The organism is Streptomyces cyaneofuscatus, from assembly GCF_042718795.1.
Classification (GTDB): domain Bacteria; phylum Actinomycetota; class Actinomycetes; order Streptomycetales; family Streptomycetaceae; genus Streptomyces; species Streptomyces cyaneofuscatus_A.
In genome coordinates, this window is the sequence record NZ_JBHXOX010000018.1 from 54,883 (window position 1) to 170,225 (window position 115,343).

The 115,343-nt window shown below is 71.7% G+C and carries 94 protein-coding genes and 2 tRNA genes (2 of these 96 only partly in view); 64 read left to right on the forward strand and 32 right to left on the reverse strand.

Annotated features, from left to right (window positions below; genetic code table 11):
- From ACFWRT_RS21385 to ACFWRT_RS21410, 6 genes are all read left to right on the forward strand, one after another.
- Window positions 1–892, forward strand: partial view of an LLM class F420-dependent oxidoreductase gene (locus ACFWRT_RS21385; protein ID WP_380950385.1) — the 3' portion only. 17 nt of this gene lie to the left of the window's left edge; 892 of the gene's 909 nt are visible here — the last part of the coding sequence; its start codon lies off the left edge, out of view; its stop codon occupies window positions 890–892.
- A 10-nt stretch (window positions 893–902) separates the two neighbouring features.
- A complete protein-coding gene (locus tag ACFWRT_RS21390; RefSeq protein WP_380950318.1) occupies window positions 903–1,688 on the forward strand; it encodes an SDR family NAD(P)-dependent oxidoreductase in 786 nt (261 codons plus the stop codon).
- A 111-nt stretch (window positions 1,689–1,799) separates the two neighbouring features.
- Window positions 1,800–2,924: an LLM class flavin-dependent oxidoreductase gene (locus ACFWRT_RS21395; protein ID WP_380950317.1), complete on the forward strand. Its 1,125-nt coding sequence runs from the start codon at window positions 1,800–1,802 to the stop codon at window positions 2,922–2,924.
- A gap of 223 nt (window positions 2,925–3,147) precedes the next feature.
- Window positions 3,148–4,887 carry an N-acyl-D-amino-acid deacylase family protein gene (locus ACFWRT_RS21400; RefSeq protein ID WP_380950316.1) on the forward strand — a complete coding sequence of 580 codons (1,740 nt, stop codon included), beginning with the start codon at window positions 3,148–3,150 and terminating at the stop codon, window positions 4,885–4,887.
- A complete protein-coding gene (locus ACFWRT_RS21405) occupies window positions 4,884–6,350 on the forward strand; it encodes an aldehyde dehydrogenase family protein (RefSeq protein WP_380950315.1) in 1,467 nt (488 codons plus the stop codon). Before ACFWRT_RS21400 ends, ACFWRT_RS21405 begins: the two co-directional genes overlap by 4 nt.
- Before the next feature lie 238 nt (window positions 6,351–6,588).
- Window positions 6,589–8,169, forward strand: coding sequence for an APC family permease (locus ACFWRT_RS21410; RefSeq protein WP_380950314.1), 1,581 nt, complete (start codon window positions 6,589–6,591; stop codon window positions 8,167–8,169).
- Window positions 8,170–8,191: 22 nt separating this feature from the next.
- Here the strand turns inward: ACFWRT_RS21410 and ACFWRT_RS21415 are convergent, their stop codons facing one another.
- Window positions 8,192–8,920 carry a siderophore-interacting protein gene (locus ACFWRT_RS21415; protein WP_380950384.1) on the reverse strand — a complete coding sequence of 243 codons (729 nt, stop codon included), beginning with the start codon at window positions 8,918–8,920 and terminating at the stop codon, window positions 8,192–8,194.
- Between the two features lie 125 nt (window positions 8,921–9,045).
- On the opposite strand from ACFWRT_RS21415, the gene ACFWRT_RS21420 reads away from it, so the two are divergent.
- The gene (locus ACFWRT_RS21420) at window positions 9,046–11,877 is read left to right on the forward strand and encodes a GNAT family N-acetyltransferase (RefSeq protein WP_380950313.1); all 2,832 of its coding nucleotides are present in this window, start codon (window positions 9,046–9,048) and stop codon (window positions 11,875–11,877) included.
- 104 nt (window positions 11,878–11,981) lie between these two features.
- Here ACFWRT_RS21420 and ACFWRT_RS21425 read toward each other — a convergent pair whose 3' ends face one another.
- A complete protein-coding gene (locus tag ACFWRT_RS21425; protein WP_380950383.1) occupies window positions 11,982–12,437 on the reverse strand; it encodes an SEL1-like repeat protein in 456 nt (151 codons plus the stop codon).
- A gap of 133 nt (window positions 12,438–12,570) precedes the next feature.
- On the opposite strand from ACFWRT_RS21425, the gene ACFWRT_RS21430 reads away from it, so the two are divergent.
- The 4 genes from ACFWRT_RS21430 to ACFWRT_RS21445 all read left to right on the forward strand — a co-directional run bounded on the left by ACFWRT_RS21430 (window position 12,571) and on the right by ACFWRT_RS21445 (window position 20,153).
- Entirely contained in the window at window positions 12,571–13,416 is an 846-nt protein-coding gene (locus ACFWRT_RS21430; RefSeq protein WP_380950312.1) for an LLM class F420-dependent oxidoreductase, read from the forward strand.
- Between the two features lie 188 nt (window positions 13,417–13,604).
- Window positions 13,605–15,089, forward strand: a complete 1,485-nt coding sequence (locus tag ACFWRT_RS21435; protein ID WP_380950311.1) for a peptidoglycan D,D-transpeptidase FtsI family protein — start codon at window positions 13,605–13,607, stop codon at window positions 15,087–15,089.
- A 186-nt stretch (window positions 15,090–15,275) separates the two neighbouring features.
- On the forward strand, window positions 15,276–16,409 hold the full coding sequence (locus ACFWRT_RS21440) for a PQQ-dependent sugar dehydrogenase (protein ID WP_380950310.1): 1,134 nt from the start codon (window positions 15,276–15,278) through the stop codon (window positions 16,407–16,409).
- A gap of 270 nt (window positions 16,410–16,679) precedes the next feature.
- Window positions 16,680–20,153 carry a hypothetical protein gene (locus ACFWRT_RS21445; protein ID WP_380950309.1) on the forward strand — a complete coding sequence of 1,158 codons (3,474 nt, stop codon included), beginning with the start codon at window positions 16,680–16,682 and terminating at the stop codon, window positions 20,151–20,153.
- A 69-nt stretch (window positions 20,154–20,222) separates the two neighbouring features.
- On the opposite strand, the gene ACFWRT_RS21450 is transcribed toward ACFWRT_RS21445, so the two are convergent.
- A complete protein-coding gene (locus ACFWRT_RS21450; RefSeq protein ID WP_380950382.1) occupies window positions 20,223–20,936 on the reverse strand; it encodes an HAD family hydrolase in 714 nt (237 codons plus the stop codon).
- A gap of 149 nt (window positions 20,937–21,085) precedes the next feature.
- On the opposite strand from ACFWRT_RS21450, the gene ACFWRT_RS21455 reads away from it, so the two are divergent.
- Window positions 21,086–23,674 (forward strand): bifunctional FO biosynthesis protein CofGH, encoded by a 2,589-nt coding sequence (locus tag ACFWRT_RS21455; RefSeq protein WP_380950308.1) that lies wholly within the window; start codon window positions 21,086–21,088, stop codon window positions 23,672–23,674.
- A gap of 190 nt (window positions 23,675–23,864) precedes the next feature.
- The gene (locus tag ACFWRT_RS21460; protein WP_380950307.1) at window positions 23,865–24,671 is read left to right on the forward strand and encodes an NPP1 family protein; all 807 of its coding nucleotides are present in this window, start codon (window positions 23,865–23,867) and stop codon (window positions 24,669–24,671) included.
- 16 nt (window positions 24,672–24,687) lie between these two features.
- Here the strand turns inward: ACFWRT_RS21460 and ACFWRT_RS21465 are convergent, their stop codons facing one another.
- Window positions 24,688–25,665 (reverse strand): GlxA family transcriptional regulator, encoded by a 978-nt coding sequence (locus ACFWRT_RS21465; protein ID WP_463288375.1) that lies wholly within the window; start codon window positions 25,663–25,665, stop codon window positions 24,688–24,690.
- Window positions 25,666–25,818: 153 nt separating this feature from the next.
- Here ACFWRT_RS21465 and ACFWRT_RS21470 point away from each other — a divergent pair, with 153 nt between their 5' ends.
- The 3 genes from ACFWRT_RS21470 to ACFWRT_RS21480 all read left to right on the forward strand — a co-directional run bounded on the left by ACFWRT_RS21470 (window position 25,819) and on the right by ACFWRT_RS21480 (window position 27,532).
- The gene (locus ACFWRT_RS21470) at window positions 25,819–26,739 is read left to right on the forward strand and encodes an NAD(P)-dependent oxidoreductase (RefSeq protein ID WP_380950305.1); all 921 of its coding nucleotides are present in this window, start codon (window positions 25,819–25,821) and stop codon (window positions 26,737–26,739) included.
- A gap of 86 nt (window positions 26,740–26,825) precedes the next feature.
- Window positions 26,826–27,323 carry a DUF2975 domain-containing protein gene (locus ACFWRT_RS21475; protein ID WP_380950304.1) on the forward strand — a complete coding sequence of 166 codons (498 nt, stop codon included), beginning with the start codon at window positions 26,826–26,828 and terminating at the stop codon, window positions 27,321–27,323.
- Window positions 27,323–27,532, forward strand: coding sequence for a helix-turn-helix domain-containing protein (locus tag ACFWRT_RS21480; protein WP_380950303.1), 210 nt, complete (start codon window positions 27,323–27,325; stop codon window positions 27,530–27,532). Before ACFWRT_RS21475 ends, ACFWRT_RS21480 begins: the two co-directional genes overlap by 1 nt.
- Window positions 27,533–28,166: 634 nt before the next feature.
- On the opposite strand, the gene ACFWRT_RS21485 is transcribed toward ACFWRT_RS21480, so the two are convergent.
- Together ACFWRT_RS21485 and ACFWRT_RS21490 are read right to left on the reverse strand one after the other, a co-directional pair.
- A complete protein-coding gene (locus tag ACFWRT_RS21485; RefSeq protein WP_380950302.1) occupies window positions 28,167–28,367 on the reverse strand; it encodes a DUF397 domain-containing protein in 201 nt (66 codons plus the stop codon).
- Window positions 28,364–29,014, reverse strand: coding sequence for a DUF5753 domain-containing protein (locus ACFWRT_RS21490; protein ID WP_380950301.1), 651 nt, complete (start codon window positions 29,012–29,014; stop codon window positions 28,364–28,366). The genes ACFWRT_RS21485 and ACFWRT_RS21490 overlap by 4 nt, the downstream gene beginning before the upstream one ends.
- 172 nt (window positions 29,015–29,186) lie before the next feature.
- On the opposite strand from ACFWRT_RS21490, the gene ACFWRT_RS21495 reads away from it, so the two are divergent.
- The 3 genes from ACFWRT_RS21495 (at window position 29,187) to ACFWRT_RS21505 (ending at window position 33,266) form a co-directional block, all read left to right on the forward strand.
- Window positions 29,187–29,483 carry a sulfatase gene (locus tag ACFWRT_RS21495; protein WP_380950300.1) on the forward strand — a complete coding sequence of 99 codons (297 nt, stop codon included), beginning with the start codon at window positions 29,187–29,189 and terminating at the stop codon, window positions 29,481–29,483.
- Window positions 29,484–29,496: 13 nt separating this feature from the next.
- Window positions 29,497–31,881, forward strand: coding sequence for a tetratricopeptide repeat protein (locus tag ACFWRT_RS21500; protein WP_380950299.1), 2,385 nt, complete (start codon window positions 29,497–29,499; stop codon window positions 31,879–31,881).
- Window positions 31,882–32,150: 269 nt separating this feature from the next.
- Window positions 32,151–33,266, forward strand: a complete 1,116-nt coding sequence (locus tag ACFWRT_RS21505; protein ID WP_380950298.1) for an ADP-ribosylglycohydrolase family protein — start codon at window positions 32,151–32,153, stop codon at window positions 33,264–33,266.
- A gap of 31 nt (window positions 33,267–33,297) precedes the next feature.
- On the opposite strand, the gene ACFWRT_RS21510 is transcribed toward ACFWRT_RS21505, so the two are convergent.
- A complete protein-coding gene (locus tag ACFWRT_RS21510; protein WP_380950381.1) occupies window positions 33,298–34,080 on the reverse strand; it encodes an SDR family oxidoreductase in 783 nt (260 codons plus the stop codon).
- Between the two features lie 123 nt (window positions 34,081–34,203).
- Here ACFWRT_RS21510 and ACFWRT_RS21515 point away from each other — a divergent pair, with 123 nt between their 5' ends.
- Window positions 34,204–35,052, forward strand: coding sequence for a hypothetical protein (locus tag ACFWRT_RS21515; protein WP_380950297.1), 849 nt, complete (start codon window positions 34,204–34,206; stop codon window positions 35,050–35,052).
- Between the two features lie 172 nt (window positions 35,053–35,224).
- Here ACFWRT_RS21515 and ACFWRT_RS21520 read toward each other — a convergent pair whose 3' ends face one another.
- The 3 genes from ACFWRT_RS21520 to ACFWRT_RS21530 form a co-directional block, all read right to left on the reverse strand.
- On the reverse strand, window positions 35,225–35,431 hold the full coding sequence (locus ACFWRT_RS21520) for a DUF397 domain-containing protein (protein WP_380950296.1): 207 nt from the start codon (window positions 35,429–35,431) through the stop codon (window positions 35,225–35,227).
- A 200-nt stretch (window positions 35,432–35,631) separates the two neighbouring features.
- A complete protein-coding gene (locus ACFWRT_RS21525; RefSeq protein WP_380950295.1) occupies window positions 35,632–36,489 on the reverse strand; it encodes a helix-turn-helix domain-containing protein in 858 nt (285 codons plus the stop codon).
- A 293-nt stretch (window positions 36,490–36,782) separates the two neighbouring features.
- The gene (locus tag ACFWRT_RS21530) at window positions 36,783–37,517 is read right to left on the reverse strand and encodes a GOLPH3/VPS74 family protein (RefSeq protein WP_380950294.1); all 735 of its coding nucleotides are present in this window, start codon (window positions 37,515–37,517) and stop codon (window positions 36,783–36,785) included.
- A gap of 193 nt (window positions 37,518–37,710) precedes the next feature.
- On the opposite strand from ACFWRT_RS21530, the gene ACFWRT_RS21535 reads away from it, so the two are divergent.
- The 3 genes from ACFWRT_RS21535 to ACFWRT_RS21545 all read left to right on the forward strand — a co-directional run bounded on the left by ACFWRT_RS21535 (window position 37,711) and on the right by ACFWRT_RS21545 (window position 43,487).
- Window positions 37,711–40,311, forward strand: a complete 2,601-nt coding sequence (locus ACFWRT_RS21535) for a serine hydrolase (protein WP_380950293.1) — start codon at window positions 37,711–37,713, stop codon at window positions 40,309–40,311.
- Between the two features lie 170 nt (window positions 40,312–40,481).
- A complete protein-coding gene (locus ACFWRT_RS21540; RefSeq protein WP_380950292.1) occupies window positions 40,482–42,356 on the forward strand; it encodes an MFS transporter in 1,875 nt (624 codons plus the stop codon).
- Between the two features lie 186 nt (window positions 42,357–42,542).
- Window positions 42,543–43,487 (forward strand): adhesin, encoded by a 945-nt coding sequence (locus tag ACFWRT_RS21545; RefSeq protein ID WP_380950380.1) that lies wholly within the window; start codon window positions 42,543–42,545, stop codon window positions 43,485–43,487.
- A 30-nt stretch (window positions 43,488–43,517) separates the two neighbouring features.
- On the opposite strand, the gene ACFWRT_RS21550 is transcribed toward ACFWRT_RS21545, so the two are convergent.
- Window positions 43,518–44,168 (reverse strand): hypothetical protein, encoded by a 651-nt coding sequence (locus ACFWRT_RS21550; protein WP_380950291.1) that lies wholly within the window; start codon window positions 44,166–44,168, stop codon window positions 43,518–43,520.
- A gap of 98 nt (window positions 44,169–44,266) precedes the next feature.
- On the opposite strand from ACFWRT_RS21550, the gene ACFWRT_RS21555 reads away from it, so the two are divergent.
- From ACFWRT_RS21555 to ACFWRT_RS21570, 4 genes are all read left to right on the forward strand, one after another.
- Window positions 44,267–45,292, forward strand: a complete 1,026-nt coding sequence (locus ACFWRT_RS21555; RefSeq protein WP_380950290.1) for an aminoglycoside phosphotransferase family protein — start codon at window positions 44,267–44,269, stop codon at window positions 45,290–45,292.
- A gap of 96 nt (window positions 45,293–45,388) precedes the next feature.
- Window positions 45,389–46,999: an alpha/beta hydrolase gene (locus ACFWRT_RS21560; protein WP_380950289.1), complete on the forward strand. Its 1,611-nt coding sequence runs from the start codon at window positions 45,389–45,391 to the stop codon at window positions 46,997–46,999.
- A 150-nt stretch (window positions 47,000–47,149) separates the two neighbouring features.
- The gene (locus tag ACFWRT_RS21565) at window positions 47,150–48,049 is read left to right on the forward strand and encodes a hypothetical protein (RefSeq protein WP_380950288.1); all 900 of its coding nucleotides are present in this window, start codon (window positions 47,150–47,152) and stop codon (window positions 48,047–48,049) included.
- Complete coding sequence (locus ACFWRT_RS21570) at window positions 48,046–49,869, forward strand: sacsin N-terminal ATP-binding-like domain-containing protein (protein WP_380950287.1); 1,824 nt, start codon at window positions 48,046–48,048, stop codon at window positions 49,867–49,869. Before ACFWRT_RS21565 ends, ACFWRT_RS21570 begins: the two co-directional genes overlap by 4 nt.
- Before the next feature lie 565 nt (window positions 49,870–50,434).
- Here ACFWRT_RS21570 and ACFWRT_RS21575 read toward each other — a convergent pair.
- Window positions 50,435–50,507: transfer RNA gene (locus tag ACFWRT_RS21575), tRNA-Arg, on the reverse strand.
- Window positions 50,508–50,740: 233 nt separating this feature from the next.
- Between ACFWRT_RS21575 and ACFWRT_RS21580 the strand changes: the two genes are divergently transcribed.
- Window positions 50,741–52,576: a class I adenylate-forming enzyme family protein gene (locus ACFWRT_RS21580; RefSeq protein ID WP_380950286.1), complete on the forward strand. Its 1,836-nt coding sequence runs from the start codon at window positions 50,741–50,743 to the stop codon at window positions 52,574–52,576.
- Here the strand turns inward: ACFWRT_RS21580 and ACFWRT_RS21585 are convergent.
- Window positions 52,563–53,840 carry a M6 family metalloprotease domain-containing protein gene (locus ACFWRT_RS21585; RefSeq protein ID WP_380950285.1) on the reverse strand — a complete coding sequence of 426 codons (1,278 nt, stop codon included), beginning with the start codon at window positions 53,838–53,840 and terminating at the stop codon, window positions 52,563–52,565. The two genes, ACFWRT_RS21580 and ACFWRT_RS21585, sit on opposite strands and share 14 nt — an antisense overlap.
- 303 nt (window positions 53,841–54,143) lie before the next feature.
- Here ACFWRT_RS21585 and ACFWRT_RS21590 point away from each other — a divergent pair, with 303 nt between their 5' ends.
- Both ACFWRT_RS21590 and ACFWRT_RS21595 read left to right on the forward strand, forming a co-directional pair.
- Window positions 54,144–54,806 carry a TetR/AcrR family transcriptional regulator gene (locus tag ACFWRT_RS21590; protein WP_380950284.1) on the forward strand — a complete coding sequence of 221 codons (663 nt, stop codon included), beginning with the start codon at window positions 54,144–54,146 and terminating at the stop codon, window positions 54,804–54,806.
- A gap of 222 nt (window positions 54,807–55,028) precedes the next feature.
- Window positions 55,029–56,615, forward strand: coding sequence for an MFS transporter (locus ACFWRT_RS21595; RefSeq protein WP_380950283.1), 1,587 nt, complete (start codon window positions 55,029–55,031; stop codon window positions 56,613–56,615).
- Between the two features lie 144 nt (window positions 56,616–56,759).
- Here ACFWRT_RS21595 and ACFWRT_RS21600 read toward each other — a convergent pair whose 3' ends face one another.
- Window positions 56,760–57,272 (reverse strand): MarR family winged helix-turn-helix transcriptional regulator, encoded by a 513-nt coding sequence (locus ACFWRT_RS21600; RefSeq protein ID WP_380950282.1) that lies wholly within the window; start codon window positions 57,270–57,272, stop codon window positions 56,760–56,762.
- 226 nt (window positions 57,273–57,498) lie between these two features.
- On the opposite strand from ACFWRT_RS21600, the gene ACFWRT_RS21605 reads away from it, so the two are divergent.
- Together ACFWRT_RS21605 and ACFWRT_RS21610 are read left to right on the forward strand one after the other, a co-directional pair.
- On the forward strand, window positions 57,499–58,281 hold the full coding sequence (locus ACFWRT_RS21605) for a dioxygenase family protein (RefSeq protein ID WP_030568401.1): 783 nt from the start codon (window positions 57,499–57,501) through the stop codon (window positions 58,279–58,281).
- A 730-nt stretch (window positions 58,282–59,011) separates the two neighbouring features.
- On the forward strand, window positions 59,012–60,013 hold the full coding sequence (locus ACFWRT_RS21610) for a sigma-70 family RNA polymerase sigma factor (protein WP_380950281.1): 1,002 nt from the start codon (window positions 59,012–59,014) through the stop codon (window positions 60,011–60,013).
- Between the two features lie 133 nt (window positions 60,014–60,146).
- Here ACFWRT_RS21610 and ACFWRT_RS21615 read toward each other — a convergent pair whose 3' ends face one another.
- Window positions 60,147–61,259, reverse strand: a complete 1,113-nt coding sequence (locus ACFWRT_RS21615) for a helix-turn-helix transcriptional regulator (protein WP_380950280.1) — start codon at window positions 61,257–61,259, stop codon at window positions 60,147–60,149.
- A gap of 62 nt (window positions 61,260–61,321) precedes the next feature.
- On the opposite strand from ACFWRT_RS21615, the gene ACFWRT_RS21620 reads away from it, so the two are divergent.
- Window positions 61,322–62,941 carry an MFS transporter gene (locus ACFWRT_RS21620; protein WP_380950279.1) on the forward strand — a complete coding sequence of 540 codons (1,620 nt, stop codon included), beginning with the start codon at window positions 61,322–61,324 and terminating at the stop codon, window positions 62,939–62,941.
- Window positions 62,942–63,065: 124 nt separating this feature from the next.
- Here ACFWRT_RS21620 and ACFWRT_RS21625 read toward each other — a convergent pair whose 3' ends face one another.
- Both ACFWRT_RS21625 and ACFWRT_RS21630 read right to left on the reverse strand, forming a co-directional pair.
- Window positions 63,066–63,812 carry a DUF6227 family protein gene (locus tag ACFWRT_RS21625; RefSeq protein ID WP_380950278.1) on the reverse strand — a complete coding sequence of 249 codons (747 nt, stop codon included), beginning with the start codon at window positions 63,810–63,812 and terminating at the stop codon, window positions 63,066–63,068.
- 220 nt (window positions 63,813–64,032) lie between these two features.
- A complete protein-coding gene (locus ACFWRT_RS21630; RefSeq protein ID WP_380950379.1) occupies window positions 64,033–65,097 on the reverse strand; it encodes a P1 family peptidase in 1,065 nt (354 codons plus the stop codon).
- Between the two features lie 305 nt (window positions 65,098–65,402).
- On the opposite strand from ACFWRT_RS21630, the gene ACFWRT_RS21635 reads away from it, so the two are divergent.
- The 6 genes from ACFWRT_RS21635 (at window position 65,403) to ACFWRT_RS21660 (ending at window position 71,094) form a co-directional block, all read left to right on the forward strand.
- Window positions 65,403–66,617, forward strand: coding sequence for an MFS transporter (locus tag ACFWRT_RS21635; protein WP_380950277.1), 1,215 nt, complete (start codon window positions 65,403–65,405; stop codon window positions 66,615–66,617).
- Window positions 66,614–68,941: a molybdopterin oxidoreductase family protein gene (locus tag ACFWRT_RS21640; RefSeq protein ID WP_380950276.1), complete on the forward strand. Its 2,328-nt coding sequence runs from the start codon at window positions 66,614–66,616 to the stop codon at window positions 68,939–68,941. The genes ACFWRT_RS21635 and ACFWRT_RS21640 overlap by 4 nt, the downstream gene beginning before the upstream one ends.
- Before the next feature lie 6 nt (window positions 68,942–68,947).
- Window positions 68,948–69,550, forward strand: a complete 603-nt coding sequence (locus tag ACFWRT_RS21645) for a 4Fe-4S dicluster domain-containing protein (RefSeq protein WP_015609150.1) — start codon at window positions 68,948–68,950, stop codon at window positions 69,548–69,550.
- Complete coding sequence (locus ACFWRT_RS21650; RefSeq protein ID WP_380950275.1) at window positions 69,547–70,329, forward strand: QcrA and Rieske domain-containing protein; 783 nt, start codon at window positions 69,547–69,549, stop codon at window positions 70,327–70,329. Before ACFWRT_RS21645 ends, ACFWRT_RS21650 begins: the two co-directional genes overlap by 4 nt.
- A complete protein-coding gene (locus ACFWRT_RS21655) occupies window positions 70,326–70,721 on the forward strand; it encodes a hypothetical protein (RefSeq protein ID WP_317820289.1) in 396 nt (131 codons plus the stop codon). The genes ACFWRT_RS21650 and ACFWRT_RS21655 overlap by 4 nt, the downstream gene beginning before the upstream one ends.
- Before the next feature lie 124 nt (window positions 70,722–70,845).
- Window positions 70,846–71,094 (forward strand): hypothetical protein, encoded by a 249-nt coding sequence (locus tag ACFWRT_RS21660; protein ID WP_380950274.1) that lies wholly within the window; start codon window positions 70,846–70,848, stop codon window positions 71,092–71,094.
- 16 nt (window positions 71,095–71,110) lie between these two features.
- Here ACFWRT_RS21660 and mscL read toward each other — a convergent pair whose 3' ends face one another.
- From mscL to ACFWRT_RS21690, 6 genes are all read right to left on the reverse strand, one after another.
- Window positions 71,111–71,650, reverse strand: a complete 540-nt coding sequence (mscL, locus tag ACFWRT_RS21665; RefSeq protein ID WP_380950273.1) for a large conductance mechanosensitive channel protein MscL — start codon at window positions 71,648–71,650, stop codon at window positions 71,111–71,113.
- Window positions 71,651–71,763: 113 nt separating this feature from the next.
- Window positions 71,764–72,402, reverse strand: a complete 639-nt coding sequence (locus tag ACFWRT_RS21670; protein WP_380950272.1) for a hypothetical protein — start codon at window positions 72,400–72,402, stop codon at window positions 71,764–71,766.
- A gap of 188 nt (window positions 72,403–72,590) precedes the next feature.
- Complete coding sequence (locus ACFWRT_RS21675; protein WP_380950271.1) at window positions 72,591–73,475, reverse strand: S-methyl-5'-thioadenosine phosphorylase; 885 nt, start codon at window positions 73,473–73,475, stop codon at window positions 72,591–72,593.
- Between the two features lie 106 nt (window positions 73,476–73,581).
- The gene (locus ACFWRT_RS21680) at window positions 73,582–73,941 is read right to left on the reverse strand and encodes an FmdB family zinc ribbon protein (RefSeq protein ID WP_380950270.1); all 360 of its coding nucleotides are present in this window, start codon (window positions 73,939–73,941) and stop codon (window positions 73,582–73,584) included.
- Between the two features lie 66 nt (window positions 73,942–74,007).
- The gene (locus tag ACFWRT_RS21685) at window positions 74,008–75,288 is read right to left on the reverse strand and encodes an MFS transporter (RefSeq protein WP_380950269.1); all 1,281 of its coding nucleotides are present in this window, start codon (window positions 75,286–75,288) and stop codon (window positions 74,008–74,010) included.
- A gap of 336 nt (window positions 75,289–75,624) precedes the next feature.
- The gene (locus tag ACFWRT_RS21690; protein ID WP_380950378.1) at window positions 75,625–77,277 is read right to left on the reverse strand and encodes a potassium/proton antiporter; all 1,653 of its coding nucleotides are present in this window, start codon (window positions 77,275–77,277) and stop codon (window positions 75,625–75,627) included.
- Window positions 77,278–77,515: 238 nt separating this feature from the next.
- Between ACFWRT_RS21690 and ACFWRT_RS21695 the strand changes: the two genes are divergently transcribed.
- Window positions 77,516–80,263 (forward strand): penicillin acylase family protein, encoded by a 2,748-nt coding sequence (locus tag ACFWRT_RS21695; protein ID WP_380950268.1) that lies wholly within the window; start codon window positions 77,516–77,518, stop codon window positions 80,261–80,263.
- A gap of 26 nt (window positions 80,264–80,289) precedes the next feature.
- Here the strand turns inward: ACFWRT_RS21695 and ACFWRT_RS21700 are convergent, their stop codons facing one another.
- Window positions 80,290–80,907 carry a 5-formyltetrahydrofolate cyclo-ligase gene (locus ACFWRT_RS21700; RefSeq protein WP_380950377.1) on the reverse strand — a complete coding sequence of 206 codons (618 nt, stop codon included), beginning with the start codon at window positions 80,905–80,907 and terminating at the stop codon, window positions 80,290–80,292.
- A gap of 94 nt (window positions 80,908–81,001) precedes the next feature.
- Here ACFWRT_RS21700 and galU point away from each other — a divergent pair, with 94 nt between their 5' ends.
- From galU to ACFWRT_RS21745, 9 genes are all read left to right on the forward strand, one after another.
- Entirely contained in the window at window positions 81,002–81,907 is a 906-nt protein-coding gene (galU, locus tag ACFWRT_RS21705; protein WP_380950267.1) for a UTP--glucose-1-phosphate uridylyltransferase GalU, read from the forward strand.
- Between the two features lie 4 nt (window positions 81,908–81,911).
- A complete protein-coding gene (glp, locus tag ACFWRT_RS21710; protein ID WP_380950266.1) occupies window positions 81,912–83,225 on the forward strand; it encodes a molybdotransferase-like divisome protein Glp in 1,314 nt (437 codons plus the stop codon).
- A 117-nt stretch (window positions 83,226–83,342) separates the two neighbouring features.
- Complete coding sequence (moaC, locus tag ACFWRT_RS21715; protein WP_380950265.1) at window positions 83,343–83,852, forward strand: cyclic pyranopterin monophosphate synthase MoaC; 510 nt, start codon at window positions 83,343–83,345, stop codon at window positions 83,850–83,852.
- Complete coding sequence (locus ACFWRT_RS21720; RefSeq protein ID WP_380950264.1) at window positions 83,849–84,400, forward strand: MogA/MoaB family molybdenum cofactor biosynthesis protein; 552 nt, start codon at window positions 83,849–83,851, stop codon at window positions 84,398–84,400. Before moaC ends, ACFWRT_RS21720 begins: the two co-directional genes overlap by 4 nt.
- Window positions 84,401–84,417: 17 nt before the next feature.
- The gene (locus ACFWRT_RS21725) at window positions 84,418–85,071 is read left to right on the forward strand and encodes a GNAT family N-acetyltransferase (RefSeq protein ID WP_380950263.1); all 654 of its coding nucleotides are present in this window, start codon (window positions 84,418–84,420) and stop codon (window positions 85,069–85,071) included.
- A gap of 162 nt (window positions 85,072–85,233) precedes the next feature.
- A complete protein-coding gene (gene sepX / locus ACFWRT_RS21730) occupies window positions 85,234–86,490 on the forward strand; it encodes a divisome protein SepX/GlpR (RefSeq protein ID WP_463288374.1) in 1,257 nt (418 codons plus the stop codon).
- A gap of 87 nt (window positions 86,491–86,577) precedes the next feature.
- A tRNA-Ala gene (locus tag ACFWRT_RS21735) sits at window positions 86,578–86,651 on the forward strand.
- A gap of 209 nt (window positions 86,652–86,860) precedes the next feature.
- Window positions 86,861–87,439, forward strand: a complete 579-nt coding sequence (locus ACFWRT_RS21740; protein WP_380950261.1) for a hypothetical protein — start codon at window positions 86,861–86,863, stop codon at window positions 87,437–87,439.
- Window positions 87,440–87,841: 402 nt separating this feature from the next.
- A complete protein-coding gene (locus ACFWRT_RS21745) occupies window positions 87,842–89,050 on the forward strand; it encodes a S1 family peptidase (protein WP_380950260.1) in 1,209 nt (402 codons plus the stop codon).
- Window positions 89,051–89,123: 73 nt separating this feature from the next.
- On the opposite strand, the gene ACFWRT_RS21750 is transcribed toward ACFWRT_RS21745, so the two are convergent.
- Window positions 89,124–90,182, reverse strand: coding sequence for an XRE family transcriptional regulator (locus ACFWRT_RS21750; protein WP_380950259.1), 1,059 nt, complete (start codon window positions 90,180–90,182; stop codon window positions 89,124–89,126).
- 167 nt (window positions 90,183–90,349) lie between these two features.
- Here ACFWRT_RS21750 and ACFWRT_RS21755 point away from each other — a divergent pair, with 167 nt between their 5' ends.
- Complete coding sequence (locus ACFWRT_RS21755; RefSeq protein ID WP_380950258.1) at window positions 90,350–91,834, forward strand: sigma-70 family RNA polymerase sigma factor; 1,485 nt, start codon at window positions 90,350–90,352, stop codon at window positions 91,832–91,834.
- 4 nt (window positions 91,835–91,838) lie between these two features.
- Here the strand turns inward: ACFWRT_RS21755 and ACFWRT_RS21760 are convergent, their stop codons facing one another.
- Complete coding sequence (locus ACFWRT_RS21760; protein ID WP_380950257.1) at window positions 91,839–92,327, reverse strand: GNAT family N-acetyltransferase; 489 nt, start codon at window positions 92,325–92,327, stop codon at window positions 91,839–91,841.
- A gap of 50 nt (window positions 92,328–92,377) precedes the next feature.
- On the opposite strand from ACFWRT_RS21760, the gene ACFWRT_RS21765 reads away from it, so the two are divergent.
- Entirely contained in the window at window positions 92,378–93,193 is an 816-nt protein-coding gene (locus ACFWRT_RS21765; protein ID WP_380950256.1) for an exodeoxyribonuclease III, read from the forward strand.
- Between the two features lie 139 nt (window positions 93,194–93,332).
- Here ACFWRT_RS21765 and ACFWRT_RS21770 read toward each other — a convergent pair whose 3' ends face one another.
- Window positions 93,333–93,977, reverse strand: a complete 645-nt coding sequence (locus tag ACFWRT_RS21770) for a MerR family transcriptional regulator (protein WP_380950375.1) — start codon at window positions 93,975–93,977, stop codon at window positions 93,333–93,335.
- Between the two features lie 169 nt (window positions 93,978–94,146).
- Here ACFWRT_RS21770 and ACFWRT_RS21775 point away from each other — a divergent pair, with 169 nt between their 5' ends.
- The 5 genes from ACFWRT_RS21775 to ACFWRT_RS21795 all read left to right on the forward strand — a co-directional run bounded on the left by ACFWRT_RS21775 (window position 94,147) and on the right by ACFWRT_RS21795 (window position 99,647).
- Window positions 94,147–95,736: a flavin-containing monooxygenase gene (locus tag ACFWRT_RS21775; RefSeq protein WP_380950255.1), complete on the forward strand. Its 1,590-nt coding sequence runs from the start codon at window positions 94,147–94,149 to the stop codon at window positions 95,734–95,736.
- The gene (locus tag ACFWRT_RS21780; protein ID WP_380950254.1) at window positions 95,733–96,713 is read left to right on the forward strand and encodes an alpha/beta fold hydrolase; all 981 of its coding nucleotides are present in this window, start codon (window positions 95,733–95,735) and stop codon (window positions 96,711–96,713) included. The genes ACFWRT_RS21775 and ACFWRT_RS21780 overlap by 4 nt, the downstream gene beginning before the upstream one ends.
- On the forward strand, window positions 96,710–97,621 hold the full coding sequence (locus ACFWRT_RS21785) for an SDR family oxidoreductase (protein ID WP_380950253.1): 912 nt from the start codon (window positions 96,710–96,712) through the stop codon (window positions 97,619–97,621). The genes ACFWRT_RS21780 and ACFWRT_RS21785 overlap by 4 nt, the downstream gene beginning before the upstream one ends.
- 111 nt (window positions 97,622–97,732) lie before the next feature.
- A complete protein-coding gene (locus ACFWRT_RS21790) occupies window positions 97,733–97,948 on the forward strand; it encodes a hypothetical protein (protein ID WP_319175907.1) in 216 nt (71 codons plus the stop codon).
- Between the two features lie 253 nt (window positions 97,949–98,201).
- Window positions 98,202–99,647 (forward strand): glycosyltransferase family 39 protein, encoded by a 1,446-nt coding sequence (locus ACFWRT_RS21795; protein ID WP_380950252.1) that lies wholly within the window; start codon window positions 98,202–98,204, stop codon window positions 99,645–99,647.
- A gap of 49 nt (window positions 99,648–99,696) precedes the next feature.
- On the opposite strand, the gene ACFWRT_RS21800 is transcribed toward ACFWRT_RS21795, so the two are convergent.
- Window positions 99,697–103,089 (reverse strand): S41 family peptidase, encoded by a 3,393-nt coding sequence (locus tag ACFWRT_RS21800; RefSeq protein WP_380950251.1) that lies wholly within the window; start codon window positions 103,087–103,089, stop codon window positions 99,697–99,699.
- Between the two features lie 208 nt (window positions 103,090–103,297).
- Between ACFWRT_RS21800 and ACFWRT_RS21805 the strand changes: the two genes are divergently transcribed.
- Window positions 103,298–103,870: a TetR/AcrR family transcriptional regulator gene (locus tag ACFWRT_RS21805; protein WP_380950250.1), complete on the forward strand. Its 573-nt coding sequence runs from the start codon at window positions 103,298–103,300 to the stop codon at window positions 103,868–103,870.
- Between the two features lie 130 nt (window positions 103,871–104,000).
- A complete protein-coding gene (locus ACFWRT_RS21810) occupies window positions 104,001–106,241 on the forward strand; it encodes an MMPL family transporter (RefSeq protein ID WP_380950249.1) in 2,241 nt (746 codons plus the stop codon).
- Between the two features lie 277 nt (window positions 106,242–106,518).
- On the opposite strand, the gene ACFWRT_RS21815 is transcribed toward ACFWRT_RS21810, so the two are convergent.
- Genes ACFWRT_RS21815 through ACFWRT_RS21825 form a run of 3 tightly spaced genes read right to left on the reverse strand, consistent with a single transcriptional unit; the run spans window position 106,519 to window position 108,988 of the window.
- Window positions 106,519–107,310: an ABC transporter permease gene (locus tag ACFWRT_RS21815; protein ID WP_380950248.1), complete on the reverse strand. Its 792-nt coding sequence runs from the start codon at window positions 107,308–107,310 to the stop codon at window positions 106,519–106,521.
- The gene (locus ACFWRT_RS21820) at window positions 107,307–108,284 is read right to left on the reverse strand and encodes an ATP-binding cassette domain-containing protein (protein WP_380950247.1); all 978 of its coding nucleotides are present in this window, start codon (window positions 108,282–108,284) and stop codon (window positions 107,307–107,309) included. The genes ACFWRT_RS21815 and ACFWRT_RS21820 overlap by 4 nt, the downstream gene beginning before the upstream one ends.
- A 26-nt stretch (window positions 108,285–108,310) precedes the next feature.
- The gene (locus tag ACFWRT_RS21825; protein ID WP_380950246.1) at window positions 108,311–108,988 is read right to left on the reverse strand and encodes a DUF4097 family beta strand repeat-containing protein; all 678 of its coding nucleotides are present in this window, start codon (window positions 108,986–108,988) and stop codon (window positions 108,311–108,313) included.
- A 223-nt stretch (window positions 108,989–109,211) separates the two neighbouring features.
- Between ACFWRT_RS21825 and ACFWRT_RS21830 the strand changes: the two genes are divergently transcribed.
- The gene (locus ACFWRT_RS21830; RefSeq protein ID WP_380950245.1) at window positions 109,212–109,997 is read left to right on the forward strand and encodes a GbsR/MarR family transcriptional regulator; all 786 of its coding nucleotides are present in this window, start codon (window positions 109,212–109,214) and stop codon (window positions 109,995–109,997) included.
- A 44-nt stretch (window positions 109,998–110,041) separates the two neighbouring features.
- Here ACFWRT_RS21830 and ACFWRT_RS21835 read toward each other — a convergent pair whose 3' ends face one another.
- Window positions 110,042–110,530, reverse strand: coding sequence for an SsgA family sporulation/cell division regulator (locus ACFWRT_RS21835; RefSeq protein ID WP_380950244.1), 489 nt, complete (start codon window positions 110,528–110,530; stop codon window positions 110,042–110,044).
- A gap of 252 nt (window positions 110,531–110,782) precedes the next feature.
- On the opposite strand from ACFWRT_RS21835, the gene ACFWRT_RS21840 reads away from it, so the two are divergent.
- The 5 genes from ACFWRT_RS21840 to ACFWRT_RS21860 form a co-directional block, all read left to right on the forward strand.
- The gene (locus ACFWRT_RS21840; RefSeq protein ID WP_380950243.1) at window positions 110,783–111,847 is read left to right on the forward strand and encodes an energy-coupling factor ABC transporter permease; all 1,065 of its coding nucleotides are present in this window, start codon (window positions 110,783–110,785) and stop codon (window positions 111,845–111,847) included.
- Between the two features lies 1 nt (window position 111,848).
- Window positions 111,849–112,610, forward strand: a complete 762-nt coding sequence (gene cbiQ, locus ACFWRT_RS21845; RefSeq protein ID WP_380950242.1) for a cobalt ECF transporter T component CbiQ — start codon at window positions 111,849–111,851, stop codon at window positions 112,608–112,610.
- The gene (locus tag ACFWRT_RS21850) at window positions 112,598–113,389 is read left to right on the forward strand and encodes an energy-coupling factor ABC transporter ATP-binding protein (protein ID WP_380950241.1); all 792 of its coding nucleotides are present in this window, start codon (window positions 112,598–112,600) and stop codon (window positions 113,387–113,389) included. The genes cbiQ and ACFWRT_RS21850 overlap by 13 nt, the downstream gene beginning before the upstream one ends.
- A gap of 121 nt (window positions 113,390–113,510) precedes the next feature.
- The gene (locus ACFWRT_RS21855; protein WP_380950374.1) at window positions 113,511–114,680 is read left to right on the forward strand and encodes a serine hydrolase domain-containing protein; all 1,170 of its coding nucleotides are present in this window, start codon (window positions 113,511–113,513) and stop codon (window positions 114,678–114,680) included.
- Window positions 114,677–115,343: the 5' portion of an SDR family NAD(P)-dependent oxidoreductase gene (locus ACFWRT_RS21860; protein WP_380950240.1), read on the forward strand. It continues 137 nt past the right edge of the window; the window shows 667 of its 804 coding nt (coding positions 1–667); its start codon is at window positions 114,677–114,679; its stop codon lies beyond the right edge, outside the window. Before ACFWRT_RS21855 ends, ACFWRT_RS21860 begins: the two co-directional genes overlap by 4 nt.

The following is a 115,343-nucleotide window of genomic DNA, read 5'->3' on the forward strand; positions in this document are numbered from 1 at the left end:
GTCGCAGAGCGCCCTCTACGCCGAGCCCTGGGAGGCGGCGGCGACCCCCGCCGACCTCGTCCGCATCGCCCGGGCCGCCGACCGCGGCGGCTTCGCCTACATCGCGAGCTGCGACCACATCGCCATCCCGCGCCGGCTCGCGGAGGGGATGAGCACGGTCTGGTACGACCCCGTCGCCACGCTCGCGTTCCTCGCCGGGGTCACCGAGCGCGTGCTCCTGATGAGTCATGTCGCCGTCGTCGGCCTGCGCCACCCCCTCGTCACCGCCAAGCAGTACGCCACCCTCGACCACCTCAGCGGCGGCCGGCTGATCCTGGGCGTCGGCGCCGGGCACGTACGGGAGGAGTTCGAGGCGGTCGGGGCGGACTTCGACGGGCGCGGGCGCGTGCTGGACGAGTCCATCGACGCGCTGCGGGCGGCGCTCGGGCCCGAGGAGTACCCGGAGTTCGCGGGGGAACGGTTCTCGTTCAGAAGCCTCGGGCAACTGCCGCGCCCCGCACGGGAGAAGGTGCCGATCTGGGTGGGCGGCTCGTCGCCCGCCGCCGTGCGCCGGGCGGCCGTACGGGGCGACGGCTGGCTCCCGCAGGGCGATGCCCGGGACCGGCTGCCCGCGCAGATCGCCCGGGTGCACGCCCTGCGGGCGGAGGCGGGGGACCAGGAGCCGATCGTGATCGGGGCGATCACCGAACCGCTGTACGTCGGTGAGCCCGGGTGGTCCGTGGGGCGGCGGACGCTCAAAGGGAAGCCGGAGGAGCTGGCGGAGTCGCTGCGGGAGTACGCGGCGATCGGCGTGCACCAGATCCAGGTGCGGTTCCGGAGCCGGAGCGTGGACGAACTGACCGATCAGATGGCGGCGTTCGGTGCGGACGTGGCCCCGTACCTCAACCAGTAGGGAGCGCGGCATGGGCAAGCTGGACGGGCGGGTCGTCCTGGTCACCGGGGCGGCGCGCGGGCAGGGCGAGCAGGAGGCGCGGCTCTTCGCCGCGGAGGGCGCGCGGGTCGTCGTCGCCGATGTGCTGGTCGAGCAAGGGGAGGCGCTGGCAGCGGAGTTGGGAGCCGATACCGCTCGGTTCGTTCGGCTGGACGTGGGGCGGGAGGAGGAGTGGGCCGAGGCGGTGACCGTGGCCAGGGACGCCTTCGGGAAGATCGACGGGCTCGTCAACAACGCGGGCATCCTGCGCTTCAACGAGCTGGTCAACACCCCGCTGGCCGAGTTCGAGCAGGTGGTGCGGGTCAACATGACGGGTGCGTTCCTCGGGATCCGCGCCGTCGCGCCGGAGATCGAGGCCGCGGGCGGCGGGACGATCGTCAACACGTCCTCGTACACCGGTCTGACCGGGATGCCCCTGGTCGGCGCGTACGCCGCGACCAAGCACGCCGTCCTCGGGCTGACCAAGGTGGCCGCGATGGAGCTGGCCGGCAAGGGGGTGCGGGTCAACGCCATCTGTCCGGGCGCGATCGACACGGCGATGAGCAACCCGGCCCTGCTGGACCCGGACGCCGACCTGAGCCGGTCGGACGCGGCGCTGGACGCGTACTACCGCAAGCTCGTGCCGATGGGCCGGATCGGGCGGCCCGAGGAGGTGGCGGCGCTGGCCCTCTTCCTGACCGGCGAGGACTCCTCGTACATCACCGGGCAGCCGTTCGTCATCGACGGGGGGTGGCTGGCGGGGGTGAGTCCGTTCTAGTCGTGTTACCTGACGACTCGTCAGCTATTGACGGGTCGCGGTGGCGGTGGAACAGTCGGTCGCATCACAATCTGACGATGCGTCAGAAAAACTTGAGGACGGTGAACCTCCGTGGAATTCGGGCTCTTTGTCCAGGGGTACGTGCCCGCCGCGCGTGCCGAGGTGGACCCCGAGGCAGAGCACAAGGCGCTGATCGAGGAGACCGAGTACGTCATCCAGGCGGACAAGTCCGGCTTCAAGTACGCCTGGGCCTCCGAGCACCACTTCCTGGAGGAGTACTCGCACCTCTCCGCCAACGACGTGTACCTCGGCTATCTCGCGCACGCCACCGACCGCATCCACCTCGGCTCGGGCATCTTCAACCCGCTCGCGCCCGTCAACCACCCGGTGAAGGTCGCGGAGAAGGTCGCCATGCTCGACCACCTCTCCGAGGGCCGCTTCGAGTTCGGCACCGGGCGGGGGGCGGGCAGCCACGAGATCCTCGGGTTCATGCCGGGCATCACCGACATGAACCACACGAAGGAGCTGTGGGAGGAGACGATCGCCGAGTTCCCCAAGATGTGGCTCCAGGACGAGTACGTCGGCTTCCAGGGCAAGCACTGGTCCCTTCCGCCGCGCAAGATCCTGCCGAAGCCGTACGGGGGTGCGCACCCGGCCATGTGGTACGCGGCCGGGTCGCCGTCCTCGTACGCCATGGCGGGGAAGAAGGGGCTCGGGGTGCTGGGCTTCAGCGTGCAGAAGGTCTCCGACATGGAGTGGGTCGTCGAGTCCTACAAGAACGCGGTCAAGGACGCCGAGCCGGTGGGGGCGTTCGTCAACGACAACGTCATGGTGACGTCCACGGCGATCTGCGCCGAGACGCATGCGGAGGCGGTGCGGATCGCGGTGGGGGGCGGGCTGAACTACCTGCAGTCGCTGCTGTTCCGCTACCACGACACGTTTCCCCGTCCGGAGGGGATTCCGGAGTGGCCGGAGCTGCTGCCGGAGTACACGGAGGAGATCGTGGAGCTGCTCATCGCTGAGGAGCTGATGATCTGCGGGGATCCCGATGAGGTGCTGAAGCAGTGCCGGCGGTGGGATCAGGCGGGGGCGGATCAGTTGAGCTTCGGGCTGCCGATCGGGGTGAGTCCCGAGGACACGATGACGACGATCCGGTTGATCGGGGAGCACGTGATTCCGAAGATCGACACGGATCCCGTGCATCGGACCTCACGGTTCCGGGGTGCGGTGGGCTGAGCCGCCGGGCGGGGTGCGGGCCCACGTCGGGGCTCCGCCCCGAGCCCCGCGCCTCAAACGTCGGCGGGGCTGGATTTCAGGGCTCCGCGCCGGGGGTGTGGGGGCGGAGCCCTCACCGAGGCTGGGCGGCGTCTTCCCGGACCGTCGCCCGGTGAGCCGGGGTACGTACCGCGGCCGAAAGCGTACGTACCCCGGCTGTCCGAACCGAAGAAGGGACACCGTCATGCTCGACCACCTCATCCGCCGCGCCACCGTCGTGGACGGCACCGGCGGCCCCGCCTACACCGCCGACGTCGGCCTCCGCGCCGGCCGCATCGCCGTCATCGCCGAGCCGGGGACCGTCACCGAGGAGGCCGTCACCTCCGAGGACGCCCACGGCCTCGTCCTCGCCCCCGGCTTCGTCGACCCGCACACGCACTACGACGCCCAGCTCTTCTGGGACCCCTACGCCACCCCCTCCATGAACCACGGCGTCACCACCGTCGCCGGCGGCAACTGCGGGTTCACCCTCGCGCCCCTGAACCCCGACCGGCCCGAGGACGCCGACTACACCCGCCGGATGATGTCCCGGGTCGAGGGGATGGCGCTCAAAGCCCTGGAGGAGGGCGTCGACTGGACCTGGTCCACCTTCCGCGAGTACCTCGACGCCCTCGAAGGCCGCATCGCCGTCAACGCCGGGTTCATGGTCGGGCACTGCGCGCTGCGGCGGCATGTGATGGGAGCCGACGCCGTCGGCGGGCAGCCCACGCCGGCCCAGATGTACGCCATGCTCGCCCTCTTCCACGACGCCATGGACGCCGGCGCCTGGGGGCTCTCCACCACCCAGTCCGCCACCCACGCCGACGGCGACGGCGAGCCCGTCGCCTCCCGGCACGCCCTCCCTGAAGAGCTCCTCGCCCTCTCCCGGGCGGTGGGCGAGCACGAGGGGACGCAGCTCGAAGCGATCGTCGCCGGGTGCCTGGACCAGTTCTCCGACGAGGAGATCGACCTCTTCGTCGATATGACCGCCGCCGCCGGACGCCCGCTCAACTGGAACGTCCTCACCATCGACGCCGCCGTCCCCGAACGCGTACCGCGCCAGCTCATCCCCAGCGAACGCGCCCGCGCGGCCGGCGGGCGGATCGTCGCGCTCACCATGCCGATCCTCACCCCCATGAACATGTCCCTCGGCACCTTCTGCGCCCTCAACCTCATCCCCGGCTGGGGCGAGATCCTCGCGCTCCCCGTCCCCGCGCGCATCGAACGCCTCCGGGACGCCGCCACCCGCGCCGAGATGCTCCGCCGCGCCGACAGCAGGGAGGCCGGGGTCTTCCGCCGTCTCGCGGACTTCGGCCGGTACGTCATCGGGGACACGTACAGCGCCGCCAACGAAGGGCTCGGCGGGCGCGTCGTCAACGACATCGCGGCCGAACGCGGCCAGGACCCCTTCCACTGCCTGGTCGAGATCTGCGCCGCCGACGACCTGCGTACGGTCCTGTGGCCCATGCCCACCGACAACGACCCGGACTCCTGGGCGCTGCGGCAGCGCACCTGGGAGCACGAGGACGTCATGCTCGGCGGCTCCGACGCGGGCGCGCACCTGGACCGGATGTGCGGGGCCCCGTACACCACCCGGTTCCTCGGCGACTGCCTGCGCGGGCGCAAGCTCGTGCCCCTCACCGCAGCCGTCAAGATGCTCACCGACGACCCCGCCCGCCTCTTCGGGCTGCGCGAACGCGGCCGGATCGAGGAGGGCTTCCACGCCGACCTCGTCCTCTTCGACCCCGAGCGGATCGACGCCGGGCCCGCCACCCTCGTCCACGACCTGCCCGGGGACAGCCCGCGCCTGGACTCCAAGGCCGTCGGGATCGTCTCCGTACGCGTCAACGGGGTCGAGACCCTGCGCGACGACAAGGTGACGGGGGCGGTGCCGGGGACGGTGCTGCGCTCGGGCCGCGACACCCGGACGGTGAGTACCGCGTGAGCGACCATGACCCCGGGAAGCTCTTCATCGGCGGCGAGTGGGTCGAGCCCGCCCACGGACACTACGAAGTCGTGAACCCCGCCACCGAACAGGTCGTCGGCCTCGCCCCCGAGGCGAGCCGCGCCCAGGTGTACGAGGCGGCCGCAGCGGCTCGCGAAGCCTTCGGCCCGTGGTCGCGCACCCGGCCCGAAGACCGCGCCGCCATGCTCGACCGCGCCGCCGACCTCATCCAGCGCGACCTCCGCGCCCACGCCGACCTCGCCCGCGCCGAGAGCGGAGCCACTGCCTCCACCGCCCGGGGGATGCAGGTCGCCGTCGGCGCCGCCCGGTTCCGGCGGTACGCGCGCGGCGCCCTGGAGCCCGTCGAGGAGGCGATCGCGCCGCAGATCAACGAGGCCGGTCCGATGGGGCGGGCCGGGGTCTTCGGGGCGCTGGCCGTCCGGCAGCCGGTCGGCGTGGTCACCTGCATCACCTCGTACAACAACCCCTGGGCCAACCCGGCGGGCAAGGTCGCGCCTGCCCTCGCGATGGGCAACACGGTCCTCGTGAAGCCCGCCCCGCAGGACCCGCTCTCCGTCTACCGGATGGCCGCTGCCCTCGCGGAGGCCGGTGTTCCGCCGGGGGTCGTCAACGTCGTCACCGGCTCGGGCGCGGAGGCCGGTGAGGCCGCCGTGGACTCCCCGGGCGTCGACATGGTCAGCTTCACCGGCTCCACCGCCGTGGGGCAGCGGATCGCGGAGGTGTGCGGGCGCGGGATGAAGCGGCAGCTGATGGAGCTGGGCGGGAAGGGCGCCGCGCTGGTCCTGGAGGACGCGGATCTGGGCTCCGCCGTCGCCGGCATCGGGACGACCTTCTCCTTCTACAGCGGACAGATCTGTACGGCTCCGACCCGCGTCCTCGTCCACCGGTCCCGGCACGACGAGCTGATCGCCGCGCTCGCCGCGTACGCGAACGCGCTCACCGTCGGCGACCCCGCCGACCGGACCACCGTCGTCGGCCCGGTCATCTCCGCCGCCCACCGCGACCGCGTGGAGGCGTACGTGGAGCTGGGCCGGAAGGAGGGCGCCCGGGTCGTGACCGGCGGCGCCCGCCCCGCCCATCTGGACCGGGGCTTCTACGTCGCCCCCACCCTCCTCGCCGACTGCACCCCCGACCTGCGGGTCGTCCGCGAGGAGATCTTCGGGCCGGTCGTCGTGGTCGTCCCCTTCGACGACGAGGAGGAGGGCGTCGCGCTGGCCAACGACAGCGACTACGGCCTCATCGACTACGTCTGGTCGGGCGATGTGGCCCGCGCCTTCCGGATCGCCCGGCGGTTGCGCGCGGGCGGGGTCGGCGTCAACACGGTCGGGCGGAACATGGAGGCCCCGTTCGGCGGGTTCAAGAAGAGCGGCGTGGGCCGGGACGTGGGCTCGTACGCGCTGCACGCGTACAGCGAGACGCAGGCGATCGTCTGGCCCGGATGACCACGCTCCCGCTCCCCTCCCACCGGGCGCGGGAAAATTTTGAAACGGTACAAAAAGGACAGTGCTGCGATTACCGTACGTGGCCACCGTCACGTGACCGGCATGCATTGCAAGGCCATGCGTGTATGTGACCTTGAATTCATGAAGTCTTCATCAAGGGTCGGCCGATGTAACCAAGGGTGAGACATCGGAGTCTCACCCTCCGGATGTGGATATCGCAGCGCATAACGTCCCTCTCATGACTCAGCTGGACGCGCGGCCACAGGCCGGAGACACGGTACGGGGAAGCGCCCCGGCCGACGGCCGTGACGGGGGCGTACGCGGCAAGGGGCTCGGCGGGAACTCCGTCGGACTGATGGGCAGCGCCGTCATCGGCGTCTCCACCGTCGCCCCCGTCTACTGCCTCACCTCGACCCTCGGCTCCACCGCCGGTGAGGTCGGCGTGCAGATGCCCGCCGTCTTCCTGGCCGGGTTCCTGCCGATGCTGCTCGTCGCCTTCGCTTACCGCGAGCTCAACAGGGTGATGCCGGACTGCGGCACCTCCTTCACCTGGACGGTGAAGGCGTTCGGCCCGCGCGTCGGCTGGATGTGCGGCTGGGGCCTGGTCATCGCGACGATCATCGTCCTCTCCAACCTGGCGGGCGTCGCCACCTCGTACTTCTGGCTGCTGGCCGGCGAGGTCACCAACAGCGCGTCGGTCGCCGCGCTGGACGACAACAAGCTCGTCCACATCGGCACCTGCCTCGCGCTCATCGCCGCCGCCACCGCGATCAGCTACCGGGGGATGACGGCCACCAAGGGCGTCCAGTACGCCCTGGTCGGACTCCAGCTCGCCGTGCTCGCGCTCTTCGTGACGATGGCCCTGTCCAAGGCGGGCAGCGGCGACGCGGGCTTCGCCGGTTCGCTCGACTTCTCCTGGTCGTGGATGAACCCGTTCGCCGTCCAGTCCTTCGCGGCCTTCACCGCCGGTCTCTCCCTCTCGATCTTCATGTTCTGGGGCTGGGACGCCTGTCTGACCGCCAACGAGGAGACCACCGGCAGCGAGAAGACTCCCGGCCGCGCCGCGCTCATCGCGATGGTCGTCCTGGTCGGCTCCTACCTGGCCACCGGCATCGCCGCCCAGATGGCCGTCGGCTCCGGCACCTCCGGCCTCGGCCTCGCCAACCCGGAGACCTCCGACAACGTCTTCGCCGCCCTCGCCGGACCGGTGATGGGCCCCGGCCTCGGCGTCCTGCTCTTCGTCGCCGTCCTCGCCTCGGCCGCCGCCAGCCTCCAGACCACGTTCATCCCGGTCGCCCGCACGGTGCTGGCGATGTCGACGTACGAGGCGATGCCTGCCTCGTACGCCAAGGTCCACCCGCGCTTCAAGACGCCCGGCCGGGCGACGGTCACGGCGGGCGTCGGGACCGGCGTCTTCTACACCGTGATGACGCTGATCAGCGAGCACGTCCTGATCGACACCATCTACGCGCTCGGCCTCATGATCTGCTTCTACTACGCGCTGACGGCCTTCGCCTGCGTCTGGTACTTCCGCGCCGAACTCACCCGCTCCGCACGGGACCTGGTCTTCAAGGGCCTCTTCCCGGCCGCCGGCGGCCTGCTGCTCGCCGCCGTCTTCGCCAAGACCCTCTACGACATGTGGGACCCGGCGTACGGCTCCGGCTCCTCGGTCTTCGGCGTCGGCTCGGTCTTCGTCATCGGGGTGGGGCTGCTGCTCCTCGGCGTGGTGCTGATGGTCGCGATGGAGCGCCGCAGCCCGGCGTTCTTCCGGGGTCAGGTACTGACGAAGGAGACCCCGGCCCTCGTGGTCGAGGACTGAGGTCTCCGGGTCTTCTCCGCGGTTACGGGCGCCAGTAACCCAGCGCGTTCACCCGGTCCTTGGGCAGGCCCAGCTCCTTGCGGAGGTAGGCCGACAGGGTCCGGGTGGTCGACGTGTCGCAGGCCACCCAGACGTACGCGTCCGAGCGGTCGTCCCCCAGCAGTGCCGGCAGGGCCGCCTTCACCTCGGCGACCAGGTGCGCACCGCCCTCGCGGCGCTCCACGTGGTGCAGGGTGTGGTGGGCCTCGTCGAGGCGGAACGGCAGTTTCCGGTCCTCCTCGTCCGAGGACTCGAACCAGATCGTCGCCGGGGTCTCCGGGATCGCGTCCAGCAGCGAGTTGATCGCCGGGAGCGCGGCCGGGTCACCGATCACGAAGAGCCGTTTCGGCGCCGGGTCGGGCAGCGTGAAGCCGGTGCCCTGGAGCGTCGCGTCGATCGTGTCGCCGGGCGCGGTGGCTTTCGCCCAGTCGCACGCCGGGCCCTCGTGGAGGGCGAATTCCAGACTGAAGGTCCCGGCCTCGGGGTCCGGGTCGACCAGGGTGTAGGCGCGCTGGTGCGGTTTGCCGTCCTTCTCGAACCAGAGCCGCACCCACATCGTGGGGTGCGCCCCGCCGGTCGCGGCGAGCAGCCCTCCGTCGGTCATGTGCACCCGGCGGAACCGGTCGGTGACTTGCTCGGCGCCGGTCACGGTGAACGTGAAATCCCGCCCCCGGAACAGTTTGAGTACGACGCCTTCCCAGCCATGACCCACGGTGTCTCCCACCCTCCCTTGGTGCCCCGGCCCACTGCCCAAAGGGTCACTTTGGTTAGGCTAACCTAAATTCCGGGGGCTGGGGAGTGGCTGAAAACCACCGGGAGCAGGGGAGGGGCAGAGCGATGACGACCGCTGACGTCGACAGCGAGAGACCGGGTACGGGCGCCGAAAGCAGTCCTAAGGAGTCCGAGGGCTTCGACGTCTTCCGGGACGACTGGGGGATACCCCACCTCCGGGCCGGCAGCGCGCTCGCGCTCGCCCGCGCCCAGGGCCACAACGCCGCCCTGGACCGCGCCTGGCAGGTGGAGACGGAGCGCCACCGGGTGCTCGGCACGACCGCCGCGTACCTCGGGGCCGAGGCGCTCGGCTGGGACCGGTTCGCCCGGCGGGCCCGGCTCGCCGACACCGCCCGCCGCTGCTACGAGCGGCTCACGCCCGAGACCGCCGCCTGGGTGCGCGCGTACGTCGACGGGGTCAACGCGGGGCTGGCCGAGGGGGCCGCCCGCGCACCGGAGTTCGCCGCCGCCGGGCTCGCCCCGGGCCGCTGGGAGCCCTGGACCCCGCTCGGCGTCTGGCTCTCCACCCACATCCTCTTCGCCGGGTTCCCCACCAAACTCTGGCGTGAAGAGGTCGCCCGCAGGCTCGGCGACGACCGCGCGACCCTCTTCGCCACCGACGGCCCCGGCACCTCCGGCTCCAACGGCTGGCTGCTCACCGGCGCCCGCACCACCACCGGTGCCCCGGTGATCGCGGGCGACCCGCACCGCTTCATCGAGGACCCGGGCGTCTACCAGCAGATCCGGCTCGCCTGCCCCGAGTTCGACGTGGTGGGCCTCGCCGTCCCCGGCGTCCCGGGCATCGCCCACTTCGGGCACGCGGGCGGCGTGGCCTGGGCGATCACCAACGCGATGGCCGACTACCAGGACCTCTACCGCGAGCAGGTGCGCCGCACGGCGGACGGCGGCGTGGAGGCGCTCGGCCCGGACGGCTGGTACCGGGTCCACGCCCACACGGAGACCGTGGAGGTTGCCGGGGGAGAGCCGGAGACGGTCGAGATCGTGGAGACGGACCGGGGGCCGGTGATCATCGGGGACGTGACCGGTGAGGCCGACGGCGATTCTGCCGACGCTCCCGTCGTCGTCAGCCTCCGCTACCCGCCCCGCGTCACCGGCGACCTCGGCTTCGACGTCCTGCCCGCGCTGCTCCGGGCCCGTACCGTCGCCGACCTCGACACCGCCCTCGACGGCTGGGTCGAACCCGTCAACGTGGTCCTGGCCGCCGACACCACCGGGGCCACCCTGCACCGGGTCGCCGGGCACGTCCCCGTGCGCAGTCACGAGAACCGGCTGCGGGTCGTCCCCGCGCACGATCCCGCGTACGCCTGGCGCGAGGGCGCCGAGCCCACGCCCCGTACCGAGGTCGACACCGCCACCGGCACCGCCGTGATGGCCAACGAGCGCGGCCTCGCCGCCCCCCTCGGCATCGAGTTCGCGCCCCCGCACCGGGCCCACCGCATACGGGAGCTGCTCGGCACGCCCCCGGGCGCGGGCGCGAGGGGGCTCACCGGCCCGCCCTGGTCCGCCGGAGACATGGCCGCCGTCCACACCGACACCCGCCTCGCCTCCTCCCGGCAGCTCCTCTCCCTGCTCGCCTGGGCCCCGGACCTCGGCCCGGACGCCGAACGCCTCCGGGACCGGCTGCTGCGCTGGGACCGCCACATGGACGCGGACAGCACCGCCGCCACCCTCTACTCCCGGCTCCGCGCGGACGTCGTCCACCGTCTGGCCGCCCACCCCGCCCTGCGGCCCGTCACGGGCGACGCCGACCCCTGGCGCTCGCCCGCGTACCCGCCGCTCTTCCGCCCCTGGCTCGCCGCCGTCCCCCGGATCGGCTACGCCCTGGAGACCCTGCTCACCGTCGGACTCCTCCCGTACGAGGACCGGCTCGCGATCGTCGCCGCCTCGGCCGAAGCGGTGGCCGCGAACCGCGACGCGCCGCTCCCCTGGGGCGAGGTCCACCGGGTCGCGCCCTGGCAGGCGCTGCCGGGCGCGGCCTCCGAGGAGGTGTGGCCCGGGCTCGCGGGCGACCACGACTGCGTGCTCTCCACCTCCAGCGTCCCCGGGATCACCGACCTCTTCGCGCGGGGCCCCGCCGCCCGGTACGTCTGGGACCTGGCCCGCCGCGAGGACAGCCTCTGGGTGGTGCCGTTCGGCGCGTCCGGCGTACCGGGCTCCGCCCACCACCGCGACCAGAGCGACCTGTGGGCGAGCGGCCGGCCGGCCCCCGTCACCACGGACTGGAACCTGCTGCACCGCACCGAGGAGAGCACCACCACCATGACCACCACCCCCGAGCCCACCGTGTCCACCGTCGTCCCGGCCCTGCGTCCCGCCGTCCACGAGCAGAAGGTCGAGGGCTTCGGCGTCGTCCGGCTCGTCCCGGTCGACCCGGCGGCCGACGCGGACCTGCTGCACGGCTGGGTCACCGAGGAGCGCGCCCGCTTCTGGGGCATGGCCGACCACACCCGCGAACAGGTCCAGGAGATCTACGAGTTCGTGGACTCGCTCCCCACCCACCACGCCTACCTGGCGCTGCGCGACGGCGTCCCGGCCGCGCTCTTCCAGACGTACGAGCCGGACGCCGACCCGGTGGGCGAGTGCTACGACGTACAGCCCGGGGACTTCGGCATCCACCTGCTGATCGCGCCCGCCGAGGGCGAGGGCGCGGGGGCGGGGGCGGTGAAGGGGTACACCGACGCCCTGCTCACCGCGTTCATCGGCTATGTCTTCAGCGACCCGGCCCACCTGCGGGTCGTCGTCGAGCCGGACGCCCGCAACGAGAAGGCGCTCGCGCGGATGGTCCGGGTCGGCTTCGAGCTGGGCCCGGAGATCGAGAAGCCGGAGAAGACGGCGAGGCTGGCGTTCCTGACCCGGGCGGCGCTGGGCCTGGCGTGAGAAGGGGCCCGCTGTAGCAGCACGCAGCACGCAGCACGCAGCACGCAGTACGCAGTACGGCTGCAGCGGGCCCCGCGTACGGCTACAGCGGGCCCCGCGTACGGCTACAGCGGGCTCGTCCCGTCCCGGTTCAGCTCGCCGCCCGCTTGGAACAGCCGCCGCGCGACGACGTGACCGCGCCCGGCGGCCATCCGGAACCACGGCTCCGCCGCCGTCAGCCCCTCGCGCTCCTGGACCAGCCGGCCCAGCTCCCACATCGACTCCACGTCGCCGGCCTTCACCGCCTGCCGCAGCATCCGCTCGGCGGCGTCCGGCCGCCCCTGGCTCCGCGCGTCCAGGGCGAGCGTGCGCAGCCCCCGTACGGCGCGGGCGTCCCCGGCGGCAGCGGCGACGGCCAGTTGCCGGGGGTCCGGTGGGCGCCGGTAGCGCTGAGCGATCAGCAGCAGGATCCCGGCCGCCCACATGATCCAGCTCAGGTTGATCAGCGTGTCGCTGCCCAGCCACACACCGGTCAGGCTCAGCACCCCGCCTGCGGGCAGCAGGAAGAAGCCCAGTCCCATTCCCATCCCACGTCCTCTCCCGCAGCCCTGTCCCGCAGTCCTGGTCCCAGGCTATGGCCGGGGCCGACATGGTCTCGGAATTCTCCGGCGTACGGCATACCTTGGCCCCCCGTACAGACGACGGAGGTGCTCGATGCGGATCGCCACAACCATCTTCCTCACCGACGAGACGGTGACACCCGTGCGGCTGGCGCGCGAGCTGGAGCAGCGCGGGTTCGCCGGGCTCTATCTGCCCGAGCACACCCACATCCCGGTGAGCCGCCGCACCCCGTACCCGGCGGGCGGTGACCTGCCCCGCGAGTACGGCCGCACGCTGGACCCCTTCGTGGCGCTCGGCCAGGCGGCTGCCGTCACCGAACGGCTCACGCTCGGCACCGGGATCACGCTGGTCGCCCAGCACGACCCGGTCGACCTGGCCAAGCAGGTGGCGACCCTGGACCACCTCTCCGGCGGCCGGTTCACGCTCGGCATCGGCTACGGCTGGAACGTGGAGGAGGCCGCCGACCACGGGGTCGCGTGGTCCACGCGCCGGGAGCTGGCGCGTGACCGGATGGCGCTGATGCGGGCGCTCTGGTCGGCCGAACCGACGCCGTACGAGGGGGAGTTCGGGTCGGTCCAGGCGAGCTTCGCGTTCCCGAAGCCGGTGCAGGCACCGCGCGGTCCGGTGGTCGGCCCCCGCACGCTGATCGGCGGCGGGGCGGGCCCGAAGCTGTTCGCGGCGATCGCGGAGCACGCGGACGGCTGGCTGCCCATCGGCGGCCGGGGCCTGACGGAGTCCGTCCCGAAGCTGCGGGCGGCCTGGGAGGAGGCGGGGCGCGACCCGAAGGAGCTCCAGGTGGTGCCGTATGCCGTCCTCCCCGACCCCGGGAAGCTCGCGCACTACGCGGAGCTGGGCATCGAGGAGGTCGTGCTCCAGCTCCCCCCGGCCGCCGAGCCGGAGGTGCTGCGGGTGCTGGACGGATACGCGGCGTACCTCTGAGGCACACCCTGGCGCACCCCCTGCGGCGGCCCGCTGAGGCATCCCGTGAGGCGCCCCTGGCACCGCCCCGTGCAACCGCAGGCGCCGACAGGGCATCCTTACTCTCGGGGGATCGCAAACGTGGGCACGGCCCGCACGCGCTTTCGGGCGCGCGTGCGGGCGGTGGGCCCGCCTGGGTGGGGAGTGGAATGAACAGGCCGTTGCGGCACATAGCCATCTTCTGCGGGCTCCTGATGCTGGGGCTGCTGCTGCGGGCGAACTGGCTGCAGCAGATCGACCGCGTGGAGCTGTCCCAGCACGAGAAGAACCACCGGGTCCGGTTCGAGCGGTTCGCCACCCCGCGCGGCGACATCATCGTCGGCGGCAAGGCGATCACCGGCTCGAAGGAGACGGAGAGCAGGGACTACACCTTCCGGCGCACCTGGAAGGAGGGCCCGATGTACGCGCCCGTCACCGGGTACGCCTCCCAGGCCCAGGGCACCTCGCTGCTGGAGGGGACGTACGACAGCGTCCTCAGCGGCCAGGACGACCGCTTCGCCTTCCGGCACGCCAAGGACGTCCTCACCGGGGAGCCGAGGCGCGGCGGCAGCGTGATCACCACGATCGACCCGAAGGCGCAGAAGGCGGGCTACCAGGGGCTGACCGACCTGGGCGCCCGGGGCGCGGTCGTCGCCCTGGAGCCGAGCACCGGCAAGGTGCTGGCGCTCGTCTCGACGCCCTCGTACGACCCCGGGGTCTTCGCCGGGATCTCGTTCAAGGAGAGCGACCGCTTCAAGAAGCTCCTCGACGACAAGGCCAAGCCGCTGGCCAACCGCCCGCTGCGCGAGACCTTCCCGCCCGGCTCGACCTTCAAGATCCTGACGGCGGCGGCGGCGCTGGAGCACGGTGTGGTCTCGGACGTGGACGCGCCGACGAAGGCGGTCTCGCCGTATCCGCTGCCGCTTTCCCGGAACAAGATCGGCAGCGAGGCGGGGGACGCCGTCTGCAACAAGGCGTCGATGAAGACCGCCATGCAGTACTCCTGCAACAACGTCTTCCTCGACGCGGCCGCCGAGCTGGGCGAGGACCGGATGCGGGAGACGGCGGAGAAGTTCGGTTTCAACGAGGACGTGTACGCGGAGGAGTTCGGCGACATGCTCGCCACGAAGAGCCTCTACCCGGCCGAGCTCGACAAGCCCGGTACGGCCCTCACCGGCATGGGCCAGGGCAGCCTGACGAGCACCCCGATGCAGATGGCCATGGTGACGGCGGCGCTCGCCAACGACGGCAAGCTGATGCAGCCGTACATCGTGGAGGAGCTGAAGGGCCCGGACCTCTCCACGCTGGAGACGAACAACCCGGCGGAGAAGAGCCAGGCCGTCTCGCCGGAGACGGCGAAGAAGGTCCAGGAGATGATGGAGCACACCGCGAAGGAGGGCAGCGCGCAGCGCGCCCTGATCGACGGGGTGACGGTCGGCGGCAAGACGGGCACCGCCCAGCGCGGGGTGAACGTCCGCGACGAGGTCCCGTACGGCTGGTTCGTCAGCTACGGCAAGACGGACGACGGCCGTTCGGTCGCCGTCGCCGTCTTCATCGACCCGACGGACATGGACATCTCCCGCTCCGACATCTCCGGTGGCCGCCTCGGCGCCCCGATCGCGAAGAAGGTGATGGAGGCGGCGCTGGGCAAGTAGCTTGCCCCGCAACGGAATTGGTCGGCGCATTGGCCTAGGCCAATGCGCTCCCGTCCCCGTACCCTCATCCGTAGCCAGTGGCACACGCCCCCCACCCCGGTTGCATGCTGGCGCGGGCACCCCCACCGAACTCTGCCCCGAGCAGCCAGGGTGAACTCCCCCACTCGCCGCCTCCAGGAGGCCACGGTGAAAGTTCGCACCAGAAGCTCGGCGATCGTCGGCGCACTCTTCCTCGCAGTGACCCTGACGCTGACCACGGCATCGGCCGACGAGCCCTCTTCCGGCCCTTCGGCGCAGGTCGTGCTGACGGAAGTGGCCCGCGCGCAGGGCCCGTCGGCCGGCGCGGCCGGACCGGACGGCAAGGTCTGGATAGCCGAACGGGCCGGAACCGTAAGGATCTTGGGCGACTACGGCCTGAGCGACCCGGTCCTCGACATCTCCGACGAGACCACCACCGACGGTGAACGCGGCCTGCTGGGCGTGGCGTTCGACCCGGAGTTCGCGCACTTCTACATCTCGTACACGGACCTCGACGGCACCAGCACCATCGACGAGTTCGCGGTGCAGGACGGCCATCTCCGGCCGGACACCCGGCGGACGGTCCTCACCCAGGAGCAGCCGTACGCGAACCACAACGGCGGCGACATCAAGTTCGGCCCCGACGGCTACCTCTACATCGCGTTCGGCGACGGCGGCTCGGGCGGCGACCCGCACGGCAACGGCCAGAACCTGGACACGCTGCTCGGCAAGATCCTCCGGATCGACCCGACCGGCGGGGAGCCGTACGCCGTCCCGTCCGACAACCCGTTCGTGGCGCAGGAAGGCGCGAAGGACGAGATCTGGGCGTACGGGCTCCGCAACCCGTGGCGGTTCTCCTTCGACACGGGCACGGGCGACCTGCTCATCGGCGACGTCGGCCAGAGCGAGTGGGAGGAGATCGACTGGGCCCCCGCGAGCAGCAAGGGCGGGGAGAACTACGGCTGGTCCTCGATGGAGGGCAACCACCCGTTCCGCGGCGGCACGGAGCCGGCGAACCATGTGCCCCCGGTCCACGAGTACGACCGCAGCGGCCTGGGCTGCTCGGTGACGGGCGGCTTCGTCTACCGGGGCGAGGGGATCGCGGATCTCGCGGGCCGGTACGTGTTCAGCGACTACTGCGACGGCACGCTGCGCACGTTGCGCATCGAGGACGGCGCGGTGACGGAGGAGGGCGACCTGGGGGTCCAGGGCGGCGAGGTGATCTCGTTCGTGGAGGCGGGTGACGGGGAGCTGTACGTGCTGGCGATAGGCGGCACGATCTCCCGCCTGGACGCGGCGTAGGACCCCGGGCCCACCCCACCCTTCAAGCCCGTCCGGCGTTTGAGGACGGAACCCTTGCTGGGGTGGGCCCGGCGCTGCTCTCCGGCTCCTCGTGCGCGAGACCCTCGCAGGTGCCCAGCCCCCCACGGCCACGGGTCCGTTCTCAAACGCCGGACGGGCTGACCGGGCGGCCCGAGAATTGACATGCCCCCGGCCGCACACCTTGTGCGATCATCACGTGCGCCCCTTCACACGGCGCTCACAACTCACCGCTCCGGGGGGAACGGACCCATGCCACGCCACCTCTGTACGACCGCGAGATCCGCGGCGTACACCGCGCTGCTGCTCGCGCTCACCGTCCTGCTCGCCCTCCTGGCCCCCATGGGCACGGCCCAGGCGAACCCCCCGGCCCCGCCGGCCGCCACCGAGGACTGCCCGACCTTCCCGCTCTCCGCGTTCGGCGAGGCCGCCCCGGAGGGGAACACGCTCACCCTCCCCGCCGAGGGAACGGCCTGCTACACCTTCACGGTCGAGCAGCCCGGCATGCACCGGCTCCTGAAGTCCGGCACCGGAACCGGCGACGTCTACCTGACCGTCCACGACGGCGAGGAGCAGGTCGACTGCTACGACCCGGAGTGGGGCGCCGGCTGGTGCCGCCTGGAGCGCACCGGCGAGTTCACGCTGCGGCTGGAGAACCGCTGGGGCACCAGCACCGTCACCTTCGCCCTCACCCCGCTCGCCACGGACGAGGGCTGCACGGCACAGGCCTCCACCGACTGGACCAGCCCGCCCCTCGTCGCCCTGGCCGCCGGCCCCACGGCCGTGCAGTGCGCGCGGCTGGAGGCGGAGCCGGGCAAGCGGTACACCGACGACATCACGACCACCCGGTACGGCGACGGCACCTCCTGGATCACCGACGAGACCGGCGCCCGGATCTGCCCGCACTTCAACGAGGACGACAACGAGGGCTGCGTACTCCCCGGTGACGGCCCCTACCGCGTGCTGACCAACGTCAGTGAGGCGGAAGACGGCTTCCCCGCCGAGTACACGCTGAAGGTCCGCCGGCTCTCCGACCCGGTCGGCTGCACCCACGTCCCCCTCAACACCTACAACTCCGCGCCCACCGAGGTGACCCCGGCGACCGGCTGCAAGACCTTCACCGCCCCGCACGCGGGCGTGTACGAGGTGTACGGCGTCGACTCCTCCCGTACGGGGCTCAAGGTCTACGACCGCGCGGGCAGGACGGTCTGCTCCCCCTGGAACGGCTGCGAACTCCCCGCAGCCGGTGACTACACGGTCCACACCGACGACGCCACGCTGATCCTCGACCGCGCCTCGACCGCCGGCTGCGAGAGTGCCCAGCTCGGCCTGTACCGGTCCACCTTCGCCTCGGCCGGTGAGATCGACTGCGTACAGCTGCCCCTTCCCGCCGGATCCCGGCTGGCCGCGCTGACGCCGCTCTCCGGGTCCGAACCGCGCCCCGATCTGACGCTGTTCGACGCCCGGGGCGCCTACGTGTGTGACCGCGGCGCCCTCTCCGACGGCACCTGCGCGCTGACCGGCACCGCGCCGTTCCGGCTCCAGGTCTCCACCGACGACGCCGACCCCGCGACCGGCCCCTGCGCCATCGTGCTGCACCGCACCGACGCCGCGAGCGGCTGCCCGGCCCTCCCGGCCGGCGACTTCACCGAGCAGAGCGCGTCGGCCCGGATCACCACCGGCGGCGGTGTCTTCTCGCAGTGCTTCAGCATCCCGGCCGACGCGCACAGCGCGGCGGAGTTTCTCCAGCTCAAGGCGGCACCCGGTACGACGGCCATGGCCGGGTTCTCCGTGCTGGACAGGACCGGCAAGCAGGTCTGCTCCGTCTACGCCTCGCTCAACACCTGGACAGGCTGCGATCTGGCCCCCGGAGTCGCCCACACGGTGCTCGTCACCGGCCGGGACACCACCGCCACGTACTCCCTGACCCGCCGGGACGTCACCGCCACGGCCAAGGGCTGCACACCGAACCCCGCCACCAAGGTCGGCGGCCCGTCCTCGGGCGGCCCCACCGGCGCTCCGGGCGACGTGCGGTGCCGCCAGGTGACCACGGCCGACGCCGAGGACACCCTGCACCTCAACGTCCGCGACGCCCTGGGCACGGCGAACATCCTGCCCTTCGGCGCGGACGGCACCGCCCTGTGCCACTCCAACCAGTCCTGCGCGGTCACCGGCTCCACCCACTACCAGGTCCTGGTCACCGTACCGAGCAGGCTGAAGGCCGCCCCCGACCACCGCTTCGACGCCGTACGCATCGCCACCGCGACCGGCCCCGCCGAGGGCTGCGTACGGGTCCCGAACGTCAGTTACGGATACGGCCCCGTCACCGGCACGCTCGACGAGGCCCGCAGCACCTTCTGCGCGGTGCTGCCCACCGCCTACCGCGACCGCTTCGACATGAAGATCAGCGACACGACGGGCGCCGAGGAGACCGCCGTGCCCGCGCTGTACGACGCGAGCCTCGGCAACGGCTGCATGAGGTTCATCCCCAGCGGCTACCAGTGCGCCGTGGAAGAGCCCTCCACGAAGCAGGTCACGCCGAGCACCCTGGTCCTCTCCCTGCCGGAGACCGCGTCGAAGACCTCGTACCAGGCCAAGGCCGTCTGCACCTTCTTCCGCTGCGGCCCCGAACAGCTCACCGTCGGCACGGTGAGCCCGGAGACCGGCGCGTCCGGCAGCAAGGTCACGGTCAAGGTGACGGGCACGGCCCTGCACGAGGAGGACTACGTCCGCCTCTACGCCAACGGCCGGCAGATCGAGTCGAAGGACACCGTCGTCTCCCCCGACCGCAGGACGTTCACGGCGGCCCTCGACCTGACCGGCGTCCCCACGGGCACCTGGTCCCTCAGCGTCTTGACCCACAACGGCTGGGAGCAACAGCGGAGTCCGTTCACGGTCACCGCCGCCCGGCTGGCGAGCACCAAGCCCCCGGTGATCAGCGGTTCGGCGAAGGTCGGCGCGAAGCTGACGGCGGGCACCGGGTCCTGGTCGGCGGCGCCGTCCTCGTACGCGTACCAGTGGAAGGCGGACGGTACGGCGATCGCGGGCGCGACGGGTGCCACGTACACCGTCCCGGCGAAGCTGCTCGCCAAGAAGATCACGGTCACCGTCACCGCCCGCCGCAGTGGGCACCTGGACGGCCAGAGCACGTCGGCGGCGGTCACGGTCGCCAAGGGCGACGCACCGAAGGCGTCGGTGAAGCCGGTGGTCTCGGGCAAGGCGAAGGTGGGCGCCGAGCTCACGGCGGGCAAGGGCACGTGGGCGCCGAAGCCGACCTCGTACGCGTACCAGTGGAAGGCGAACGGTACGGCGATCGTCGGCGCGACCGCCGCCACGTACACCGTCCCGGCGAAGCTGCTCGGCAAGACGGTGACGGTCACCGTCACGGCGGCGCTGACCGGCCACACCAGTGGCAGTGCGACCAGCGCGGCGGTCAAGGTCGCGAAGGGTGACGCACCGAAGGCGTCGGTGAAGCCGGTGGTCTCGGGCAAGGCGAAGGTGGGCGCGAAGCTCACCGCCGGCAAGGGCAAGTGGACGCCGGCGCCCACGTCGTACAGCTACCAGTGGTACGCGAACGGCAAGGCGATCGCGAAGGCGACGGGCTCGAAGCTGACGCTGAAGGCGGCGCAGCGGGGGAAGAAGATCACGGTGAAGGTCACGGCCCACCGCACGGGCCACGCGAGCGGCGCGTCGACGAGCACGGCAACCAAGACGGTAGCCCGCTGAGCCCCGGGCCCACCCCTCAAGCCCGTCCGGCGTTTGAGGACGGAACCCTTGCTGGGGTGGGCCCGGCGCTCAGAGGCCCCTGAGGTAGGGGACCCTCGCAGGTCGGCCGCCCCCCTCCGCCCCGCTTCCGTCCTCGAACGCCGGACGGACCGAGGGGAGCCCCACCAGCTCCGTCAACGCGTTGACCCGGAAGTCCGCCACCCCCACCACATCCGGATGCTCCGCCCACCAGTGCCCGTACGCCCCCCGCCGCAGATGCGCCGTCCGCAACCCCGCCGCGGCGGCGGGAAACAGGTCGTCCGCCGGATGATCGCCCACGTACAGCGTCGCCGACGGCTCCGCCTCCGCCACCTCCACCACCCGCGCGAAGAACGCCGGGTCCGGCTTCCGTACGCCCCACTCGCCCGAGGTCACCACCAGATCCGCCGGCAGGTCCAGCGCCCGCAGCAACTCCCCGGCCCGCACCGTCCCGTTCCCCGCCACGACCACCCGCACCCCCGCCGCCCGCAGCTCCGCGAGCGCCGGCCGCACGTCCGGGTAGAGGTCCGACTCGTCGAGGTGCTCCCCGCGCCCGGCGGCGGCCCGGGCGAGGTACGCCTCGTCGACGTCCATGTCCGGCCGCAGCACCCGCAGCGCGTCCGTCGCGTCGCGGCCCTGGGCGACGGACGCGCCCACCAGCGCGCTGAGCGTGTGCGCGGGCACGCCGAGCCAGTTGGCCCAGGAGGCCCAGTGGCGGTCGTCGCGTACGAGGGTTTCGCCGATGCCGAGGACGATCGTTTCCATCATCGTGCCGACACTAGGCGTGAGGATGCCGTGGCAGGGCGCTCATCGGGTGAGTCGGCCCGCACGAGTGACCAGGAGCACCCCACGGCCTGCGCAACGAGGCCCCGGGCCCTGGTCCGGCGCACGCACCTCGCTCGTATGCTCGGTTCATGACCGATCCTGATCCTCAGAGCGGACGCCCGACCTCCAACGCCATGCGGCGCGCGCTCAAACGCGCCCGGGACGGTGTCGCCCTCGACGTCACCGAGGCCGCCGTCCTGCTCCAGGCGCGCGGCGACGATCTGACGGACCTCGCGGCGTCCGCCGCCCGGGTCCGGGACGCGGGCCTGGCGGCGGCCGGCCGGCCGGGCGTGATCACGTACTCGCGCAAGGTCTTCATCCCGCTCACCCGCCTCTGCCGTGACAGGTGCCACTACTGCACCTTCGTCACCGTCCCCGGCAAGCTCCGCCGCGCGGGCCACGGCATGTTCCTCTCGCCCGACGAGGTGCTGAAGATCGCCCGCGACGGCGCGGCGATGGGGTGCAAGGAAGCGCTGTTCACCCTCGGCGACCGCCCCGAGGACCGCTGGCCCGAGGCGCGGGAGTGGCTGGAGGCGGAGGGGTACGACGACACCCTCGCGTACGTACGGGCGATGGCGATCCGGGTCCTGGAGGAGACGGGCCTGCTGCCCCACCTCAACCCGGGCGTCATGACGTGGACCGACCTCCAGCGGCTGAAGCCCGTGGCGCCCTCCATGGGGATGATGCTGGAGACGACGGCGACCCGCCTGTGGTCCGAGCCGGGCGGCCCGCACCACGGCTCCCCGGACAAGGAGCCCGCCGTACGGTTGCGGGTCCTCCAAGACGCGGGGCGCTCCAACGTCCCCTTTACCACCGGCATCCTGATCGGCATCGGCGAGTCGTACGAGGAGCGCGCCGACTCCCTCTTCGAGCTGCGCAAGACGGCCCGCGCCTACCACGGCATCCAGGAAGTCATCGTGCAGAACTTCCGCGCCAAGCCGGACACGGCGATGCGCGGGATGCCCGACGCGGAGCTGGAGGAGCTGGCCGCCGCCATCGCGGTGGCCCGGCACATCCTCGGCCCCTCGGCCCGCATCCAGGCGCCGCCGAACCTGGCGGACGCCGAGTACGCGCTCCTCATCGGCGCGGGCATCGACGACTGGGGCGGGGTCTCGCCGCTCACCCCCGACCACGTCAACCCGGAACGCCCCTGGCCGCACATCGACGAACTGGCTTCGCGCACGGCCGAGTCAGGCTTCACGCTCCGCGAACGCCTCACCATCTACCCGGAGTTCATCCAGCGCGGCGAGCCCTGGCTCGACCCCCGCCTCCTCCCGCACGTCCGCGCCCTGGCCGACCCGGAGACGGGCCTGGCCCGCGAGGACGCCCTCCCCGTCGGCCTGCCCTGGCAGGAGCCGGACGAGGGGTTCACCTCCTCCGGCCGCACCGACCTGCACGCCACCATCGACACCGAGGGCCGCACCGGCGACCGCCGCAACGACTTCGACGAGGTGTACGGGGACTGGGAGGCGCTCCGGGAGGCGGCGGCGCCCGGCATGGTCCCGTCCCGGATCGACGCCGACGTACGCCAGGCGCTGAGCCAGGCCGCCGACGACCCGACGAAGCTCACCGACGACCAGGCCCTCGCCCTGCTCCACGCGGACGGCCCGGCGCTGGACGAGCTGTGCCGGATCGCGGACGCGCTGCGGCGTGACGTGGTCGGCGACGAGGTCACGTACATCGTCACGCGGAACATCAACTTCACCAACGTCTGCTACACCGGCTGCCGCTTCTGCGCCTTCGCCCAGCGCCGCACGGACGCCGACGCGTACACGCTCTCCCTGGACCAGGTCGCGGACCGGGCGGCGCAGGCGTGGGACGTGGGCGCGGTCGAGGTCTGCATGCAGGGCGGCATCCACCCGGACCTGCCCGGCACGGCGTACTTCGACATCGCGCGGGCGGTGAAGGAGCGCGTGCCCGGGATGCACGTCCATGCGTTCTCGCCCATGGAGGTCGTCAACGGGGCGACCCGCACCGGCATGTCGATCCGCGACTGGCTGACGGCCGCCAAGGAAGCGGGACTCGACTCGATCCCCGGTACGGCGGCGGAGATCCTGGACGACGAGGTCCGCTGGGTCCTGACCAAGGGCAAACTGCCCACGGCCACCTGGCTGGAGGTCATCAGGACCGCGCACGAGGTGGGCCTGCGCTCGTCCTCGACGATGATGTACGGGCACGTGGACCAGCCCCGCCACTGGCTGGGCCACTTCCGTACGCTGGCCCAACTCCAGCAGGAGACCGGAGGCTTGACGGAGTTCGTCACCCTCCCCTTCATCCACACCAACGCCCCGGTCTACCTGGCCGGCATCGCCCGCCCCGGCCCGACGGACCGCGACAACCGGGCGGTCACGGCGATGGCGAGGCTCCTCCTGCACCCGCACATCACCAACATCCAGACGAGCTGGGTGAAGCTGGGCACGGAGGGCGCGGCGGAGATGCTCCGCTCGGGCGCCAACGACCTGGGCGGCACGCTGATGGAGGAGACGATCTCCCGTATGGCGGGGTCGAGTTACGGCTCGTACCGCTCGATCCAGGACCTGAAGGCCATCGCCGACCTGGCGGGCCGCCCGTCTCGCCCCCGCACGACCCTGTACGGCGAGGTCCCGGCGGAACGGGTCGCGGCGGCCACGGCCTCGGACGGCCACCTGCCGGAGCTGCTGCCGGTGGTGCCGGGCTGAGCTGAGGGCAGGCAGCGGGCCCCTCGGCCGGGAAGGGCCCGCTGCCTGGAAGGGGCCTGCTGCCCGGAAGGGTTACGCCGCCCAGCAGGGTCCCGCTCGGCGCGCTTCCGTTTCCTTCTGTCATGAGCAGGGCAACTCTTGCGGGGACTGCCCCTGCCGTATCGCTCTGCCGAGTCAGGAGTGAGACACCATGCGCCGCACCCCGCCCGGGATGTCGACCGTCACCCGCCGTGCCCCCCGCATCGCCACCGTCCTCGCCGCCGCCGGCCTCCTCGTGCTCGGCACCGCGACCGCCGCGCACGCCGAGCCGCCGCAACACCTTCCCCAGAACGCCGGGGGCTACGAGCAGACCTTCTCGCCCGCCTTCGACTACGACGGGGACGGGTGCTACGCCACCCCCGCCATCGGCCCGGACGGCACCCTCGCCCCCGGCCTCAAGACGTCCGGCGCGATCAACGGGAGCTGCCGGGACAAGTGGGACCTGGACAACTCCCAGACGTACGCCCGCTCCAAGTGCAACAACGGCTGGTGCGGCATCGTCTACGCGAGCTACTTCGAGAAGGACCAGGCCGTCCACGGCAGCGGGCTCGGCGGCCACCGCCACGACTTCGAGCACGTCGTCTCCTGGGTCAACCAGGCGGCGAACCAGGTGGATTACGTCTCGACCACCCAGCACAGCACCGTCAAGACCTACCCCCGCTCCCAGGTGCGCTTCGACGGGTCGCACCCCAAGGCCGTCTACCACAAGGACGGCCCGAGCACCCACTTCTTCCGCCTCGCCAACAGCAACGACGAGCCGCCCGAGAACCACTACGGCACCTGGCGCTACCCCCCGATCGTCGACTGGAACGGCTTCCCCAGCACCGCCCTGCGCGACAAGCTCATGAACGCCGACTTCGGGTCCGCGACCATCAAGGTCACCGACAAGGACGACCGCTTTCGCAACCTCCTCAACAACTCCAAGCCCGCGGGCATCCCCTTCGACCCCTGGGCCTGACGAGCTCTGAGGGGCGTCACGCCAGGGGGAAGGCGCGCCGGTAGTCGCTCGGCGACACCCCGATCTGCTTGAGGAAGTGGTGGCGGAGGTTGTTCGCGGTGCCGAGGCCGCTCAGCTCCCCGATCCTGGAGATCGGCAGGTCCGTCGATTCCAGCAGGCTCTGGGCGCGCCGCAGCCGCTGGTTGAGCAGCCATTGCAGCGGGGTCACCCCGGTGGCAGCCTGGAGCCGCCGGTAGAGGGTGCGCGGGCTCATCGCGGCCTGCCGGGCCAGGTCCTCGACCGTCAGCGGCTCGTCGAGGCGCTCCCGGGCCCAGTCCAGGACGGGCGCCAGGCCCCGGTCGTCGGTGGCGGGCACGGGCTGGTCGATGAACTGCGCCTGGCCGCCGGGGCGGTGGGCCGGGACCACCATGCGGCGCGCCAACTGGTTGGCCACGTGGGCGCCGAGGTCGCGGCGTACGAGGTGGAGGCAGAGGTCGAGTCCGGCGGTCAGCCCGGCGCTGGTGAGGACGTCGCCATCGTCCACGTACAGCACCGAGTCGTCGACCTCCACCTTCGGGTAGCGGGCGGCCAGTTGGGCCGTGTGCATCCAGTGGGCGGTGGCGCGGCGGCCGTCGAGGATGCCCGCTTCGGCGAGGGCGAAGGCGCCCGTGCACAGGGAGACGATGCGGGCGCCGGAGTCGTAGGCGCGGCGCAGGGCGGTGATCAGTTCCGGCGGCAGGGGCCGGCCCTCGTTCACGCAGGCGTCGGGCACCGACGGCACGATGACCGTGTCGGCACCGACGAGGTCGGCGAGGCCGTGGCGGGTGTGCAGGGACAGGCCGGTCGTCCCGCCGGCGGGAGTGTCGGGGTCCTGGCCGGGCTCGCCCGTGCCGCAGAGCCGCAGGTCGTACCACGGCTCCGCCAGGTCGGGCTGCGGCTTCCCGAACACCGTGCAGGGGATGCTCAGTTCGTACAGCTCCCAGGAGGGTACGTGCATCTCCTCGGTCACGACCACGGCGACGGAACCAGCACTCATGCCCCTCAGCGTATGGCAGGAATTTGGTGGTCACCGTCACCGCTGTCACTTCTCCCGCCCGTACCCGGCTGCGAGCGTGGTGCGTACGTGATCAACCGGCCCAGGCGTGGGCATACGTACGGGAGTTGAGGCATGGGCACCGAGCGTTCGGCCGTCACCGTCATCGGGCTGGGGCAGATGGGGTCGGCACTGGCCGCCACCCTGCTGGAGCGGGGTCACCCGACCACCGTGTGGAACCGTTCCGCGCGGAAGGCGCAGCCGCTGGTCGACCGGGGCGCCGGACTGGCCGCGACCCCCGAGGAGGCGGTCGCGGCGAGCCCGCTGGTCATCGTCTGCGTCCTGGACTACGACGCGCTGCACGCCACCCTCGACCCCGTCGCGGGCTCCCTGGCGGGCAAGTCCCTGGTCAACCTCACCTCCGGCTCCCCGGAGCAGGCGCAGGAGGCCGAGGCGTGGGCCCGCTCGCACGCCGCCGACTATCTCGACGGCGCGATCATGACTACCCCGCCGGGCGTCGGCAGCCCCGAGACGATGTTCCTCTACAGCGGTTCGCAGACCGTCTTCGCCACCCACCGCCCGACCCTGTCGGCCCTCGGCGACCCCCTGCACCTGGGCGCCGAGCCAGGCCTGGCCTCCCTCTACGACGCCGCCCTGCTGGGCCTGATGTGGTCCACCATGACGGGCTGGCTGCACGGCACGGCCCTGGTCGGCGCGGAGAAGGCGGGCGAGACGGAGAAGGCGGGCGAGACGGGGAAGGCGGAGAAGACCGAGGCCACGGCCTTCACCCCGGTCTCCATCCGCTGGCTGGGCGCCGTGACCGGCTTCCTGGCCACCTACGCCGCCCAGGTCGACGCCGGCCACTACCCGGGCGACGACGCCACCGTCGACGTACAGATCGCGGCCATCGACCACCTGCTGCACGCCGCGGCGGCCCGGGGCATCGACAACGCCCTGCCCGAACTCCTCAAGGCCACCATGGAACGCACCCGGGACCTGGGTCACGGCTCCGACAGTTACGCGAGCGTCATCGAGGTCCTGAGGAAGAGGTCCTGAGGAGGGGGACGGCCAGCGCATGACCGCACGGCCTCGCGCGCGGCGAAGCTATTGACTTTCGATAGCTATCGATCGAAACTCGATAGATGCACAGTCTCCTCGTCGCCATCCTCCGTATCGGCATCGCGGCAGCGGTCCTCTTCGGTCTCTTCGCCCAGGCTGTCATCATCCCGACGACCGCGGCCGACGAGGCGGCCCTCTTCCCTCCGTACGAGCCGTACGCCCTGCCGTACGTCGTCGCGTCGATCCTCGGCGTCGCCTGCGTCCAGGTCGCCCTCGGCGCGATCTGGATGCTGCTCTCGATGGTCGAGCGCGACGCCATCTTCACCCGCTCCGCGTTCCGTTGGGTCGACACCATCATCGGCGCGGCGGTGGTGGCCACGGTGATCGCCCTCGCGGCGGCGGTGCACCTGACCTTCGGCACCATCCCGTCGCCCGACGACGGCATGGACGTCGAGGGTGCGCTGCTCGCCGCCCTGGCGTGCGTGGCGGTGGGGGCGGCGTTCTCCATGCTCATGGTCATCATGCGCACGCTGCTCGGCAAGGCGATGGACATGCGGACCGAGCTGGCCGAGGTCATCTGATGCCGATCGTGGTGGAGATCGACGTGCTGCTCGCTGAACGGCACATGTCAGTCGGGGAGTTCGCCGCCGCCGTCGGGATCACGCCCGCCAACATCGCCGTCCTGAAGAACGGCCGGGCGAAGGCGGTGCGGTTCGCGACGCTGGAGGCGATCTGCCGCGTACTGGAGTGCCAGCCGGGGGACGTCCTGCGGTACGTCCCCGAGGAGTGACCGCCGCACCGGCCCCGGCGGTCAGTCCAGGGTGAGCTGGAAGTGGGAAGTGGGCTGCTTCGCGGTAGTTGCCGTTCGGGGCCGTGACCTCCACCGTGATCCGAATGCCCTTCGAGGGGGGCTTGAGGCGGACCGGGGCCACGCGCTCGTCACCCTTGCCGAGGGGTGGCGTGAGGGCGGCTTCCGACGTGGCGCGGTTCAGCCAGCCGACGTCGTGGCCGAGCGCGGTTTCGTCGTCGGCCTCTCCGGCCCGGATGGCGAGGGGTGCGGGGTACGAGGCGGGGTCGAAGCGGAGCTGCTCGTCGGTGCCGTTCTCGTACGTCACGGAGAGGCTGTAGGTGCCGTCGTCGTGGGCCTCGGGGCGGCTGACGGTGATGCGTAGCCCGTCCTCGTACCGACCTTACTCAGGAGGGCGGTTGAGTAGGTGCGGGGACGCCCGGCAGACGACAGGACGGGGCCGGTCGGATTCGAACCGGCGTCCTCCCACATGCGGTGAAGGCGCGACAACCACTGCGCTACGAGCCCCATCCCGCTCGCGAGCATAAGGTCACGATGCCCCGGCCTGCCACGCCGGGCCCGCACCCTCGCCCGGAGAGGACGGAGGCACGGGCCCTTGGGGCGTCCGCCGTTGGGCTCAGCCCCCGGCCGCGAACTCCACGAAGGCCGCCCAGGCGGGGGCGGCGACGAGGAGGGCGGGGCCGGTGGGGGCCTTGCTGTCGCGTACGGGGACCACGCCGGGGTAGCCGTCCGCCACCTCGATGCAGTTGTTCGCGCCGCCGTCGCTGTAACTGGACTTGCGCCACATGGCGGTAGAGAGGTCGAGCGTGCGCTTCATGATCCTCTGAACTCCTTCAGGACGCCCCTGATGAACGCGATGGAGTCGGGCGGGGGCAGCGACCGATCCCGTGCCCGATCGTAGGCCAGCCGGGCGCGCGTGACGTCTTCCGGATCTTCCAGCAATTCGGAGCATTGGTTGCCTTCCATATAGGCAACGGCGCTCCCGTCCTCCTGCCACAGGAGCGTAAGGGAGCCGTCCATCAGGTGGTGCGCCCCGGCCGAGAACGGCAGCACCTGAAGCGTGACCATCGGCAGCTCCGCGACCGCGATCAGGTGCTCCAGTTGCGCTTCCCATTCCTCCGCGCTGCCGACCTGACGCCGTAGCCCGTACTCGTCGATGATGATCCGGACGGTGGGGGCCGGGTTGCGGTAGAGGAGCTGTTGACGGCCCAGTCGCGCTATGACCTGCTCCTCGACCGACTCGGCTTCGCTCTCCGTTTCCTGGTCGCCGGACAACAGGGCGCGGGCCACGTCCTCGGTCTGGAGCAGTCCGGGAATGCCGAGCGTGAACAGGTGCATGATGCGAGCCCCGAACTCCAGCCGCATGAACTCCTTGTACTTGTCCTTGAAGACCTCCCGCCGCGCCACCTTCCACAGCTCGACCAGCAACCCGCCCGTCTTGTAGAACCGGTCCAGGTCCTCCATCACCGCTAGCTTGGACAGCCGTTTCGGTCATCCCCGACCCCTTGCCGTTGTCCTGTGCACAGGCAATCGCGTGCCTCTGCCGAGCGTAGGGCGGCGGCCGTGACGATGGAGGCACGAACGGTAATCACCACCCGTCAGGGTCACGCGACCCCCACGCGCTAAGGACGCCGACATGACCGACACCTCGCAGCTCCGCCTCCTCCCCTGGAGGTCCCCCGAAGGCAAGCCCTGCTATCTGAGCACCAGCAACCCCAACAGCCGGTTCTCCCGCCTCGCCGACAAGGTGGAGGAGGAGCAGATCGAGTGCGGCAACGTCGTGCTTGAAGGGGCGCAGGAAGTGCTGGCGGACCAGGTGGCCGGGGAGGTCGCTCTGCGGTTCGCGCTCACGCAGGCCGTGCTGTCCTTGCGGGACGTGCTGCTCATCGCGCACAGCCGGGGGGAGCGGCTGCCGGATCCCGGGGTCCGCTGACAGACTGAACCCCATGCCTGCGATCCCGCCCCGCCGTCTCTCCCTCCAGCAGATCGTCGAAGGGCAGCGGCGTGCCGCGTTCGTCGGGCGGGAGGGCGAACTTGAGTTGTTCCGTGGGAACTTCACCGTTCCGCCCGAGGATCCCCGGCATCGGTTCGTCTTTCATGTGCGGGGCAACGCCGGGGTCGGCAAGACCTCGCTCGTACGGGAATGGCAGCAGGCGGCACGGGAGTTCGGGGCGCTCACCGCGTCCGTCGACGAAGGGGCCGACTCCGTGCCGGAGCTTCTGGGCTCCGTCGCGGGGCAGTTCGCCGAGCAGGGGCATCCGCTGCGGGCGCTGGACCGGATGCTGGCCACCTACCGGCGTGCTCTCCACGATGTGGCCGGCCGGCTCGCGGCCGACGGGGACGGGCCCTCGCCCGCCGCTCTCGCCACCGCGCAGGCCGGGCTGATCGCAGCCGGGGCGATACCCGTGGTCGGGGCGCTCGCCGGCGGCATTGATCCGGCGGTCGTGGCGCGGGGCGCCGGCGGGCTGTGGGCGGTGTTCGGGGGGCGGGCGCGGCAGCAGGAGGAGGCGCGGCTGCTGGCGGAGCCGTTACGGGCGCTGACGCCGGTGTTCGTCGCCGAGCTCGGGCGGGTCGCGGACGCGGTGCCGTGGGTCGCGCTGTTCCTGGACACGTACGAGCGCACCGAGCCCCTGCTGGACCGGTGGCTGGCGGACCTGCTGCTGCGCGGCCGGTACGGGGAGCTGCCCGCCAACCTGGTCCTCACCCTGGCCGGGCAGCGGCGCCTGGATCCCGCGCACTGGGGCGATCGGGGCCGCCTGGTGGCCGACGTACCGCTGGGGCCGTTCACCGAGGCCGAGTCGCGTCAACTCCTGCACGGGCGCGGGGTGGTGGACGAGCCGGTGGTACGGGAGGTGCTGCGGCTCTCCGGCGGGCTGCCGGTCCTGGTGTCGACGCTCGCCGCCAACCCCGGCGCGGCCGGCGAGGCGAACGCGACCGCCGTCGAACGCTTCCTGGCCGGCGAGAGCGACCCGGCCCGCCGGGCGGCCGCGCTCGCCTGCGCGCTGCCCCGCCGGTTCGACGAGGACCTGGTCGCCGTGGCCGTCGGCGTACCGGAGGGCGGGTCGTACGCCGTTCCCGGACTCTACGACTGGCTGCACGAGCTGCCGTTCGTCGCCGAGCGGCACTCCGGCCACTCCCGCTACCACGCCGTCGTCCGGGCCCCCATGCTCCGCCTCCAGCGCACCGGGTCGCCGCGGCGCTGGAAGGCGGCGCACGACCGGCTGGCCGAGGCCTTCGCGGCCCGCCGGGACGCGGCCGCCGAGGGGATCGACCCGGAACGGCTCTGGGCCGAGCAGCCCTGGCGCCGGGCGGCCCTGGAAGTGCAATACCACCAGCTGTGCGCCCGCCCCCGTACCGCGCTGCCCGAGGCCCTGCGCGCCGGGATCGCGCTCTGCTCCCAGCGGCCGTCCCGCGCCCGCTACTGGGCACGGACCCTCGCGGAGGCGGGCGAGGACACCGACAACGCCGTACTGCGGGAGTGGGGCCGGGACCTGCTCGCCGCCATAACGGACCACGCCCCGCGCCCCACCGCCGCCCTCGGGCTCCTGCTGACCCGGGCCGAGCTGACCGACACGGACCGGGCGGCCGCGCTGGTGGCGCGGGCCTGGGACCGTTTCCGGGCCGGGGAGCTGGACGCCGCGCTCTCCGACCACGGGCGGGCGATCGCCGTGGACCCGCGCAGCGAACACGCCCACCAGGGGCGGGCGGTGATCCTGCGGGCGCTCGGGCGGTACGAGGAGGCGCTCGCCGACCTGGACCGGGCCGAGGAGATCGCGCCCGCCTGGGCCTGGGCGGTGCGCGAGCGAGGTGAGACGTACCGGCGGATGGGCCGCCTGGAGGAGGCCCTCACCGTCCTGGACCGGGCGCACGCGCTGGACCCGTCCGACGCGGTGCCGCTGGGCAGCCGGGGCCTGGTCCGCCATGGGCTGGGCCGGCACGAGGAGGCGCTCGACGACTTCGACCGGGCGGTCTCGCTGTGGCCGGAGTACGCCTGGGCGCTGGTCCGGCGAGCCCGGGTCCGCACCGTCCTGGGCGACCGGGTGGGGGCCCTCGCCGATCTGGACCGGGCCGAGGAGCTCGCCCCCGGGCTCCCGGGAACGGAGGGGGAGCGGGGCGAGGTGTACCGGGCGACCGGGCGGCACGAGGAGGCCGTGGCCTGCTACGACCGGGCCATCGCGATGGACCCGGGCTACGCCTGGGCCCACGGCAGCCGGGCCCTGGCGCTGGAGGCCCTGGGCCGCCTCACGGAGGCGCGCGCGGACCTGGACCGGGCGTTGGCGCTGGACCCGGAGTACGGCTGGGCCCGGGCACAGCGGGAGCGGCTGGGGTGACCGGGGCGGAGATCTTTTGCCGGCTCCGGCACCGGCTTCCGCTCCGGCTCCGGGATGCCGCGCCCCCGGCCGGCCGGCGGTGATCGCCCCGCCCGCCCGTCCGCCCCACCGGCCGGCCGGCCCAAAAGCGACCTGCGGGACGTCCGTCGACATACCCGTACGTACCCAGGTCGCCCCCTCTACCGCCCGTTCCCGTTCGATTACAGTGCTTGCGCGGTCGCCCGCAGAGCGCCGCGCCGACGAGCACGTGGTGACGGGGAGGGGGCGGGGTGAGCACAGGGACCACGGCGGTCTGGGGACGGGCCGAGCAGCAGGACTTCCGCAGCCGGGTGCGCGGGGCGCTGCTCGGCGGGGCCGTCGGGGACGCGCTCGGGGCCGGGGTCAGCGGGCTCGCGCTGGAGGAGATCCGGGAGGCGCACGGGGCCGAAGGGGTCACCGACTACGTTCCCGCGCACGGCAGACGCGGGGCCGTCACCGCCCTCACCCAGCTCACCCTCTTCACCGTGGACGGGCTGATCCGCGCCCAGGTCCGCCGTGACACCGGCGCCTGGCACCCGCCCACCGATGTGCACCGGGCCCACCTGCGCTGGGCCGCGACCCAGCACGACTGGGGGCCCGACGAGCGGCGCAAGGACAACGGGTGGCTGGCCGCGGAGGAGTGGCTCTACGCCCGCCGCGGGCCCAGTCGGGAGTGCCTTGGCGGCTTCGGCGACACCGTCATGGGGACGCTGGAGCGACCCAAGAACCCGGCCGCCCGGGACGCGGGCGCGCTGACCCGGTCCGCGCCGTTCGGGCTGCTCGTGGGGTGGGAGCCGCAGCTCGTGCTCCAGCTCGCCGTCGAGTGCGCGGCCCACACCCACGGGCAGCCCGCCGCCCAGCTCGCCGCCGGAGCCTTCGCCGTACTCGTGCACGCTCTGGCGCGCGGCGAGAGCCTGGACGGCTCCGTGCAGCACACGATGGCGCTGCTCGCCGAGCGCCCGGGCCATGAGCCGGTGACCGAGGCCCTCCAGCAGGCCCTCGGGTCGGTGCGGCAGGGCATCCCCGGCCCCGCCCTCATCGAGGCGCTGGGCGCGAGCGACGCCGCCGAGGAGGTGCTCGCCGTCGCCGTGTACTGCGCCCTGGTCAGTGAGGACGTACGGCACGGGCTGCGGCTGGCCGTGAACCACGGCGGGCCGTCCCGCGCCACCGGGTCCGTCTGCGGGGCGCTGCTCGGCGTGCAGCACGGTGAGACCGCGCTGCCGCCGGCCTGGCTCGCGGAGCTGGAGGGGCGCCCCACGCTCCTCGAACTGGCCGACGACTTCGCGATGGAGATGACCCAGGGCCCGGCGCTGCACAGCCCGACCGCCGCCGCCCCGGGGTGGCTGGCCCGCTACCCGCGCGGCTGAGGGGCCGGGGCCGGGCCTGTGGGTGCGTGCGTCAGCGCATCAGCTCACCGGCGTTGACCAGCAGGGACTGGCCGGTGATCGCCCGCGCCCGGTCGGAGGCCAGGAAGGCGACGGCCTCCGCCACATCCCCGTCCGTGGCCAGCTCCGGCAGGGCCATCCGCTCGGTGAGCCGGGCCAGCACCTCGGACTCCGGTACGCCTTCGGTGTCGGCGGTGAACTGGACGTACGCCTGCACCGGCGGCCCCCACATCCACCCCGGCAGCACGGTGTTGACCCGGATCCGGTGCGGCCCCAACTCCCTTGCCAGGGAGTACATCGCGGAGGTGAGCGCCCCCTTGGACGCCGCGTAAGCCGCCTGCCACACCTGGGAGGGCGCGGCCACCGCGGACTGGGTGCCGATCACCACCACCGAGCCGCCGCGCTCCTTGAGGGCGGGCAGGCAGGCCCGGGTCATCCGCAGCGTACCGAGCAGGTTCACGTCGAGCACCGCCTGCCAGGTGGCGAAGTCCGCGTCCTGGAGCCCGCCGAAGTAGCTGTCCCAGGCGGCCACATGGACCACCGCGTCGATCCCGCCGAACCGCTCGACCGCCAGGGCCGCCAGCGCCTCGCACTGTGCCTCGTCGGTGATGTCGGTCGGCAGATGGGCGGTGTGCCGGCCCTCAGGGTCGATCTCCGCCGCGACCTTCGCCAGATGCGCCGCCGTACGCGCCCCGAGCACCGCGCGGCCTCCGTCCCGTACGACGGTCTCCGCGACCCGGTGACCGAGCCCCGCGCCGACGCCGGACACGATGACGGTCTTCCCCGCGAGCAACATCGGCGCCTGCGACATCGGTGCCTCCCGGCCCTGGAAGTTTATCTGACGAAGCGTCAGAGTAGGTGGTGGCGGGCCCCGATGGAAGGGGAGAGGGAAGGGCGAGGGGGAGGGAGGCAGGGAGAGATGGTGGACGACGACGACGGGAAACGGACCGGGCGCTATGCCGAGCTGGCGGCGGTGGGGCCGTACGGGGTGCGCCCGGGGCACGCGCTGATCACGATGGTCGAGCCGCATCCGGGCCATGAGTACGCCTACAACCGCTGGTACGAGGACGACCACTACTACGCGGGCGCCACCGCCATGCCGTGGATGTTCGCCGGACGCCGCTGGGTGGCCACCAAGGACCTCCAGGAGCTGCGCTATCCGGAGGAGTCGGCGGTCGCCCGGCCGGTGGGGACGGGGTGCTACCTGTCGACGTACTGGGTGACCGAGGGCCGCTACGACGAGCACATGAAGTGGACCGTCGCCATCAACAAGCGGCTCAACCGGGACGGCCGGGTCTACCAGGACCGTACCCACGTCCTCACGGCCTTCCAGGACCACGAGGCCACGGTCTACCGCGACGGTGCCGCCGGGCCCCGGGACTTCCACGCGCTCGACCACCCGTACGCGGGGCTCGTGCTCCAGGTGGTGGACGCCGAAGGGCCCGAGCAGCGGGCCGAGTTGCTGGAGTGGCTGAGGTCGCGGCATCTGCCGAAGCGGCTGAGCGGGTCGCCCGCGGCCATGGTGACCGTCTTCCGGCCGACGCCCCTGCCCGGTGACCGGATGCGGTACGTGAAGCAGGTCGAGGGGGTGGAGACCCGGCTGACGCTGCTGTGGTTCCTTCAGGAGGACCCCCGTACCTGCTGGGAGGAACGGTTCACGGGGCTCGACGCGGCGGTCGCGGAGACGGGGCTGGGGCGGGTCGAACTGGTCGCGCCGTTCATCCCGACCGTGCCGGGGACCGATCGGTACGTCGATCGGTTGAGGTGACGGCCGTCGGCTGGGGTTGGGGTGGGGGCCGCCGGGCGTGCCGAGCCCCCTCGGCCAGGACGGCGAACCGGTCGAGAGGGCTCCATCAGGTGGTGCTGTCGTGCAGGCAGTACGGTGGTGCAGGTAGTGCTGTGGTGCAGGTAGTGCTGTGCTGCGGCCTGCTGCGCGGTCGTCAGGCGTCGATCGGGCCCGTGGCGACATCGCGCACGAACGCGTTCCACGCACCGGGGACGAAGTTGAGCGAGGGGCCCTCGGGGGCCTTCGAGTCACGCACGGCGATGGACAGAGCGACCGGGGACTTGACCTCGACGCACGCGCCGTTGCCCCCGGAGTACGACGACTTCGTCCACATGTCCGTAGCACCCTGAAGAATTGCCATGTTCACTCCGGTTCAGAGAGTTGGGTGAGTCGCACCAACCTGATTCCGGTTGGCGTGATCGACGCTACTCGCCAAGCCCCGTCCATGAGATGGCCGTTCACTCGACCGGGTGTCATTCTGCTAGGAACTCTTACGCTGTGAGTCGGCGGCGGTGTAGGGTGCCGCCGCCGCTCACTCGGCGCTCTGAGGGGTGTCCTGATTCAGCTGGTGTACGACTTGGCGATCTTGGTGATGAACTCCCGCGTCTGCTCCACGTTCAGAGCCTGCGCCCGCAGGTGTTCGTACATCACGCTGTAGCGCTGCACGTCGTTCGCCTTCTCCAGGTAGAGGTCGCTCGTGACGCCCTCGATGTAGACGACGCTGGAGTCCGCCGCGTCGGGGAACTCCAGGATCGCGTACTGCCCGTTGATCCCGGGGTGCGCCCCCATGTCGAACGGCAGCACCTGCACGGTCACATGCGGCAGGTGCGACTGCTCGACGAGGTGCTCCAGTTGTTCGATCATCACCTGGTTGTCACCGACCCGCCGGCGCAGCGCCGACTCGTCGATCACGGCCCACAGCCGCAGCGGGTTCTCCGGCGCGTTGACCCGGTCCTGGCGCCGGGAGCGTACGTTGACGCGCTTCTCGATGTCCGACGGCGGCGCCTCGGGGAGCGCGCCGCTGATCAGCGCCTCCGCGTAGGCCCGGGTCTGGAGCAGGCCCGGAACCATCTGGGGCTCGTACACCCGCAGGGACTCCGCGTCCGTCTCCAGACCGATGTAGACGCTGTACGGGATGTCGCCGAAGGCGTGCCACCAGCCCTGCTGGCGCGAGTCCTTGGCCATCTGCATGAGCGAGTCGACGATGCGGACGTCCTCGACCTCGTACACCCCGCAGAGGTCGCGCACGTCGCGCTGGCTGATGGAGCGGCGGCCGTTCTCCAGGCGGCTGATCTTCGACTGCGAGACGAGCAGGCGCTCCGCCACCTCCTCGGCCGTCATGCCTTTGAGTTCGCGCAGGCGGCGCAGTTCCTGGCCCAACCTGCGTCGCCTGACTGTGGGATTGACGTTGGACGGCACGGAAAGTGCACCTCCGGCTATGTAGCTGTGCGTATCTACTGCTCAGCAGATTGCCACCCCGTGCCCCGGCCGCGCTGGGAAACGGCCACACGCAGGTGCGTGCGGTATAAGCCCCGGGCCGCGCACCGGAGCACGCACCGGCGCGCGGCAGGGCGTGCGCTACGGCGCGCAAGCGCACGGGGCAGCCGGTCGAAACCGGCTGCCCCGTGCGTGGTGCGGCTCCCGGACCGGGTCCTGGGACGGCGGTACGGCGGTGTGCGATTGTCCGCGCGGTCCTCTGCGCGGGTCCTGATTCAGACGGCTCCGGGGCAGCTCGCGGCGGTGTGCGCCATGCTGTCCCGGCGTGCCTGTGCTTGCGGCTGCAACGGAACGCCCGCTGCCTGCTGCGTACGGCGCGGCTGGACGGCCACTCCGTTCTGGACGTCCATCACGGCGTGCGCCACGAGGCCGCCCATGGGGTCGTGCCTGATCAGGTCCCGGAGCCGGGAGCGCGATGAACGCCCCTCGTTCCCGGGGTACAGGTGCTTGCCGAGTCCGACCGCGTGGGCCAGTGCGGCGAGCGCCGCGGTCCGCGGGTCCGGCGGTACGCCGGTGCGGATCGCACTGTCCAGCCGGGCTCTGATGTCCCGGCTGATCGCTGTCTCCGTCGCCTGGTAGCGAGTCGTCGGCAGCACTCCGCACATCTGGCCCGCCACGGCATGAACCATGCCGCACCGCTCCAGATGGGCGAGATAGATCTGGCGCAGCCCCAGCCGGGGCCCGCCGATCCAGTGGACCGCCCGGACCGGGCTGCCACGACGGCGCAGCAGCTCCAGTGCGGAGTCCAGTGTCGGATCTCCTGTCGGCCGTGGCATCACCACGGCGATACGATCCCCGTCAGGGGCTATCCGTCCTGCCAGAGCCAGCTCCACTAGCTGTGCCCCGGCCAGGCCGAGGTCGAGCGACTGCGGCTGCGCTGTGGTACCCGTGGCCGGGTCCAGAGCGAGCAACAGAAGCTCCTCCGGGATTGTTCTGCGGCTCCTGCCCATCCATGCCTCCCCGCGTGGATGTCTGACAGGGTGACCCCTCTCACATTCATCTGTCGAGAGCGCCTGACTGCTTTGTATGGGAACCGGTAGGTATGTCGTTCTCGTCTAGCAGCTCGGCCAGGGGTTCACACAGGACACTGGTAGATGGTTCGGACAGCGCGGGGATGGCCCCGCGGCGCATGAGGAGGCATCGGTGGCGGGCGAGTCCCCCGACAAAACGGAGCAGCGGAAGTCGTCGGGGACGGCTGCGGAGGAACGTGATCCGCGCTTCGCGGTGTTCCGCGAACCCGGTGCGGACGTGGCTGCGGACGTGGCTGAGGATGCGGCTGCCGACGAGGCGACGCCGGAGGGCGTGGCGTCGGACCGGGTGATGTCGGACACGGCTACGGCTGTCTTCCGTCCCCGTCTCCCGGAGGACGAGGCCGGGCGTACGCCGGAGGCGTCCACATCCGGCCCCGAGGAGCCCGCTTCCGGCGACGCTTCCGGCGAGGAGGAGCCCGCGAAGGCTCCTGAGGGCGCTGTAACGCCCCGGAGTCCCGCAGAGGGCTCCGACGAGGGCCCTGAGGGCTCCGCAGGCTCTGATGCGGCCACGGAGGCCCCTGAGGGCGACGCGGACGGCACGTCCGACGGCACGTCCGACGTGGCTGTGAGCGAGCCGGAGTCCGGTGACGTACGGCTGCGCGCGGCGGTGGCCGCGTGGGTCGATGCGGCAGCCGAGGGCGAGGGCAAGGCGGACGAGAAGGCGAACGGCGAGGCGGAAGACTCCGCGAAGGGCGAGGCGGAGGGCGAGGCGAAGGTCGAGTCGGCCGCGGATGCTGCCGCCGGCGCGGATGCCGACAGCGAGCCTGACGCTGACGCCGAGCCCGCTGCTGACACTGATGCTGACCCCGGCGCCGAAGCTGAAACTGAAGCCGAGCTCAAGCCTGCTGAGAAGCCCGAGCCTGCTGAGAAGCAGGAGGCCGGGGCGAAGACCGCGACCGCGGCTGAAGCCGAGCAGACGGAATCTGCGGCCGAGTCCACGTCCGACGCCACGTCCGACGCCACGTCCGACGCCACGTCCGACGACGGCCCCGCTCCCGACGCCGACGTTGACACTGCCATCGCCACCGGCTCCGCCGCCACCGGCTCCGACCTGCGAGGAATCGATCAGCCCACGGCCGTCTTCAAGGCGGTCGCGCCCGCCAAGAGGGTCGACCAGCCGACGACCGCGCTGAAGCTCTCGCCGCAGGAACGCGAGGAGCTGAAGGCCGCCGGCGACAAGGCCCGCGAGCCCGAGAGCGCCGCCGAGCGGACGAGCACCTTCGTACCCCTGCGCTCCGACGACGTGCGACCCGCCCCCGCGCCCCGGGCGCCGGAGACCCCCGAGACCGAGGCGCCGACGGGCAAGCCGGACTCCGGCTCGGCGACCCCGGCTCCGGCCACCCCGACCGCGGCCCCCACGTCGCCCACTCCCGCCGCCCCGTCCTGGGCGGCGGCCGAGCGGACCCGGCAGCAGCCGCTGCCGCCCAAGCCGCCGCTCGACCTGCTCGCCGAGCTGACGAACACCCCGCCGCCGGCCGAGACCCCGGTCCGTACGGCGGTGCGGCGGGTCAAGATCTGGACCCCGCTGGTCCTCCTCCTGCTGATCGTCTTTGCGATCGTGCAGGTGATGCGCCCGCTGCCGGAGCCCGCCCTGGAGCTCACGGCGAAGCCGACGTACACCTTCGAGGGCGGCGAGACCAAGCTGTCCTGGCCCGGCCAGGGGCAGTCGGCCGTGATGGTGGACGGCGTCGGGTCGCTCGGCTCCGAGGGGGCGCAGAAGCCTGCGCCCATCGCCAGCGTCGCCAAGGTCATGACCGCCTACGTGATCCTCCAGGAGCGCCCGCTCAAGGGTGACGAGGTGGGCGAGACGATCACCGCCGACCAGCAGGCGGAGGACGAGTCCAAGAACGAGGACGAGTCGGTGGCCCAGCTGACCAACGGCCAGAAGCTCAGCCAGCTCCAGTTGCTCCAACTGCTGATGATCCCCTCGGGGAACAACGCCGCGCGGCTGCTCGCCCGCTGGGACTCCGGGAGCGAGGACAAGTTCGTCGACAAGATGAACGACGCGGCCAAGGACCTCGGGATGACCGACTCGACGTACACGGACCCGAGCGGCCTGAAGAAGACCACCGTCTCCACCGCGACCGACCAGTTGAAGCTGGCCCAGGCGGTCATGCGGAGCGAGGTGTTCCGGAAGATCGTGGACATGCCCGATATCGAGATCGAGGGCATGCCCGGCAAGATCTACAACAACAACACGCTGCTCCTGCAGCCCGGCGTGAGCGGTATCAAGACCGGTTCCTCCACCCCTGCGGGCGGCAACCTCCTCTGGTCCGCGAACACCGTGGTCGACGGCAAGACGCTGTGGATCTACGGCGCGGTGATGGGCCAGCAGGCCGGTACCGGCGGGGTCCACGACAGCCTGGAGCTGTCCCTGGCCAACAGCCTGAAGCTGATCAAGGACGCGCAGAAGGCCCCTACCTCCGCCACGGTGGTGAAGAAGGGTGACGTGGTCGGATATGTGGACAACGGATTCGGCGCACAGACCCCGGTGATAGCGACGAAGAACCTCAAGGCGGTCGGCTGGCCCGGCCTGGAGGTCGAGCTCAAGGTCACCGACAACGGCAAGGGCATCGGGCACTCCGCGAAGGCGGGCAGCGAGGTGGGCATGGTGACCGTGGGCACGGGCACCGGAAAGGTCACGGCACCGGTGGTGCTGCAGGGCGACCTGACCGAGCCGGCCTTCGGTGACAAGCTGACCAGGATCGGCTGAGCACACAGCGGTTCGGACACGGTCGAGGGGCGGGGTGAGCGGTGTCGCTCACCCCGCCCCATGTCAGGAGAATGTGTCGGAGGTACGTGTTAGCGTCCCCGGACAACTGAAGGGCGTCGGAACGCGTCCTGTAAGGCGTACGGGGCCGCCGGAGGACGGGGAGAGCCGTAGTGACCACCGCGGAGCCGAGACCCGGCCGCGAGGCGGACAGCAGCACCGGAAAGATCGCGGACGGCGGCAGCGCCGCTCCGCGCGTCCTGGTGCCCTCGCCCCGTGCGCCGGAGCCGCCGTCCGCCCCCGAGCCGCAGGCCGCTCCTGAGCCGTCCACCACCCCGGCCCGGCGGCTGCTGCGCCACCCCGTCACGATCGCCACGGCGGCCGCGGCCGTCACCCACGTCCTGTGGTTCCTCTTCTTCGCCAACAGCGGCGGCGACATCGCGGCGCAGGACGCCTGGGCCGAGTTCGTGGGCCGGCACCCGGGCACGGCGTACAACCTGGCCTGGTACGGGGGCATGCACCCCGTCTCGTACAGCGTGGTCTCGCCGTATCTGATGTCGGTACTCGGCGTCCGCTCCACGATGATGATCGTCGGCACGGTCTCGGCGGCGCTGACCGCGCTGATCCTGGTCCGGGTGCGGGCCGTGCGCAATCCGCTGGCCTGCTCGCTCGCCGGGGTCTTCGCCTACCTGTGCAACGCGCTGTCGGGGCGGGTGACGTTCGGGCTCGGCATGATGTTCGCCGTCGGTGCCGTCGCCGCCGTCTTCTGCTGGCCCCACCGCTGGCGGTACAAGCGGTGGGCCAAGGCGGCCGTCGCCGCCCCGCTCGCCGGTCTCGCGACCGCCTCCAGCCCGGTCGCCGGGCTCTTCCTCGGGGTGGTCGCGGCCGCGCTCTTCCTCCACAAGCGGCGCCCCGGCGCGTACGCGATCGGGCTCGCGCCGGTCGCCGTGGTGGCGCTGTCCTCGCTCCTCTTCCCGTTCTCCGGGACGCAGCCGATGTCCTTGGGGACGGTGTCGCTGCCGTTCCTCTTCTCGGTGCTGGTCTTCGTCCTCGTACCGCGCGACTGGTCCACCGTCCGCACGGCCGCCGCGGTCTACGGCTTCGGCACGGTGCTCACGTACTTCGTCGACTCGCAGATCGGGTCGAACGTGACCCGTATGGCGATGCTGTTCGCCGGGATCGTGCTGCTCGCCGCCCTGCCGTACACGGTGCCGCGCAGCCGCCGCTGGTACGCGCTGGTGCTGGCGTTCGCCGGGCTCAACTTCTGGATCGGCTTCAAGGGCGTCGACGACATCGTCCGCACCACGCCCGACGCCTCCTGGGCCCGTTCGCTGGCCCCCCTGGTCAACCAGCTCCAGCAGGTCGGGGCGGAGCGGGGCCGGGTCGAGGTGGTCCCCGCGAGCAGCCACCGGGAGGCCTCGGCGCTGGCCACGTACAACCTGGCGCGCGGCTGGAACCGGCAGGCCGACATGAAGCGCAACCCGCTCTTCTACGACGACACCCTGGACGCGGTCAACTACCGGCAGTGGCTGGACCGCTGGGCGGTGCACTACGTGGTGCTGCCCACCGGCCGGCCGGACAACGGGGCCCAGCGGGAGACGGAGCTGGTCGGGCAGGGGCTCTCCTACCTCCGCGAGATCTGGAGCGACGAGAACTGGAAGCTCTACCGGGTCCTGGAGCCGACCCCGCTCGCCGATCCGCCCGCGACGGTGGAGAAGGCGGGGGCGAACGAGCTGACGATCCGGGTCGAGTCGGCGGGCCGGGTGCTGATCCGGATCCCGCACTCGCGCTGGCTCGCGGTCGTCGACGAGCAGGGCAAGGGGGTGGAGCGGCCCCAGGAGACCGAGGAGTCCAAGCTGCGGACGCAGGAGGACGAGACGGCCCCCAAGACCTTCGACAACCTCCACGGCTGCCTGAACAAGATCGTGGACGAGGGCCCGTACGGCGACGAGTGGACCGAACTGCTCGCGCCGAAGCCGGGGGTGTACCGGCTGGCGGCGCCGTACCAGTTGCAGCCGGGGACACCGTGTCCGGAAGAGCTCAGCTGAGCTGAACAGGGCTCTTGTGCAAGGTCGTTGCGGAATCGACGGCTGTACGGGGCCCCGCACCAGGCCTTGAACCGATCGCTGTACGGGCCATCGTTCAGGAGCCCTCCCTCTGGGGCCGCCGCCCTGGCAAGGTGTCCTGTCATGAGGTGCCAACACTGCGGTGGTCAACGCGGCGCGCTGCCGGGGATGGTCTGCCCCGGCTGCGGATCGGCCCGTTCCCGGATGGCGGCCGGCGAGAGTTCCTGGGTCGCGCAGGAGACCCTGACGGGCCGCGTCTCGACCCTGCCCCGACGACGTAAAGCCTTGCTGGCGGCGGGAGTCGTGGTGGCCGCCGGGGGGCTGGCGACGGTGGCCGCGCTGCTCCTGTCGGGCGGCGGGAGCGTGGGCGGCGGCACGAGCCGTACGGACGCGGCGGGCCGGGCGGGCGCCCTGCCGGAGCCGCCGGACCGGATCGGGGGCGGGGCTCCGACCCGTATCGGCCCGGGGGAGGACGCCCCGTCCGCGCCCTCGTCGGAAGAGCAGCCGGAGGAACCGTCCGAGGAGCCGCCCGAGCAGCCGTCCGAGCAGCCGTCCGAGGATGCACCGGGCGTGCCGGAGGCCCCGGATCCTTCCGTCGAGGAGGGCCGCCGCTTCACGCAGTGGGCGGGCCCGGGCTGCACGGCGGGGGAGTACCGGGAGTACGGCCGCTTCGAGCGGGGGGAGGCGGGCTGGTACGCGGTCGCCTCGGGCGGCTTCACCGGCGGCGGCTGCGACGGCCGGTTCAGCGCCGTCCCGATGTCGGGCAGCCCCACCGAGGACCGCGGCTCCACCGCCACCTGGTCCTGGCACCTCGGCGATGGCTTCCGCAGTTGCGCGCTGACGGTGTTCGTGCCGGAGGGGCGCGCCCGCGACGTGGCGGGCGACCCGACCGTGTACCGGGTGCTCTCCGACCCGGCCGACGCGCACTCCGCGTACACCGGGTTCGCGGTGCGCCAGACACAGCACCGGGGGAGCGCGGTCGAGGTGGGCACCTACCCGGTGAAGGGCGACGCCTTCGCGGTGCTGCTCATCGACCGGGGCCGGGACTGGGGCGCGTCGGAACGGGTGGGGGCGCACCACGCGGCGGCGCAGATGAGGGTGGTGTGCCGCTGAGGGGTGCGGATTGCCCGTACCGGACGCAGGTCAGGGGGCGTCCTCGTACGGTCCGCCCCGGAAGTACAGCGCTCCGGAGGAGCGCGCACGGTCACCGCGCTCGTGCGCGGCGTCGGAGCGGTCGGCGGGCGCGGACCGCCCGGCCAGGCCGCGCAGTGTCTCCAGGCCGGTCAGGACCTCCGACCGGTTGCGGGACGCCTTCATCCACCGGGGCAGCCGGGGGAACATCGCCAAGGTGGAGCCGCCGCCTCCCCGTTCGCGCAGCGTGGCGCGGATGTAGGCCGACAGGTGGTCGACGTGCTCCTCGTTGTAGGCCCACAGAACGCGGCCGGTGCATCGGGTCTGCAACCACAGGGGCCGACGGAAGAACGGATCCTCGGTGCCGCCCAGCCTGGCCCCGACGAGCCCGGTTCCCCGCATCCCCGCCTGCCACTTCGCGATGGCGCCGCACCGTCCGCAGGCCAGACGGCGCGGCATGAACAACAGCTCGCTGAAGTAACGGACTTCGGGGAGCCCAGGGCGTGGAACGACCTGCGCGCGTCCCCCGCACCGGGGGCAGACCACCAGCACCAGCCCGGAGTGCTGGGCCAGCCAGCGCCCCGCGTCGACGTGCCGGACCGGGGAGGTGGCCGGTGCCTCGCCCGGTACGGAGGGCGGGTCGGCGGTCAGGTCGGCGTTCATGCGGGACACTTTCGCAGGTCGGGAGTGCTGGACCGCCGACGGGGCACAGGACCGGAATGACCTTGTCCCGCTGCGGAACCGCCTGGTTCACTCACCCGATGCCCCCCGACTCCGCGCCCCTCGACTCCACGCCTTCCGACCTCGCCACCCTCGACTCCGCGCCTCGGGACTCCGCGCCCCTCGACTCCGCGCCTTCCGACCTCGCCACCCTCGACTCCGCGCCTCGGGACTCCGCGCCCCTCGACTCCGTCCCCCTCGACTCCGTCCCCCTGGACTCCGCGACCCTCGTACGCACGTTGATCGCCGCCCAGTTCCCGCACTGGGCGGACCTCCCGGTGGAGGCGGTCGACGCGAGCGGGACGGCGAACGCGGTCTTCCGCCTGGGCGACGACAAGGCCGTACGGCTGCCGCGTACGGAGAGCAGCGCGGCGGACGTGGCGACGGAGCACCTCTGGCTGCCCCGGCTGGCCGCGCAACTGCCCGTACCCGTCCCGGCGCCGCTGGCTCAGGGGGAGCCGGCCGAGGGCTTCCCCTGGGCCTGGTCGGTGTGTACGTGGCTGGAGGGGACCAACCCGCTGCCCGGTGACGGCACCTGGGCGCCGGAGCTCTTCGCCGCCGACCTGGCGGAGTTCGTCCTCGCGCTGCGCCGCGTCGACCCCACGGACGGCCCGCCGGCCTACCGGAGCGAACCCCTGGCCTCCCGGGACGCGGAGACACGCAAGGTGATCGCCGAGCTGGACGGCGTCCTCGACGCCGGGGCGGCCACCGCCGCCTGGGAGAAGGCGCTGACCGCCCCGGCGTTCACGGGCGCGCCCGTGTGGGTGCACGGGGACCTCCAGCCGGGCAACGTGCTGGTCGCGGACGGCCGCCTCACGGGAGTGATCGACTTCGCCTGCATGGGCCTGGCCGACCCGGCCGTCGACCTGATCGCCGCCTGGTACCTGCTGCCGGCCGGGGCCAGGGAGGCGTTCCGTACGGCGGTCGGGGCCGACGACGCGGACTGGGAGCGGGGGCGTGGCTGGGCGCTGTCCATCGCGGTGATGGAGCTCGCCGCCTACCGGGAGTCGAACCCGGTGATGGCGCGCAACGCGTGGTGGGTGATCGGGGAGCTCCTGGCCGGGTGACCGGCCAGGGGGTGGGCGAAGGAGGAGCTGGCCCCCCTGCGAAGTGGGGTGCCAGCCGTAGTGAGTGCGAACGCCCGCACTTCTAGCGTTTGTTGAGTGAGATACGCAGAGAAGATCACCCACAGCCCGGCCGCCCGCAGCGCCGCCGCCGCAGGCCTCGCCCTCGCCGTAGGCCTCACCGCGACACCGGCGTTGGCCGCGCCCGCGCCCGCGTCACCGGCCCTGGCGACATCCGCGACGAGAACGGCCGGTACAGCGGCGCACGGCGGCCTCGACCGCTACTACGACCAACGACTGTCCTGGGGCACGTGCGCCCGGTCCCCCGACGACACGACGGGCAGGGACCTGGACGCGGCGGGCGTGCGGTGCGCGAACGTCACGGTCCCGCGGGACTACGCCGCTCCCCGGGGCCGCACGATCACGGTCGCGGTGTCCCGGCTGAAGGCCACCGACACCCGCCACCGCATCGGCGCGATCCTCCTCAACAACGGCGGCCCCGGCGGCACGGCGGTGGAGTCCCCACCGGTGATCCGCAAGGCGATGAATAAGGTCGGCGCCCGCTACGACATCGTCGGCTTCGACCCGCGCTTCGTCGGCCGCAGCACCCCGCTGGACTGCGACTGGCCCGTCAGCTTCCCCTGGTTCTCGGCCGGGGCGGGCCGCGCGGGCTTCGACCGCCATGTGGCCCTGAGCAAGAGCCTGGCCGCCAAGTGCCGCGCCACCGACGCCTCGGTCCTCCCGCACGTCACCACACGCAACACCGCCCGCGACATGGACGTGATCCGGGGCGCGCTGGGCGAGCGGAAGATCTCCTACCTGGGCTACTCGTACGGTACGTATCTGGGCACGGTCTACACGCAGATGTTCCCCGGACGCTACGACCGGGTGGTCCTGGACGGAGCGATCGACCCGCGTGCCTACGGCCCCCGGCTGCTGAAGGACGCGGTACGGGAGAACGAGCAGGCACTGGCCGCCTGGGCCGCCTGGGCGGCCGGCCGTCACACGACGTACAGCCTGGGCCGCACCCGTACGGCCGTGCTGGCCACCATCGACCGCGTGATGGCGCAGGCGGCGCGCGGCCCCCTGACGGTCGGCACGGCGCCGGACACCTTCCGGCTCGACGACACCCACATACCGACGCTCCTCTTCATGGGCGTCGCGGACGACACCGGCGCGTCCCGGGCCGCCCTGGCCGAGCAGGTCTCCGTACTGTCCAAGGCGGCGAAGGGCCAACAGTCGTCACTCTCCCCGGAGTTCACGGAGCAACTCCGCTTCGCGCTGACCGGCGAGGGCTCGGCTTCCGGCAGTGTCCAGATGGCGATCCTCTGCGGCGACGCACCGGCCCCACGCAACCCCGAGCTCTACTGGCGCGACATCGAACGCACCCGCGCCGCCCACCCCCTGTTCGGCCCGCTCACCGAGAACATCGGCCCGTGCGCGTTCTGGAACGCCCCACGCGAGCAACCCACCCGCATCCGCCACGACGCCCCGTCCCTGATAGTCGCCGCCACCGGCGACCCCCGCACCACCTACCGAGGCAGCGTGGCCCTCCACGACCAGCTCCCCAGCTCCAAGCTCCTCACCCTCAAGGGCGCCAACCGGCACGCGCTGTACGGGGAGTACGGGAACGCGTGCGTGGACAGGAAGGTCAACCGGTACCTGGAGACGGGCAGGCTGCCCGGGAAGGACGAGGTCTGCGTGAAGTAGTCAACCGGTAGCAGGGGGCGGCTGCCGGCCGCTTCCCTGCTGGGGCCGAAGGCGGGGCCGTATGCCATCGGGTGAAGAAGAGGAGCTATCGTCTGCACATCACTCACATATATGGGTGGATCTGTGAAGGCGTATGGGGGTGAGTCGTCGATGGCCAAGAGGATCGAAGAACTCGAAGTCGAGGTCGACGAGCTGGCTCTGTCTCTTGTGGGATGGCAGGTCGAGGGCGTGCGGGCGCGACTGGTCACGGACAGTTTCGACGGTACGCACTTCCAGGAGGTCGTCGTATCGGGTACGGCACGGTTCCTGCGGGAGGACTGGTCCGACCGCTTCTCAGGCGGCGAGGACGACAACTACCCGCCCACCCTTCTGCTGGGGCTGAGCCCGGTGGACCGGCCTGAGCTGGTCAGCTATGAGCATGCCTTGCTGGAGAGGATCAAGAAGGTCGCCAAGCGACCGGTGCGGTTCTCCAGGACCAGCCGCTCCTGGGAGTGTTCCAAACGCGTCAAGCCCGAGACGATCAGTTTGCAGGTGACCTCGTTCGACCTCAGCGAGACCGACCTCGGACTCGTCTGGCCCGAGGCGAAGGTGAAACCGCTGCCCGTCGAGCTGATCGATGAGACTGCTCGTGAGGGCGTGCGGCTGAAGTCCACCGCCTGCGGCGCCGCGATCGTCGGTAAGAAGCATGAGGGGGCGTTGCAGGTGCGTCTCGGCGGGTTCGCCGAGTTCGGATCTGCCACGGAGCTGTTGGCCGACCTCGTGGCTGTGGAGCCATGGCGGAGCGAGGGTGGCGACGGCGAGGGCGATGTCGAGGCGGAGGCCCCGTTCGAGGCCCCCGTGCCCGGGATCGTGGTCGAGGTGCTGGATGGAACCGACTTCCTGCTTGATCAGCGGGAGGTGTCGTTGTACGGGAGGGTTCCGGTGGGGGAGGGGGCCACGCTGCCGTCGCGGCAGCCGCGCTGGGTGGCCCAATGCTCGTTCGACCTTGACGACCTGGCTGGCGAGCCGACCCGTGTCGTGGTGCGAGTGCTGGATGCGGAGGACCTGTGACCGACCTGATCGCGTCCGTGGCCGCCCTGCAAGGCACGCTCGTCCGCGAGCATGTGCAGGCGCCAGGTCTCTTCCGGGAGATCTCGCGGATGGAGGAGCTGCTCGCGGACACCTACCGAGACCGGGTGCCGTACGAACTGCTCCAGAATTCCGACGATGCGGGCTCAACCTCCGTGGTCGTCGAGAAGCTGGGGGAGGGCCGGTTCCGTTGGAGCAACGATGGCCGGCCTTTGGAGGCGGCAGACGTGGAGGCGCTGTGTCGCAGTGCCAGCTCCACCAAGACGCGTGGGAGTGACTCGATCGGATACCGGGGCATCGGTTTCAAATCGCTCGCAGCGATTGCCTCCCGGATCGAAGTCCGCTCGGCCGGCGTGCGCTTCGCGTTCGACAGGACGTCCGCCGCGGCGCTGCTCGGGGAGTCGACGGAGAAGGCGGTGCCGTTGATCCGTATACCGGCCGACGTGCACGCCGATGCGCCCGCCGACGGCGTGTCCTTCACCGTCACGTGCCGTCCGGACGCCACCGGAGCACCCGGATCGGTCGACCCGCTCAGCGCGCTGTTCCTGCGGAATGTGACACGGATCCGTACGACAGCCGGGACCGCACGTCAGGACATCGTCGTCGAACGAGCCACCTCGCGGGTCGTGCTGCGCTTCGGCGAGGACGAGGCGGCCTTTTCACTCCTCCGGAACGGGGCGGCGACCGTGGCCGTGCCGCTCGACGCACGGGCTCTCGCCATGACCGGCGTACGCGGTCGCCTGGCGTGCTTCCTGCCGCTCCAGGACGAAGTGGGGCTGCCCGTCATCATCTCGGGCGACTTCCTCACCGACCCTTCCCGTACTCATGCGGTGACGGCGCACGGGTCGACCCGTGAGGTTCTCGCCGACGCGGCCCGGGCGATTGCGGAGCGGCTGCGCTCGCCCGGGGATCCAACGTCCGAGCGGTTGTGGCGGCTGGTCCTGGACGGCGAGGACCTGCGGAGCGTGATGGTCTCGGCCACTGCCTCTGCGGGCAAGCTGCTCGTGTCGTCGCTGAGGGAGGAGATGACGGCCCGACGACCGTCGTTCGCTCACTCCCCGCTCCCGCTGGAGCCGCAGGACGTGGCTGTCATCTTCCGCGGCGGTGCCCCTGCTGCTCTGTACGAGCCGCGCCACCAGACCGCCGCACGGGCGCTGAAAACCGTACTGGGACTGCGCACCATCGACTTGGCCGCAGCCTTGGCGGACGTGAGCCCCGAGGCGCTGTCCGACGCGTTGCGCGCGCGACTTGGCGAGCATTTCAAGGGCGTCGCGCGTACACAGGGTCGGAAGCTCACCAGTACCGAGAGCCGGCTCGTGCCCGAGACCGCTCCGCAGAACCAGGCATCCGCAGTCCCGGACCCGGCCGAGGGAATCCGTATGAGGAAGGCGGATCCCCGGTCCGACAGCTCTCTGGCGTCGGTCCTGAAGCGGTGGAGAGTGGCAGAGCTCGCGGCGAAGGAGTACCTCAATCAGCTCGGCTGGACGCTGCGGGATGTCAGCGGGCAGAACGTCGGGTACGACCTGGAGGGAACGGATCCACTGGGCAAGCCCGTAAGGATCGAGGTCAAAAAGGTGGACCGGCCTGACGCGCGGTTCGCCATGACGAACAACGAGATGTCTCTCATGTTGATAGAGCCAGGCGGTTATCTGCTTGCCATTGTGGTCGGAGACGGCCGCCATGCCCAGCTGATGTTGTTGGATCCATCGAGGGACGACCTTCCCAAAGAGCGTGTCTGCCGCCGCTGGGACTGGGAGTTCACCGACTGGTCACGGTTTGCCGACAGAGTCGCCGGCGCGTGATGTCTCCGAGGGGGGAAGTGTGCCATCACACATCGTGCCCCCTGAGCGGTGTCGCGCAGCTGAGCCCCTATAGCGACCCTGTGGTCTTGATCCTCCGATGAGGCAACCCGCGATAGACCACCCACAGGCTGATGAGCAGCAGGAGGGCTCCGCCTATGGGCCAGGCTGTGGATGCACCGTCGAGGTAGTCCCTGATGCCGATCGAAAAGAGCAGGGAGGACGGGATCAACCCCGCCCAGTCGAGTGCTCTGCTCAACTTCCTCGGAAACAAAGGCTCGTTCACAGTCAGATCCTGTCAGGCGCCGTCGCCTTCCACCACCCGCGAGCGCACCCGGCTGTGCAGAGCGCGGGGAACCCGCGATTTCAGGGGTGATCGAGTCGGAGGGCAGCAGCCCGGGGACGCGTAACACGCAGAAGTTCGTCGGTTTCGGGCGGCCAAGGGCTCGGCGAAGGGGGTACGCGCCGCTCGGCGCTGGCCCACGCGAACGGCCCCGGACGAGAAGTCCGAGGCCGACCAGGAGCTCTCCCCGGGGGATAAACCCCAGGTCGGAGATGTGACGCGTTGTGCCCCCGGCAGGATTCGAACCTGCGACACCCGCTTTAGGAGAGCGGTGCTCTATCCCCTGAGCTACGAAGGCGGGGCCGGACGTGCTGATGTCCGGCCATGGACAGCGTAGCGGATCTGTGACGGTGTAGGGGTGGGGCGCCCCAGCCCTGCCCCCAGGCGCGGTCCGAGCTGCGGTTTCTCTCCGTAGGCGGGCAGGATCACAGGTGGCCGTCGGCCCCCCCCGTGGCCCCCGCCGCCTTGGCGCCCCCCGGCCGCCCGCATAACGTCACTCCCACCGAGCCAGCGCGAGAAAGGCCGCAGCCCGTGCCGCACACCGACCCGCCCCCGACCGGGCCCCAGGACGCCGAGCGCGCCGAACGGATCCACGCGCTCCTCACCGGCCCCGGCGCTCCCTTCGCCGTGGTGCGGGGTGAGCAGGGGGTGCTGGAGTACGCCGACGGGCCGCGTACGCTCCGGGAGTTCGTCGAGACGGCCTGGGCCTACGGGGACGCGCCGTTCCTGGTCGCCGGTGAACGCCGTTACTCGTACGGGGAGTTCTTCGCCGCCGCGTCCGCCCTGGCTGTCCGGCTGAGTGAGCGGTACGGGCTGCGCCCCGGGGACCGGGCCGTCGTCGCGATGCGGAACCAGCCCGAGTGGCAGATCGCCTTCTGGGCCGTCCAGCTCGCCGGGCTCATCGCCGTACCGCTCAACTCCTGGTGGACCGAGGGCGAGTTCGCTCACGCCCTCGACGACTGCGAGCCCGGGGTGCTGCTCGTCGACGGTGAGCGGCTGGAGCGGGTCGCGGCGTGGGCGCGGCGGGCCGGGGCGCGGGTGGTTCTGTTCCCCGGCCCGCCGAGGGAGGGGCCGCTTCCGGACGGCGTACGCGTCGAGCGGTACGAGGACCTTCCCGCGCCCGACCCCCTGGCCGCGCCCCCGGACGTGGAGCCCCGGCCCGAGGACGACGCCACGATCCTCTACACCTCGGGCACCACCGGCCGGCCCAAGGGGGCGGTGGCCACGCATCTCGCCCAGGCCGGGGCCGCGCTCAACCCCCGCTACCAGGCGGCCGCCGCCGCGCTGGGGAGGGGGGCTGTCCCGGGGATGGGGCCGGCGCCGGTCTCCCTGATGACGTTCCCGTTCTTCCACGTCGCCGCGTTCACCAGCTTCTACGGGGTGATCGCGGCGGGCGGCACCCTCGTCCTGATGGACCGGTGGGACGCGGACGAGGCCCTCCGGCTCATCCGCGCCCACGGCGTCACGCACTTCGCGGGGGTGCCGACGACCGCCCTCCAACTGCTGGACGCCGCCGAGCGTACGGGGGACGAACTGGCGGGCCTGACCCTGTTCAGCACCGGTGGCGCAGCGGCCCCGCCCGCCTTGGTCGCCCGCCTCACCGCCCGGTACGGGGAGCGCGTCGAGCCCCGTAACGGCTACGGCCTCACCGAGACCAGCGGCGGCGTCCTCGCCAACATCGGCGCCGAGTACCGGGCCCACCCCGGCGCCGTCGGCCGCCCGACCCCCGTGACCGAGACGCGGATCGCGGACCCGGCGGGCGAGGTGCCCGAGGGGGAGGTGCCCGAGGGGGAGGTGGGGGAGCTGTGGCTGCGCGGGCAGTCGCTGTTCCGCGGCTACTGGCGCGACCCGGCGGCGACCGAGGCGGCGTTCCGGGGCGGCTGGTTCCGTACGGGAGACCTCGCCGTGCGGAGTGAGGGGCGCATCGCGGTCGTCGACCGGATCACGGACATGGTCGTCCGGGGCGGCGAGAACGTGTACTGCGCCGAGGTCGAGGGCGCCCTGCACGACCACCCCGACGTGCGGGACGCCGCCGTCCTCGGCGTCCCGCACCCGGAGCTGGGGGAGGAGGTCGTCGCCGTCGTCCGGATGCGTACCGGGGCCTCGGCCACCACCGCCGACGGCCTGCGCGAGCACGTCGGCCGGTCCCTCGCGCGGTTCAAGGTGCCGGCCCGGGTGCTGCTCACCGACGAGCCGCTCCCGCGCAACGCCACCGGGAAGGTCCTCAAGCACGAGCTCCGGGACCGGTTTACCGCCGCCGACGATCAGGACCCCGCGCGCGATCAGAGCTGCGCGAGCTATCGGAGCCCCGCGAGCCATCAGGACCCCGCCCGCGATGTCGGCCCCGCGCCGCTCAGGGCCGAGTGATCCGCACCCGGTAGTTGCCGTCTCCGTCCTCGTCCAGCACGGATATCCGTACGCCGTTGGCGCGGTCCGTGAACGTCTGGCCGGGGCGGAACGGCGCGTCCGAGAGTTCCGCGTGCACGTTGGGGCGCCGGGTGCAGCCGCCGCTGTCCTGGGTGGCGTCGGCGACGGAGACCGGGCCCTGGCCGGTGTCCACGTCGGAGCTGACCTTGTAGATCAGCACCCCGGGCCGGCAGACCGCCTCGTCGTTGCCCGCCGCCGTACGGACCTCCACCGCGTAGCCGGACTGGGCACTGAGCGGGACGAAGGCGAGCTTGGTGCCGCCCGCCGTGGCCAGCGGGCCGAGCGTGTGTTCGCTGATGCCGGGCCGGGAAGCGCAACTGATCTGCTCGTTGTCGAGCCAGCCGAGCTTCCACTTGTGCCAGCCCAGGAAGTCGTTGTTGGCGCCCCAGTCCTCGGACATGATGTCCCAGTGCCCCACCGAGCCGCCGCCCTCCATCGTGTAGAGGTCGGGCAGGCCGAAGACATGGCCGTTCTCGTGCGGCAGGACGCGGTAGCCCGTCTGTGCGTACGACCCCGAGCCGTCGTCCTGGCGGCTGTAGACGAACGACGTGTTGGCGAGCGGTACGCCGTCGGCGGTCGGGGCGTCGTCGTTGCCGGAGAAGGTCACGGAGAGCACGGTGTCCAGGGCGGAGGGGCCCGCGTTCGGGGTGACGAGGACGTTGACCAGGTCGTACGCCGAGAAGTCCACCAGCGGGTCCGCTGTCGCGACGAGGTCCTCGACGAGTTGCCGGTAGCCCGGTTCGAACGGTGAGCCGCGCTCTATCCCGTACTCCGCGAACGGCATCGGCATCCGCAGCCACTCCTTGACGGGGGCCTCGGGGCGGTAGTCGAGGCGGCCGTAGGAGCTGGTCGTGAACCAGTCGGAGGTCTGCGGGAAGAACTCCGCGAACCGGTCCGCCGCCGGTTCCGTGCCCTCCGCGTCCGGGAAGTCGATCATCAGGTTGAGCGACCTGATCTCGCCGGTGGAGCGGGCGTAGCCGGGCGGGGTGGGCATGCCCAGCGACATCTGGACGCCCATGGTCGTGGCGATCCGGCAGGGGGCGACAGCGGAGTCCTCGGCGGTGGCCGCCGGGCCGGCCGTGGCCTTCCCGGCCCCGGGGAGCGTGGTGCTCGCCGTCGCCATGGCGGCTATGACCAGGGCGGTCGCTCCGGCCAGGGCGGCGGGGCGGCGGTGACTGCGTATCCGGTGGCGGGGCTGCTGCATAGAGGCGCCTTCGGGTCCGCGGCAGTCGGCCGACCCTGACTGCGCTCTGGCGATCAGCCTGTGCCGGGCGGTCGGGGGGCGCTCGCTGGGGTGCGCCGATCGGAGGGTTTTCGCCGCCAGGTGGTGTGACTCAGGTCACATGGGGAGGGGGAAATAAGCGGGGAGGGTATCCCCGTTTGCATCCGTGTCCCCCTGAAGCGGGGATCTGGTCCCCGGTTACGGGCGGGGGTCACTCAGCTACAGATCGTCCAGCCGCGCCACGGACGGTCATCGTCCGATCAGAGAACGGGAAGGGCCGCAGCCGTGGAGACCGTCGCCGACACCACCGCACCGGAAGCTCAGCGTCGTACGCCCCGACCGAGGGCCGACGCGCTGCGCAACCGCGAGCGGATCGTCACGGCCGCCCGTGAGCTGTTCGTCGAGTTCGGGCCGGATGTGCCGCTCGACGACGTCGCACGGCGGGCGGGCGTCGGGAACGCCACGCTCTACCGGAACTTCCCCGACCGCGCCGCCCTGACCCATGAGGTCGTGCTCGCGGTCACGTCCCGCACCACCGCGAGGGCCGAAGAGGCCACCGCGGCGGAGGCCGACCCGTTCGCCGCGCTCAGCCGGTTCGTGCACGCGGCCGCCGACGAACGGATCGGCGCCCTGTGCCCGATGCTCTCCGGCGTCTTCGACCGGGACCACCCCGACCTGCTGGCCGAGCGCGACCGCCTCGAAGCGGCTGTCGAGGGGCTCGTGTCGCGCGCCATGTCCGCGGGGCGGCTGCGTACCGACATCGCCGTCGGTGACGTGCTCGTCGCCCTCTCCCAGCTCACCCGGCCGCTGCCCGGCATCGTCTGCCTGGACATCGACCGCTTCACCCACCGCCATCTGCAGCTTTTCCTGGACGGACTGGAAGCCCCGGCCCGTTCCGTACTGCCCGGATCGGCGGCAACCCTGGAGAACCTGAGGCGCGGCGACTGATGCCTGCGCTGTCCCGGGCTCCGACCCCGGCCCCGGCTCCGGCTTCAGCTCCGGCCGTTGCCGCTGCCCCTGCCCCTGCCCTTGCTCCTGCCCCTGTCCCGTAAATCAACGTCCTTTTACGTTCACGCACTTACGAACTCCATCACGCGTACGCCAGCACGTACCGGCGACTGACCTCGCGACGTCCTCGGCGCCCTCACATGCCCCTAGGTGGCTACTCCCATGGCAAAAACCGCAAAGACCGCAAAGACCGCTGACACCCCGCTGTCGAGAATCGCCGGCACCGGGCTTCCCGATCCCAGCCGCTGGAAGGCACTGGCCTTCATCGCGCTCGCCCAGCTGATGGTCGTGCTCGACGCGACCATCGTGAACATCGCCCTGCCCTCCGCCCAGACCGACCTCGGCATCTCCGAGGGCAACAAGCAGTGGGTCATCACCGCCTACGCGCTCGCCTTCGGTGGTCTGCTCCTCTTCGGCGGCCGGATAGCCGACCTCTGGGGGCGCAAGCGCACCTTCGTCGTCGGGCTGATCGGTTTCGCCCTGGCTTCCGCGCTCGGCGGAGCCGCCCAGAACGAGGCGATGATGTTCGGCTCCCGGGCCCTGCAAGGTGTCTTCGGCGCCCTGCTCGCCCCGGCGGCCCTCTCCCTGCTCGCCGTGATGTTCACCGACGCCAAGGAGCGCGCCAAGGCCTTCGGTATCTACGGGGCCATCGCCGGTGGCGGTGGCGCGGTCGGGCTGATCCTCGGTGGCTTCCTCACCGAGTACCTGAACTGGCGCTGGACGTTCTTCGTCAACATCCCGTTCGCCGTCGTCGCCGCCGCGGGCGCGTACTTCGTCATCCGCGAGCCCTCCGGTTCGCGCAACCGCTCGCCGCTGGACATCCCCGGTGTCGTGCTCTCCACGCTCGGCCTGGTCGCCCTGGTCTACGGCTTCACCCGCGCCGAGTCGGCCGGCTGGTCGGACGGTCTGACGATCACCATGTTCATCGCGGCCGCCGCGCTGCTGCTGGCCTTCGTCGTGACCGAGTCGCGCGTGAAGTCGCCGCTGCTGCCGCTGCGCGTGCTGACCGAGCGCAACCGCGGTGGGGTCTACCTCTCGCTGGGGCTCGCCATCATCGCGATGTTCGGGCTGTTCCTCTTCCTGACCTACTACCTGCAGATCGTGAAGGGCTACTCCCCGGTCAAGACCGGCTTCGCCTTCCTCCCGATGATCGCGGGCATGATCACCGGCTCCACCCAGATCGGTACCCGGCTGATGACCCGGGTCCCGCCGCGGCTGCTCATGGGTCCCGGCTTCCTGGTCGCCGCGGTCGGCATGCTGCTCCTCACGCAGCTCGACCTGAACACCAGCTACGCGGCCGTCATCCTGCCCGGCATGCTGCTGCTCGGCCTCGGTATGGGTACGGCGTTCATGCCGGCCATGTCCCTGGCCACGCACGGCATCGAGCCGCGTGACGCGGGGGTCGCCTCCGCGATGGTCAACACCTCGCAGCAGGTCGGCGGCGCCATCGGCACCGCCCTGCTGAACACCATCGCGGCCGGTGCCACCACCGCCTACATCGCCGACAACGCGGCCCGCGCCACGGACCCGAAGCTCCTGGAGCTCCAGGCCATGGTCAGCGGCTTCGCCAGCGCGATCTGGTGGGCGGTCGGGATCCTGGTCCTCGCCTCCGCGATCGCGGTCGTCCTCATCAACACCGGCCGCCCGGGAACGGGTGCGGCCGGCGGTACGGGTGGCGCGTCCGACGGGAACGCCGAGGGCGCCGGGAGCGCCGAGGACGAGTTCCGGATTCCGGTCGTCGCCCACTGACGCCGTCGTCCCCGATCCGAGGTCTTCCTCGGTCGGAGACCTGCCTTGGCCGGAGATCTGCCCTGGCCCCGAGGTCTGCCCTGGTCCGAGATCTCCCCTGGCCCGAGATCTGCCCTGGTCCGAGATCTGCCCTGGTTCCGCCGCTCAGCGGAGCCAGGGCAGGTCCGCGTCGGTACCCTCCGGTTCGAGCCCGGCGGCGAGGACGCGCATGATGTCGCCGAGGCTGTGCACCTGCTCGGGCGTGAGCCGGTCGAACAGCGCCTGCCGTACGGCATCGACATGGCCGGGTGCCGAACGGCCGAGCATCGCGTAGCCCTCGTCGGTGAGCACCGCGTTCTGGCCGCGCTTGTCGGAGGGGCATTCCTCGCGCCGCACCCAGCCGTTCTTCTCCAGCCGGGCGATGGCGTGCGAGAGCCGGGAACGGGTGATCTTCACGTTCCTGGCGAGCTCGGTCATCCGCATCCGGCGCCGGGGCGCCTGGGAGAGCTGGACGAGCAGCCCGTAATAGATGTGGGGCATGCCCGCGTCCCGCTGCAACTGGCGGTCGAGGTGATCCTCCAGCAGCGTGGTGGCATGCAGATAGGCGCGCCAGACGCGCTGCTCATCGTCGGTGAGCCAGCGGGTCGCGCCGGTGGATGCCGTGGATGCCGTGGTCATGTGCTCCACTGTACGACCTTTTCTTGAAAGTTTAACTAGATAGGGCTAAGGTCTCTGGAGGTAGGAACTTGAAGGTTCAATAACTTTGACCGGTGGGATTCCGCAGGACTCCTGAACTCCTGTTTCCGCAGGATTCCCTGTTTCGCAGGACCCCTGTAGAACCATCCCCCGGGATCAGGGATTCATGATCGATGTCCAGTTTCCCGTGGACAGGGAGTGGAGTGTCATGACGGTCACCGCGGAGCGCATGCCCGCTCTCTATCTCTCGCACGGCGCCCCGCCGCTCGCCGACGATCCGGTCTGGCCCGGCCAGCTCGCCGCCTGGTCCGCAACGCTGCCGCGCCCCCGCGCGATCCTGATGGTCTCCGCCCACTGGGAGGAGGCCCCGCTCGCGCTGGGTGCCGTCGAGCCGGTCCCGCTGGTCTACGACTTCTGGGGATTCCCCGAGCACTACTACCGGGTGCGGTACGGCGCCCCCGGAGCCCCGCAGCTCGCCGACAGCGTCCGCAAGCTGCTGCGCGGCGCCGGTACGCCGGTCCAGGACATCCCGGACCGGGGGCTCGACCACGGGGCCTACGTGCCGCTGGTCGAGATGTTCCCGGACGCCGACATCCCCGTACTCCAGATCTCCATGCCGACGCTCGACCCGCAGAAGCTGATGGCCATCGGGCGCAAGCTGGCCCCGCTGCGCGACGAGGGCGTGCTGATCGTCGGCAGCGGCTTCTTCACGCACAACCTGGCCGCGCTGCGGCACACGGGCGGCGGGGTGCCGGGCTGGTCGGCGGAGTTCGACGACTGGGGCGACCGCGCGCTGCGGGCCCAGGACGTCGACGCCCTGCTCGACTTCGAGCACACGTCCCCCGCCGGAAAGCTGGCCCACCCGCGCACCGAGCACTTCGCCCCGCTCTTCGTGACGCTGGGCGCCGCCGAGGAGGAGCTGGACCGGGGGCGGAGCGTCATCGACGGCTTCTGGATGGGGCTGGCCAAGCGCTCGGTGCAGTTCGGCTGAGGGTGTCCGGCCATGTGCGTGTCACCAGGCCGGCGTGTTCAGCTCGATCGCGGCGCGCGCCGTCTTTGGCCCCGAGAGGTGGACGCGTTCCAGGGCCTCGTCGAGCGTGCCGGAGGTGTCCGCAGGGGTGCGCTACGTGCCCGCCCATAGCCTCACGGCAGGGGCAGGGGCAGGGGCAGGGGCAGGGGCAGGGACAGGGGGCAGGGGGGGGGCAGGGGGCAGGGGACGGGGGGCGGTGCGGCGGATCGGGCGAGGTCCCGGGTCGGCCACGGCCGAGGCCTCCTCCTGCGGACCTAGGGGCATGCGGACACCGCGCATCGTGCGCGAGCAACCCCGAGGCGATACGGGTCGTCTTCCGGGGTAGACGCGAGGGCGGGGACGGCCGGGGCGTCTGGAGTGTTCGGGGCGTCCGGAGCATCGAGGGCGTCCGGGGCGCGTCGGAAGGTCCGGGCGGCCTGGCCCGAGGGTGTGGCCTCCTGTGAGCGCGGCCTCACCGAAACGGAGGCGCGGGCTCCTCGCCAGGGGGTGCCGGTACCCCTCGGCGCGTTGCCTGACCTGCGCTTACGTAGGTATCCAAGCCGGGTTTCCGTTGGTCGGGGCCGGACAGGGTACTGGATGATCGCGAAAATGAATGGGCGGCATGGGAATTCTGTCCGGATTCCAGTCGTTGTTTCCATCGGATGCAGGGCACCCGAAAAGGTGTCGCGACCTACTCAGCAAGGGAGCACGCATGGCAACCCGTGCCGTCGCCCGTCGTTCGTCCGCCGCCTCCGGTGGGACCGACCGGGCAAGCAGTGTTCGCGCCGTGGGCGGGGAAGTCGCCGATCGCGACCTGGTCGGCATGTACCTGGACGAGATCGCTCGTACACCGCTGCTCGACGCCGCCAAGGAAGTCGACCTCTCCCAGTCCATCGAGGCGGGCGTCTACGCCCAGCAGATCCTCGACGGAGAGGTGCAGAGCGAGGCCGGTGGCGCGAAGCGTGAGGAGCTTGAGGCGCTGGTCGCCGAGGGCGAGCGCGCCAAGGACATATTCATCCGTTCCAACCTCCGCCTCGTCGTTGCCGTAGCCCGCCGCTACCCGCGCGCGGGGCTGCCCCTGCTCGACCTGATCCAGGAGGGCAACGCGGGCCTGGTGCGCGCGGTCGAGAAGTTCGACTACGCCAAGGGCTTCAAGTTCTCCACGTACGCGACGTGGTGGATCCGGCAGGCCATCACCCGGTCCATAGCCGACCAGTCCCGCACGATCCGGCTCCCCGTCCACCTGGTGGAGGAGCTCGGCCGGATCCGCCGGGTCCAGCGCGAGTTCAACCGGGAGAACGGGCGCGACCCCGAGCACGCGGAGATCGCCGCCGAGCTCGACTCCAACGCCGAGCGCGTGGGCAACGTCCTGGACTGGGCCCGCGACCCGGTCAGCCTCAACATGTCGGTCGACGACAACGGCGACACCCAGTTCGGCGACCTGCTGGAAGACACCTCCGCCGTCTCGCCCGAGCAGTCGGTGATGACCCTCCTGCGCAGCGAGGAGCTGGAGGACCTGATCGGCAAGCTCGACAACAGGACCGCCTCCATCATCAAGATGAGGTACGGCATCGAGGACGGGCGCGAGCGGACGCTGACCGAAGTGGGCAAGCAGCACGGCCTGACACGGGAGCGCATCCGCCAGATAGAGAAGCACGCACTACTCGAATTGAAGCGAATGGCTCACGACACGGGCTTTGACGCTGCGGCGTGAGCCAATAACCCGTAACCTCCCCATCAAGCCGGTTCGCAGCGGCTGACCGACCGGATCATGCCGGTCACCGACCGGTTTTCCCGACCGGTCCCCGGAACTGAGTCCCGGCGCCCACCCCCCCCGGCGCCGGGGCTCATCCATGTCCGGGTCCATGTCCGGGTCCACGTCCGGGTCCGCTTCGGGGTCCGTTTCCGGGTGGGACAGCGTGGGGTCCGGGTCCGTTCCCGGGTGAGGCCGCCCGGGTCAGCCGGGCGCCGAGGCCCTCCAGATACGCCACCAACTGTGGCGGCCCCTGCACCGTGAACTCGCAGTCCACGAGCGCCAGCCGCAGCGCCACCCACTCCAACGAGTCCGTGGACGAGGACCGCAGCCGGCAGCCGGCCTTCCCCTCCTCGCTCTCCTCCCCATCCGGCCCGTCCGGCCCAGGCCAAGGCTCCGGTACTCCGAGCGTCGGTGGCAGCCGGGCCGCCACGAACTCCGCCGGCGCCGCGAACCGCACATCGAGCAGCAACTCCGGCTGCCGGCCCGCCATCGACCGCGCGAAGTACCGCGCCGCGTCCTCCGCCCCACCTTCGCCGCCCTCCACGGGGAGCGGCCGGGGCGTGAACCGGGCGCCCGTCGCGAACGGCTCGGAGACCCGGTCCACCCGGAACGTCCGCCAGTCCGCCCGCAGCAGGTCGTACGCCACCAGATACCACCGCCGCCCCGTGCTCACCAGCCGGCACGGCTCGACCTGGCGCTTCGTCTCCGTACCGTCGCCGCTGCGGTACGAGAACCTCAGCGCCTCCTGCCCGGTGGCCGCCGAGGCCAGCGTCGTCAGGGTCTGCGGGTCGATGGTGGCCCCGTCGCCCCGGGTCAGCGGCACGGTGGCGTTCTGCAGCGCCGAGACCCGGTGCCGCAGCCGTGACGGCAGCACCTGTTCCAGCTTCGCCAGCGCCCGTACGGAGGCCTCGTCGACGCCCTCGATGGCGTGCCCGGCGCCCGCGCGCAGCCCTACCGCGATGGCGACCGCCTCCTCGTCGTCGAGCACGAGGGGCGGCATGGCGGCGCCCGCGACCAGGCGGTAGCCGCCCAGCGAACCGCGCGATGCCTCGACGGGGTAACCCAGTTCACGCAGCCGGTCGATGTCGCGGCGGACCGTGCGCGGGCTGACGTCGAGCCGTTCGGCCAGCTCCCCGCCGGGCCACTCGCGCGGGGTCTGGAGGAGCGACAGCAGTTTCAGCAGGCGTGCCGGGGTGTCGGTCATGGGATCCAGGATGCGCGGCCATCAGGTCACGATCAGTCCTAATGACCGCATAGCTTCTCCTCATGTCTTCTTCCGCAGCGCTGCCGGACCCGGCAGCGAACACCGCACCGAGCACGGCACCGAACACCGCATCGAGCACAGCACCGAACACCGCATCAAGCACAGCACCAAGGACGGCACCGAGCACCGCACCACCCCTGCCCGGCCCCGCCGACCGGCGCCGCTGGTTCGCCCTCGCCATCGTGATGACCGCGGCCTTCATGGACCTGGTCGACGTCACGATCGTCAACATCGCCATCCCGAGCATCAGCCAGGACATGGAGGCGTCCGTCTCCGCGATCCAGTGGATCACCGCCGGGTACGCGCTCGCGTTCGCGGCCGGACTGATCACGGGTGGCCGGCTCGGCGACATCTACGGGCGCAAGCGGCTCTTCCTCGTCGGCATCGCCGGGTTCACCGTGGCCTCGGCCCTCTGCGGCCTGGCCCCCAACGCCGACATACTCGTCGCCGCCCGCATCCTCCAGGGCGCGACGGCGGCCCTGATGGTGCCCCAGGTGCTCTCGATCGTGCACGCCACCTTCCCGGCGCACGAACGCGGCAAGGTCTTCGGCCTCTTCGGCGCGGTCGTCGGCCTCGGTGCGGTCTCCGGCCCGCTGCTGGGCGCGCTGCTCACGGAGTGGGACCTCTTCGGCCTCGGATGGCGGCCGATCTTCCTGATCAACCTGCCCGTCGGCATCGCGGGCCTGCTCCTCGGCGCCAAGTTCATCACCGAGTCCAAGGCACCCAGGGCCATGCGGCTGGACCTGGTGGGCGTCGGCCTGGTCACGCTCGCCATGCTGATGCTCATCTACCCGCTCACCCGCGGGCACGAGCTGGACTGGCCGCTCTGGGGCCACCTCTCGATGGTGGGCAGCCTGTTCGTCTTCGGGCTCCTCGTCCGGCACCAGCGGCAGAAGGCCGTCATCGACGGCTCACCGCTGATCGAGCTGTCCCTGTTCCGGGTCAAGAGCTTCGCGGCGGGCATCGCGGTGCAGCTCACCTTCGGCATCGGCCAGGGCATCTTCTTCCTGGTCTGGACCCTGTACATGCAGATGGGCCTGGGCTGGAGCGTCCTGCGGGCGGGTACGACGGGCATCCCGTTCTCCGTCGCCGTCTCGGTGGCCGCCGGGATCTCCGTTCAGAAGCTGGTGCCCCGCTTCGGCCGCAAGGTCCTCCAGGCGGGCGCGCTCCTGATGGTCGCCGGGCTGCTGACGTACCTCTGGGAGGCCGAGCACTACGGCATGGCCATCACCTCCTGGCAGATGGCGGTGCCGCTGGTCGTCATGGGCGTCGGGATGGGCCTGATCGTGGCGCCGCTGACCGACGCGATCCTCTCCGAGGTCCCCAAGGAGCACGCGGGCTCGGCGTCCGGGCTGATCAACACCGTGCAGCAGATGGGCACCGCGCTCGGCCTCGGCCTGGTGTCGGTGGTCTTCTTCGGCGCGATCGGCGACCGGCTGGCTCCGCAGGAGCTCGGTCCGGCCTTCGTGAACGCCTTCCAGCAGTCGCTGTGGTGGGTGGCCGGAGTGCTCGCGGTGATCTTCCTGCTGATGTTCGCGCTGCCGGCCCGGCCGAAGGCGCACGCGGAGGGCGAAGCGGCCGGTGACGGCCCGCTCGCCAAGGAGCCGGCGCTGAGGGGCTGAGAGGGCGCGTCGAGTGGCTCGGGCCGGGCCGACCTGGCCGGCCAAGGGCTGCCGGGGCGGGCACGCCGGCGCGCGGGCCGCCCGTCGGCCGGGGCGGGCCACCCCGGTGGGCGGCCCGTCAGGCTCAGCAGATCCTCGTACGGCTCTCCATCGCCGCCCGGGCCGTGTGCTCGTCCTCGTACACCTCGCACATGTGGCGGCCGTCCGGGGTGGCCGTGTGCTCGACCTCCCACAGGCTCGTCTCGCTGCCGTCCAGCAGCAGGAACGCGTGCTCGTAGAGCGTGAACCCGGCCTCCTGTCCGTCCACCTGGCACTGGCGCCCGAAGATCTGGGTGATGTGGTGGGCGAAGGCGGACCGGAGCAGCCGCGCCTTCGCCTCGTCCGGGCGGTCGCCGTTCTCCGCGCGGCGCAGGACCCGGCGGGCGTGGTCGGCCGAATTGTCGGGCGCGTACGTCCGGGGCGCCGGGGCCGGGGGAGCGGACATCAGGACCGTCAGGATCTCCATGTCCCCGCGGCTCGCCTCGTCACCGAAGGCCGGGGTGTCGGAGAGGCTCCCGGCCAGCCGGGCCGCCGCGATATGGGCGTCACCCTCGTCGGCGTAGAGCTCATGGCGCCGAGACTCCTGCTCGTCCCGGCCACCGCTGTGCACCAGCTCCCAGAGGGTCAGGTCCGAACCGTCGGTGAGGAGGTAGGTGTGACGGTAGGTCTCCCGGTGCAGGACCGGGCTGTGGTGTGACGAGTGCAGGGAACTGCTGTGCGCCAGCGCCGAACCGAGCAGGTCGACCGTGCTGTCGGGAAGGTCGAACGAGTTGAGGGCGCGTCGCAGGAGTCGGTCGAGGTGCTGCTCGGTTGTCTCGTACGGATCGCTCAAGGTGCTGTCTCCAGGCCGTCGCCGCGTGTTACTTGGTGCGTGCTTAACGTAGTCCCTGGGTCTGACATCGTGACCGGGGTTCGTAAAAACGTAAGGCGTCCGAGATAAGTTCCCCGTCTGTTCCCGGCGCATTTCGGGCGGTTGGGGGTGAACTCCCTTGCCTCGGTTGCGAGTCGGGCGCCCGCGCGCCCCCGCGCCCGTGCCGCGCGCCCCCGCCTCCCTACCCCTCCCCGTACAGATCGGCATGGGCGAGGAACGTGCCGCCCGGCCCCTGGACGCTCCCGGCCGCGCGTACGGCCTTCACGATCGCGCGGGCCAGTACGTCGGCGCCCGCCGCGAGGATCTCGTTGACCGCGACGGGGTTCTCCGACTCCACCCGCACCCGCCCCGTGGCCAGTGCGAACACCGTGTCCCCGTCGGTCAGCAGATGGACCGGGCGCACAGCACGGGCCATGCCGTCGTGCGCGGTGCCCGCCAGCTTCTGCGCCTGGGCCCGGATGAGGTCCGCGTCCGTCGCGACGACCGCGATCGTGGTGTTGAACGGCGGGGCCCCGCCCCCGGCCGCCTCCGCCGCCTCCTGTTCGTGCGCCAGTCGCCGTACCGCCGCCGCATGCGTCGCGGGCGCCGGGTGCGCGGGCGGCTCCCCGGCCCCGTACTCCCCGAACAGCACCCCGGTACGGGGGTCGAGCACCGAACCAGCCGCGTTCACCGCGACCAGGGCGGCGACGGTGACCCCGGAGGCGAGCCGCACGCTCGCCGTGCCGATGCCGCCCTTGAGCTGCCCGGCCACCGCGCCGGTGCCCGCGCCCACGTTCCCCTCGGCGACCGGCGCCCCCGGTTCGGAAGCGGCCGCCGCCTCCACCGCCGCCCGCCCGGTCGAGGCGTCGGGGCGGGCCCGCCAGTCGCCGCCCCGGCCGAGGTCGAAGAGGGCGGCCGCCGGGACGACCGGCACCACCTGTCCGGGCTCCGCGCCGACCCGGACGCCCCGGCCCTGCTCCTCCAGCCAGGCCACCACCCCGGACGCGGCGTCGAGCCCGTACGCGCTGCCGCCCGTGAGGACGATCGCGTCGACCCGCTGCACCAGGTTGCGCGGGTCCAGCGCATCCGTCTCCCGGGTCCCCGGCCCACCGCCCCGTACGTCCACGGCGGCCACCGCCCCGCCCTCCGGCGCCAGGACCACGGTCGTCCCGCTCAACGCCCCCGCCCCGCCCACCCGCGCGTGCCCCACCCGCACGCCGGCCACATCGGTCAGCGCGTCCAGCAACGGCGGCGCGTCCTGCGGCAACGCGGCACCCTCCGGTGACGGGGCGTCCGGTGGCGGCGGTGTCTCCGGCAGCGGCGGTGCCTCCGTCAACGGCGGTGTCTCCGGCGACGGCGGGCGCGGGTCCTCGGCGGCGGTCATCGGGCACTCCTCGGCTCGGCGGCCGGCGCCCACGGCCGGGCGCGGCCTCGTCCACGTACGCTCCGAACGTACCGGCGGTCGCCGGGCCTGTCCCCTGCCCCTGCCCCCTGCGCCTGTCCGGGCGACCCCCTCACCCCCTTACCTCCCAAAACGGGTCCAATTGCCGTAAACGGCCCTACGGTGGCCGAGTGACCGAGCCGCCAGAAGACCCCGCAGCCCCCGCCCCAGCCGAGCCCCATCCCCCCAGCGGCCCCGGAAGCGCGAACCCCAGCGGCCCCGGGAGCGTGAACCCCAGCAGCCCCGGGGGCGCGGTCCCCGCCGGTTCCGCGGTCGCGGCGCCCGGCGAATCCGCCGCCCCGCCCCCCGCCGCCACCGGCCCCCACTCGGTCACCGCCCGGGCGACCCTGGCCGGAGTGGTGGTCTCCGCCCTGTTGATCGTCGCGATCGTGCTCGGCAGCCGTATGCTGCGCAACTTCGACTCGGCGCTCCTCCCGTACGCCGTCGCCACGGTCTTCCTCGCCTTCGGCGTCGCCTACCGCTACACGGTCTGGATCTCCGCCCCCGGCGCCCGACGCCTCTTCAGACAGGGCTGGCGCAGCCTCTTCTCGTACGAGAACTTCCGTCAGGCGCCCACCGCCCTGCCGAAGATGATCGCCACCTACCTCGGCTTCCAGAAGTTCCTCGGCGCCCGGTCACACGCCCGCTGGGCCGCCCACCAACTGATCTTCTGGGGCTGCGTCCTCGCCGCGCTGATCACCTTCCCGTTGACCTGGGGCTGGTTCACCTTCACCTCCGGCAGCGGCTCGGGACCCGGCTACGAGATGCGGATCTGGGGCATCAAGATCCTCGGCTTCGACTCGCTCTCCGTCCTCGGCTGGCTGATGTTCCACGGCCTGGACATCGCGGCCGTCCTCGTCATCCCCGGCGCCTCCTACTTCCTGTGGCGCCGGATGAAAGACCGCGGCGCCTCGACCGGCCAGCGTTTCGCCTACGACCTGGTCCCGCTGATCGCGTTGATCGTCATCTCCGTGACCGGGCTGCTGCTCACCTTCTCCTCGCTCTTCCTGCACGGCGGCGGCTACCAGTTCCTGGCGATCCTCCACATGGTCTCGGTGGTCTTCACCCTCATCTACATCCCGTTCGGCAAGTTCTTCCACATCGTCCAGCGCCCGGCCGCCGTCGGCATGCAGCTGTTCAAGTACACCGGCCGCCAGGACGACCAGGTCTTCGCCTGCCGCCGCTGCGGGCAACCCATCGACACCGGCCCGTACGTCGAGAACCTGCGCGGCACCATGCGCGACCTCAGCCTCGACTTCGACGCCTGGGCCGAGTACTGCCCGCGCTGCAAGCGGGTGCTGCGCGGCAGCGCCTACCTCTCCCATGTGAAGAAGGGCTTCCAGTGACCGCGGAACCGCGAGCCGCCGCCGACCGCCGCACCTTCATCCCGCTCGACCCCTCCCTCGCCCCGCCCGGCACCCGCGCCTTCCGGGACGCCGGCGGTATCCCGGCCGACCAGTGGCACGCCGACCAGAACGGCGAGACGCTCGTGCCCACCCACTGCTGCTTCTGCGGTGTCCAGTGCGGGATGTATCTGCGCGTGGACCGGGGCGGCAAGATCTTCGGCGTCGAACCCCGCAACCACGACATCAACCGGATGCGGCTCTGCCCCAAGGGCATCAACGCCTACCAGCAGGTCAACCACCCCGACCGGCTCACCGCCCCGCTGATGCGCCGCTCCCGCGACGAGGAGTTCCGGGAGGTCTCCTGGGAGGAGGCGCTCGACTTCACCGTCGCCGAGGTCCAGCGCATCCAGCAGACCTACGGCAACGACGCCTTCGGGCTGCTCGGCGGCGCCAGCCTGTTCTCCGAGAAGACGTATCTGGTCGGCAAGTTCGCCCGGGTCGCCCTCAAGTCCCGGCACGTCGACTACAACGGCCGCCTCTGCATGGTCAGCGCGGCCGGTGCGAACAAGCTCGCCTTCGGCATCGACCGGGCCGGCAACCCCTTCTCCGACATCCTCCTCACCGACTGCCTGCTCATCGCCGGATCCAACGTCGGCGAGTGCTTCCCCGTGATGACCCAGTACGTCTGGGGAGCCCGGGACCGCGGGGCCAGCCTCATCGTCGTCGACCCGCGCGAGACCGCCATCGCCCGGACCGCCGACATCCACGTTGCCCTCAAACCCGGCACCGACTCGGCCTTCTTCACCTCCGTACTGAACGTCGTCATCGCCGAAGGGCTCACCGACGAGAACTTCCTCGCCGCCCACGCCACCGGCTGGGAGGAGGTCAAGGCCAAGGCCGCCGAGTACCCGCCCTCCCGCGCCGCCGCCATCTGCGGCGTCCCCGCCGAGCAGATCGTCCAGGTCGCCCGCACCTTCGCCCGCGCGCCGAAGGCCATGGCCTGGCACGCCCGGGGCATCGAACACCACTCGCAGGGCGTCGAGAACTGCCTCTCCGTGATCAGCCTCTGCGCCGCCACCGGCCACATCGGCAAGCCCGGCGCCGGATACGGCACCATCACCGGCCAGGGCAACGGCCAGGGCGGCCGCGAACACGGCCAGAAGTCCGACCTGCTCCCCGGCGGCCGCTCCATCACCAACCCCGAGCACCGCCGTCAGATCTGCGAGATCTGGGGCATCGAGGAGTCCGAACTCCCGCCCGCCGGCACCTCCATGATGGAGATGGTCTGGCAGATGCAGCGTCGCGAGATCCGCGGGCTGATCGGCATCTGCAACAACCCCTTCGTCTCCCTGCCCAACTACCGGGTGGTCAAGGAGGGGTACGACGCCACCGAGTTCCACGCCCAGTTCGACTTCTTCCTCTCCGAGACCGCCGCCAACGCGCACGTCGTCTTCCCCGTCACCACCTGGGCCGAGGACGAAGGGGTGATGGCCAACGCCGAGGCCCGCGTGGTCAAGCACAACAAGGCCCAGGACCCGCCCCCAGGTGTCCGCACCGACACCTGGGTGATGTGCGAACTCGCCCGCCGCCTGGGCGCCGGGGACAAGTTCGACTTCCCCGACTCCCGGTCCGTCTTCGAGGAACTGCGCACCGCCTCCGCCGGCACCGTCAACGACTACTACGGCATCACCTACGAACGGCTGGAGGAGACCGGCGGCATCGCCTGGCCCTGCCCCACCACCGACCACCCCGGCACCCCGCGCCTCTTCGAGGGCGGGACGACCTATCACCCCGACGGCAAGATCCACCTCCAGGTCGTCGAGTGGCACCCGCCGATGGACCCGTACGACGACGAGCACCCCATGTCGCTCACCACCGGCCGGACCGTGGCCCACTTCCTCTCCGGCAACCAGACCCGCAGGCTCGGCGCCCTCGTGGAGCAGACCCCACGCCCCTGGGCCGAGATCCACCCCTCCCATGGCTTCCGCAACGGCGAGCCCGTACGGATCGTGACCCGGCGCGGCAGCGAGGTGTTCCCCGCCCTGGTCACCGAGGCGATCCGCCCGGACACCGTCTTCGTCCCCTACCACTGGCCCGTCCCCACCGCGGCCAACGCCCTCACCATCGACGCGCTCGACCCGCGCTCCAAGATCCCCGAGTACAAGGTCTGCGCCTGCCGGATCGAGCACGCCGACCGGATCGACGAGGTCCCCGCCCCGCCGGTCGCCCCCGGCCACGTCGCCTACCCGGAGACCCAGGTCTCCCGTACCGACCCGCTGCCTCCCACGGCCCCGCAGGGCCGTGGCACCTCGGAGAGGAGCTGAGCCCCCATGATGGGCCGCACGATCTTCATCGACCCGGGGCGCTGCATCGGCTGCCAGGCCTGTGTCTCCGCCTGCCGTGAATGCGACTCGCACCGCGGTAAATCGATGATCCACCTCGACTACACCGACGAAGGTCACTCCGTCGCCTCCCTTCCCACCGTCTGCATGCACTGCGAGGACCCGGTCGCGCCCTGCGCCGAGGTCTGTCCCGCCGACGCGATCCTGGTGACCGCCGACGGGGTGGTGCAGCAGGCCGACACCACCCGCTGCATCGGCTGTGCCAACTGCGTCAACGCCTGCCCCTTCGGCGTACCGAAGATCGACCTCGGGGCGAAGCTCCAGCTGAAGTGCAACCTCTGCTACGACCGCACCGCCTACGGCCTCGCCCCCATGTGCGCCACCGTCTGCCCGACCGGGGCGCTCTTCTACGGGACCGTCGAGGAGCTCCAGGCCGAGCGCCCCGGCGTCCAGGTCGCCGACACCTTCGTCTTCGGCGAGACCGAGGTCCGCACCGGCGTGGCCATGGTCGTCCCCGCCGAGAAGGTGCAGTGGCCGGTCCCCGGCGGTCTGCCCGTCGTCGAGATCAACGGGAAGGACGTCCGCCGATGAGCGTCACCGAACAGCAGCAGGGCGGCGACCACCCGACCGGAGGGGACCCGCGCGAGGCGCTCCAGGACCGGATCGCCGCCGACTCCCTCACCACCCGGCGCGACTACCTCCGGATCGTCACCACCGTCTCCGGCGGCCTCGCCGTCGGCGGCATCGGCGTCGCCGCGGGCATCCTGCACCGCCACGGCGACGACGAGGACGGCAAGGCCCCCGAGGCGAAACGCATCGCCCAGCGGCTGCCACCCGGCGAGTCCATCGCCTTCCGCTACCCGGGCGAGGAGGACCGGGCCGTCGCCGTCCGCCTCGACGACGGCACCCTCGTCGGCTACTCCGCCGTCTGCACCCACCTCGCCTGCGCCGTGCTCTGGCGCAAGGACCGGGGCCGGGAGGGCGAGCTGTACTGCCCCTGCCACGAGGGCGTCTTCGACGCCCGCTCCGGTGAGGTGACCGCAGGACCACCGCCGCGCGGGCTGCCGAAGGTCGTCGTCATCGAGGAGACCGACGGCAGTATCTGGGCCGTCGGGACCACCCGCTCCGGCGAGAGCGTCGAGGCGGGCCTCTGCCGCCAGCTCGGCGGCGAACGCCCCGACCTCGCCGCCCGTATCGGCTGCCCCGACATCGGCTCCGGCGCCGAATCCCCGCCCCGGGCCCCGGGCGCCCGGCCCTCGCCCCGCGTCGCGAGGCCCGGCCCCGCAGGCGGCGGTGCGTCGGCCGCCCCGAGCCGCCCCGGCGCTCCCGCCACCGCCGGCCCCACCGAGACCCCCGGCAGGCGGGCATGACCGATGCCCCGCACCCCGAGCAGCCGCTGCCACCCCCGGGCAGCCACTACCCGACGTACCACCCGGGCAGCGCCGACCCCGCGCTGAACCGGCCCGTCCACGAGCGGTATCCGCAGATCCGCCCCACCAGCGGTTACGGAGACCCCCGCGTCCGCCACACCGGGCCCGGCCCCGGCGCGGGTACCGACCAGGAACCCGAGCGCTCCTCGAAGCTGACCGCCCGCCTCGCCCTGGCGATGACCGTGGTCGTGGGCCAGCTCTGGGGCCTGACCGTGCTGATCGACGAGTGGATGGAGGGCAACACCGGCACGGCCTGGTGGGGAGCCGGCTTCCTCTGCCTGTCGTTCCTCGCGGTGCTCGGCCTGTGGCTGATGGACCCGAAGGACCGCTGACGGCTGGCAGACCCTGAGGGCCGCTGACGTCCGCCGGGCCCGGAAGCCGGACGCACCCCGTCGCGGGAGCCGCCCCGCCCGGCGGCGGCCCGCACCCCGCCGCCGGCCGCCGTACCCTGGAACCATGAGTGCCGCCCCCGCCCCCGGTCCGCGAGATGCGAAGCAGCAGCCGCAGGCACAGCCCCAGCAGCCGCAGGCACAGCCGTCGCAGGAACCGAAGCCGAAGCCCAAGCCGGTTCTGGTCTTCGACGATCCACTGGACCAGCAGTCCGCGGACGACACGGACCGGGGATGGGGCGAGCGGCCCTCCGGCAACTCCTCCGCCGCCGACCTCGCGCGCTTCCTCGACGAGAAGCCGCCCCACCACATCTGAACCGCCGATCGGCGGGCTACCGCTCCCCGTCCCGGCCCGGCAGCGCCCCTCCCCCCTCGCCCGGCCCACCGGCACCGGACCCACCGGCACCCGCCGCGCCACCACCGCGCTGCGCGACCAGGGCGTCGCGGATCTCCTTGAGCACCTCCAGCTCGCTCACCTCCAGCGTCTCCTGCACGCCCTCCTTGGCGGCCTGCATCGCCGCCCGCCGGGCGAGGTACTTGGCCATCGGCAGCACCATCAGGAAGTACACGACCGCCGCGGTGATCAGGAAGCTGAGGGTGGCGCTGAGCACCGAGCCCCACAGGATCTCGATCCCGTCCATCTCGCCGGTGGCCGGGTCCTTGGTGCACGGGCCCTGGAGACAGGAGCTGTAGTTGTCCAGGTCCTGCGTGCCGAACGCACCGACCACGGGATTGATGACGCCCTTGACGACGGCGTTCACGATGTTCGTGAACGCGGCCCCGATGACGACGGCCACCGCAAGGTCGATCACATTGCCGCGCATCAGGAAGGCCTTGAAGCCCTCCAGCAGACTGACCTTCTTCTCGCTCACAGGTGAGCCTTCTTTCGCATGTGCGGTGATGGGAGCAAACTGCTCCGCCACCTAAGGCGGGAGAAGGCAACAGTGTCCAGTCCGGTAATGCCCACGAGTGACTTGAGGGTGCGTCAGTTCGCATCGGACACCGCCAGCGCCAGCCGTCCCGAGGCGCCCGCGCCCAGCAGCGCCGTCGCCGTGGACCGCTCCACGGACAGCATCACCAGAGCCCCCTCCGGTGCCGCGCCCCAGCCGGTCACCCCCTCACCGCCGCTCCGGAGGCCGCCGCCACCTTCGGCGATCCGCTCCGGAACCCGTGCCACCCGCACCCCGCGTGCCACCAGTCGGGCGTCGTCCCCCGCCTCGCCGACCGCGATCACGTCGACGTGGTCACCCGGGCGCAACAGCCGCACCGTCGCCGCGTCCGCGATCCGCACCGGCGCCGAGACGAGCCGCGCCGACGGTCGCCCGGACCCCGCCGCCGTATCCGATGCCGCCGTATCGGACACGGCCGTACCGGACACGGCGGCGCTGTCCGAGGCGGCGCCGGCGGACGCGGCGGTCCCGGACGCGGTGCTGCCCAGGCTCGTCGTGGCCAGTGCCGCACCCGCCAGGGCGATCCCCGCGGCGATCGCACGCCGCTGTCCGCGCAGCATCCGCCGCAGCCGGTACGCGCCGCCGCCCCGCACCCGCAGCGGTGCGAACGGCCCCACCCCGCAGGGGGCGGGCGGCGGCGCCGGGGGCCGGGCGTGAAAAGGGGACGGGGGCATGGCGTCACCTGCAATCGGACGAGGGGTGCCCGGCCGGAGATCCCGGCCGAACTCCCCTCACGATCCACGGTCCGCACGCATCCCGCTGAGCCCTGTGGACAACCTCGGGATTGTGGACAACTCCGTCACCCGATCCGGTACCCCGGCCCGGCAGTGACCCGTCGCCACGGCAGCGCGCGACCCCGCCCCTACGGCAGCGCGACCCCCGTCTCGATCCCGTCCAGCGCGTGCGCGCAGGTGCAGTTGCGGGCGTCGGTGTCCGGCAGCGCGCCCACCGCGTCGAACAGCACCGACCTGAGCCGGTCCACGTTGGCCGCGAAGACCTGGAGCACCTCCTCGTGGGAGACGCCCTCACCCGCCTCGGCACCCGCGTCCAGGTCGGTCACCAGGGTCATCGTGGTGTAGCAGAGCCCCAGTTCCCGGGCGAGCACGGCTTCCGGATGCCCGGTCATCCCGACCACCGACCAGCCCATCGCCGCGTGCCAGCGGGATTCCGCGCGGGTGGAGAAGCGCGGCCCCTCGACCACCACCAGGGTCCCGCCGTCCACCGGCTCCCAGCCGCGTCCGCGCGCCGCGGTCAGCGCGGCCTTCCGGCCCTCGGGGCAGTACGGGTCGGCGAAGCCCAGGTGCACGACGTTGGGTACGGTCCCGTCGGCCCGGGTCTCACCGTCGTAATAGGTCTGCACCCGGGCCTTGGTGCGGTCCACCAACTGGTCCGGGACGAGCAGGGTGCCCGGTCCGAACTCCGGTCGCAGACCGCCGACGGCGCACGGGCCCAGCACCTGGCGGACCCCGACGGAGCGCAGCGCCCAGAGGTTGGCCCGGTAGTTGATGCGGTGGGGCGGCAGGTGGTGGCCGCGGCCGTGGCGGGGCAGGAAGGCCACCCGGCGGCCGCCGATCTCGCCGAGGAAGACCGAGTCGCTGGGCTTCCCGTAAGGGGTGTCCACGGAGACCTCGGTGACGTCCTCCAGGAAGGAGTAGAAGCCCGAGCCGCCGATGACCCCGATCTCCGCCCCCGGCGCCGTACCCGCGATGTCTGTGCCGGAGCTCGTGTCCGTATGTGCGTTCACCATGCGGTCACCGTATCCGGGGGAGTGCGCGGAGCCGCGCCCGGGAAACGCACGGACCCCGCCGGGTCGATCGGCGGGGTCCGGTGAAGCGTGTGGGGCGTACGCCGGCTCAGGCGGCCGACGAACCGCTCGACGACGAGGCCGGCGCGGGCGCCGACGACGAGGAGGAAGCGGAGGACGACGAAGCACTCGACTTCGCCTCCGAACCCGTCGACGCCGACGTGGACGGGGACGACGAACCGGAGTCGGACGACTTCGAGGTCGACGTCGCCGGCGTGCTGCTCGACGAGGAGCCGCGGCTGTCGTTCCGGTAGAAACCGGAACCCTTGAAGACGATGCCGACCGCAGAGAACACCTTCTTCAGGCGTCCGTCGCAGTTCGGGCACACGGTCAGGGCGTCATCGGTGAACTTCTGCACCGCCTCGAGGCCCTCGCCGCACTCGGTGCACTGGTACTGATAGGTCGGCACTTGCTCCTCCTGGCACTCTCACTCAATGAGTGCTAACGACGGTCCATACTGACGTATTCCGCGGGATCAGTCCACCATGACCGGCTCGCGGTGACCGATCCCACGTGCGACGGTCCGGCCCGCGGACCTCGGGGCCAGCCGTGAGCGCAGGGCCAGCAGGGTCGCCAGCGCCAGTACGGTACCGGCCAGCGGGACCAGGAACCCGGTGCTCGCACCGTGGGCGTCGGCGAGCTGTCCCGCCACGGTCACGGCGGCCGCCTGGCCCAGTGCCACGGCGCCCGTGAGCCAGGTGAAGGCCTCGGTGCGGGCGGTGGCGGGCACCAGCGACTCGACCAGCGTGTAGCCGCTGATCAGCGCCGGGGCGATGCAGAGGCCGACCAGCAGGCCGAGCCCGGCCAGCAGCGGTACGGAGTGCACGGCCCAGAGTCCGGACGCCATGAGGGTCAGCGCCACGTAGCCGACGACGAGGCGGCGCTGCGGGCTGCTCTTCCAGGCGATGGCGCCGCAGACGATGCCGGCCAGCATGTTGCCCGCCGCGAAGATCCCGTACAGCAGACCGTTGACGCCGGGGTGGCCGATCTCCTCGGAGAACGCCGTCAGCGAGACCTGCATGCCGCCGAAGACCGCGCCGATGCCCAGGAAGGCGACGACGAGCACCCGGACGCCGGGGACGGAAAGGGCCGAGGTGTGCGGCCGGTCCGCGGTGGCGGCGGGGCGGGGAGCGGGCTGGGTGGCGCGCTGCGCGGCGAAGAGCAGGCCGCCGATGAGGGTGAGGGCGGCCTCGGTGATCAGGCCGGCCGCCGGGTGCACGCCGGTGCACAGCGCGGTCGCGATGACCGGTCCGAGGACGAAGGTGAACTCGTCCGTCACCGACTCGAAGGCGGCGGCGGTGGACATCAGCGGGGAGGCGGGCCGGTCCGGGGTGGCCCCCAGCATCGCGGCCCAGCGGGCGCGCACCATCGGGCCGATCTGCGGGACCGAGGCCCCGGTGGGTACCGCGGCGGCGAACAGCGCCCACAGGGGTGCGTCCGCGAGCGCCAGCGCGGTCAGGGCGCCGACGGAGACGGTGTGCAGCAGGACGCCGGGCAGCAGGACGGCCCGCTGGCCGAACCGGTCGGCGAGTTTGCCGCCCTGCGGGGCCACCAGCGCCATCGAGACGCCCGCGATGGCCGCGACGGCGCCCGCGGTTCCGTAGGAGCCGGTGGTGTGCTGTACGAGCAGCACGATGCCGATGGTCAGCATCGCGAAGGGCTGCCGTGCGGCGAAGCCCGGAAGGAGGAAGGTCCACGCACCGGGGGTGCGGAGCAGTTGCCCGTATCCGGGGCGGTCGGTGACCGTGTCTGCCACGGTCCTTGCCTTTCTGCCGCCTGGTGGCAGTGCTTCCCGGCGCCTTTGTGGGGCGGGCCGGACGGAAGCGGCCGAGAGCTGTCCTCTTCGCGCGGAACTGCGGTAGATGCCGGGCGACTCGCTGCCATCGGCGAGGAAACGCCGGGCGAAGAGGCACCACGACCGCCATACGGTCGCGCCAGCTCTGCATCAGACAGAGTTGGTCGATCAGTGTGCCTTTCATCGTACAGGCCAGAAACCCTGTGCGCCTGTGAATGCGCACAGGGTTTCCTGCCGGGCCTGTGATCCGCGCCCTACAGGGGACGCGTGTGCGTACTACCGGCGACGCGCGTTCTGCTAGCGACGCGCGTTCGTCCTGGGTGCGTCGTCGGCAGGTCCGAGCTTCTTGACGGGCCTGACCGGTTTCACGGCCTGGCGGACGCCGGCTCCGCCCGGCGCCGAGGCTTTCGCGGGCCTGGGAGGTGCGGGACGGCCCGGCGTACGGGATGCTCCGGCCGCGGAGCCCGTACCCAGCCAGCCGGCCAGCTTGCCGCCCTCGCCGACCGCCCGGAGCCGGGCCTCGGCCTGGTCGCGCACCGGGTCGGTCGCCACCACGAGCAGCTCGTCGCCGCGCCGCAGGACCGTGGTGGGGGAGGGCACGAAGCTCTCCTCCTGGCGGACCACCAGCGTGACCGCCGCCCCGGCCGGGAGCCGGAGCTCGCCGACCTCGACGCCGTGCATCTTGGACTTCTCCGGGATGTCGACCGACAACAGGTGGCCGCGCAGCCGCTCCAACGGGGCGGACTCGACGCCCAGGTCGTCCGCCTCGGCCTCGTCGTCGGCGATCTTCAGCTTGCCCGCGACCCAGGGCAGCGTCGGGCCCTGGATCAGCGTGTAGACGATGACGAGGACGAAGACGATGTTGAAGATCCTGGTGCTGCCCTCCACCCCGGAGACCATCGGAATGGTCGCCAGGATGATGGGTACGGCCCCGCGCAGTCCGGCCCACGACATCAGGACCTTCTCGCGGGCCGGCAGCCGGAACGGCGCCAGGCTGAGGAAGACCGACAGTGGCCGGGCCACCATCGTCAGCACCAGGCCCACCACGACGGCGGGCCAGAAGTCGTCGACCAGGTCGTGCGGGGTGACCAGCAGGCCGAGCAGCACGAACATGCCGATCTGGGCCAGCCAGCCCAGCCCGTCGGCGAAGCCGCGGGTGGCGGGCCAGTGCGGCAGCTTGGAGTTGCCGAGGATCATGGCCGCCAGGTAGACCGCGAGGAACCCGCTGCCGTGGACCATGGCGCCCGCCGCGTACGCCGTCACGGCGATGGCCATCACGGCGATCGGGTAGAGGCCGGAGGCGGGCAGGGCGACGTGCCGCAGCCCCAGGGACCCCAGCCAGCCCACCGTGATGCCGATGGCGGCGCCGATGGCCAGCTCCAGGGCGATCTCGCCGATCAGGAGATACCAGTGCTCGACCGGGCCGACGGCGGAGAACGCGATGACAAGGATGACCACGGGGGCGTCGTTGAAGCCGGACTCGGCCTCCAGGAGACCGGTGATCCGGGACGGCAGCGGCACACGGCGCAGCACGGAGAAGACGGCCGCGGCATCGGTGGAGGAGACGACCGCGCCGATGATGAGGGCCTGCCGCCAGTCGAGGCCGACGAGATAGTGCGCGGCCGCGGCCGTGATGCCCACGCTGATGCCGACGCCGACGGTGGAGACCACCGCGGCCGCGGGCAGGACGGGGCGGACCTCTTTCCACTTCGCCCCGAGTCCGCCCTCGGCCAGGATGACGACCAGGGCGGCGTAGCCGATCACCTGGGTCAGCTCGGCGTTGTCGAACTTGACGTCGAAGATGCCGTCCTGCCCCAGGGCGATCCCGATGCCGAGATACAGGAGCAGGCTGGGGAGCCCGCTGCGCGAGGAGATCCGTACCGCCGCCACGGCGACGAGCAGGACGAGCGAGCAGACGAGCAGGAGTTCGTTGAGCGCGTGGACAGTCAGGGTCCGTTCCTTCCCTGCGTGCGCCTGCCGGATCGACCTCCGGCAGCCAGTTACTTCGTTACCTTACCTAATCTTTAACGTTTCCTTGATGGCTTCCGGCGTTCGCATCGAAGCTTCGCGCGTTCCTACGAGGCACACGCAAATGGATGCATCCCTATACCGCGTCCGAGTGGCTTACCGGCTGCGCCTATGGTTGCTCCTGCACTCCCAGGACCACCCTGCCCCTCGAAGGACAGCGATGCCCGCCAATACAACCGACTCTTCCGGCCCTTCCGACGACGCGAAGAAGCCCGGCAAGAAGAAGGGGCGCCGCGTCCGCCTCCTTCTGCTCGTCCTGGTGCTGGCGCTCGTCGCGGGTGTCGGGTTCGGCGCCTACTGGTCCGTCTCCACCGTGCGGGCCTCGTACCCGCAGACCACCGGAACGATCACCCTGGACGGCCTGTCCGGTGACGTCGAGGTCAAACGGGACTCCTACGGGATCCCGCAGATCTACGCGGACTCCGACGCCGACCTCTTCCGCGCCCAGGGCTTCGTCCAGGCCCAGGACCGCTTCTGGGAGATGGACGTCCGGCGCCATCTGACGGCGGGCCGGCTCTCCGAGATGTTCGGCTCCGGCCAGGTCGAGACCGACTCCTTCCTGCGCACGCTCGGCTGGCGGAAGGTCGCGCAGGAGGAGTACGACAAGGTCCTGGACGAGGACACCAAGAAGAACCTCCAGTCGTACGCCGAGGGCGTCAACGCCTACCTGAAGGGCAAGGACGGCCGGGACATCTCCGTCGAGTACGCGGCGCTCGGGCTGACCAACGACTACAAGCCCGGTGAGTGGACCCCGGTCGACTCGGTCGCCTGGCTCAAGGCCATGGCCTGGGACCTGCGCGGCAACATGCAGGACGAGATCGACCGCTCGCTGCTGACCAGCCGGCTCGACGGCGGCCAGATCAAGGACCTGTACCCGGACTACCCGTACGGCACCCACAAGCCGATCGTCGACCGGGGGGCGATCTCCCCGGTCACCGGGAAGTACGACCTCGACGCCGCCCCGTCGAGCGACATCGGCTCCCAGACCGCGCAGGGCGCCACCGAGGGCCTGAACACCCAGCTCTCCGCGCTCTCCGACACCCTGGACGAGATCCCCGCGCTGCTCGGCCCGAACGGCAACGGCATCGGATCGAACTCCTGGGTCGTCGGCGGCGCCCACACGACCACCGGTAAGGCGCTGCTCGCCAACGACCCGCACCTGGCGCCGATGCTGCCGTCCCTCTGGTACCAGATGGGCCTGCACTGCCGGCAGCTCTCGAAGACCTGCCAGTACGACACGGCGGGCTACACCTTCTCCGGCATGCCCGGTGTGATCATCGGCCACAACCAGGACATCGCCTGGGGCCTCACCAACCTCGGCGCGGACGTCACCGACCTCTTCCTGGAGAAGGTCTCCGGCGACGGCTACCTCTACGACAACGCGGTGAAGCCGTTCACCACCCGCGAGGAGACCATCAAGGTCGCGGGCGGCAGGGACCGGAAGATCACCGTCCGTGAGACGAACAACGGGCCCCTGGTGTCCGACCGCAGCAAGGAACTGGACAAGGTCGGCCAGAAGGCGCCCGTCCCCAATGCAGCCCCCGACCGGGCCGACGGGTACGCGGTCGCGCTGAGGTGGACCGCTCTGAAGCCGGGCAAGTCCATGGACGCGGTCTTCGCGATCAACCGGGCCAAGGACTTCACCACCTTCCGGGCGGCCGCCCGGAACTTCGAGGTCCCCTCGCAGAACCTCATCTACGCCGACACCCAGGGCAACATCGGCTACCAGGCGCCGGGCACGATCCCGGTCCGCCTCAAGGGCGACGGCACGCTGCCCAGCCCCGGCTGGGACCCGGCGTACGGCTGGGCGAAGGAGTCGATCCCCTTCGACGAGCTGCCCTACGAGTACAACCCGAAGCGCGGCTACATCGTCACCGCCAACCAGGCCGTGATCGACGAGAGCAAGTACCCCCACCTGCTGACCAAGGACTGGGGCTACGGCGCCCGCAGCCAGCGGATCAACGACCTCCTCGCCGACAAGATCAAGGGCGGCGAGAAGGTCTCGACCGACGACATGCAGAAGCTGCAGATGGACAACACCAGCGAGATCGCCGCGCTGCTGGTGCCCGAGCTGCTGAAGATCAACATCTCCGACCCGAGCGTGCGTGAGGCGCAGAAGCTGCTGGAGGGCTGGGACTACACCCAGGAGTCCGACTCGGCCGCCGCCGCGTACTTCAACGGCGTCTGGCGCAACATCCTCAAGCTCGCCTTCGGCAACAAGCTGCCCAAGGAGCTGCGGGTCAAGGGTGACTGCATCAACGTGCCGCCGGCCAAGAACAGCGGCCCGGCCGACCAGCAGAAGAAGCTCGTACGCGAGTGCGGCCAGCGTGACGGCGACTCCGCGCAGCCGGACGGCGGGGACCGCTGGTTCCAGGTGGTCCGCGACATCGTCGAGGACCAGGACAACGAGTGGTGGAAGGCGCCCGCCAGGGGCCGCGAGGCCGCGCTGGAGGGCCGGGACGACCTCTTCGCCCAGGCGATGCACGACGCGCGCTGGGAGCTCACCTCCAAGCTCGGCAAGGACATCTCCACCTGGAGCTGGGGCCGGCTGCACCGGCTGATGCTGAAGAACCAGACCCTCGGTACCGAAGGGCCCGATCTGCTCCAGCGGGCGCTCAACCGCGGCCCCTGGAACCTCGGCGGCGGCGAGGCGACGGTCAACGCCACCGGCTGGAACGCGGCGAGCGGCTACGAGGTGATCTGGGTGCCGTCGATGCGGATGGTCGTCAACGTGGGGGACTGGGACAAGTCCCGCTGGATCAACCTCACCGGCGCCTCCGGGCACGCGTTCGGCGCGCACTACACCGACCAGACCGACAAATGGTCCAACGGTGAACTGCTCGACTGGTCCTTCGGTACGGACGCGGTCGACGCGTCCACCGTCGACACGCTGACGCTCAAGCCTTAGAGGCCGCCGCGGCGCCTGACCGGCCGTCAGGCGGTGAAGCGCCGCGCTCCCGCCGGGGTGACCACGGCGTCCACGGGGTGGTCGTGCGGTTCCACAGGGACCCGCGCGACCACCTCGTTCGCGTACAGGAGCACGATGAGCGCCGGGTTCGCCCCGGTCGCCGAGAGCCGGGCCAGCACCCGGTCGTAGCTGCCGCCGCCCCGCCCCAGCCGCATGCCCGCCCCGTCCACGGCCAGCCCGGGCAGCAGGACCGCCGCCGCCTCCACGACGGCGGCGGGGCCGAGCCGGGGCCCGTCCGGCTCCAGGAGCCCGCGCCCGGCGGGCAGCAGGTGCTCCGCGCCCTCGTAAGCGGCCCAGTCCAGGTCGTTGTCGGGCAGGAGCACCGGGAGCAGCACCCGTACGCCGCGCTCGCGCAGGGCGTCCAGCAGGGCCCGGGTCCCCGGCTCGCGCCCCACGGAGACGTAGGCGGCGACCGTTCGGGCGTCGGCCAGTTCGGGGAGCGCCAAGGCGCCGGCCGCGAGAACCGCGGCGGCCTCCGTGACGTCCTCCTTGGTCAGGAGGGCCCGTGCGGCGAGGAGTTCGCGCCGCAGAGAGGCTTTCGCGGGCACCTTCACAGATACCTTTCCGGACTTGTCGGGGTTCAATAGAGACTCGCACGGTTCTCGTATGGGCATATTTAAGGGCAAAGTTAACCGGAAGCTCATCTTCCGGGTGTGTGCACCCGTTAAGGTGCTGCGCATGACTCAGTCGTCGCCTTCCAGGATCAGCAAGGCCGTCATCCCGGCAGCAGGTCTCGGCACCCGCTTCCTGCCCGCCACGAAGGCCACTCCCAAAGAGATGCTGCCTGTCGTCGACAAGCCGGCCATCCAGTATGTCGTCGAAGAAGCCGTCGCGGCGGGCCTCTCCGACGTACTGATGATCACCGGTCGGAACAAGCGTCCTCTGGAGGACCATTTCGACCGCAACTACGAACTGGAGTCCGCGCTCACCCGTAAGGGAGACGCCGAACGCCTCGCCAAGGTCCAGGAGTCCAGCGACCTGGCCACCATGCACTACGTGCGCCAGGGTGACCCGCGCGGCCTCGGCCACGCCGTGCTGTGCGCCGCCCCGCACGTGGGCGACCAGCCCTTCGCGGTCCTGCTGGGCGACGACCTGATCGACCCGCGCGACCCCCTGCTGGCCCGCATGGTGGAGATCCAGGAGCGGGAGGGCGGCAGTGTCGTCGCGCTGATGGAGGTCGACCCCTCCCAGGTCCACCTCTACGGCTGCGCGGCCGCGGACACCACCGTCGACGGCGACGTCGTCCGGGTCACCGGCCTGGTCGAGAAGCCCGAGCCGGCCGACGCGCCGAGCAATCTCGCGGTCATCGGCCGGTACGTCCTGGACCCCGCCGTCTTCGACATACTGCGACACACCGAGCCGGGCCGCGGCGGCGAGATCCAGCTCACCGACGCCCTCCAGTTGCTCGCCGCGGACGAGAAGATCGGCGGACCCGTGCACGGCGTCGTCTTCAAGGGCCGCCGCTATGACACCGGTGACCGGAGCGACTATCTGCGAGCCATTGTCAGACTGGCGTGCGAACGTGAAGATCTGGGACCGGACTTCCGGACCTGGCTCCGTCAGTACGTCACCGAGGAGATGTAACCCCGTGAGCAGCACGATCTGGTCGGTGGACGAGCACCTGGAAGACATCCTCGCCACGGTGAGGCCGCTCGAACCCATCGAGCTGCAGCTGCCCGACGCCCAGGGCTGCGTCCTGGTGAAGGACGTCGTCGTGGAGGTGGCCCTGCCGCCCTTCGACAACAGCTCCATGGACGGTTACGCGGTGCGGATCGCCGATGTCGAGGGGGCGAGCGAGGAGTTCCCCGCCGTCCTCACGGTCATCGGCGACGTCGCCGCGGGCAGCACCGGGCTCGCCGACGACCAGGTCGTGGGGCCGGGACAGGCCGCCCGCATCATGACGGGCGCCCCGCTGCCCGCCGGTGCGGAGGCCGTGGTCCCGGTCGAATGGACGGACGGCGGTACGGGCGAGGGCCCGGCCGCCACCATGCGCGCCCACTCCGACGCGCCGGAGGGCGCCACCGGCGAGGTCCGCGTCCACCGGCCCGTCGAGGCCGGAGCCCATGTCCGCGAGCGCGGGAGCGACGTCAAGCCGGGCGATCTGGCCCTGCGCGCCGGGTCGATCGTCGGCCCGCCGCAGATCGGCCTGCTCGCCGCGATCGGCCGCTCCACCGTCGTCGTACGGCCCCGTCCGCGGGTCGTCGTGCTCTCCACCGGCAGCGAACTGGTCCAGCCCGGCGAGGAGCTGACGGGCGGCCAGATCTACGACTCCAACAGCTTCGCGCTGACCGCCGCCGCCCGGGACGCCGGAGCCATCGCCTACCGGGTCGGCGCGGTCACCGACGACGCCGAGACCCTGCGCGCCACGATCGAGGACCAGCTGATCCGCGCGGACATCATCGTCACCACCGGCGGCGTCAGCGTCGGCGCGTACGACGTCGTCAAGGAGGCGCTCTCCTCCGTCGGCGACGAGGACGAGCCGGGCAGCGGGATCGACTTCCGCAAGCTCGCCATGCAGCCGGGCAAGCCGCAGGGTTTCGGCACGATCGGCCCCGACCACACCCCGCTGCTGGCGCTGCCGGGCAACCCGGTCTCCAGCTACGTCTCCTTCGAGCTGTTCGTCCGCCCCGCCATCCGGGCCCTGATGGGCCGCACGGACGACCTCCACCGCCCCACCGTCCGGGCCGTCCTGGCCGCCGGCAAGGCGCTCACCTCGCCCGCCGGCCGCCGCCAGTTCCTGCGCGGTACGTACGACGAGGAGGCGGGCACCGTCACCCCCGTCGGCGGCTCCGGATCGCATCTGGTGGCCGCGCTCGCCCGGGCGGACGCGCTGATCGTGCTGGCCGAGGACACCACCTCCGCGGAGCCCGGCACGGAGACGGACGTGATCCTGCTCCGCTGACCGCCGCCCGGTGGCGGTACGGTATCTGCCGCCGCGCCTTCCGGAGCACCTGCTCCGGGACGGAGGGGGTCCTCCGGGCCCGGGCCGATCGGCGCCCCTACCGCTGGGTGGAGTGAGTTGAGTACGCAGAACAGGCTGACGCACATCGACGAGGCGGGTGCGGCCCGCATGGTCGACGTGTCCGAGAAGGACGTCACCACGCGCGTCGCCCGCGCGAGCGGCCGGGTCCTCGTCTCGCCGCGCGTCATCGAGCTGCTCCGGGGCGAGGGAGTTCCGAAGGGCGACGCCCTCGCCACCGCGCGGATCGCCGGGATCATGGGCGCCAAGCGCACCCCGGACCTGATCCCGCTCTGCCATCCGCTGGCCGTCTCCGGCGTCAACGTCGACCTGGGCGTGGCCGACGACGCGGTGGAGATCACGGCCACGGTGAAGACGACCGACCGCACGGGCGTCGAGATGGAGGCCCTGACGGCGGTGTCGGTGGCGGCCCTGACGGTGATCGACATGGTCAAGGCCGTCGACAAGAGCGCGGTCATCACCGACGTACGGGTCGAGGCGAAGTCGGGCGGCAAGTCCGGCGACTACCGGCGCACCGCGCCGGAGGGACCGGCGGGACCGGACGCGTGACGCCGCCCGAGCCCGGAGCCCCGGGCCACGAACGGCCCGCGCAGGCTTCCGCCCCCGCCTATCGCGCCCTCGTCGTCACCGCCTCCAACCGGGCCTCCGCCGGCGTGTACGCGGACAAGGGCGGCCCCCTGATCGCCGAAGGGCTCACCGACCTGGGCTTCACGGTCGACGGCCCGCAGGTCGTCCCCGACGGCGACCCGGTCGAGGCGGCCCTGCGCGCCGGAGTGGCCGCCGGGTACGACGTGATCGTCACCACCGGCGGTACGGGCATCTCGCCCACCGACGCCACCCCCGAGGCCACCCGCAGCGTCCTGGACCACGAGATCCCCGGCATCCCCGAGGCGATCCGGGCCGAGGGGCTCGCCAAGGTCCCCACCGCCGCGCTCTCCCGGGGCCTGGCCGGCGTCGCCTCCCGCACCCTGATCGTCAACCTGCCCGGCTCCACCGGCGGGGTGAAGGACGGCCTCGCGGTCCTGTCCCGGCTCCTGGTGCACGCCGTGGACCAGCTCCGCGGCGGCGACCACCCCCGACCGGGGAGCCCGAGCTGAACATCGCGACCTGGCCGGTGACGCTGACCGACGGCGAGATCGTCCTGCGCCCGATAAAGATGCGCGACCAGCGGGTATGGCGTGAGGTCAACCGGCGCAACCGCGACTGGCTGCGCCCCTGGGAGGCCACCGTCCCGCCGCCCGCGCCCGGCGGCCCGGTCGCCCAGCGGCCCACGTACCGGCAGATGGTCCGCCACCTGCGCGCCGAGGCGCACGCCGGGCGGATGCTGCCGTTCGCCATCGAGTACGAGGGCCGGCTCGTCGGCCAGCTCACCGTCGCGGGGATCACCTGGGGCTCGATGTGCTCGGGCCACATCGGCTACTGGGTCGACCAGGGCGTCGCCGGGCGCGGAGTGATGCCGACGGCGGTGGCGCTCGCCGTCGACCACTGCTTCCGCTCGGTGGGGCTGCACCGCATCGAGGTCTGCATCCGCCCGGAGAACGCGCCGAGCCGCCGGGTGGTCGAGAAGCTCGGGTTCCGCTCCGAGGGCGTGCGCCCGCGCTATCTGCACATCGACGGCGCCTGGCGGGACCATCTGATCTTCGCGCTCACGGCGGAGGAGGTGCCGGAGGGGATGCTCCGGCGGTGGCGCCGCTCGCGGCCGGTGACGCCGCAGGGTCCAGGGGAGTCCGGCCAGTGGTCCGGAGAGTCCGGGGAGTTCGGTAAATAAAATAAGTGTTCGAATTTGATCGACGGATGACAGCAATGGGTCGCACTATCGGTGACTGTTGATCCGATCAATCACAAAAAAAGTCCGTGATATCAGCCGGATCGTGCGACACACCGGGCCAATTGGCGGATGCCTCCGCGTAAACCCCTCTACGGTGTGAGCGTGAGCAGCAGCGGCCTCATCTACGCAGTCATCGTCGGGGCCTGGGCCGCCTACTTGGTGCCGATGTGGCTCCGCAGGCAGGACGAGCTCAACGAAGCCCGTCCGACGGAACGCTTCAGCACCGCCATCCGGCTGCTGTCCGGACGGGCGGCGATGGAGCGCCGGTACGCCAGGGAGCTGCGGGAGCGCACCACCGAGGAGGCGGGGCCCGACGTCGACCCGGACGCCGAGACGGACCGTATGGATTCCGTCGACGTCCGGGCCTTTGCCGCGCCTCCGGCGCATACGGAAGTCAGGGTGCACGACCCGGCGCACGCTCCCGAGCGTGCCTCGGCCCCCCCGGCCCCCGACCGCCAGGCGCACGACAGGCGACCGGCGCATCAGTCACCGGACCGCCAACCGGCGGACCGTCAGGCGCACGACCGTCAGCCCCCTGATCGCCAGGCGCACGACCGCCGGCCCGGTGAGCGCCCCGCGCCCCCCGGCCCTCCGGCCCAGCGCCGCCCGCGCTCCGAAGCCGCCGAGGCCGAGCGGGCCCGGCGCGCCCAGCGCTCCCAGGTCCTGGCCCGGCGCAGACGGACGACGGTCGTCCTCTTCCTGGCCTTCACCCTCGGCGCGGTGGTGGCCGCCGTCGGCGGACTCGGCTTCCTCTGGGCGCCGGCGGTCCCGGCCGTCCTGCTGAGCACGTACATCGTGCATCTGCGCGCCCAGGAGCGGCGTCGGTTCGCGTTCACCATGGACCGCCGCCGGGCCGAGGTCGCGGCACAGCGCCTGCGGGAGAACCGCCCCCGCAGGCACCAGCCCGCCGCCTCCGCCCCCGCAGACCAGGACGACGACTCCGAACCCCACCACCCGGAGCCGGAACCCACCCCCACGGTCTCCCCCCAGGAGGCCGGCCGCCGCGCCCTCGTCGAGCAGACGGACCACGCGGAGTGGGTGGACCAGCAGCGCGAACGCGGCCGGGTCCAGGGCGACAGCTGGGAGCCCGTCCCCGTACCGCTCCCCACCTATGTCACCGCTCCCGTCGCCCCCCGGGCCACCGGCGGCGTCGAGGTCGGCGACCCGGAGACCTGGAGCGCGGCCCGCTCCAGCACCGCCGAGCCCAGCCAGACCGGCACGTCGCACCCCACCACCCCCACGGTGGACCCGGCGCCGCGCCAGCGCACCAACCAGTCCCGCCGCACCCGCGACCGGGGCCGCACCCCCCTCTTCGACCAGTACGACGACGAGGACCGGCCGCGCGCGGCCAACGAGTGAGACCGGCGGATTCCCGGCCCCGCTGACCAGCGGAGGAACGGATTTCCAAGCACCCGGGTAAGGGTGCTAGAGTTTCACTCGTTGCAAGGGCCTGTGGCGCAGTCTGGTAGCGCACCTCGTTCGCATCGAGGGGGTCTGGGGTTCAAATCCCCACAGGTCCACAACAACGACTGTTCTTGAGTCAGCTCAGGGATGGTGACGACGATCCCGTCCGATCGAAAGATCGGGCGGGATCTTCGTCATGTACGCGTGGGAGTCGGATCGGCTTGCGGATCCGACTCCCAGGTGAGGCTGAGGTAGTGGTTGCCCTGCCGGAACTTTGCGGTCTCAGGGCTCCGGCCGCGTCGGCGGGGACGCTGATCGCGGAGGCATGTTCGTCCCACTCGGTCGGCATGATCTGAACAACTGCTCAAACTGGCACGGTGTCCTCGCCGACGAGGGGCCGCCAGATGGCGAATACCGCCCGCGCGCACTCCTCGCTCTGCGGCAGCCCGTTCGTCACCTGCGCGCCACGCGTGGAGTTCGACCGCCTCCGCCGGGACGGCTTCACGACCGCGCCGTCAACAGCATCGTCAACGGTGAAATCATCCAGGAGGTCTTCACTTGCCGATGCATGGAGGGCGAGGATCACTTGGAGGGTCCGGACTCGGTTGACCACGAGGAGGAGTCCGAGGGGTCCTCGTTCGCTGGAGCCGAGGAAATCTGGCTCTCCAGTGGCATGGATGAGGACCACGACTTCCGGTGGAGCCCGACCTGCCAGGAGCCCCGGCCTCCAGCAACGTGTTGCTCGCAGGCGGTTGACGGAATCCCGTCGGTCATCCGCAAGTCCCTGACGGTCCTGGCGCTCAGTGCGCTCTTCTCGCTGGGGTCCGCCGGTACCAGCTTCGCCACCGGTGACGGGTGCGACTTCAGCTTCGACGTGCCTATCGCCTACTGCCAGCCGGCCTGATCGTTCATCACGTCGCCCGCCGCTGTGGGCGACGGGCCCGGGCGGGCGCTCGGCCGGAGTTCCGGTCGGGTGCCCGCCCGGCGTCGTGTCCGGCTTCGGGCGGGCAAGGTCGCGGATTCGGTGCGGGGAGCGAACGGATGTGTAGCCGGCTTGGCTTCCGTGCATCGCGTCCGCCGTGTTTCCGCCGTGTTTCTCTACAGTTCTCGGCCAGTTCTGTAGATAAGAGCCCCATCTCCGGTCCTTGTCGCGGCAGTTCCGTTTACGCGAGAGTTCGAAGCGCGGCGACAGGAACATGTCATCGCCGCCGGGCAGTGTCCACGGAACACATCGCGCGTCCCCAAGCGTGGTGTGGCCACCCCCCCCATTGTCTGGACGCTTCGCCCGTGTAGCGGAAGGAATCGCGTGAAGCACGGAAAGAAGAAGAACGCGCGCAGATACATCGTGGCGGCCTCCATCGGCGCCCTCCTGTCGGCCGGAGTCGCCACAGGGGCTTACGCCGGTGCGGCGGATTCCGCGCCGCTGAAGTATCAGCCGGAGATGGTCCAGGCTCTCGCCACCACCCTGGGCGTGAGCGAGCAGGAGGCCGTCGAGCGGCTGGACCGGGAAGCGCGGCAGCAGGGCCGGTTCGCGAAGCTGCGGGCCGAGAAGGTCTCCACCCTCGGGGCCTTCTTCGCCAAGGACGGGACGCTCGTCGTCAACGCCGCCGATGCCGAGGCGGCGAAGGAGGTCAAGGCGGCGGGACTCGCAGCACGGGTCCCGGAGCGTGGCGAGAGCGAGCTGAACCTGATCAAGGCGCAGCTCGACGCCAAGGCCCTCAAGAGTGCCCCGGCCGGTGTCTCGGCGTGGTCCGTGGACCTCGCCTCCGACACCGTGACCGTCGAGGTCAACGGAGAGTCCGACGCCGCCACCCGTACGTTCCTCAAGGCCGCCAGGAGCAACGGCGACGCCGTACGCGTCGTCCAGGGCCAGGAGAAGCTGGAGACCCAGGCCGTCGTGCCGCCGGGCAGCCGCATGACGTTCAACGGCTACCTCTGCTCCGTCGGGTACGGCGCCAAGGACCGCAACGGCAAGCAGGTGCTCGTGACCGCCGGGCACTGCATCGAGGACCTGCCCGCACTGGCGTACAACGGGACCCGGTTCGCCAAGGGCACCCACACCCGGTTCGCGCTCGGCACCCGCAGCGTGGACATGGGCATCGCCACCGTGGACGCCGGCCACTCCATCGGCCTCGACATCACCACGTACGGCAAGGCGGGCACCGTCGCCGTACGGGGCAGCCAGCGGGCCCCGCAGGGTTCGGCGCTCTGCAAGGCCGGCCAGACCACCGGCTGGACCTGCGGCAAGGTCGGCTCGTACAACGTCAGCGTCACCTACACCGACCAGAACGGCGGGCCCGACACCGTCGTCACCGGTCTCGCCAGCTCCTCCGTCTGCACCCAGGGCGGGGACAGCGGAGGCGCCTACGTCTCCGGCAACCAGGCCCAGGGGATGACCTCCGGCGGGCCGATCAGCCAGCGGTGCAACGGCCAGGTGAACTCGCCCGGTTCGTCGTACTTCCAGCCGCTGGACGACGCCCTGAAGTACTACGGGCTGACGCTCAACACCAAGTAGCCCCCAGCGGGCGAAGGTGCCGCATACGCGGGAGACCGTCCACTGACCCTGGGCGGTCTCCCGTTTCCACGATTCACCCTGTTCTCCCGTGCCGGAATTCTTCCGTGTCGAAATCCCAGGCCACTCCGTGCACTCCGGGTTTGCACCGGGAGGCGAGCACATGGGTGCTGTGGGAATCGTTCATCGAAATGCGCCGCTGCGCACGGGGCGGCGAGCCCACCTGGTCCCGGAAGTACCGCCGGCAGCCCGAGGGGAGCGCGTCCGGATGGAAGAACACCTGCTGAAGATATTCGTGCAGATTCGCCCGCGACCAGCGTTCGTAGTGCGTGGCCGGTTCCCGGGAGGGGCTCACATCGACCGCGTAACTCACCACGGTCGTATCGAGTTTGGCGAGTTCCCGGCCGAAGTGGATTTCCAGCACCAGGGATTTGAGCCCCTTGAGGTACGTCGCCTCGCCGAGCCGTCCGCTGGTGACGCGGATGTCGAGCGGCTCGGCCTGTTCGTCGTCGAAGCTCAGCACGAACAGCGCGCGGTCGGCCCCGGCCCGGCTGGCCCGCAGCACATTGGTCGTGGTGAGGCTGCTCAGCGTTCCGCTCGCGCCCAGCGTCACCACGTCGTGGATCAGCAGCGAGCCGGTCTCCTGGTTGAAGTGGCGGAACCGCTCGCCGAGCGCCTTCTCCACCACCGAGTCCTCGCCCAGCACCTGGAGGGCCGCCCCTTCGCCCCGGGCCGGCGCGACCCGGCCGCGCGGGCGGCGCGGGCCGAGAAGCGAGCGCAGGGCCCCGCCCGGCAGCTCCAGGATCTCCTCCAGCACCTCCACGGCCCGCAGCGACCGGGCCCGCTCCGGCTGGCTGCGGCCGCGCTGCCAACTGCTCAGCGTGGCCTGGCTGACCCCGATGCCGCGCGCCCTGAGCCGTTCGCTCACCCGCTCCAGGGAGAGGCCGCGGCGGCCCAGCGCCTCCCGCAGAGCGGTGGGGAAGGCGTCGGGCCCGGTGAAGGCGGCCCCGTCGATCTCCAGCGCCCTACGAGAGGCCGAGGCTCGTGCCGTGCCCGCGGCCCGCTCCGTGTCCCCGGCTCGCTCCATGTCCCCGGCGTCCGGCAGCCCGACGCGTGGTTCCGTCCTGCTCGACATGTCCCTCCCCCATCCCGGCACTCCCGCCACGGGGCACCCGTAAGGTCCCCGCATACTGGTTGACCACCGGAAAGGGACCGGATAACAAAACCCCCAGGAGTGACCTGCCCCACACTCCGGGGGATGCGCTGCCCGGCGTCCTCCGCACGGCCCGAGGAAGTGAGCACGTGGTGAACAGCGTGAACGGCGTGGACGTCACCGCACTGGTCGTCGCGGCCAGGGACGGGGACCAGGCGGCCGGGGAGCGGCTCGCCGCCCTCTACCTGCCGCTCGTCTACAACGTCGTGGGCCGCGCCCTCAACGGACACCCGGACGTGGACGACGTGGTGCAGGAGACCATGCTCCGCGCGCTCTCCGGCCTCTCCTCGCTGCGTGACCCCACCCGGTTCCGGTCCTGGCTGGTGGCCATCGCCATGAACCAGGTCCGCACCCGCTGGGCCGTCCTCGGCCACCGTCCCGCCGCGCTGGAGGAGAGCGACGAGCCCGCCGACCCGGCCGCCGACTTCGTCGACCTCACCATCCTGCGCCTGGAGCTCTCCGGCCAGCGGCGCGAGACCGCCGAGGCGACCCGGTGGCTGGACGACGCGGAACGCGATGTGCTCTCGCTCTGGTGGCTGGAAACCACCGGCGAACTCACCCGGGCCGAGCTGGCGGACGCCCTCGGCCTCCCGCCCCAGCACGCCGCCGTACGCGTCCAGCGGGTGAAGAACCAGCTCGACATCGGGCGCGCGGTCGTCCGGGCCCTGGCCGCCGAACCCCGCTGCCCCTACCTGGGCGACCTGGTCACCGACTGGGATGGGGCGCCCACGCCCCTGTGGCGCAAGCGCATAGCCCGCCACATACGCGGCTGCGCCTCCTGCGCGGCGACCAGCTCGGGGCTCGTACCGCCGGAGGGGCTGCTGTCGGGGCTCGCCCTGGTGGTGCCGTTGTACGAGGGGGGCCAGCACGCCGCCGCCGCTGTCGCCCCGGCCGTGGCTCCGGCCGCGTTCTCGGCGGGGAAGGCGGCGGGGCTCGCTGCCGCTGCCGCCGCCGTGACCTCGATCGCCGTACTCCTGTGGCCCTCCGCGCCCGCCCCGCCCGCGCCTCGCGCCGAGGGGGGTACGACGCAGCTCCCGGCGCCCGCGCCGCCCCCGGTCACCGCACCGGCCACCCCGTCCCCGACGCCGACCCGCACGCCGTCGCCCACGCCGAGCCCGTCCGCCCGGAGCGCCTCGCCGTCCGCCACCGTGGCCCCGCCGCCGTCACCGCGCCCGGCGCCCCGGGCGCAGCCCCGTCCCGAGACGCGGCTCGTCGCCGAGGTCAACACCCTGCGCGCCCACAACGACTGCCCGCAGCTGACCACCGACCCCCGGCTCACGGCGGTCGCCCAGCGCCACTCCGAGGACATGGCGGCCTACGGCTATTTCGGCCACACCGACTCCACAGGCCGGGGCATGGGGGACCGGGTGACCGACTCCGGCTACCTGTGGACCGCCGTGGGCGAGACCATCGCCACCGGGAACGCCGACCCGGCCGAGGTCGTCGAGGAGTGGCGCCGCAGCTCCGGCCGGGACGACGACATCCTCAACTGTGACTTCACGCACGTGGGCGTGGGCATCGCGGACTCGCCGCGTGGACCCTACTGGGCGCAGGTGCTGGCCACGCCCCGGTGAGGTGTCACGGCTGCCGCAGGGGCTTGGCCATGCAGATGCTGCTCTCGTACTCCCGGTAGTGGCCGAACTTCTGCTCGCAGACCGTGTAGCCGCACGACGTGTACAGCGCGACCGCCTCCGGCTGCTGGTCGCCGGTCTCCAGGACCATCCGGACCCGGCCCGCGGCCCGGGCGTCCTCCTCCAGGGCGGCGAGCATCCGGCGGGCCAGCCCCCGGCCACGGCCCTCGCGGATCACGAACATCCGCTTGATCTCGGCGTCGCCGTCCCCGTACCCCTCCTCATTACGGTCCTGCGTCCGCCAGCCACCGGTCGCCACCGGGCGCTCCCGCTCGTCGTAGGCGAGCAGATACAGCCCGCGCGGCGGAACGAACATGGCCGGGTCGAGGTAGGTGAGATCGCCCCCGTCGCCGTAGCGCTCGGCGTATTCGAGCTGGACCTCGTCGTTGAGTTTGACGGCGTCGGGGTGGTCGAAGCGGGAGGGGTGGATGTTCATGCTGATTATCGTATATCTATGAGTGGGGGTGGGGTAGGTACTGTTTCTGGATGCTGACTATTACCACCGTGAATGTTAATGGGCTCCGCGCCGCCGCGAAAAAGGGCTTCGTGGAATGGCTGGCGGGCACCGACGCCGATGTGGTCTGCCTCCAGGAGGTCCGCGCCGAGCCCGGCCAGTTGGCCGAGGCGGTCCGTGACCCCGAGGGCTGGCACACCGTGCACGCGCCCGCCGCCGCCAAGGGGCGCGCCGGGGTCTCGCTCTACTCCCGGCAGGCGCCGGAGCGGGTCCAGATCGGCTTCGGCGCCTTCGACGTGCCCGGGGCGGAGGAGTTCGACGCGAGCGGCCGGTACGTCGAGATCGACCTGCCCGGCGTGACCGTCGCGAGCCTGTACCTGCCCTCCGGTGAGGTCGGCACGGAGCGGCAGGAGGAGAAGGAGCGCTTCATGGCCGCCTTTCTGCCCTACCTCCAGGGCCTGAAGGCGCGGGCGGCGGCGGACGGCCGCGAGGTCGTGGTCTGCGGCGACTGGAACATCGCCCACCAGGAGGCCGACCTGAAGAACTGGAAGGCCAACCAGAAGAACTCCGGCTTCCTCCCCGAGGAGCGCGCCTGGCTGACCCGGGTCCTCGACGAAGCCGCGTACGTGGATGTCGTACGGCGACTGCACCCGGAGGTGGCGGGTCCGTACAGCTGGTGGTCCTACCGGGGGCGCGCCTTCGACAACGACGCGGGCTGGCGCATCGACTACCAGATCGCGACGCCGGGGCTCGCCGCGCGTGCGGTGAAGGCGTGGGTCGAGCGGGCCGCCACGCACGGCGAGCGGTGGAGCGACCACGCGCCGGTGACGGTGGTGTACGAGCGGTAGGCCGGGCGGTCGTCCACGGGTGGTGGTTCGGGCCATCGTCCACGGGTGGTGGCTTCGGTCAGTCGTCCACGAGCGGCGATTCCGGTCAGTCGTCCACGAGCGGCGGTTCCGGTCAGTCGTCCACGGGCGGTGGTCCCGGTCAGTCGGCTTTCGGGGGCTGTGTGCCGTCCTCGCGGCGCAGCCTCCGGTCCAGCGCCATCGACAGCTCCGCGTCCACCACCGCGCGGGCCAGTGGCCGGAGTTGGGCCGGTTCGGTCTCGGCGGCGTGGGCATGCAGTACGCGTACGAAGATTTCGGCGAGAGCGTCCGCGTGCTCACGGACGCGGCGGCCCGAGGAGAGCACCGTGGCGAGCGGCACCCCTTCCCGTACGAGCTCCGCCGACACCTCCAGCAGGCGCCGGCTGATGTGGACGATCTCGTCGCCGTCGGTGGCGAGATAGCCCAGGTCCAGGGCGGTGGCCAGGTTCTCCGGGGTGACCTCGCCCTCGAAGTAGTCGGCGAGCTGCTCCGGGGTGAGCCGGACCGGGGTCTCCTCGGTCGGCTCGCCGAGCCCCAGCACCTCGGCGACATCGCGCCCGCTCTCGAAGGTGGCGGCCAGATCCGCGATGCCGTTCAGGGTGTGGCCGCGCTCCAGCAGGCCCGTGATGGTCCGCAGGCGGGCCAGGTGGTGGTCGTCGTACCAGGCGATCCGGCCCTCGCGGCGGGGTGGCGGGATCAGGCCGCGCTCCCGGTAGAAGCGCAGGGTCCGCACGGTGATGCCGGCCTCCTCGGCCAGCTCCTCCATGCGGTATTCGCGGTGCTCGCGTCCTTCAGCCACAGGGGCACCCTATGTTGTACCGCCAGTAACTTTCCTCGGTCCGCCCCCTACCCATCGGTACGAGCCTGCTCTACTCTCCGAACCATGCCAGTGATTGCTGGCGTAATCGCGTGACGTACCGCGGGGAGGCGGCAGCATGGCCCAGCAGGAACACGTACGTGTGGCGGTGATCGGAACCGGATTCGGGGGCCTCGGGGCCGCCGTCCGGCTGCGCCGCGAAGGCATCACCGACTTCGTCGTCCTGGAGCGGGCCGGATCGGTGGGCGGCACCTGGCGGGACAACAGCTACCCGGGCTGCGCCTGCGACGTACCGTCCCACCTCTACTCCTTCTCCTTCGCCCCGAACCCCGACTGGCCGCGCACCTTCTCCGGCCAGGAGCACATCCGGGCCTACCTGGAGCGCGTCGCCGACACCTTCGGGCTCCGCCCGCACATCCGGCTGAACCACGAGGTGAAGCTGATGAGCTGGGACAAGGAGAACCTGTACTGGGTGATCGAGTCCGCGAACGGCACGACCCTGCGCGCGGATGTCGTCATCTCCGCCACCGGGCCGCTCTCCGACCCCAAGATGCCCGACATACCCGGGCTGGACTCCTTCCCCGGCAAGGTCTTCCACTCGGCGCGCTGGGACCACGACTACGACGTGGCGGGCAAGCGGGTCGCGATGGTCGGAACGGGCGCCTCCGCCATCCAGATCGTCCCGGCGATCCAGCCGAAGACCGCCAGGCTCACGCTCTTCCAGCGCACGCCTCCGTGGGTCATGCCGCGCGTCGACCGCACCATCAGCAAGGCCGAGCGCGCACTGCACCGGGCGGTACCCGCCACCGGCACCGCACGGCGTGGACTGCTCTGGGGCATAAGGGAGTTGCAGGTCAGCGCCTTCACCAAGCACCCCGACCAGCTCGGCCTGGTGGAGAAGCTCGCCAAGTCCAACATGGCGCGGGCCATCAAGGACCCGGCGCTGCGCGCCAAGTTGACGCCCGACTACCGCATCGGCTGCAAGCGCATCCTGCTCTCCAGCACCTATTACCCGGCCCTCGCCCAGCCCAATGTGGACGTCGTGGCCTCCGGGCTCAGCGAGATACGCGGCTCCACCGTCGTCGCCGCCGACGGCAGCGAGGCCGAGGTCGACGCGATCATCTTCGGCACCGGCTTCCATGTGACGGACATGCCGATCGCGGAGCGGGTCGTCGGCGAGGAGGGCATCACGCTCGCCGAGTCCTGGAAGGACGGGATGAACTCGCTGCGCGGCGCGACCGCCGCCGGGTTCCCCAACTGGATGACGATCATCGGCCCCAACACGGGCCTCGGGAACTCCTCGATGATCCTGATGATCGAGTCCCAGCTGAACTACATGGCCGACTACCTGCGCCAGTTGAACGTGCTCGGCGGCCGCGCGGCGCTCGGCGCCCGCTCCACCTCCGTCACCGCGTGGAACCACAAGGTCCAGGAGCGGATGAAGCGCACGGTGTGGAACACCGGCGGCTGCACCAGTTGGTACCTGGACGCGGAGGGCCGCAACACGACGGTCTGGCCGGGTACGACGGGTGAGTTCCGGCGGCAGACGCGGTCGGTGGACCTCGCGGAGTACGACGTCATCCGGGCGGCCGTGAAGCCGGGCGGCCTGCATGTACCGGCACAGCCGGGGCGTCACGAGCGCGAGACGGTGGTCGCCGGGGACGCGGTGGCTGCCGGGGACGCGGTGGCCGAGGAGGCCGCCCGATGAGCCGCCTCCTGCACCGCGACGACGCCCCGCCCGTCCCCGCGAGCGAACTCTTCGTCACGTCCGCCGACGGCTCCCGCGTCCACGTCGAGCTGCACGGCCCCGAGGACGCGCCGGCCGTGGTCCTCGCCCACGGCTGGACCTGCAACACCCACTTCTGGGCCGCGCAGATCCGGGACCTCGCCGCCGACCACCGCGTCATCGCCTACGACCAGCGCGGCCACGGCCTCACCCCCGAACCGGGCCCCGGCGGCTACAGCGTCGACGCGCTCGCCGACGACCTCGAAGCGGTGCTCGCCGCCACCCTCGCCCCCGGGCGGAAGGCGGTGCTGGCCGGGCACTCCATGGGCGGGATGACGCTGATGGCGGCGGCCCGCCGCCCCGGCCTGCGCGAGCACGCGGCAGCGGTCCTGCTCTGCTCGACCGGCAGCGGCCGGCTCACCGCCGAGGCCACCGTCGTACCGCTGCGGGCGAGCGCGTTCCGGACCCGCCTCACGGCCACGGTCCTGGGGGCGAAGGCGCCGCTCGGGCCGGTCACCCCGGTCTCGAAGAAGCTCCTCAAGTACGCCACGATGGGCGTCGGTTCGGCCCCGGAGCGGGTCGACGCCTGCGCCCGGATCGTGCACGCCTGTCCGCGCCGCGCCCGGGTGGGATGGGGCCACGTACTCGCCGAGCTGGACGTGACGGCGGACGTACGCGAACTGCGGGTGCCGACGGCGGTCATCGCCGGTACGGACGACCGGCTCACCCCTCCGGTCCACGCCCGGGTCATCGCGGCGGCGCTGCCGGTCGGCCTCGGACTGACCGAGCTGGCCGGCGTGGGGCACATGACGCCGATGGAGGCCCCGGAGGCGGTCACGGCGAAGCTCAGGGAACTGACCACCCGGTACGTCGCGCCCCCGACGGCCACCACGGCTGAGAACACCGCCACCACGGCTGGGAACACGGCCGCCCCGTCCGAGAAGGAGGATGTCGCATGAGCAGCAGGCGGAGTCTGGAGGGCCAGGTCGTCGTCGTCACCGGCGCGGCCCGGGGCGTGGGCGAGCTGCTGGCCCGCAAACTGTCGGCGCGCGGGGCGACGCTGGCGCTCGTCGGCCTGGAGCCGGACGAGCTGAAGAAGGTCTCCGAGCGGCTGCACGGCGAGAGCGACCACTGGTTCGCCGATGTCACCGACCACACGGCGATGGCCCAGGTGGCGCGCGAGGTCAAGCAGCGGTTCGGCAAGGTCGACGTGGTCGTCGCCAACGCGGGGGTCGCCTCGGGTGGCCCGTTCGCCGACTCGGACCCGGACGCCTGGCGGCGGGTCATCGAGGTGAACCTGATCGGCGGGGCGGTCACCGGGCGGGCGTTCCTGCCGGTGCTGATGGAGAGCCGCGGCTACTTCCTCCAGATAGCGTCGCTGGCCGCGATCACCCCGGCGCCGATGATGACGGCGTACTGTGCCTCCAAGTCGGGCGTGGAGGCGTTCGCGCACAGCCTGCGCGCCGAGGTCGGCTACAAGGGCGTCAAGGTCGGCGTCGGCTACCTCTCCTGGACCGACACCGACATGGTGCGCGGCGCCGACCAGGACGACGTGATGCGGGAGTTGAGGCAGCGGCTGCCGTGGCCGATGAACCGTACGTACCCGCTCGGCCCGGCCGTCGAGCGCATCGTGGACGGGATCGCGCGGCGCTCCCCGCATGTGTACGCCCAGTGGTGGCTGCGGGGGATGCAGTCGGTCCGCGGCTACCTGCCGTCCGTCATCGCGATCGGCGGACAGCGCGAGATGCGGCGCTTCGAGCCGCGGCTGCACACGGTGCCGAAGGGTCTGGTGGGGGCCGGGGGAGCGGCGGACCAGGACGCGCGAACCGAGCGCGCCGAGCGCGCCGAGCGCGCTGACCGTGCGTAACGGTCCGTAGCGGTCCGAAATGCGCGGGATGTCGGGTCGTGCAACGCTGAGCACGGCCCCGCTGGGGGCCATCCCACACGTACCCCCAGGCATCCCACAGGAGTGAACAGCATGGGTATCGCAGACCAGTTCAAGGACAAGGCGCAGGACCTCGCCGACCAGGCCAAGCAGAAGGCCGGTCAGGGCAAGGACGAGGCCCAGGAGCGGGGCTCGAAGGGTCGCGACCGCAACCGCGACCAGCAGCAGCACGGCTCCGACGCGTCGACCGGCCTGCGGGACCGGGCTCAGGACGCGACGGACCAGGCGCGCGAGCGCTTCGACCGTTGACGGTCGCTGAGGTGTGACGCGTGCGCGCTGCGCCGTGCGCGTGCGTGCGCGTCGCGTCAGGAGGCGCATCCGGGTGACCGGATGCGCCTCCTTCTTGCTGTCCGGAGCCAGGGCTTTTCCGTCTCTTTGATCGAATACGGAACTGCTGTGCGTACGATGCAGGGTCGGTGCGGGGGCCTCGGGGTCTCTGTCGCCGTGCCCTGCACCACAGCCGTTCCGGAAAGCCCCCTTCTTCGTGTCCACAGCTCATACGGTGCGTCCTTCGTCGCCGCGTCCTCTTCTCGTCCGCTCGATACCGGCGCTCTGGACGCTCGCGCTCGGCCTGTGGGGGCTGTCGCGGCAGGACAGCGTGTGGCGGGACGAGGCCGCGACCTGGCAGGTGGCCCGCCGCTCCACCGCCGAGATCACGCAGATGCTCGGCAACGTCGATGTGGTGCACGGGCTCTACTACCTGCTGATGCACGGGCTGTTCGACCTGTTCGGGCCCGGTACCGCCGTCCTGCGGCTGCCGTCAGTGGTGGCCATGGCGGTGGCCGCCTCCTGTGTGGCGGCCCTCGGCCACCGGCTGGCCGGCCCGTGGGCGGGCCTCGGCGGCGGGCTGGCGCTCGGGCTGCTGCCGGCGGCGCAGTTCTACCTCCAGGAGGGGCGCCCGTACGCCTTGGTGGCGGCCGGGGCCGGGATCTCCACGCTGCTCCTGGTCACCTTGGCGGAGGGGCGGGGCCGGGCGGTGCACTGGGTCGCGTACGGCTCCGCGGTCGCGGTGTCCGGCCTGCTGAACTGGCTCTCGCTCCTGATCCTCCCGGCGCATCTGGCGACCCTGCTCCGGAGCCGGGCGGACCGGGCCACCGGCAAGCGCTGGACGGCCGCCGCCGTGGCCGCCGTGGCCTGTGTGCTGCCGCTGGTCCTGTTCAGCCGGAGCCAGTCCGCGCAGGTGTCCTGGATACCGCCGTTGACCTGGCACATGCTGATCGGCCCGGCGATCCTGCTGGCCATCGGATGCGCCGGCGCCCTCCTCGACCGCCCCCGGGCGCGGCGGCTCTCGGCGGCGGCCGTCGGGCTGCCGCTGCTGGCGGTGCCGCAGGTCTGCCTCGTCGGACTCTCCCTGATCCAGCCGCTGTTCCTGGACCGGTACGTCCTCTTCAGCCTGCTGGGCCTCGCCCTGCTGATCGGCGTCGCCATCGGCGCGGCGGTCGAGGCCGTCGCACGTCACCGCCCGCGAGCCGCGCCCTGGGTCCTCCCCGTGGTGATGGCCATGGCGGTGGCGGCCCTGCTGCCCCAGGCGCTCGCCAAACGGTCCCCGGCGAGCCGGGTGGACGACGTCCTCACCGCCGCCGGGGAGATCCGGCGGATGAAGAAGCCCGGCGACGCGGTGCTGTTCATCCCGGCGGCACGGCGGGACACCCGACTGGTCTCCCCGGACGCCTTCGCCGGCCTCCGGGACATAGCTCTGGCGCGGGGCCCCGAGGAGTCCGGCACCCTGAAGGGCACGGAGGCCCGGCCGGACCGGATACGGGCGGCGATGCTGGCCCAGCGCCGCATCCTGCTGGTGACGGACGCCCCCGGGGTGGCCCGCCCGCCCGCCACCGAACGGGAGCGGGCGAAGACCTCCGTGCTGCGCACCCACTTCAGGCCCGTCGCCGACGAACAGGCCCGGGGCCGCCGGGTGACGGTCTACGAGCGGCGTCCGGCGGCCCGCTGAGCCATCGCCCGGACTCTGCTCAAGCGGCTCGGGGCTCCGGACCCGGGGCTCAGCCGCTCCGCGGCGGCAACGGCGGCCTCCGTAGATCCGGGGCCGTGTCGTACGAGGGTGGGGTCGAGGCCGGGTGGGCGGACAGGAGGTCCAGGGCCAGGCGGACCGCGTCGTCGAGGACCGCGTACCTGCCCTCCGCCCAGTCCAGCGGGGTGCGCAGCGCCGTCACGTCCGGTTCCACGCCGTGGTTCTCCACCGACCAGCCGTACGCGTCGAACCAGGCGGCGTTCATCGGCACCGTGATCGACGTGCCGTCGCCGAGCCGGTGGCGGCCGGTCATGCCGACCACCCCGCCCCAGGTCCGCTGGCCCACCACCGGGCCGAGCTTCAGCAGCCGGAACGCGGCGGTGATCATGTCGCCGTCGGACGAGGTCGCCTCGTCGGCGAGGGCGACGACCGGGCCGCGTGGGGCGTTGGAGGCGTAGCTCACCGCCTGGGCGTTGCGGGTCAGGTCCCAGCCGAGGATCTTGCGGGTGAGCTTCTCCACCACCAGCTCGCTGATGTGGCCGCCCGCGTTGCCCCGTACGTCCACGATCAGGGCGGGGCGCGAGACCTCCAGGCGCAGGTCCCGGTTGAACTGGGCCCAGCCGGAGCCGCCCAGGTCCGGGATGTGCAGATAGCCACACTTGCCGCCGCTCAACTCCCGTACGACCTCACGCCGTTTGGCCACCCAGTCCTGGTAGCGCAGCGGGCGCTCGTCCACCAGGGGCAGGATCGCGACCCGGCGCGAGGGACCGCCGCCCGCCGGGGTGAACGTCAGCTCCACCGTCGTACCGCCCGCCGCCTCCAGCAGCGGGAACGGGCCCGTCACCGGATCCACCGGGCGGCCGTCCACGTGGGTGAGGACGGCGCCCTCGCGGATGCCCGTACCGGCCAGCGGGGAGCGGGCCTTGGAGTCGGAGGAGTCGCCGGGCAGGATGCGCTGGACCACCCAAGTACCCTCCCGACAGACTAGGTTGGCGCCGAGCAGGCCGATCGCGCGCTGGTAGTGCGGCGGGCCCTCGTTGCGGCGGGCGGGGGAGACGTACGCGTGCGAGGTGCCCAGCTCGCCCAGGACTTCGCGCAGCAGATCCGCGAACTCGTCCGGTGAGGCGACCCGTTGGACGAGGGGGCGGTACTGGTCCAGGACGCCGTCCCAGTCGATGCCGCACATGTCCGGGTCCCAGAAGTACGAGCGGATGATCCGGCCCGCCTCCCCGTACGCCTGCCGCCACTCCGCCCCCGGGTCCACGTCGTGCAGGATGCGGCGCAGGTCCAGATAGACCGTGGAGTCGCCGTCGCCCGGCTCCGTGGCCGGTACGGCGCGGAGTTCGCCGTCGTCCATCACGACCAGGCGCGAGCAGTCGCCGCTGACCGCGAACCAGTCGAGGTGGCCGACCAGTTCGGTCTTCCGCGCCTTCGCGATGTTGAAGTGCTCCAGGGTGGGGCGCCCCGACATGTCGGCCGGGTTGGCGAACGTCTCGCCCAGCGCCCCCGAGATCGGCCAGCGCAGCCAGACCAGCCCGCCGCCGCTCACGGGGGCGAGCGCCGAGTACTTGGAGGCGGAGACCGGGAACGGCGTCACCCGGCTCTCCAGGCCCTCGAACTCCACCAGGACCGTGGACCCTTCACCCGTACCGACCCCTCCCTCCGGGACGTCTATCGGGTCCAGGCCGCCCGCCGCCGGGCGCCCGTCCGGGGAGAGCGCGAAGGGGGACGGGGTCGCCGACGAGAGCGGCACCAGGTACGGGCGGCAGCCGAGCGGGAAGGAGAGGTCGCCGGTGTGGACGTCGTACACCGGGTCGAAGCCCCGCCAGGACAGGAACGCGAGGTAGCGGCCGTCCTCCGTGAAGACCGGGTTCTCGTCCTCGAAGCGGCCGTTGGTGACGTCCACGATCACCGGGGCGCCGGGGCCGGAGATCCGGGCCAGCTTGATCTGCCGCAGCGAGCGGCCGATGCCCGGGTGCGACCAGGTCAGCCAGGAGCCGTCGGGGGAGAAGGCCAGGTCGCGGACGGGCCCGTTGACCGAGCGGATCAGCTCGGTGAGGCCGGGGTGCTCGTCGACCGGGGCCGCGCTGTCCAGGACCGCCGCGCCGGTCGCCGCGTAGAGGTCGGCGCGGGTGGAGCCGCTGGGAGCGCTGTCCGCCACCTCGGCCACCTCCGGCTCTCCCGTGTCCAGGAGCAGCAGCCGGCCGTCGTTCGAGGCGATAGCGAGGCGTTCGCCGTCCGGGTCGGAGATCATCTCCTGTACGCGGCCGAGCTGCCCCGAGGCGAGCCGGCGCGGGGCCCGGTCGCCGCTGGCGCGCGGCAGGTAGGCGATCTCCACCGCGTCCTCGCCGTCCGCGTCGGTGACGTACGCGACCTGCCCCCCGCTGCCCAGCATCTCCGGCAGCCGCACCCGTACCCCCGGGGTGTCGCTGATGGTGCGGGCGGGGCCGTCGCGGTGGGTGAGCCAGTAGAGGCTGCCGCGCACGGTGACGGCGCTGGCCCGGCCCGTCTCGTCGACGGAGAGCGAGTCGACGTTGCTGGCGGCGGGCACCTGGTGGCGGCGCCGGCCGGTGCGCGGCCCGCCGAGCCGTACCTCCAGCTTGCGCGGCGTGGCGTCCGGCGACTCCAGGTCCTCGACCAGCCAGAGGTCGCCGGCGCACTGGTAGACGACCCGGTGGCCGTCGCTCGCGGCGTTGCGGGCGTAGAAGGCGTCGTGGTCGGTGTGGCGGCGCAGGTCGCTGCCGTCGGTCCGGCAGGAGTAGAGGTTGCCGACGCCCTCGTGGTCGGAGAGGAACGCGATGCGCCGGCCGACGAACATCGGGTTGGCGAGGTGCCCGTCGATGTCCGGCAGCAGCCGCTCGCCGTGCAGCCAGAGGCGGCCCATGGCCCCGCCCCGGTAGCGCTTCCAGGCGGCCGGTTCGTGCGGGGGCGTGCCGGTGAGGAGCAGGGTGCGGCGCTCCCCGTCGAGGTCGGCGACCGCGATGTCGGTGACCGGGCCCCAGGGGAGCCTGCCGCCGGGGCTGCCGTCGGTGGGGACGCTGTAGGCCCAGGAGAAGTACGAGAACGGCTGGTTGTGCGAGGAGACGGCGAGGATGTGGGTGGAGTCGGGCGGATCGGGGGTCCAGCCGCAGACCCGGGCGTCGGTCGAGCCCCAGTGGGTGAGCCGGCGGGCCGGGCCGCCGTCGACCGGGGCGAGGTGGATCTCCGGGTCGAGCGTGCGCCAGGTCGTGTAGGCGATGGAGGTGCCGTCGGGCGAGAAGCGGGGATGGCTGACCCGGGTCCGGTCGACGGTGACCCGCCAGGCCCGTCCCGGCCGGTGGCCGGCGGCGGCGAGCGGCGCGACCCAGAGGTCGTCCTCGGCCGCGAAGCAGAGCATGTCCTGGTGGAGATGGGGAAACCGGAGGTACGCCACGTCATCACTCACCCCCTCATGCTTTCCGCGCGGGAGGCCCGGGGCAACTTGTGGTGCAGCCCACAAGCGAAACGATTTCGTTTCGCTGGACGGGAGGGGTACGGTTCAGGTGTACGAAACGGTTTCGTTCGATGATGAACGGAACGGAACGGATGCGCGGAACACCGAAGCGGTGGACTGACGCACGAGCGGTGGACTGACGCACGAAGGAGGTCGGCACATGGCACGCACCAGGCTGACCCCCGAGCGTGAGGGCGAACTGTACGAATCCGTGCTCGATCTCCTCCGCGAGGTCGGTTACGACGCCCTGACCATGGACGCCATCGCCGCCCGCACCCGGTCCAGCAAGGCCACTCTCTACCGCCAGTGGGGCTCGAAGCCCGAGCTGGTCGCGAAGGCGCTGCGGCACAACAAGCCGGGGAGCCTCGCGGACATCGACACCGGTTCGCTGCGCGGGGACTTCCATGCCGCGCTGAGCCGGACCGACGACTGCCAGATGGAGAAGGACGCCGCGCTGATGCGGGGTCTGAGCCATGCCGTCCATGAGTTCCCCGAGCTGCTCCAGGCCCTGCGTGAGCTGCTGATCGAGCCGGAGATGACCGGCCTCGACCAACTGCTGCAACGGGCGGTGGAGAGGGGTGAGCTGCGTCCGGACAACCCGGCGCTGAAGTACATCCCGCACATGCTGGTCGGCGCGCTGGCCGCCCGGCAGCTGATCGAGGACCGCCCGCTCGACCAGGCGTTCCTCATCGATTACGTGGACTCCGTGATTCTCCCCGCTCTCGGAGTCTGACGTCCCCGCCGCACCACCCGCACGGCCCTCTCCCCGAGGCTTCACCTGACCCCTGACACGCCGCTCTCGTCGTCGGGCCGGTTCCGCACGCCCCATTCCACTCACACGACCTGACCGGGAGTACGCCCTCGTGGCCACTTTCCTCTACAAGCTCGGACGGCTCACCTTCCGCCGCCGCCGCTATGTCGCCCTGATCTGGGTGGCACTGCTGGCGCTCGCCGGATTCGGCGCCGCCTCCGCGTCCACCGCCACCTCCAGCTCCTTCTCCATCCCCGGTACGGAGGCGCAGCGCGCCTTCGACCTGCTGGAACAGCGCTTCCCCGGCTCCAGTGCCGACGGGGCCACCGCCCGGGTCGTCTTCAAGGCGCCCGAGGGCGAGAAGGTGACCGACTCGGCCAACAAGACCGAGATCACCGGCATCGTCGAGGAACTGCAGTCCGGCTCGGACCAGATCGCCTCGGTCGCCGACCCGTTCGAGACCAAGGCGGTGAGCCAGGACGGTTCGACGGCGTACATCTCGGTCGCGTACAAGGTCAACTCCATGGAGCTGACCGACGCGACGACGGACTCGCTGAAGGGCGCGGGCACGGACGCGCAGAACAGCGGCATGAAGGTGGAGATCGGCGGTGACGCGCTCCAGGTCATGCCGCACACCGGGGCCGCCGAGATCATCGGGGTCGCCATCGCCGCCGTCGTCCTGGTCATCACCTTCGGCTCACTGATAGCGGCCGGGCTGCCGCTGCTGACCGCCCTGATCGGGGTCGGCATCGGGGTCTCGCTGATCACGGCCCTCGCCACCGTCCTGGACCTCGGCTCGACCACCTCGACGCTCGCCATGATGATCGGCCTCGCGGTCGGCATCGACTACGCCCTCTTCATCGTCTCCCGCTACCGCGCCGAACTGGCCGAGGGCCGGGAGCGCGAGGAAGCCGCCGGGCGGGCGGTCGGTACGGCCGGCTCCGCCGTCGTCTTCGCGGGCCTGACCGTGGTCATCGCCCTGGTCGGCCTCGCCGTCGTCAACATCCCGATGCTGACGAAGATGGGCTTCGCCGCCGCCGGTACGGTCGCGATCGCCGTGGTCATCGCCCTCACCCTCGTCCCGGCCCTGCTGGGCTTCGCGGGCAAGCGGGTCATGGGCCGCAAGGCGCGCAAGGCCGCCGAGGCGGAGAACCGCCCCGAGGCCAAGCCGAACATGGGCACCCGCTGGGCACGGTTCGTGCTGCGCCGCCCGGTCTGGGTCCTGCTGGTCGGCGTCCTCGGCCTCGGCGTCATCGCCGTACCGGCCGCCTCGCTGGAGATGGGCCTGCCCGACGACGGCGCCCAGCCGAAGTCGACCACGCAGCGCCAGGCGTACGACACCCTCTCCGAGGGCTTCGGCCCCGGGTTCAACGGCCCGCTGATGATCGTCATGGACGGCAAGGGCAGCTCCGACGCGAAGGGCGCGGCCGAGCGGGTCCGCGAGGAGATCGAAGGGCTCGGTGTCGTCACCGTCACCCCGGCCACGTTCAACAAGGCCGGCGACACCGCGATGATCACGGTCATCCCGAAGGACCGGCCGTCCTCGCACGCCACGGAGGAGGTCGTCCACGACATCCGTGACGCGGGCAAGGACATCAAGGCGGACACCGGGGCCGAGGTCCTGGTCACCGGCGCCACCGCGATGAACATCGACTTCTCGCAGAAGATGAACGACGCGCTGCTGCCCTACCTGGCACTCGTCGTCGGCCTCGCGTTCCTGCTGCTGATGCTGGTCTTCCGCTCGATCCTCGTCCCGCTGAAGGCGGCCCTCGGCTTCCTGCTCTCGGTGGTCGCGGCGCTCGGCGCGGTCGTCGCGGTCTTCCAGTGGGGCTGGCTCGGCTCGCTCTTCGGGGTCGAGCAGACCGGTCCGATCATGAGCATGATGCCGATCTTCATGGTCGGTGTGGTCTTCGGTCTCGCGATGGACTACGAGGTCTTCCTCGTCACCCGGATGCGCGAGGCGTACGTCCACGGCGAGAGCCCCGGCCAGGCCGTCGTGACCGGCTTCAAGCACGGCGCCCGGGTGGTCACGGCGGCGGCCGTGATCATGATGGCGGTCTTCGCGGGCTTCATCGGCTCCAGCGAGCAGATGATCAAGATGATCGGCTTCTCGCTCGCCATCGCCGTCCTGTTCGACGCGTTCGTGGTGCGCATGGCGATCGTGCCGGCCGTCCTCGCCCTGCTGGGCCGGAAGGCCTGGTGGCTGCCGCGCTGGCTGGACCGGGCGCTGCCCAACGTGGACGTGGAGGGCGAGAAGCTGCAGAAGCAGTTGACGGACGAGCCCGCCGACTCCGGTTCCGGTTCCGGTTCCGAGGGCGGTGACGGCGGCGAGCGCGAGCTCGTACGCGTCTGAGGCCCGCCCAGGTCGTCTGGATCAGTCGTCCGGATGAGCTGTACGGGGGCTCCGTCGAGCCGTTCGAGTCCCCTTCGAACCCCGGGGCCGCGTCTGAGCGGAGCGCGGCCCCGGAAGCGCCGGTTACCTGTGGGGACGGGGGACCGGGGCACAGAGAAGGCCCCCGTGCGATGAGCACGGGGGCCTTCCTGCTGTGGGCGATCAGGAGGGGGCAGCCGGCGCCCCGGCCTGGTGGGGGAGGCCGGCGCCGCCCCGCGATCAGTAGGCCGCCCCGCGATCAGTGCGCTGCCGGGTCGCGGCGGAAGAGCGACTTCGACCACAGGTAGCCGAGCACGGCCAGGGCCACGCTCCAGCCGACGGCGAGCCAGCCGTTGTGGCCGATCTCGGTGCCGAGCAGCAGGCCGCGCACGGTCTCGATGACCGGGGTGAAGGGCTGGTACTCGGCGATCGGCCGGAACCAGCCCGGCATGGTGTCCGCCGGGATGAAGGCGCTGGAGATGAGCGGCAGCAGGATCAGCGGCTGGGCGCTGTTGGCGGCCGCCTCCGCGTTCGGGCTGGCCATGCCCATCCCGACCGCGATCCAGGTGAGCGCCAGGGCGAACAGGGTGATCAGGCCGAAGGCGGCCAGCCACTCCGGGGCGGTGGCGTCGACGGACCGGAAGCCGATGGCCACGGCCACGCCGCCGACGACGACGAGGCTGGCGAGGACCTGCAGCACGCTGCCGACGACGTGTCCGATGACCACGGAGCCGCGGTGGATCGCCATGGTGCGGAAGCGGGCGATGATGCCCTCGGTCATATCGGTGGAGACGGACACCGCCGCCCCGATCACGGTGGAGCCGATGGTCACCATCAAGATGCCCGGGACGATGTAGGCGATGTAGTCGGAGCGGTCCCCGCCCCCTATGCCCGCGCTCATCACGTCGCCGAAGATGTAGACGAAGAGCAGCAGGAGCATGACCGGTGTGAGGAGCAGGTTGAGGGTGAGGGACGGATAGCGCCGGACGTGCAGGAGGTTGCGGCGCAGCATGGTGGTGGTGTCGCGGGCGGCGAGGGAGAGGGCGCTCATCGGACGTTCTCCTTGGGCTGGTTCTGGTTCTGGTTCTGGTTCGGGATGTCGGGGCCGGTCAGGGCGAAGAACACGTCGTCGAGGTCAGGGGTGTGCACGGTCAGTTCGTCCGCCTGGACGCCGGCGGAGTCCAGCCGGTCGAGGACGGCGCGGAGCTCGCGCTGGCTGCCGTCGCTGGGGATCCGCAGGGTGAGAGCCCCGTCGTCCCGGGTGCTCCCGCGCAGAGCCCCGGCGGCGCTCCGGTAGGCGTCCGGGTCGGTGAAGCGGAGCTGGACATGACCGCCGGGGACGAGCCGCTTGAGTTCCTCGGCGCTCCCCTCGGCGGCGATCCGCCCGCCGTTCAGTACCGCGATACGGTCGGCGAGCTGGTCGGCCTCCTCCAGGTACTGGGTGGTGAGGAAGACGGTGGTGCCGCCGGAGACCAGCCCGCGGATGATCTGCCACATGGTGTGGCGGCTCCGGGGGTCGAGGCCGGTGGTCGGCTCGTCGAGGAAGATGATCCGCGGGCTGCCGACGAGGGTCATGGCGATGTCCAGGCGGCGTTTCATGCCGCCGGAGTAGGTGGAGGCGGGCTTCTTCGCGGCGTCCACCAGGTCGAAGCGCTCCAGCAGTTCGGCGGCGACCCGCCGCCCCTCGGGCCGGGGCAGGTGGTGCAGGTCGGCCATGAGGAGCATGTTCTCCTCGCCGGTGATCAGCCCGTCGACGGCGGAGAACTGGCCGGTGACACCGATCGCGGCGCGGACCGCCTGCGGGTCGGCGGCCAGGTCGTGGCCCCCGACCCGGATCGCGCCGGAGCTCGCGTCGGGGGTGACGAGGGTGGAGAGGATCTTCACGGCGGTGGTCTTGCCCGCGCCGTTCGGGCCGAGCAGGGCGAAGACCGTGCCCGCCGGGACGGTCAGGTCGATGCCGTCCAGGACGGTCTTCTCGCCGTACGACTTCCGCAGCCCGGTCGCCGCGATGGCCGGATGAGTCATGGTCGCTTCTCCTTGGTGGGTACGGGTCAGAGGCTGCGTGCGGTGATGTCGCCGTGGGAGGTGGTGGCGCGGATGTCGAGTTCGGCGGTGCCGTCGTTCCTGAGGGCGTTGCTGACGCGGCCGGCACCGGTCCCGGCGTCCAGGGCGGCCGGGACGCCGGCCGCGGCGGCGATCGAGATGTCGCCGGACCGCGTGCGGAGCGCGACCGTGCCGCGCACGGCCTCGGCGATCCGGATGTCCCCCCGCGTGGTGGTGATCTCCGCGGGGCCGCTCAGCCGGCCGATCTCGACGTCGCCCTCGACCGCGGTGAGGCGGACGCCGTCCGCCTCGTCGATCTTGATCCGGCGGTAGGCGCCGTCGAAGGCGACCGCGCCGAGGCGTCCGACGCCGCGGAGTTCGGTGGCTTCCGCGTGTGCCTCCACGTGGGAGCCGGCGGGCAGTTGGACGGTCACCTCGACCGAGCCGGAGTGCCCGATGAGCCGCTTCTCGGGGGCCTTCGCGGTGATGCGCAGGACGCCCTCGCCGAAGGTGACCTCGACCCGCTCCGCGGCCTTCACGTCCCGGCTCCGGGATGCGTCGAAGGGGAGGACCTCGACCGTGGCGTCGGTCCGGTCGGCCGCGATGAGCTGGATGCGTCCGACGGGGATGTCGAGGACGGCGGTGATCGGGGCGGTGGTGGTGGCGGTGGTGGTGAACTTTCGCATCGCGCTCTCCTGGGGCTCGTCGTTTCCGATGAGCGAAAAGCTACGTTGCGTTTATGGATTGCTCAACAGACTAGTTGCGATGGAAGCCCATTCTTGCAGCTCAAAGTCGCAATTTCGTTGCAATGCCGCTCTCGATTAATGCAACGACGGTGCACGCTTCGTTGCAATGAAGTGAAGGTGAACGCTATAGTCAGGGTTCCGTGACCATGAAGGAGGAGGCCCGATGCCGGGAGGCAGGCTCACTCAGCAGGAACGTCAGCAGATCGCGCTGGGGCTGGCCGACGGTCTCGCCTACGCGGAGATCGCGAGGCGTCTGGACCGTCCGACCTCGACCGTCACGCGTGAGGTGATGCGCAACGGCGGCCCCACCGCCTACCGTGCCGAGCTGGCCCACCGAGCCACCGAGCGCCGCGCGCACCGGCGGAAGCGGGCCGCGCCACAGGAGCCGCAGGTGTCGGTCCAGCCGTACGGGCGCGATGCCGATGCCGTACGCGAGTTCGAGGAGGTGTTCGCCACGGCCATGATGGAGTCGGGTATGCCGTTGATGATGGCGCGGGTGTTGGCCTGCCTCACCCTCACCGACTCCGGCAGCCTCACCGCGCAGGAGCTCGCCCGGCGCCTCCAGGTCAGCCCGGCATCCGTCTCCAAGGCGGTCGCGTTCCTCGACAGTCAGGGCATGGTCCGCCGGGAGCGCGACGAACGCCGCCGCGAGCGCTACACCGTCGACGACGAGATCTGGTACCGGTCGATGATGGTCGGCATCCAGACCACGGCCCAGGTCGTCGAGACCGCGCGGCAGGGTGTCGGCGTGCTCGGCGTCGGCACTCCGGCCGCCGCCCGCCTGGAGGGCGTCGCCCGCTTCCTCGACTTCGTCTCGGAGGCGATGGCCCGGGCCGCGGAGCAGGCGCGCGAGGTCCTCCACACGTCCGCGCTGTCGGGCCGTCAGGCCTCATCGGCGTCGCGGGAGGAAGCGGAAGGCTCCGCCGGGCCGGGACCGGAACGCGGATAGGCGGCCCCGAACGGGGCCGCCCATCAGTGCTCCGGGGTCGCCGTTCAGCCGCGGGCCGGCTGGGCGCCCCGCTCCGGGCGGGCGCCCTTCTCCGGGTGGGTGCCCTTCTCCGGGCTGGCGCCCCTCTCCTGCGTGACGCCCTGGTCGGGGCGGGTCGTGCGGGACGGCGGCTGCGGTTCGCGGCTGCCGTCCGGTGGCGCCGCCGGTGTCTGCGTACGGGTCCGGGCGAGGAAGCGGATCAGCGTCCGGATCTCGAACTGGAACACCTCGACCCCGTCCGTCGAGTGCAGCTCCACGATCAGTTGCGTACGGCCGCAGGGCCAGACGCGGACGGCGCCGCGCTCGATGGGGGTGCGCAGGCCGCGTTCCAGGAGGTCGCGGCCGAACGCCCAGTCGGTGCCGTCGGGCAGTCCTATGTGGACGGTGCGCCGTTCGTCGGCCGGGTCGTAGCGCAGGTCGACCGGGACCGGACGGGTCAGGGGGCCATCGGTGATGAGCCGGGCACGTGCGTGTTCTTCGATCACAGGGGACATAGGCCGGCTCCTCCTATATGTGTCGCTCTGCCCTCTAATGTCCCATATTTCGCGGAAGTGGCACGGTGAGCGCCCGCCCACCGTGACCCTGGGTGCATCCGTGGCCCTGGGCGCATCTCGACTGCCGGACTCCCGCTCTTGCGCACGGTTCGCAAGAGAGCACTATTATTGATGGGTTCATGACCCCGCCCGCAGAGCCGCGTCCACGCGGACGCGGACACCGTGCGGAACCGCAGGAAGCGGAGCCTCCCCATGCATGTACCCGATGGATTCATCGATGCACCTGTCTCCGTAGCCGCCGGGGTGTTCGCCGCCGGCGCGGTCGCCGTCAGCCTGCGCGGCGCGCGCCGTGAACTGGACGAGCGCACCGCACCGCTCGCCGGACTGGTGGCCGCGTTCATCTTCGCCGTACAGATGCTGAACTTCCCGGTGGCCGCCGGTACCAGCGGCCACCTGATGGGAGGGGCGCTGGCCGCGATCCTTGTCGGGCCGTACACGGCGGTGCTCTGCTTGTCGGTGGTGCTGCTGATGCAGGGGATCTTCTTCGCGGACGGCGGCCTCACCGCGCTCGGCGTGAACATCACCGTCATGGGTGTGGTCACCGTCGTCGTCGCGTACGGCCTGTTCCGTCTGCTCACCGGCCTCCTGCCGCGCACGCGCCGGTCCGCGACCGCCGCGGCGTTCGTCGCCGCGCTGGTCTCCGTACCCGCGTCGGCCGCCGCGTTCACGCTGCTCTACTGGATCGGCGGCACCACCGACATCCCGATCGGCAAGGTGTTCACGGCCATGGTCGGCGTGCACGTCCTGATCGGGATCGGTGAGGCGGTCATCACCGCGCTGACCGTCGGCGCCGTCCTCGCCGTCCGCCCCGACCTCGTCCACGGCGTCCAGGGCCTGGCCGCGCCCCTCAAACTCCGGGTCGACGGCGAACTGGTCGACGCCCCGGCCGCCACCCGTGAGCCCGAGCCGGCCACCGCACACCGGTCCACCCGCGGCTTCTGGATCACCGGCCTGGTCTCGGCCTTCCTCCTCGCCGGGTTCGTCTCCTTCTACGCCTCCGCCAACCCGGACGGCCTGGAACGGGTCGCCGCCGACCAGGGCATCGACGAGAAGGTGGAGGAGCACGGCGCGGCCGACTCCCCGCTCGCCGACTACGGGGTCGGCGACATCGCGAACGCCCGGCTCTCCGGCGGCCTCGCCGGCGTGATCGGCGTCAGCGCCACGGTGGTCGTGGGCACCGGCGTCTTCTGGGTGGTGCGCCGGCGCAAGGAGGAGCCCGGCGACGTGCCCCGCGACCGCGATCACGAGAACGCCTGACATGGGAGCCGGCCACGCCCACAAGCTCTACCGGCACGGCCACAGCCCGGTCCACCGGCTGCCCCCGCACTGCAAACTGGCCGCCGTCTTCGGCTTCGTGCTCGTGGTCGTCTGCACCCCGCGCGAGGCGATGTGGGCCTTCGGCCTGTACGCGGCGCTCCTCGCCGCCGTCGCCGTGGTGGCGAGGATCCCGCCCGGCTTCCTGTTGAAGCGCCTGCTCATCGAGGTGCCGTTCGTCGCGTTCGCGCTGCTCATGCCGTTCGTGGTCCCCGGTGAGCAGACAGACGTCCTCGGCGTCTCCGTCAGCGTCCCGGGCCTCTGGGGCGCCTGGAACGTGCTGGCCAAGGCCACCCTCGGCGTCGCCGCCTCGGTGCTCCTGGCCTCCACCACCGAGCTGCGAGCCGTCCTGCTGGGCCTCCAGCGCCTCAAGCTGCCCCCGCTGCTGGTCCAGATCGCGTCGTTCATGATCCGGTACGGGGACGTCATCACCGACGAGATGCGGCGCATGTCGATCGCCCGCCGCTCCCGGGGGTTCGAGGCGCGCGGCGTACGGCAGTGGGGCGTCCTGGCGACCTCCATGGGCGCGCTGTTCATCCGCTCGTACGAGCGTGGCGAACGCGTCCACCTCGCCATGGTCAGCCGGGGGTACGCGGGCGCGATGCCGGTGATCGACCAGGTGACGGCGGACCGGACCCAATGGGCGTACGCGGCGACGCTCCCCGTACTCGCGCTGGCGATCTGTCTGCTGGGATGGACCCTGTGACCCTTTCCCCGAAGGATGCCCGGACCGCCGCCCCGTCGCTCGACGTCAGCGGCCTCGCCTACGCCTACCCCGACGGCCACCAGGCCCTCTTCGGGGTGAACCTCACCGTGGCGCGCGGCGAGCGGGTCGCGGTCCTCGGCCCCAACGGCGCGGGCAAGACCACGCTCGTCCTGCACCTTAACGGCATCCTGGAGGCGGGCTCGGGCACGGTCCACGTCGCCGGGCTCCCGGTGGCCAAGCGGAACCTGGCGGAGATCCGGCGCCGGGTGGGCATCGTCTTCCAGGACCCGGACGATCAGCTCTTCATGCCCACGGTCCGCGAGGACGTCGCGTTCGGCCCGGCCGCGGCGGGCCTGCGCGGCCCCGAGCTGGAGGAGCGGGTGGTGCGGGCGCTGACGCAGGTGGGGATGGAGGAGTACGTGGCCCGCCCGCCGCACCACCTCTCCTTCGGCCAGCGCCGCCGCGTCGCCGTGGCGACCGTCCTCGCGATGGAGCCGGAGATCCTGGTCCTGGACGAGCCCTCGTCCAACCTGGACCCGGCCTCGCGCCGCGAACTGGCCGACATCCTGCGCTCGTTGGACGTGACGGTGCTGATGGTCACGCACGACCTGCCGTACGCGCTGGAGCTCTGCCCGCGCGCGGTGATCCTCAGCGAGGGCGTGATCGCGGCCGACGGCCGTACGCAGGAGCTGCTCTGCGACGGGGAGTTGATGCGGGCGCACCGGCTGGAGCTGCCGTTCGGCTTCGACCCGAGGTCGGTGACGGTTCCGTCGCCGTAAACAGCTCGTGACAGCCTGAGAAGACCCGCGACCCGCCCACCGCGCACCTGGCCCGGCCGTGCACCATGGAGGGATGAGCGAGGGCGTGGGCGCGGTGGCGGGGACAGAGGCAGGCAGGGACGTGGACGTACGGGGCACGGTGGCCCCCGGGTTCGAACCGGTCCGGGACGCCTTCGTCCGTAACTTCGAGCAACGGGGCGAGCGCGGAGCGGCCGTCGCCGTCTACCGCGACGGGCGCAAGGTCGTCGACCTGTGGGCCGGTACGAGAGACGTGGACGGCACCGAACCGTGGGCCGTCGACACCGTCCAGGTCGTGCGCTCGGCGGGCAAGGGCATCGCCGCCGCCGTCCCCCTCCTCCTCCACCAGCGCGGTCAGGTGGACCTGGACGCCCCGGTCTCCACGTACTGGCCGGAGTTCAAGGCGAACGGCAAGGAACGCGTCCTGGTCCGCGACCTCCTGGCCCACCGCGCCGGGGTCCCGGCCCTGGACCGCGCCCTCACGCCCGCCGAGGCCGCGGACGGGGTCACCGGTCCTGCGGCCGTCGCCGCGCAGCGCCCGGAGTGGGAGCCGGGCACGGACCACGGCTACCACGCCCAGACGTACAGCTGGCTCATCGGCGAACTGGTCCGCCGCGCCACCGGCCGCACCATCGGCCGCTGGATCGCGGAGGAGATCGCGCGCCCGCTCGGCCTGGACTTCTGGTTCGGGCTTCCGCCCGACGAGGCCCACCGCATCGGCCGCATCGGCCCGGTGGAGCCCCCGGCCACCACCACCGCCGCCTCCGGCGCCCTGCGCGTCCGCCCCAAGCGCTCGGTGGTCGACGCCTACCGCGACCCGGACTCGCTCACCCGCCGTGCCTTCGGCGCGATCGACCCGCTCCCCGACGAGAACGACGCCGCCTACCGTACGGCGGAACTCCCCGCCTCGGGCGGCATCGCGACCGCCCGGGGCCTGGCCCACTGCTACGCCGCGATGATCGGCCCGGTCGACGGCCACCGCCGCCTCTTCGCCCCCGCGACCCTCACCCTGGCCCGCACGGAGGAGTCGGCGGGCCCGGACCGGGTCCTGGTGGTCAGCACCCGCTTCGGCCTGGGCTACATGCTGCACGGCCCGGCGGCGCCGCTGCTGGGCCCCGGCTCGTTCGGCCACCCGGGCCGGGGCGGCTCGCTCGCCTTCGCCGACCCCGAATCCGGCATCGCGCTGGGTTACGTCACCAACGGCCTCCAGAAGGGAGTCACCGCGGACCCCCGTGCCCAGGCGCTGGTCAGAGCAGTACGGTCGGCGCTATGACACCTGAAACGCCTGTGACTCCAGCCCGCTTCGATGGCTACAGCGTCCTGATCACCGCCGCCGGCCAGGGCATCGGCGCGGCAACGGCCCACCGCCTGGCGGCGGAAGGCGCCAAGGTCCTCGTCACCGACCTGGAGGCCGGGCGCGCGTCCGACACGGCGGCGGCGATACGCGAGGCGGGCCACGCGGCCGACTCGCTGGCCTGCGACGTGGCGGACCGTACGGCGGTGGAGGCGGCGGTGGCGTACGCGGTCGAGACCTTCGGCGGCCTGGACGTCCTGGTCAACAACGCGTACGCGGCGGGCCAGGACGAGCGGCTCTTCGAGGACGAGTCGGACGAGATCTGGGAACGCGATCTGGACATCACCCTCTCCGGCCCGTTCCGCTGCGCCCGCGCCGCGTTGCCGCACCTGGTGGCCTCGGGCCGGGGCGCGATCGTCACCATCGGCTCGGTCAACGGCGAGCAGGACTTCGGCGGCCACGCGTACAGCGCCGCGAAGGCGGGCCTGACCAGCCTGACCCGTACGCTGGCGGGCCACGCGGGCCCGCGCGGCGTACGGGTCAACCTGGTGGCCCCGGGCACGATCCGCACGGCGGCCTGGTCGGGCCGCGACGCGGAGCTGGAACGAGCAGCCGCGCTCTACCCTCTCGGCCGGGTCGGCA

Excerpts from the sequence above, each read along its gene's own strand:
- ACFWRT_RS21510 (WP_380950381.1), bottom strand. The coding sequence starts at position 34,080 with ATGTTGCTCGCGGGGAAGACCGTCATCGTGTCCGGCGTCGGCGCGGGG.
- ACFWRT_RS21645 (WP_015609150.1), top strand. The coding sequence starts at position 68,948 with ATGATGGGCCGCACGATCTTCATCGACCCGGGGCGCTGCATCGGCTGC.
- ACFWRT_RS21565 (WP_380950288.1), top strand. The coding sequence starts at position 47,150 with ATGGCCAAGAGGATCGAAGAACTCGAAGTCGAGGTCGACGAGCTGGCT.
- ACFWRT_RS21460 (WP_380950307.1), top strand. The coding sequence starts at position 23,865 with ATGCGCCGCACCCCGCCCGGGATGTCGACCGTCACCCGCCGTGCCCCC.
- ACFWRT_RS21520 (WP_380950296.1), bottom strand. The coding sequence starts at position 35,431 with ATGGCAATTCTTCAGGGTGCTACGGACATGTGGACGAAGTCGTCGTAC.
- ACFWRT_RS21825 (WP_380950246.1), bottom strand. The coding sequence starts at position 108,988 with ATGCGAAAGTTCACCACCACCGCCACCACCACCGCCCCGATCACCGCC.
- galU (WP_380950267.1), top strand. The coding sequence starts at position 81,002 with ATGACTCAGTCGTCGCCTTCCAGGATCAGCAAGGCCGTCATCCCGGCA.
- ACFWRT_RS21620 (WP_380950279.1), top strand. The coding sequence starts at position 61,322 with ATGTCTTCTTCCGCAGCGCTGCCGGACCCGGCAGCGAACACCGCACCG.
- ACFWRT_RS21485 (WP_380950302.1), bottom strand. The coding sequence starts at position 28,367 with ATGAAGCGCACGCTCGACCTCTCTACCGCCATGTGGCGCAAGTCCAGT.
- ACFWRT_RS21470 (WP_380950305.1), top strand. The coding sequence starts at position 25,819 with ATGGGCACCGAGCGTTCGGCCGTCACCGTCATCGGGCTGGGGCAGATG.
- ACFWRT_RS21765 (WP_380950256.1), top strand. The coding sequence starts at position 92,378 with ATGCTGACTATTACCACCGTGAATGTTAATGGGCTCCGCGCCGCCGCG.
- ACFWRT_RS21420 (WP_380950313.1), top strand. The coding sequence starts at position 9,046 with ATGACGACCGCTGACGTCGACAGCGAGAGACCGGGTACGGGCGCCGAA.
- ACFWRT_RS21390 (WP_380950318.1), top strand. The coding sequence starts at position 903 with ATGGGCAAGCTGGACGGGCGGGTCGTCCTGGTCACCGGGGCGGCGCGC.
- ACFWRT_RS21660 (WP_380950274.1), top strand. The coding sequence starts at position 70,846 with ATGAGTGCCGCCCCCGCCCCCGGTCCGCGAGATGCGAAGCAGCAGCCG.
- ACFWRT_RS21545 (WP_380950380.1), top strand. The coding sequence starts at position 42,543 with ATGGTCTGCCCCGGCTGCGGATCGGCCCGTTCCCGGATGGCGGCCGGC.
- ACFWRT_RS21830 (WP_380950245.1), top strand. The coding sequence starts at position 109,212 with ATGCCGGGAGGCAGGCTCACTCAGCAGGAACGTCAGCAGATCGCGCTG.
- ACFWRT_RS21770 (WP_380950375.1), bottom strand. The coding sequence starts at position 93,977 with ATGGAGGAGCTGGCCGAGGAGGCCGGCATCACCGTGCGGACCCTGCGC.
- ACFWRT_RS21585 (WP_380950285.1), bottom strand. The coding sequence starts at position 53,840 with ATGCAGCAGCCCCGCCACCGGATACGCAGTCACCGCCGCCCCGCCGCC.
- ACFWRT_RS21780 (WP_380950254.1), top strand. The coding sequence starts at position 95,733 with ATGAGCCGCCTCCTGCACCGCGACGACGCCCCGCCCGTCCCCGCGAGC.
- ACFWRT_RS21785 (WP_380950253.1), top strand. The coding sequence starts at position 96,710 with ATGAGCAGCAGGCGGAGTCTGGAGGGCCAGGTCGTCGTCGTCACCGGC.
- ACFWRT_RS21805 (WP_380950250.1), top strand. The coding sequence starts at position 103,298 with ATGGCACGCACCAGGCTGACCCCCGAGCGTGAGGGCGAACTGTACGAA.
- ACFWRT_RS21530 (WP_380950294.1), bottom strand. The coding sequence starts at position 37,517 with ATGGGCAGGAGCCGCAGAACAATCCCGGAGGAGCTTCTGTTGCTCGCT.
- ACFWRT_RS21550 (WP_380950291.1), bottom strand. The coding sequence starts at position 44,168 with ATGAACGCCGACCTGACCGCCGACCCGCCCTCCGTACCGGGCGAGGCA.
- ACFWRT_RS21490 (WP_380950301.1), bottom strand. The coding sequence starts at position 29,014 with ATGGAGGACCTGGACCGGTTCTACAAGACGGGCGGGTTGCTGGTCGAG.
- ACFWRT_RS21775 (WP_380950255.1), top strand. The coding sequence starts at position 94,147 with ATGGCCCAGCAGGAACACGTACGTGTGGCGGTGATCGGAACCGGATTC.
- ACFWRT_RS21740 (WP_380950261.1), top strand. The coding sequence starts at position 86,861 with ATGTTCGTCCCACTCGGTCGGCATGATCTGAACAACTGCTCAAACTGG.
- ACFWRT_RS21455 (WP_380950308.1), top strand. The coding sequence starts at position 21,086 with ATGACCGATCCTGATCCTCAGAGCGGACGCCCGACCTCCAACGCCATG.
- ACFWRT_RS21410 (WP_380950314.1), top strand. The coding sequence starts at position 6,589 with ATGACTCAGCTGGACGCGCGGCCACAGGCCGGAGACACGGTACGGGGA.
- ACFWRT_RS21515 (WP_380950297.1), top strand. The coding sequence starts at position 34,204 with ATGGTGGACGACGACGACGGGAAACGGACCGGGCGCTATGCCGAGCTG.
- ACFWRT_RS21840 (WP_380950243.1), top strand. The coding sequence starts at position 110,783 with ATGCATGTACCCGATGGATTCATCGATGCACCTGTCTCCGTAGCCGCC.
- ACFWRT_RS21850 (WP_380950241.1), top strand. The coding sequence starts at position 112,598 with ATGGACCCTGTGACCCTTTCCCCGAAGGATGCCCGGACCGCCGCCCCG.
- ACFWRT_RS21790 (WP_319175907.1), top strand. The coding sequence starts at position 97,733 with ATGGGTATCGCAGACCAGTTCAAGGACAAGGCGCAGGACCTCGCCGAC.
- ACFWRT_RS21835 (WP_380950244.1), bottom strand. The coding sequence starts at position 110,530 with ATGTCCCCTGTGATCGAAGAACACGCACGTGCCCGGCTCATCACCGAT.
- ACFWRT_RS21480 (WP_380950303.1), top strand. The coding sequence starts at position 27,323 with ATGCCGATCGTGGTGGAGATCGACGTGCTGCTCGCTGAACGGCACATG.
- ACFWRT_RS21430 (WP_380950312.1), top strand. The coding sequence starts at position 12,571 with ATGCGGATCGCCACAACCATCTTCCTCACCGACGAGACGGTGACACCC.
- ACFWRT_RS21495 (WP_380950300.1), top strand. The coding sequence starts at position 29,187 with ATGACCGACACCTCGCAGCTCCGCCTCCTCCCCTGGAGGTCCCCCGAA.
- ACFWRT_RS21555 (WP_380950290.1), top strand. The coding sequence starts at position 44,267 with ATGCCCCCCGACTCCGCGCCCCTCGACTCCACGCCTTCCGACCTCGCC.
- ACFWRT_RS21820 (WP_380950247.1), bottom strand. The coding sequence starts at position 108,284 with ATGACTCATCCGGCCATCGCGGCGACCGGGCTGCGGAAGTCGTACGGC.
- ACFWRT_RS21595 (WP_380950283.1), top strand. The coding sequence starts at position 55,029 with ATGGCAAAAACCGCAAAGACCGCAAAGACCGCTGACACCCCGCTGTCG.
- ACFWRT_RS21695 (WP_380950268.1), top strand. The coding sequence starts at position 77,516 with ATGCCCGCCAATACAACCGACTCTTCCGGCCCTTCCGACGACGCGAAG.
- cbiQ (WP_380950242.1), top strand. The coding sequence starts at position 111,849 with ATGGGAGCCGGCCACGCCCACAAGCTCTACCGGCACGGCCACAGCCCG.
- ACFWRT_RS21675 (WP_380950271.1), bottom strand. The coding sequence starts at position 73,475 with ATGGTGAACGCACATACGGACACGAGCTCCGGCACAGACATCGCGGGT.
- ACFWRT_RS21610 (WP_380950281.1), top strand. The coding sequence starts at position 59,012 with ATGGCAACCCGTGCCGTCGCCCGTCGTTCGTCCGCCGCCTCCGGTGGG.
- ACFWRT_RS21475 (WP_380950304.1), top strand. The coding sequence starts at position 26,826 with ATGCACAGTCTCCTCGTCGCCATCCTCCGTATCGGCATCGCGGCAGCG.
- ACFWRT_RS21450 (WP_380950382.1), bottom strand. The coding sequence starts at position 20,936 with ATGGAAACGATCGTCCTCGGCATCGGCGAAACCCTCGTACGCGACGAC.
- ACFWRT_RS21425 (WP_380950383.1), bottom strand. The coding sequence starts at position 12,437 with ATGGGACTGGGCTTCTTCCTGCTGCCCGCAGGCGGGGTGCTGAGCCTG.
- ACFWRT_RS21655 (WP_317820289.1), top strand. The coding sequence starts at position 70,326 with ATGACCGATGCCCCGCACCCCGAGCAGCCGCTGCCACCCCCGGGCAGC.
- ACFWRT_RS21435 (WP_380950311.1), top strand. The coding sequence starts at position 13,605 with ATGAACAGGCCGTTGCGGCACATAGCCATCTTCTGCGGGCTCCTGATG.
- ACFWRT_RS21600 (WP_380950282.1), bottom strand. The coding sequence starts at position 57,272 with ATGACCACGGCATCCACGGCATCCACCGGCGCGACCCGCTGGCTCACC.
- ACFWRT_RS21760 (WP_380950257.1), bottom strand. The coding sequence starts at position 92,327 with ATGAACATCCACCCCTCCCGCTTCGACCACCCCGACGCCGTCAAACTC.
- ACFWRT_RS21650 (WP_380950275.1), top strand. The coding sequence starts at position 69,547 with ATGAGCGTCACCGAACAGCAGCAGGGCGGCGACCACCCGACCGGAGGG.
- ACFWRT_RS21400 (WP_380950316.1), top strand. The coding sequence starts at position 3,148 with ATGCTCGACCACCTCATCCGCCGCGCCACCGTCGTGGACGGCACCGGC.
- ACFWRT_RS21445 (WP_380950309.1), top strand. The coding sequence starts at position 16,680 with ATGCCACGCCACCTCTGTACGACCGCGAGATCCGCGGCGTACACCGCG.
- ACFWRT_RS21670 (WP_380950272.1), bottom strand. The coding sequence starts at position 72,402 with ATGCCCCCGTCCCCTTTTCACGCCCGGCCCCCGGCGCCGCCGCCCGCC.
- ACFWRT_RS21815 (WP_380950248.1), bottom strand. The coding sequence starts at position 107,310 with ATGAGCGCCCTCTCCCTCGCCGCCCGCGACACCACCACCATGCTGCGC.
- ACFWRT_RS21500 (WP_380950299.1), top strand. The coding sequence starts at position 29,497 with ATGCCTGCGATCCCGCCCCGCCGTCTCTCCCTCCAGCAGATCGTCGAA.
- ACFWRT_RS21605 (WP_030568401.1), top strand. The coding sequence starts at position 57,499 with ATGACGGTCACCGCGGAGCGCATGCCCGCTCTCTATCTCTCGCACGGC.
- ACFWRT_RS21615 (WP_380950280.1), bottom strand. The coding sequence starts at position 61,259 with ATGACCGACACCCCGGCACGCCTGCTGAAACTGCTGTCGCTCCTCCAG.
- ACFWRT_RS21750 (WP_380950259.1), bottom strand. The coding sequence starts at position 90,182 with ATGTCGAGCAGGACGGAACCACGCGTCGGGCTGCCGGACGCCGGGGAC.